A 97,741-nucleotide genomic window follows, 5' to 3' on the forward strand; every position below is an offset into this window, starting at 1 on the left:
TAAACTCCTGCCGTACTGCTACTTGGTGTGATTTGACCTGTTGAACTATTGATAGTCAAACCTGATGGCGCAGAGGTAAATGCTCCTCCTGTCGAACCCGTTAGGCTTACATTGGCTGCACTAGCTGTTTTGCAATAAGGTGTACCTGCATAAGAAATAGTAGCACTTGGACTATCTGTAATCGTTACACTTGTCGTGGCTGTGGCTGAGGCACAACCGCCGCTGGCTGCGATTGTGTAAGTAACTGTATAAACTCCTGCCGTACTGCTACTTGGTGTGATTTGACCTGTTGAACTATTGATAGTCAAACCTGATGGCGCAGAGGTAAATGCTCCTCCTGTCGAACCCGTTAGGCTTACATTGGCTGGACTAGCTGTTTTGCAATAAGGTGTGCCTGCATAAGAAATAGTGGCACTTATGTTACAGCGTACATAAGTAAAAGGTACAATATACTCACAGGCTCCACCATTTGGTGTTATTTTTACATAAAGCGTTTGCGAGCCTTCTACTACATTTCCGTTGGGTACAAAATTATTTGGTGCGGTAAATGTACCTGCTGAGATTGTGGCACTGGCATCGGTAAAAATGCCATTAATAGTCCCATTATAAGTACCTCCATAAGTAAAAATAGGTACACTACTATTATTAACAATTATTGAAGCATTCGTATTATTGGTTATGGGTGTAGTTCCGGTCAATGAATTGTAATTCAATACTCCATTGTTTGTAGTACTACTAAACAACGCCAGCTCTGCACCAACTTTTACATATCCTAAGTTATTAAAAACGGAACCTCCGGAGACACTAAAACTTCCAACAGTTGAAATAACACCACAGCTTTGATTAGGAAATATTGTACTAGAAATAACTTCAATTTTATTGGCATTGATTATTCCACTATTTGAGCTGCTTGTATTGCCCCCTCCAACTACCAGACCAATTTGAGTACCAGTTGTATTGATAGTTGCTCCGGCTTCATTAGTGATTGAGCCTTTGGTAAAGACTTTAATAGCCTCCGTGCCATTACAGGTTAGAACAGCACCTGCTTTATTATTAAATATTCCGGTAAAATAAAGACCCAGATTAGCATTGCCGTTTACCGTCATCGAACCATAATTATTAATTATACCATTTATATCTATCGCAGTTGCAACAGCACCAGGAACATAAGGACCGTTGATAGTAGTTACAGTTGTTCCATAATTATTGAATATCCCGCGCCTTACATCCAAAGCGTCTTCGTTACTAACTATCGTAAGTGTTGAACCAACATTTGTTGTCAAGACTGCATTATTTTCTAGTACTACAAGCTTTGCAAGGGCATTTGTACCCGATTTAATAACAGGGTCGTTTGTTACATTGGGTATCGTAACCGGATTCGTAGCCGTTGGCACTCCATTAGGCGACCAGTTACAGGCATTTGACCAATCATTATCAAATGTGCCAGTCCAGGTCATGAGTTCAGTAGCAGTAGATACCGAACTACAAATATTAGTTCCGGTACCCTGTATAGCAAATGTGTAAGGATTTTCGTCAGTATCATTGTTAGCAATGCTTACCGTTGCACTTCTCAGACCACTTGCTGATGGGTTAAACGTAATAGTAAAAGTTGTACTGCCATTAATAGATGCTATTGGTGAAGTGGGTTGTGTTGTAACTGTAAAGTCTGCCGCATGTGTACCGCCAATTACTACTTTAGGGGTTCCGCTAAGCTCCAGGGCTAAACTACCTGTATTCTGAATCGTGAAGGTTCTCTGCATAGTACCCGATGCAACATTCTGTGTTCCAAAATCGGTATGGTCGGTAATTGAAGGAGTGGTATCTCCATTTACAATATCGGTGCTATTACCCTGCAAATTAATTTCAGGAGGAGACATGAAGTACTTAAACGGTACTATATATGTACAAGCTCCACCACTTGGCGTTATTTTGGCATATAAAGTCTGCTCACCAGCAGGTAAACTACCAGAAGGAATAAATGTATTAGGGGCGGTAAATGTACCTGCCGAAGTAGTTGCTCCGCTGTTAGTATAAATGCCATTGATTGTGCCATTAAAGCTACCTGTATAAGTGAAGATACTAGAATTGGTAGGGTTATCATTTACCCTTATAGAGCCATTATTATAAGTAATAGAACCTGTTAACACACCATAATGTATCACACTACCTGCATTATTGGTAAAACTTCCGCTAGTAGTATTAATATAATCACTTGTTGAAATTAATCCGGAGTTGTTTGTTATGCTTCCTGATGAAGTATTATTATAGCTTGCCCCCGTCATTAAAATTTTCCCACATGATTGATTGGTAAGTGTTCCACCACCAACAGCAATACCATGACCTCCATTTATATTTACAGTACCAGAATTTGTAAAACTTGTATTTGGAATTAATGCAATAAAAGAATCTCTTGCATTATAATTAATGGTTCCTTCATTAATAAAATAGCTCCCGGCAGATGCAAGTATAAACCATATACCTCGCATCCCCTGCACGGCACTCTCATTGAAATTTAAAACTCCTGTACTTGTGTTTCTTACTGTCCCATCAGTATTATAAATAATAAAGCCATTAATAACATCAAATGAAATAGTGCCTGAGTTTATTACAGCAGCTCCAGTACCATACAAATCTATTCCATTTCCATTTGGCGAAGTTATACTCACAGTGCCGTTATTAATAAAAATAGCATTATTCTGTAGCGTAATTGCACCCGAAGTACTAGTACTTAATACATTTAAAATACCACCACTTTGTATCGTAAGGCTACCATCTATATTTAATCTATCAAAAGTAGCGGTAGTTCCGCTCACAATAACAGGGTTGTGTGTAGGATTTCCTTGTATAAAAACTATATCACTACTCGTAGGAACTCTGTTCAAATCCCAGTTAGATGCTGTAGCCCAGTTATCGCTTGTTGTTCCAAGCCAAATAATATCATCAGCAAAAGCCGCTTGGTTTAATAATAAGAGAGAAAAAAGGTAAAATATTTTTTTCATTGGTAGAAATGTTTTTCAATAGCTATTAAAGCGTGGTGATGATTATAAAAAGTGCTTCAAAAGTAGATAGAATGGCTCGGCAGGTGTTAGCTTAAAAACGACATTCTTTAGCTCATTTTGTACTTTTTCACTTTTTTGGCTTTTTTTTAATAAAAATGGAGCCGATTATACTTTGACTTTAGCTATGCAAAGCAATTAGTTCAGGCAATAATATTATAGGAGTAGTCTTTAAGTAAAAGCTTATTTCAGGCAATTTTATGAGTGAGATACGCCTGATTCATGATGAATTAGTATCCTATCTTTTCTTTTATATTACTACTACTTTTAGTTCCTTGCTTCAACAAGATTTATGCAGGAGAATTACAACTGTCGCCGGACTTTTACAAGGCATTGTGTATAGCACAACGCAAGAACAACAAAATCTTATGTAGATAGTTGAGGTGATATAGCCTCTATAGGTTTTGAATAAATAGCTTATTGTGCTGAAACAATGTTGAAACACAAACAAAATGATAAAACATTCATTATCAGATTTTATATTTTATCAAGGGGAATTTTGGGGCTTCACCAAGGCACAGACCTTCCGTATTTTTACTTAATAATACCGACTATCAACTAATTATACTTTCTTGACAAAAGAATAAAGAAATTAAATAAGTAAAACAAAATAGTCTACAATTTCGCCTACATTATTTAGTTGCTTTTACGGGACATAGGAAGATAAAGCTTAGCCACTTTTACATTACTAAGCTTTATCTTTCAATGTGCTGCAAGATAGTTCTTATCACTTATTATTATCAATTACTACACCCTTGAATCTGGGCTTTAAAGACACTTCCCTGTCCTGCTTCAAATCCTGGATTCAGTACGATTGATTTCCCCGCATTGTAAGTAACATTGGCAGGAGATGTAATCTTATTAGCTGCATTAATTTGTAAAGATGCCTGTTCGATAGCTGTACCTATATTCATACTTGCTGTCAGGCTCCTGACAGCAGGAGTAACTGGTAAGTATTGCATGGTAGGATTACTGGCAACCACCTGATTGGATGATGCCACCCGTATTAAATATTTTCCGGTGGCTATTAAATCCTGTGGTAGCTGGCAAGTAGTTGTTCCTGCTGTTGTACTTGTTCCTATCAACACCGGGTTTGTAAATCCTCCTGTTGAATCTGATAGCTGGATATTAAATATATTATTCTGGCTGAACAATCCTGTAGTAGCAAAGGTAACATCAACAGTGCTACCTGCACATAGACGATTGTTTGGTATAGTTGGGGCATTAATCACTGCCATTGTACCTACTACTGTAAAGGTGGTTACAACAGGTCCATAGACTGTTCCGCCTACCCTGTTATCTTCTGAATATCCCCTTACAGTTATGGTGTAGGTTCCCGGTATGAAGTTTCGACCATATACATTCAAAGCCAGGTTATCAAAAACCGCATAAGGCTCTACATTTTGTAAGATAGTCCAGTTTATTTCAGGACCTGTAATGGTTAAATCAACACTTCCAATAGGCAAAGTCGAACAAATAGGCTTGGCGATTATTGACACCTGTTCAGGAATTTGTTGAATGACCATACCATCTTTTAGAGAAAACATAGGCTCATAAGGGTTACCTGCTTTTACATATTGTAAATCCAGTACTTGCACACAAGGGTCTACTCCGCTAACAACAACGTTGGTGGTAGCAGTAGCCGAACAAGCACCACTAATTACTGTAACGGTATAAACCCCTCCGTTACTTGGCAGAGCATTCGGAATGGTAGGATTCCTGCTTGAACTACTGAAGCCTGCAGGACCTGACCAAGCATAAGAACTACCCTCAGAAGCATTTAACTGAATAGTTTGGCCTATGGCATAAGGACCAGTATTATTTGCTACAGCTATAAGTGGAGCTGTTATTTGCAAACCTGTTACCGCACTACTTACCACACTCGTACAACTGCCAACCGTACAAGTAGCTGAGATTGAATATGTTCCAACGCTCGAAAGTGTAATACTTGTACCACTTCCACCATTCGACCAGTTTACTGTACCACTGCAACCACTGGCTGTTAAGGTAAGGGTGCTTGGTGAACACACCACTTTTGAACTTGGTGCTGTGATTGTTGGTGCTGCTGGTTGAGTTACTATCTCCAAACCTGTTACTACTGAACTTGCCACACTTGTACAGCTACCAACCGTACAAGTAGCTGAGATTGAATAAGTCCCTACACTTGAAAGTGTAATACTTGTACCACTTCCACCATTCGACCAGTTTACTATACCACCGCAACCACTCGCTGTTAAAGTTAGAGTGCTTGGTGAACAGACTACCTTCTGACTTGGTGCTGTGATAGTAAGAGCTGCTGGTTGAGTTACTATCTGTAAACCTGTTACTGCTGCGCTGGCAGGAGATGTACAACTGCCAACCGTACAGGTAGCTGATATGGAATATGTTCCAACGCTCGAAAGTGTAATACTTGTACCACTTGAACCATTAGACCAAGCAATAGTTCCTGCACAACCACTAGCTGTTAAGGTAAGGGTGCTTGGTGAACACACCACTTTTGAACTTGGTGCTGTGATTGTTGGTGCTACTGGTTGAGTTACTATCTCCAAACCTGTTACTGCTGTACTTGCAGGAGAAGTACAACTGCCAACTGTACAGGTAGCTGAGATGGAATATGTTCCCACACTTGAAAGTGTTAAACTCGTACCACTTGAGCCATTCGACCAGTTTACTATACCACCGCAACCACTGGCTGTTAAGGTTAAAGTGCTTGGTGAACAGACTACCTTCTGAATGGGTGCTGTGATTGTTGGTGCTGAGGGCTGACTTAAAATCTGCAAACCTGTTACCGCACTACTTACCACACTCGTACAACTGCCAACCGTACAAGTAGCTGAGATTGAATATGTCCCTACACTCGAAAGTGTTAAACTTGTACCACTTGAACCATTAGACCAAGCAGTAGTTCCTGCACAACCACTGGCTGTTAAGGTTAAAGTGCTTGGTGAACATACTACTAAAGAACCAGGAGGTGTAATTGTTGGGGCTGCTGGTTGAGTTACAATTTGCAAATCTGTTACTGCTGCGCTTGCAGGGGATGTACAACTGCCAACCGTACAAGTAGCTGAGATTGAATATGTTCCTACACTTGAAAGTGTTAAGCTTGTCCCGGTTGAGCTATTCGACCAATTAATCGTTCCTGCACAACCACTGGCTGTTAAGGTTAAAGTACTTGGTGAACACACCACTTTTGAACTTGGTGCAGTGATAGTAGGAGCTGCTGGTTGAGTTACTATCTCCAAACCTGTTACTGCTGTACTTGCAGGAGAAGTACAACTACTCACCGTACAGGTAGCTGAGATTGAATATGTTCCCACACTTGAAAGTGTCAAACTTGTTCCACTTGAGCCATTCGACCAATTAATAGTTCCTGCACAGCCACTGGCTGTTAAGGTAAGTGTGCTTGGTGAACACACTACTTTTGAACTTGGTGCTGTAATAGTAGGAGCTGCTGGTTGAGTTACTATCTGCAAACCTGTTACTGCTGAACTGGCTGGACTAGTACAACTACCCACCGTACAGGTAGCTGATATGGAATATGTTCCTACACTCGAAAGTGTAATACTTGTACCACTTCCACCATTCGACCAGTTTACTGTGCCACCGCAACCACTGGCTGTTAAAGTTAAAGTGCTTGGTGAACATACTACTAAAGAACCAGGAGGTGTAATTGTTGGGGCTGAGGGTTGAGTTAAAATCTGTAATCCCGTTACCGCTGAACTGGCTGGGCTAGTACAACTACCCACCGTACAGGTAGCTGATATGGAATATGTTCCTACACTTGAAAGTGTAATACTTGTACCACTTCCACCATTCGACCAGTTTACTGTGCCACCGCAACCACTGGCTGTTAAAGTTAAAGTACTTGGTGAACACACCACTTTTGAACTTGGTGCTGTGATTATTGGTGCTGCTGGTTGAGTTACAATTTGCAAATCTGTTACTGCTGCGCTGGCATTGGAAACACAATTATTGAGTGTGCAGGTTGCTGATATGGCATAAGTACCTACAGATGAAAGCGTCAGACTTGTACCACTGCTACCATTCGACCACCTGATGGTTCCGGCGCAACCACTCGCTGTTAAGGTCAGTGTATTAGGCGAGCAAACAAGCTTTTGTACAGGCGCATTAATTACTGGCGCAGATGGTGCGCTTGGGTCTGCAATTGATTTACTGGTCGCATCCATACTAGTACAACCAGCAGTCGTGACTACAAAATTACTGTAAGTACCTGCTGATAAGCCGGTTAACTCAAATACACCATTCTGCACATTAATTGTTTTCGGACTTCCTGAACCTGTAAAAGTAATCGAATATGAACCATTAGCCAAAGTTGTTGTAAAAGCTATTTTTCCATTGGTTCCTCCACAGACTGTTGGAGAAGTTACCGCCCCGGCAGCTAGTGAAGGGGCAGGTGTTACACTCACTAAAGAAGTTGGTAATCTACATCCCTCTAATACTCCTGCTTTACAAGAAGCATAATAAGTTGTATTACTGTTTACAATTACTGAAAGACCTGTACCTGTTCCTAAGGTGGTATTTCCGGTTTGGCTATTATACCACTGTACAACTCCAGAACCACAAGAAGCAGATAAAGTTATACTTGCACCAGAACACACTGACGTAGAAGAAACCGAAATATTAGTTGCTGCCTCTGGTCCGCAATCCGGAACACCTGAAACATAGACATTATGAATATTATTACCGTTGCTACCAACATCCTGTGAATTGATAGTAGAAGGAAAAGCATTGGCAAAATTTAATGGAATGTAAAAAGTAGGATTTGGCAATTGTGTATTTTGTAAAAAGAACTCACTATTATTAACACTTGTAGTAATTACATAAGCAATCCAGTAATCACCACAATTTAGTGTAACAGGGTTATCGAGTGCAAAACTATTCAAGCCAGCAGCCAACGTTGGCGTATTGGTTGAAGCATTGCCCGAAGAACTAGCCAATAAGTTTGTCGGCACATTGTTTACATCAGAATAAATAGCAAAACGGATTCTGGCGCCGCCGTTGAGATTCTGCGATAATATCGCTGAAACAGAATCTACTCTTACTGGTTTTGCAATTCGTACTTTATATCCGAATAAGTTGTTTTTTACCAGACTTCCCGGAAAATTTCCTCCCGTCTCACTGAATGGTTCGTCATATCCTATGTTTGACCTCTGAACTACTACCTGATTTGTAGCTACCCTGCTGCTTTCACAAATACCACTTTTACACGTGGCATAATATATACTTGTGGCGGTTGGTGTCTGGCTAAAAGGTGAGCCTGTTCCTAAAGCTGTGCCACCAGTTGCCTGCTTGTACCAAGTAACTGTTCCTGAACTGCAGATAGCCGTCAATGATACACTTTCATTGCCACAAATTAAATTGGTACTTGTAGCAACATTAGTCGGTACACTTGGCAATGTATTCAGGCTTACACTGGTAGTAGCAGTATATAATGGACAGGCACTGGTAACTGTATAAGTAACCGTATAAGTACCTATGGTACTGGTGCCTGGTGTAATTTGCCCTGTACTTGCATTAATGGTTAAGCCGGCTGGGCTTGACGTGAAAGTTCCGCCCGTTGTACCGGTTCGACTCACCTCAATTGAGCTGGTTGCACCGCAGTATGGTGAGCCGGTATAAGCAATTGTTGCATTAGGTACAGCAGAGATGGCCACATTTGCCGTGCTGGTAAAGGCTGCACATCCACCATTGGCTGCTATAGTATAAGTAACCGTGTAGCTACCCGCTGAACTACTACCGGGTGTAATCTGTCCTGTGCCTGAATTAATACTCAGTCCTGTCGGACTTGAAGTAAATGTACCTCCTAGTGTACCTGTCCGGTTTACATTCACTGGTACTGAATTAGTGCAGAAAGGCGAGCCGGTATAAGTAATAGTAGCATTAGGGGCTTGTCTGATAGATACATTGTAAGAGGTTTCAAATGCGGCGCACCCATTAGCAGCCGGAATTGTATAATAAACGGTATAATCATTAGGGGTACTGGTTGCTGGTGTGATCTGGCCTGTACTGGCACTAATTGTCAAGCCTGCCGGAGAAGCAGAATAAGTCCCACCAGTTGTGCCGGTTCTTGAAACATTTTTTGCTCCTTCGCTGGTACAAAAACTGCTAGCTGAATAGCTGATGGCAGCACTTGGTGCTCCTGAAACTGTTATACTTGTGGTAGCTGTGAAAGCCGGACACCCACTATTGGCTGAAACAGTATAGCTTATTGTATAAGTACCTGCAGAACTAGTACTTGGTGTAATCTGGCCATTACTTGAATTAATACTTAAACCTGCAGGACTTGAACTAAATGTCCCTCCGGCTGTACCTGTGCGACTAACGGTTTTGACTGAAGAAGTAGTACAGAAGGGTGAACCTGTATAAGCGATTGTGGCATTAGCAGGTGTCCCGATTGAAATATTAGTACTTGTCTGATATGCTGCACAACCGCCTGTTGCAGGGATGCTATAATACACTACATAATTGCCAGCTGAGCTTGTACCCGGAGTAATCTGGCCTGTGTTGGTATCAATACTTAAACCTGTTGGTGTAGCAGAATAAGTGCCTCCTGATGTGCCTGTTTTGGTTACATTCTGCCCCCCCTGAGTAGTACAGAAAGCATTATTACTGTATCCGATTGTGGCACTTGGCACGGCCGTGATGGTTATAGCAGTTGTTGCAGTATATACAGGGCAACTACCTGATGCGGCTATAGTGAGCATAACAGTATAAGTGCCTGCCGTACTTGTACCCGGTGTAATGCGGCCTGTACTAGAATTGAGTGATAAACCACTAGGGCTCGAGCTGAATGTACCTCCTGTTGTACCCGAGCGCACGATGTCGGTAGTACTTCCATTTTTACAAATAGACGGGGCCGGGTAAGCAATAGTGGTATTTGGGGCAGCGTTTACGGTTACACTCACGCCAATAAAGGCGCTATTGCATCCGGTATCTTCGCAACGAACATTATAGACAGTATTCTCACTTAACGTTGGTGTAACAAATGGGCTAACAGTAGAAAGCCTGGTACTGCTGCTTGAATTATACCACGCCACAGTTCCGCTTGCACACGAAGCACTTAGCGATGCCGTTGTGCCGCTACAAATAGTAGCATTGGCAGTACCTGTTGGGGCAGTACAATTTACTACCTGCGAAAGTATAGCTGATACACTGCTTTCATACACACCATCACCACTATATTCGGCAGTGATAGCATGGGTTCCTGCTGTCAGCGTATTTATAGTTAAAGTAGCTGTTCCGCCGCTTATAGTGGCAGTACCTAAAACAGTGGCACCTTCTTTAAATGTTACTGTACCAGTGGCAGCCGATGGGCTTAGTGTAGCCGTAAATTGTACATTAACACCTGCACCCGCAGGATTAATATTAGAAGTAAGTGTAACAGTAGATGGTGCAAAGGCGTATTTAGCCAGAAAAAACTCGGCATCCCCTACGGGTATCAGTTCATTACTACCGCTGGCAGAAGGTGTATTAAAATCAAAAGGATGGCTAAAAAAACCTGTTACATACGCACTATTATCAGATACTGCTACAGAGATACCCAAATCCTGCTCTGTTGAGCCGGCTCCTCTGGCCACAATAAAAGCACCGTCAGTAGTGTATTTGGCCAGAAAAGTACTATTCCCTGTAATCGTATTACTTGCAGTTGAAGAAGGAGTATTAAAGTTACCCGAAGCCAGTAGAAGGCCTGTTACGTATACATTCAAGCCTGAAACAGCTATACCGGTACCAATATCATTATATTGCCCTCCTGCTCTTCTTGTCCATTGTACAACACCTGCCGAGTTATATTTTGCTATAAATATATCACGCAGATTATCACTTACAAGGTCATTGGCTCCTGATGAGGATGGCGTATTGAAATTAGCTGTGCTATTGAATGCACCTGTCAGATACACATCTGTACCAGCTAATGTAATACCAACACCAAGGTCTTCACCACTTCCTCCTGCTCTTTTAACCCATTGCAGCACTCCTGCGCTAGTATACTTAGCTATAAACACATCATTATCTCCGGCACTTACAATCTCATTACTGCCTGCGGCAGATGGGGAATTAAAATTGGCTGTCCCCCCAAACTGACCTGTCAGATACACATCAGTATTTGAAGCAACTATGCCCAGTCCTTTTTCTACTCCTGTTCCACCTGCCCTTTTTACCCATTGCAGAATTCCTGAACTATTGTACTTTGCTACAAAAATATCCTGAATGCCATCACTTACGAGTTGATTAGTTCCTGCGGCAGAAGGTGTGTTAAAATTGCTGGTCTCGATAAATGAGCCGGTGATGTAAACATCTGTTCCTGATACTGTTATTGCATTTGCTTCATCCCAACCACTTCCGCCCCCTCTTCTGGCCCATTCAAAATCCCCTGAAGTATTATATTTAGCTACAAATGCATCTCTATTCCCTGCACTTGTCAATTCATTAGTTCCTGAAGCAGAAGGCGTATTAAAGTTGATAGTCTCGCTGAATGAACCCGAAATATAGAGCGCTGTTCCTGATACAGCTATTTTAAAGCCCATATCGGTTCCAGGGCCACCTGCTCTTCTTACCCATTGTATTTCGCCGGAGGCGTTATATTTGGCAATAAATATATCTGAGGTATTGCCATCGGCTGTCAGAATAGTATTACCCAGTTTGATACTTCTGTTAAAATAGCCTACTACATATATATTACCATTGCTATCTGTGGTACTCCCGTATCCTGATGCTGCTGCAAGACTTGCATTAATCCCATTGCCTGCCGACTGCCTGATAAAGCTCAGATTAGGGGCAGTAAGCGCATTAACCACCTGTGAAATCCCCCCGGAACTCGAAAAATATGTGGCATCGCCTCCATATTCGGCAGTTATGGTATGTGTACCAACCGTCAGTAAATCTGTATTGAGTGTAGCTACTCCGTTGTTCAGGGTTGCTGTGCCTATTGTAGTAGAGCCATCTTTAAATGTAACAGTACCTGTGGCAGTATTTGGCGTTATTGTTGCCGTAAACTGTACATTGGCACCTACACTGGCGGGGGTATTATTTGATGTGAGGGTGTTAGTGGTGGCTACTTGAATCTCTGCATTGTATTTTGCTAAAAAGATATTTGCATTTGTTATTGATACCAGTTGATTTGTACCCGGGCTATTAGGGTTGTTGAAGTTGATAGTATTACCAAAAGTGCCAACTACATATATGTTATCATTTGTTGCAGCAATACCTCCGCTATAGTCATGGCTTGTTCCTCCGATTCTCTTTACCCCCCTGATGTTTCCTGATGAACTATAGTTAGCAATAAATATATCTAAACTATTATCTGCAGATACAACTTCATTACTACCTGTAGCTGAGGGAGTATTAAAATTACTAGTACCATTGAAGTATCCAACAACATATATATTATCATCTGCAATTGCAATAACATTACCATTAGTATTATTGTTATTGTTAATAAGATGTCCACCTCCTCTTTTTATCCATTGTAATATACCTGTTGAGTTATATTTAGCTATAAAGGCACTTTCAGGAACATTACTAGTGAGCTCATTACTACCGGTAGCGGCGGGAGTATTGAAATTAATTGTAGAAGAGAACTTTCCGGTAATATAAATATCAGAGCCTGAAACACCTATGCCGAGACCAGCCGCAATTGCACCAATGCCTCCGGCTCTTTTTGCCCATTGGAACACTCCCGATGAATCATATTTGGCTGTATAAGCCTCCTGTGACCCTGGTCCGGCTAAGACATTGATATTGCCAGCAGATGGATTATTAAAATTAATAGAAGAACTAAAAGTCCCTATAATGTATATTTCAGTGCCTGAAACAGCTATTCCTCCTACAAGGTCATAATTTGCACCTCCCGCTCTTTTTGCCCATTTAAATTGTCCGAGAGAATTATATTTTGCTATAAAAACATCCCTTTCACCAGCACTTGTAATCTCATTGCTTCCGCTGGCATTCGGATTGTTAAAATTAGCTGTTCCATTAAATGTTCCGGTTAAATAAACATCATTTCCGAAAACAGCTACGCCAAATCCCGTATCATTATTTGGTCCTCCGGCCCTGCGTGCCCAGTTAAAATTACCATTGGTATCATATTTAGCAAGAAAAGCTTCCTCAAAGTCTCCGGTTATTTCATTACTGCCTGTGGATGATGGGGTATTAAAATTAGCCGTGCCAGCAAAATAGCCTGTAATATATATGTCATTGCCTGATATCGCAATACCATTGCCCCCATCGCTAGTTGGACCACCAGCTCTTTTTGCCCATTGAATAACTCCCTGGGCATTGTATTTGGCGAGAAAGATATCCGAATGTCCGTAAGAAGTTAAGGTTATGTTGCTGAATGTGATATTACTTTGAAAAGTACCCACCACATATATATTTCCAGATGCGTCTGTAACAGTGCCGTTAACTTTTGTAACAATGCCTGATTGAGTAGAATAGGCTTGCCTGATAAATGCAAGATTAGGCTCAGTAAGTGCATTAACCACCTGAGAGACGGCACTTGAAGTGCTGGCAGCGTTTGAACCATCGCCTCCGAATTCTGCCGTGATGCTGTGTGAACCTGCTGTAAGTAAATCTGTTCTGAATGTAGCTACCCCACTAATCAGAGTTGCTGTACCTAAAGTAGTAGAGCCATCTTTAAATGTAACGGTACCTGTGGCTGTATTTGGTGCTACCGTTGCTGTAAACTGTACAAAACCTCCTACGCTAGCCGGATTGTTATTGGAAGTGAGGGTGGTTGTGGTACTGGCTGTTGCACTACCAGTCCCCTGAATGGCAAAAGTATAAGGATTTTCATCTGCATCATCGTTAGCAATGCTTATAGTGGCTGTTCTTAAGCTTTGTGCTGAAGGGTCGAATCTTACCTGAAAAGTAGTAGTACCATTACTGGCAGCAACAGGCGAAGCAGGCAAACTTACAACCGTAAAATCACTGGCATTTGCGCCACCAATGCTTACTTTGGGTGTTCCGGTCAGATTTAGAGCTGCTGAACCTGTATTATAGATCGTAAAAGTTTTGTCGATAGTGCCTGAGGTTACGGCCTGAGAGCCAAAATCTGTATCATCGCTGGTACTTGGCGTAGTGTCTCCGCTGGTGATAGATGTGTTATTTCCTTTTACATCCATTTCACTGGCAGTGGCAGTATTATCTGTATATAAGTTCACGAACCCGTCTTGTCCGGTAGCCCATCCTTTTGTGGCATTTCTAAAAAAAATGTTAGTTGAACTAAAAATATTAAGGTAGGTACTATTCCATGATGAGCCTCCATCAGTGGTGTTAAGCAATAGAGATTGACCACACAAAGCCCAACCAACATTATTATTAACAAAATGGATTTCAGAAACTCCCTGCGTATAACCCGTGTATCCACTACTCCAGGTAACTCCACCATCTGTAGTTTTGAACACAACCCCATTGCTAAAATAATCACCTCCGGCCCAACCGTGGGTAGCACTAACAAAATGACTTCCACTTAAATGCACGTTTAGTCCTACATTACGTGTTATCCATGTATTACCACCATCACTAGTGATAAGCATATTACCAGAATTAGCTGATATCCAACCGTTTAGTGCATCAGCAAAGCCAATCTTATAAATTGAACTAACGTTTCCACCAGCACTCTGGCTTGTCCAGGTATTGCCTCCATCAGTGGTTCTGAAAATATTACCTGAGTATCCGCCAGCCCAGCCTTTGAGGGCATCTGTAAAATATACACTCTGAAACCTGTTAGTTGTTCCTGAGGTCTGAGCAGTCCAGGTATCGCCTCCATCATTGGTAGTAATAATTATTCCATCATCGCCAACGGCCCAACCGCGCGTTTCATTCACAAAATGCAAAGAATAGAGTGATTTTGTAATGCCTGAATTTTTTTCGGTCCAATTAATACCGCCATCTGTACTTTTATAAATTACTCCTCCTGAGCCCACTGCCCAACCAATTGAATCGTTAATAAAGAAAATTCCCCAAAAGTAAGAGGTAGACCCACTGGCCAGCTGAGTCCAGGAACTTCCGTTATTAGTTGTTAACACTCTGCCATTAGAAGAGAAAGCCCAACCTTTGGTAGGGCTAATAAAAAAGGTTTTTACAAATTGATGAAAATTGTATTCAGTCAGTTGTTCGGTCCATGATGCGCCGCCATCGGTAGTTTTAAGTATCGTATTATAATCTCCGGTTGCCCAACCATCAGTACCTGAGCTTAGGTGAACCCCATATAAGTTAACAGCAGAACCAGAAGTTCTACTCGTCCAGGTTGATCCCCCATTAGTAGTTGTAAGTATCTTACCCTCATTACCAACCACACAACCATTGGTAGCCGAGGTAAATGAAACGCCATTTAATTGCTGGGTAACACCTGAGGTCTGCTCTGTCCAGGTGCTTCCACCATCGTTAGTAGTAAGAATTTTACCATTATTGCCTACCACCCAACCTTTTGTGCCTGAAACGAATACTACTTTACGCAAGCCATTTAAGATGCCTGACGTCTGAGTAGTCCAGGTAGAGCCGCCATTTGATGTAGTTAGTATAGTTCCATAACCACCCACTGCCCAGCCTTGTGTACTTGAAGTAAAGTAAACGCCATAAAGATCGCGTGTTGAACCAGAGGTTTGAGGTGTCCAGGTAGTGCCTCCATCGTTCGTTGTAATAATAGTACCTGACGGCCCCACTGCCCAGCCTTGTGTATTGTTTATAAAGTATATTCCAAATAAATCTCTGGTAATACCTGTAGTTTGATTTCTCCAGGTGGCACCTCCGTCAGTAGTGTGCAGTATATTTCCACGATTAGCGGCCATCCATCCTTCGTTAGTACTCGTGAAATACCCATCATTTATATATGGTACAATATAGTTAGAATTGGCAATTTCTGTGGGAGCTTTCCAACTCTGCGCATGGGTATAAATGCTACCCATGAGTACGAGAGACGTAACAATAAAGAGCTGGATAAAATGGTAAAAGTTTTTTTTCATAATGGCAGAAAGTTTTGGGTTTAATTTATGGTAGAAGACTTTCAAAAAACCGGAGAGAAATTCCTCGACAGAAACTCCCCCCGAATTCACTCTTTCTACCACGAAAGGTCTTTCTAGTTTTCAGTATTAATTATTATGTTTAATAAGTATTGATGCTTCTGGTTACTTGCTTGGTTCGTCGTCTTGATACTTTTATCACTTCGTTATTATTCATCCTGATAGATTTTCCTATTTTCTGATACTCGGTCATAAAGTCAAGGTTTACCAATACCGACCGATTAGGTCTTATAAACTGGCAGGAAGGTAAGCGCTTGGCCAACCTCCCTAATGATGTTGCCGAGAGAATTATATTTCCGTTGTTAAGGTGTACTTCTGTGTAGTTACTATCGGCTTTCATAAACAATATAGTACCAGGGTCTATTTTGGTATGCCAACCAAGGCGTATAAGAGGCTCCTGAGTCATCATTTTTTTAGGGGTATTAAGGGTTACTTTACGACTTCAAAGCTACGCTAAAGCGTGTTGGAGGAACTAACGCAAAATTTTCATTCTTTAACACTTTTTTTACACCCTTACTTTTTAGGGTAGTTTTTTTAGTTTTTCTAACTGTTTTTACCACTCAATAACTCACCCTTGTTTTATTTTCAATTCATTTTTTCTCGTTTTATCTTTGACTATTGAAGTGTCAAACTCTATGGTGAGCAAGTTTTTTTTTGCATAGAGTATTTGCTATATGGAGAAACGTAGCAATCGGTTATTATGAAGTTTTACTATCAAAGGAAATTAATTCAGTTACGTATAAGCACAGACACTTTGTATTCTAAATTATATTTGCAGGAAAACTACCAGACCTGAATTTTACCAGAAAGTAATTTTTTAAACTCATGCGTCTTGCTATTAATTTACCCAATCTGCTTCTTGCCGGCGTTCTAATAGTGCTGTTTCCGATGTTCACATCCGGACAAAAAAGTGTCGACAATTATCTTGGTTTACAAGGGCAAGCCCGTTTCGATAGCTTAGAGGTAAGGCAAGCACTGATTCGTGACACGGCTGATAGTGTTACAGTATTTGCTGATATAAAACAGATAAAGGATTACGCACTTAAAACTAAAGACCCGCTCTTCGCCATTTTTGCTGATTATTTAAAAGGGGCTTACTACCTGAATGGCAAGCAGAAGAAAAGAAAAAACCTCTATGAGTACTTTCTGAATGTTCAGTCAGACTTTAAAAAACTCCCTGTTGGCCCGCTTACTGAGATGTTTCGTGCCAATCTTGAAAACCTCTTGGGTATCACTGCTTACTACGAAAGAGATAACACAGGCAGAATCATTAATCATTTTCTGTCTGCCGATTTAATCTATCGAAAAATAGGATATGAGCATGTGTTGTTCGCCGGCAATAAATTATCAAATCTTGGACAATACTATTATGATAGAGCAAACGACTACGATATATCACTCCGGTATCTGAGAGAGGCTGAGAAATACATAGACAAAGATCCGATAGATGTTCAGCGAGTACTTTTTTACAGGACGCTTGCAAAATGCCTCGTAGAAAAAAAACAATATGCCGAGGCCATCAGATATAATAAACTTGGAATAGCGCAGGTACGTCTGAAAAAAGATAGTGTCAGAATAGGTGCACTCAGTGGCAATATTGGTGAAATATTTCTGAATCATCTGCCAAACCCGCAGCAAGCAGAACCGTATTTTCTGAAAGAACTACAAATAAGGTCTCAGTATTCACCTGATGGTGCCGACGATATTGCCAAAGTATACGGCAATCTGTGCCTGATTGAAGGGCTGAAAAATAATCGTGAAAAAGTACATTTATACTATACCAAAGCTTTAAATGAACTGAAAGTATATGAAAATAGTAAAACGCCTTATGTGGTTAATCATGCACTAAAGGTAATTTATAAAAACCGAATGGTTGCTGATACACTTCTGGGCGATTATAAAAGTGCATTTCATCATGTCAGATTATACAACCAGGTGATAGCAGAGCTGAATAAACAAGAATTAAAGTTGGTAACCAATGAGGCTTCTGCCAGATATGAGGCAGAAAACTTTAAACTTCAGGCCGAACTGGCCAATACTCAAGCACGAAATTCCCGTTTCTGGATATTATTTATTTCTCTCATACTGCTAGTGGTAGTAGTAGGAGCTTACTTTGCTTATAACTATCAGCGTCTGAAAAGAAACAAGCTGGCGCAACAACTCTCTTTTGAAATGAAAGAGGCCGAGAGATTAAGCGAACTAGATACATTAAAAACCCGATTCTTTGCCAATATCTCGCATGAGTTCCGTACGCCTCTCACACTTCTGTCAGGGCCGCTATCTGACTTCAGTAAAAAATATCCACACGAACAAATGTTTGGTGTGATGCAGCGTAATCTCTCAAGGCTACAGAATCTCATCAATCAGATGCTTGATTTGTCGAAGCTCGAAGCCGGAAAAATGAAACCCCAATTACAACAGGGAGATTTAGCCGCTTTTATCAAGCACTTACAGGCTTCGTTCGAATCTCTGGCTCAGAGTAAACATATAGGCTTAATCTATGATAAAAAACACTACCTACATATAGCTTATTTTGATGCCGATAAACTAGAAAAAATTGTTACCAATTTATTGTCTAATGCTTTCAAGTTTACACCAGAGGGGGGGATAATTCAGGTAAAAGTCAGATATACCGATACTGATTTTACCATCACTGTACAAGATTCCGGCATTGGTATTGAGCAAGAGCGCCTACCATTTATATTCGATCGTTTCTATCAGGTAGAAGACAGAACCGCCCTTAAAAGTTATACCCGAAATTATGAGGGTACGGGTATTGGATTGGCATTAGTAAAAGAATTAGTAGAAGTATTAAAAGGCAAAATACAGGTTGAAAGCCAAGTGGCTATTGGTACTACTTTTACAGTTACTATACCAACCGATAAAACTACGTGGGAAGAGTTTATCACTGAAGACCCACTGGTGATGAGCAGCCATGAGACTGAAAAAGTAAAGCATGAACCTCTTACTGTAATTAGTGAGAATACCCCCATCAATGCTATTGAAAATCCAACGGATAAAGAGCAACCGATTTTATTGATTATTGAAGACAACGACGATTTAAGAGCCTATATCAGAAGTCATTTTGAACTTACTTACCAGATTATTGAAGCCATTGACGGGCAGGATGGCTATGAAAAAGCATTGGCTTCTATACCCGATTTAGTGATTTGCGACCTGATGATGCCCCGATTAGATGGGTTTAGTTTTTGTAAACTTATTAAATCTGATATTCGCACCAATCATATTCCGGTAATTATGCTTACTGCCCGCGCTGCTATGGAAGACCGACTGGAGGGGCTAGAACTGGGTGCAGATGATTATCTGGCAAAGCCGTTTAATACGGAAGAATTACAAATCAGGGTTCGTAATCTGATTGGCATCAGGCAGTCACTTCAACAAAAGTATAGCCAAACTATTATTCAACCATCGGCACCGGCAGAAGACACTGCCCTTAGTATAGACGAGCAGTTTCTACAGAAACTCTATGTCATTATTGACAGAAATCTGCAAAATCCTGATTTTAATACTAATCAGTTTGCAGATGAAGTAAACATGACAGCTGGACAGTTGCGCCGAAAGCTAAAAGCCATTACTAACCAGAATATCATTGAATTTATACGCCACTACCGATTACAGAAGGCCGCCAATCTCTTACAGAACAAATCTTTGAATGTATCAGATGTGGCCTATGAAGTGGGTTTTGAGAATCTGTCTTACTTCTCAAAAATATTCTTTGAAGAATTTGGGAAATATCCTTCAGAGTGGAATGATTAATTATTTGAACTAGAATACGCTTCCAAGCCGGTAATCGAAGACTGCGCGTCCCGAACTGCGCGTTTCGCCCGCATCTAAAGTTTAGAAAACTTCTATATAATTTTAAAGTGTGACCTCAACTACGCGTCCCGGCCGGGAATCGAAGACTACGCGTCCCGAACTGCGCGTTTCGCCCACATCTAAAGTTCAGGAAACTTCTATCTGATTTTTGAAAAGTGACCTCGCCGGGAATCGAACCCGGATCTAAAGTTTAGGAAACTTCTATTCTATCCGTTGAACTACGCGGTCATATATTATTTTAATCTACAAATCTAAAGTTTAGGAAACTTCTATCGCGCGACGTTCGCTCTATCCGTTGAACTACGCGGTCATGTTTATAGTTGAGTCAGATTGCTCTAACTCAACTACAAATTTCATCATTTTTTTGTTTCAATTAATACAAAATCTTTAAAAAATCCTCTATTCTACCGAAATTTCATCAACAAATAGCCATGCAGGGTTGCCACTTCCTTGGTGATGGGCTGGTAGCTTGCCATAGTTTTTAGCAAACACCCTTACATAACGGGCTTTTTTAGCATCAACTGCTACACCTAATTGTTGCACCGACCTGCTTTGCTCTGCTGTTGCAGCCATCTGGATTTTCTTTACACTCTTAAAGTTTTTACCATCTTCCGACACAAAAACTTCTACTTCGGTTGGTAGCATAATCCACGAAGCACTTGCACCCATAAAGGCAAAAGATACTTTACCTACTTCCATTGCTTGTCCTAAATCTATGGTAATATCCAGGTCTTTGCCTTCAAAACCAACCCATGTAGCGCTGTTGGCTTCTTCGCCTTTTACACCATTGGTTAGGCCATAAGTTTCGCCTCCTGTATAGTTTTTAGGTTGGTTTACCAATGTATACTTGCGTCCGGTAGCTTTGTTGATGTAAAAATATTTGGTTAAAACCTTACCTAATTGCTCGCCTTTACTCGAGAAAGCTGCCGCTCTTACGCTACCATCTTTGGTAATTACTACACCTGTTGGCTTATAAACGGCTGATGAAACAGTAGGCTCCGAGCCATCGACCGTATATCTGATAACAGCATCTTTATCGGCCGATTGCAATTTTACAATTACCTGACTTCTTTCATTCATTGACGACGAAGCCGTAATATCATAATAACTCTTGGCGTAATTAACAGCCAGATATTTCAAACGCTCAAAATGTGTTTTTAAACGACCCGTGAAATCTTCATAGTTTTTGTGTTTCGCCGGCGACCAGCCTATCTCTGCAATAGCGCATATACGTGGGTAAAGCATGTATTCCACATGGCTTGTGGTTGCAATGTATTCTGTCCAGAGATTGGCCTGTAAGCCTAATATATGTTTGGCTTGCTCAGGCGTAAGTTCTTTAGGCGTTGGCTCATACGAATACACTTTTTCTAAAGGCAGGTAGCCACCAATAGCTAAAGGCTCTGTTGTAGGGTCTGACTGATAATAATCTAAATAACAAAAACCTGTTGGGGTCATAATGGCATCATGGTTTTGTTTCGCAGCTGCAATGCCACCCTCAACACCACGCCACGACATAATAGTGGCATTAGGCGAAATTCCGCCTTCTAGTATTTCGTCCCAGCCGATGATTTTCTTTCCTTTCGAGGTCAGGAATTTATCAAAATGCTTGATGAAATAACTTTGTAATTCATGCTCATCTTTCAGGCCTTCTTTCTTCATCAAATCCTGACAGAATTTGCTTTTTTGCCAGGAAATCTTAGGGCATTCGTCGCCACCGATATGCACATATTGGCTCGGGAATAGCTCAATAACTTCAGTCAATACATCTTCCAGAAACTTAAATGTTGTTTCAGTTGGACAAAATACATCATCATGTACACCCCAGATTCCGGTAACTTCATAAGGCCCTCCTTTCAACGATGTTGGCGTACAACCTAGCTCCGGGTACGAAGCCAGCGCAGCCAAAGCATGGCCCGGCATTTCTATTTCAGGGATAACCGTAATAAATTTCTTTTGTGCATAGGCAACTACCTCTTTTATCTCTTCCTGCGTATAAAATCCTTCATGTGGTGTGCCGTCAAACTTCCAGTCGTTGTAGTGACCTTTCATACTTTCTTTGCGTTTCGAGCCTACTTCTGTTAGTTTAGGATACTTTTTAATCTCAATTCTCCAGCCTTGGTCATCGGTTAAATGCCAGTGGAAACGGTTCATTTTGTGTAGTGCCAGTAAATCGATGTGTCTTTTTATGAAAGAAACCGGAAAGAAATGGCGGCTTACATCAAGCATACTACCACGGTGCCCATAACGTGGCTGGTCGAAAATAGTACAAGCCGGAACAGACCATTTTACACTTTTCTCAAGCGAGCTGCTGAATATCTGCGGAGGCAATAATTGTAATAAACTTTGCAAAGCATAAAACTCTCCTTTGCCCGTAGCGGCTGCTATCACAATACCCTTTGCATCGGCTTTTAGTATATAATCTTCTTCGCCCAGAGTTTTGTTCATTGCTTTTGCTTTCAGGGGAGCAAACACAATGGCTTTATTGGCAGGCACCAGATTACTAGGCGCATCTGACTCTTCAATGCTAAGCGTTACACCAGAAGTTACAGCCACACGCTCGGCTAGCATCTCGGCCAGAGGTCTGATTTCAGCAGAGCCTTTCGGAATCACGATTTTGGTTTTTGCATCAATTACAAACTCACCAGCTAGAGGCGTAAGCTCTAATGGCTTCGGGATAATGGTATATTTTTTTTGAGCAATAGTAGAAAACGAAAGAATGAGTAGGCTCAGAAAGCCAAGTATTTTTTTCATGTGTAACGAGTAGTTTTATTGATTACCGGGCAAAATTAGTTTATATCTCTTAAAAAACTTGGGAATAATGGTGTTTTTTGAGAATACGACGAGAAGATATATTTTATTATATACGATGCTCAAATACAACGAAATTGTGGAATTAATGAATACGGCAGCCTTACTAGCTAGTAACTATTTGGCATAAACCCACGCAGAATAACCCAATAAGCCACTATTCAGATTGATAAGGCTCATAATGTGGGTGACAAAAGAAATTCCTTTTCCGTTGACAACGGCACCTAAAAAGCTAAAGGATTTTTAAGCTTACTTAAATCGCACACTTCGCAGAAATTGTGTGCGATTTAGTGCGACATGTGCGATTATGTTATTCGTAAAATGCATTTACAGAACACCGCCCTCTTGAATCTCAATAATTACTAACATATCCATAATATTCTTCTTACCTTTGTATTCTTCCCCTCAAAACTATCGTTAGAAAAAAACTTGATAAAGATATATCGCTGTGATATATTTATATTTGCATTACATTTAAAGATTGTGATTCCGTGCAGAACCAGAATAATTACTTAGACAAACTTAACCCACCCCAACGTGAAGCCGTAACTCATCCGGCAGGACCTTTAATGATTATTGCAGGCGCTGGTTCGGGAAAAACTCGTGTACTTACTTACCGTATCGCCTGGCTTATTGAGCAAGGTGTCGACCCATTTAATATTCTGTCGCTTACCTTTACCAACAAAGCAGCAGGCGAGATGCGCCATCGGATTGAACAGGTGATAGGCAGCGATGCCAAAAACCTGTGGATGGGCACATTCCACTCTATTTTTGCTAAAATATTACGTTTTGAAGGCAAAAGACTTGGTTATACCTCTGACTTTACGATTTATGATACCGACGATTCAAAGTCTTTGATAAGAACAATTATTAAAGAACTAGGGCTCGACGATAAAACTTATCGACCAAACTATGTATTGAATCGTATATCAAATGCCAAAAATGCCTTGGTATCATGGGAATCGTATGCCAATAATCCGATTTATATGGAAGACGATAAAGCGGCTAAAATGCCGGAAATAGGACGTCTTTATAAAACTTACCAGATGCGTTGTTTTCAGGCAAATGCTATGGATTTCGACGATTTATTGTTTAACACAAACGTACTTTTCCGTGACCATCTGGACATATTGAATAAATACCAACACAAATTTAAGCACGTGCTGGTAGATGAGTTTCAGGATACCAACGTATCGCAATATCTGATTACCAAAAAGCTATCGTCGGTGCACCAGAATATCTGTGTGGTGGGCGACGATGCCCAAAGTATCTATGCTTTTCGTGGTGCAAATATTCAGAATATCCTGAACTTCAAAAACGATTATCCTGAGCTACACGTGGTTAAGCTAGAGCAAAACTATCGCTCTACCAAAACCATTGTAAATGCAGCTAACTCAGTAATTGCCCGTAACAAAGAGCAGCTAGAGAAAAACGTTTTTACAGATAATGACGAAGGACAAAAGATTGAGGTAATCAAAGCAGCATCTGACAACGAAGAGGCACGCCTGATAGCTACCAGTATTTTTGAAGCTAAGAATAACGAAGGGCTTAAAAATAGCGAGTTTTCTATCTTATACCGCACCAATGCGCAGTCGAGGGCATTTGAGGAGGCTTTAAGAAAAATCAATATCAAATACCGCATCGTAGGTGGTTTGTCTTTCTATCAACGGAAAGAGATTAAAGACCTGTTGGCCTATCTGCGTTTTACGATAAATCAGAACGACGAAGAGGCTTTTAAACGCATCATCAACCTACCCAAAAGAGGTATTGGCGATACAACTGTAGCCAAAATAGTGGTAACAGCCGTTGAACATAGCCGCTCGGTGTGGGAAATAGTAAGCAACATAACACAATATGTAGCCGGGCGTGCCGGCCAGGCAATTGATGATTTTGCGACACTTATCAAGAGTTTCAAGATAATGATTGAAGAGGGCAAAGATGCCCATACAGTGGCGGCATATATTGCCAAAACTTCGGGTATCTTGCGTGAATTGTATGAAGATAAAACAGTAGAGGGGCTCTCTCGTTACGAAAACGTGCAAGAGTTGCTCAACTCTATTAAACAATATGTTGATAATCCTGAAAACGACGATAAGAGTCTGAGTGCTTTCTTACAGGGAGTTACGCTTATGACCTCGGCCGACCAGGAAGATGAAGACGGCGACAGCGACCGTGTAACATTGATGACGATTCACGGAGCGAAAGGGCTGGAGTTTAAATATGTGTACATTGTAGGGCTTGAAGAAAACCTCTTCCCGTCGCAGATGATGCTGCAAAGTCGTACTGATTTAGAAGAAGAACGCAGGCTTTTCTATGTAGCCATTACCCGTGCAGAGAAAAAACTGACACTCAGCTACGCCGAAACCCGCTACAACTACGGCCGACTGAACTATTGTGAGCCAAGCCGTTTTCTGGAAGAAATAGACAAGAGTTTCTTGCAGATGTCGAAGAGTCGTACGGTTTCTTATGAAGATAAACCTGTAAGACCTGATAGACCGACTTCTACCCTATCGTTCGCCAAGAAAGAGAGTATTATCTCAAATCTGAAACCTGTGCAAAAGGCTGTTCCTAACACGCAGCACACGCCATCGACAAATTTTGTGGCAAGCGATACCAGCCAACTAAAAGAAGGCGATAAAGTAGAACACCCGAAATTTGGTTTTGGAACTGTAAAAAGAATGGACGTTAACGGCACAGACAGAAAAGCAACAATACAATTTGATGGTCAAGGTGAAAAAACCTTATTATTGAGCTTTGCTAAATTGCGGATATTGTAGGCTATTATACAGACCGCTTCGTAGAGACGACATGCTGGCGTCTCCATTGGCCTGTAAAAATTAGAGATTTATCTATTAGATTGGTCTCTCAAATATCATTTTTTGAGGTTTATAGACCCTTGGAGACGCCAGCATGTCGTCTCTACGAAGCGGTTGTTTTTTAAGAATATTGATTTTGTTTTTTAAGAGCTAATAAATAACCCCATCTCTAAAAGATTAAACTCTTCAAAGATGGGGTTTTATATTTCAATAGACTTCAAAAATCCTATGTATGAATTGGTCTGTTATCTGTTGCGGCTAAAGCGGCTTCTTTTACGGCCTCCATATAGGTTGGATGCGCATGAGAAGTACGTGCAATATCTTCGGCACTTGCTCTGAACTCCATCGCCATTACAGCCTCAGCAATCATATCGGCAGCTCTTGCACCAATAATGTGTACGCCTAATACTTCATCAGTTTCTTTATTAGCAAGAATCTTCACCAAGCCATCGGTATCACCACTAGCCGTAGCACGACCTAAGGCTTTGAAAGGGAATTGCCCTGTTTTATAGCTAACACCTTTTGCTTTCAGTTCTTCTTCTGTCTGCCCTACCGATGCAACCTCCGGCCATGTGTACACTACTCCCGGAATCAGGTTATAGTTGATATGTGGTTTTTGTCCGTTCATTATTTCGGCAACCAATACACCCTCTTCTTCGGCTTTATGAGCAAGCATAGCACCACGTATTACATCGCCAATGGCATAAATACCTTTTACGTTGGTTTCTAGTGTGTGCTCGTCTACAACTACTTTGCCTCTATCGGTTGTTACGCCTACTGCTTCAAGGTTTAAGCCATCAATGTAGGCTCTTCTACCGATACATACTAAGCAGTAATCGCCTTTAATCTCAACGGGTTTTCCGTCTGCACCATCGGCCGATACCACTACTTCTTCGCCTAGATTTTCTATTTTGGTAACTTTGGTATTGAAATAAAAATCAGTACCTAGTTTCTTCACTGATTTTTGTAATTCTTTACCCATTGTTTTATCCATCGTCGGAATCATCGAATCGGCAAACTCTACAAATGTTACTTTAGCACCTAAGCGTGCATAAACCGAACCAAGCTCAGCACCGATTACCCCTGCACCAATCACTATCAGGTGTTTTGGAATTTCGGTCAGGTTTAAGGCTTCCGTGCTGGTAATGATTCTTTTCTTATCATAATTCATGAAAGGCAGAATGGTTGGTTTAGACCCTGTAGCGATAATCACTTTCTCTGATGTTATCTGCTCTTCTGACTCATCAGCCTTTTTTATTTTGATAGTATTTTTATCAACAAACGACCCAAAACCATTATAAACCGTGATTTTGTTTTTCTTCATCAAGAAGTTGATACCGTTGTTCATCTTCTCAACTACACCTTTTTTACGGGCTATCATTTGTCCTAAATTTACTTTAGGTGCTTCTATTTCTATACCGTGCTCGGCAAAATGGTGAGCGGCATTATAGTAATGCTCCGACGAGTCAAGCAATGCTTTTGATGGAATACAGCCCACATTCAAGCAGGTACCACCAAGTACATCGTATTTTTCAATAATAGCGGTTTTCATACCCAATTGCGCAGCTCTGATGGCTGCCACGTATCCTCCGGGGCCTGAGCCTATCACCGTAACATCGTATTGCATTCTTTTGTATAGTTTATTCGTTTGTGAAATTTTTGCTTAGTAATTATCTATTCTGATTGTCTGGTCTGATACCTTCCATTCTTGTTTTTTATCGGCATCAATAAACACTATTCCAACCCGATACTCTCCGGCAGGAATCGCATTTTTGAAATATTCATACTTTACACCAAACCCGCCTTTGTCGTAGAACAAACTTTTGTGTTGAATTATTCCCCTGATACCGTTAAATGTTGGTGTAAATCCGAAAAAATACAGCCTTTTGGTTGAATCATTCACAATAAAGCCATAGCGTTCTTTATAGATACGGTCAGTGGCTTTAAGGCTTGCCGGGTCATAATCAACCAAATGCGCATAATGCTCTGCCGATTTCCTTATCAGAAAAGTAGTTTTCTCACTCTTGGTTTCATCAAAAGAGAGTTGCTTTAATGGCGTATCAGGCAAACGATACCAGCCCTTTTCGATAAACTGATTGGTTTGCTTGTTGTGCCTTTCATAAAAATCAATCCCCTCTTGTGCAGTCAGAAAAGGCCAGTATTTGTATCTATCAAAATTAGCAACATCGGCATCAAATGTGGCCTTCAATAACTGAAAACTTATCAGATTTTTCTCTGCCGACTTATACCATATACCCACCGCATATAAAAAGAAAACACCCAATACGCTTAATCGGGCATATTGCTGCCACTTGAAATGTATCAGGAACAAATATATAGTAATGATAAATAATATCGAATAGTTTTTATACCAATCGGGTATTTCAACTTTATGAATGGCACGCACAATGGCGGTCATCATGGCAGTACAAGCCAGAAATAAAAACACACCAAAGCAAAACAAAAGTACTTTGTTATCGACAGGCTTAAACTTGCTTTGTATGAGTTTTAAGAAGAAATACACAAAATAAATGACGATTCCAGCCACGGCCACAATACCAAATGCAACCGAAATCATATTGATATTAGTAAGAAATGCCGCACCCAAAAACCTGAATGCATACATAAAAGTATTGCCATTGAGCGTAGCCTCACCAGAGTTCATCTGAAAACCACTGAAATAAATAGCCAGACTTAAAGCGTAAGCAATACCCGTATAAATAGCCTGACGAAACCTTTGTTGCAGCAACAGTAAAATAATAGCCACAAAAAACACCACAATGCCGTTGCCATTGGAGAAAGTGGCGAAGAATCCGGCAATCCAGATTAGGTAGCTATGCTTGGGGCTGGCAAAACAGGCAAAATAGAACGTAAGTATAGCCAGCACTATGATACTCATATTTGGCACGCCATAGCTCACTATGCTATTGAACATAAACTGGTATTGAAACAACAAAAACGGAATGGGCAGGAAATATGCCCAGCTTATCTTTAAGCGTTTAAAAACCAAGCCATAAATCACAAAAATACCCAGTAGGCTCAGATTACCTAATAATATGAGGTGTTTGAAATTAAGGTTATTTTCTAAATTAAACAAGCCTAACAACACGGCTCTGAAATAGATAAAGCGATGCTGGTTGTGCTGCATGAGCAGCATTTTTATTTTCTCTAGTGCAGTGTTTTTCTGAACGAAAGTTTCGAGGTAATCGAATCCCCAGAAAAAATCATCATAGAAAGGCACATTAGAAGAAAAATGAAAGATAACGTAGCAATAAAACAAAACAGGAATAATACCGAGCAGTATAGCAAATTTTTGAAGTCGGGAGAGAGTAATAAAAAATCGGGTCATACAAATCTTCAATATGAATAAAGCAAGGCTTATCAATCATGCACTGCAAAGCTACATCAAAAAATTTAACTTAGAGCCCATCAAAACAGATAAAATCCAGTAGATAAAAATCATTATCGACTTTCATCTGCCGGATTTCATGTTATTCAATCATCTAATCAGAAGCCTATGCCTGCGTATAGTTTCACATCGTCGAGCGTAATTGTCGGGCCACACATAATCACCAGACGCTCAACTACGTTGCGCAACTCACGCACGTTACCTGTCCAAGGCAGGCTTTTCATGTATTCCATTGCTTCAGGCTCAAAGTCTTTCACCGCATCGCCGTATTCGTCGGCAACATCATGTAAAAATTTCTCTGCCAGGAGCCCAATATCTCCTTTGCGGTCAACCAGCGCAGGAACATGAATCGGAATAACGTTCAGACGGTGGTATAAGTCTTCACGGAAATTGCCTTCTGCTATTTCTTTTTTCAGGTCTTTGTTGGTAGCGGCAATCACACGCACATTTACTTTTATCTCTTTATCACCACCTACACGTGTAATTTTACTTTCTTGTAGTGCTCTCAGTACTTTGGCTTGCGCCGAGAGGCTCATGTCGCCAATTTCATCAAGAAATAAAGTACCGTTATCTGCCTGTTCAAATTTACCGATTCTTTGTTTGATTGCCGAAGTAAAGGCTCCTTTCTCGTGCCCGAAAAGCTCACTTTCAATCAATTCTGACGGAATAGCGGCGCAGTTTACCTCTACCAGAGGTTGGTTGCAGCGGTTACTTTTCTCATGAATCTGCTTGGCTACCATTTCTTTTCCTGAGCCATTAGGCCCTGTGATCAGAACACGGGCTTCGGTAGGAGCAACACGATCAATAGTGTCTTTTACTTTCTTGATAAGGTCTGACTCCCCGACAATCTCATTAATTTTATAGATTCTCCGCTTTAGCGTTTTAATCACCTCTACATCCTTGCTCTTCTCGATGGCATTGCGTACTGTTACAAGTAAGCGGTTCAAATCAGGTGGTTTAGTAATAAAGTCAAAGGCACCACGCTTAGTTGCTTCCACGGCGTTTTCTACATTTCCGAATGCAGAAATCATTACAAATTGTGTTAAAACGCCTTCTTCTTTTGCTTTCAGTAACATTTCAAGGCCATCTAATTTGGGCATTTTTATGTCACACAAAGCTACGTCATAAGGAGTTTTAAGAACCATTTCTAATCCTTCTTCGCCGTCTTTCGCTTCATCTACTTCATATTCTTCATATTCTAAGATGTCTCGCAAAGCATCTCGAATACTTTTTTCATCATCAACTATTAGTAATTTAGCCATCTGGGTTTATTAAGGAGAGTGTGTACAATAAGCAAATAAGGTTTGTCTTAGATTTGTTCAGGGTTTAATCTAAGTTAAAAAAAGTGGAATTTTGAGCAAGACAAATCAAATGATAAGGGCATAGCAAGCTATGGTCGAAATTACTTGATGAAGGCGTGATCAAAATAACGCATTTTTAAGCGAAGGGAATAATCCTGAACAACTTCTCTATTAAGACGCAAAATAATGAAAAAAATCACAAAAACATTTACAAAAATCTTTTAATCTAGTTTTTCACTTATATTACTACCACTTAATCAGTTATTGCATTAGTAACAAATAAGCACTTGTAATTGTTACTAATTTGCAGACATTTTTGAACACAAACAACCCTATGAGAGCAGGAATTATTGGCGCAGGTATTGGAGGCATAGCTACGGCTATTCGTTTACGTAACAAAGGTTATGAGGTAGAAGTATTTGAAGCCAATAATTATGCAGGCGGAAAACTGAGTAGTTTTGAGCAAGGTGCTTATCGTTTTGATGCTGGCCCATCATTATTTACAATGCCCCAGTTTGTAGAAGAACTTTTTGAACTTTCAGGGAAACCTATCAGCCAATATTTTGAATATATCAGATTACCCGAAGTATGTCGTTATTTCTGGGAAGATGGTACTCGTCTGAACGTATCAGCAGATACGAAAGAATTTGCACAAGAAGCCGAAAAGCAATTGGGTGAACCTGCCGGGAAAATCGCCAAAGTACTGAAAGACAGTGCTTTTAAATATGAAATCCTAAGTGGGCTTTTTTTAGAAGATTCGCTCCATAAACTCTCAACCTGGACATCGGCGAAGGCTTTAAGAGGTTACTTAAATTTGCATAAACTAGGCATTTTCAATACCATGAATGCCGCTAATGAGCAGTTTTTTTCTACGCCAAAGGCTGTACAAATGTTCAATCGTTATGCAACCTACAATGGCTCTGACCCTTATCAGACACCTGCTACGCTGAACATCATCCCGCATCTGGAATATAACATAGGAGCATTTTTTCCTAAGAATGGTATGTATGGAATCACCGGAAGTTTGGTGGCTTTGGCTCAGGATTTAGGCGTAAAATTCCACTTTAATAGTCGGGTAAAAGAAATAGTAGCTGATACAAAAGTAAAAGGCTTGAAGATTGAAAAGGCCGATGATAAGCAAAGCGAAGATTTTCGGGTATTTGATATAGTAGTAAGTAATATGGATATTACACCTACTTACCGAAAACTATTACCGAACGCCAAACACCCCGAAAAACTACTTAGTCAGCCAAAAAGTGGCTCAGGATTGATTTTTTATTGGGGTATCAAAAAGGAATTTTCAGAGTTAGGCTTACATAATATTTTCTTTTCTGATAATTACAAGGCAGAGTTTGAGCATCAGTTTCAGAAGAAAACCATTTACCACGACCCAACGATTTACCTCAATATTACCTCGAAATACAAAAAAGACGATGCTCCGGCAGGCTCCGAAAACTGGTTTATCTTACTAAATGCCCCAGCCAACGACGGGCAAGACTGGGATAAAATTATTGCAGAAGCCCGACAAAACGTAATTGCCAAACTAAGCCGAAACCTAAAAACCGACATTGCGCCACTAATTGAATCAGAAAGCATTCTTGACCCTCGGAGCATTGAGTTAAGAACTTCTTCGGTACAGGGGGCTTTGTATGGGAACAGCTCAAATAACAAGTTTGCAGCATTTCTCCGTCATGCTAATTTCTCCTCTCGTATTAAGAACTTGTACTTTGTGGGTGGCAGCGTTCACCCGGGTGGAGGAATACCTTTAGCACTTTCTTCGGCTAAGATTGTGGGTGGGATGGTGGAGGAGGTTTAGGGTTTATTGGGTTTGTAAAAGATTGTTTTAAGCTTATCCTTCCCAATTTAACCTGATTTCTTCTTCCCATTTCTGAAGTTCTTCTTCTTTTAATACATACACGCTAATAGGAAGAGACACATCAAAATTTGCAAGTTTTTTTAGTAATACGTTATCAAAAATTTCAAAATTACACTGACCGCCGTCGAAATATATTTCAATAAAAATCTGTAAATCAGTTACATCATTTGCGATAAATAAAGAATAATTTTTTTCTATAAATTCGATAAAAGATTCATCATATTCGATGATACTATCTTTTGTTGAAAACTTCTTAGGATGCCAAAAAGACATTCCTCCATAATCATACTCATCAGACTTATCAGCAAATTTTTTATCGCTTGGTTTAAAATAAGAAGCTACTAAAAAACTGCCTTCGATATTGTCAATAATTCTATCAGGATAGAAATTATCTCCTATTATTGAGAATATATATTTAAAAATCATATCTAATAGCGTTTTTATTTATGCTCAATTTTAAGCCAAAGTGCATTACTTAATTGAGATTATGAGGACTTAAAGCCTAGCAGGATCATACCTTTCATTACAAAAATCAATAAAATCAATAGAATTCCATGGAGGAGGTTCTTCACCTGTGATACAAGCAATTGGGGAATTTAGATAATTTCTTACCTCATTAAAGACTTCAATACTTTTTTCTGACTCAAGCTCATTTCCATAAATTGAGACTCCAAAAATCATTTTCCCATCATCCGTATATTGTAATGTAAATTGTTTAATATCATTATCGTCATCAAGATTTTGCCAATACAATAGATAATCACAGTCAGGATTTTGATCTAGGTATAAAAGTAAATCTACAGCTGAATAAAATATTTTTTCTGGATTATCTGAATATTGACGAATAACATAATCTTCGGCTAGCTCCCTTCTTAAAGGGAAATACTTATCAAGAAAATCATAAACAAGTTTTGAACTTCTATTATCAACAAAATAGTATGAATCTATGTATTCTTTAAGGTATTTAATCCAGTCACAACTGCACCTATTTTTAAATAGGCATTTAATTAAAATACCGCTCAAAGAACGGTATAATACTTGGCTCAATATAGTTACAAACCCTTACCCAATAAACCCAATAACCGCCTCAACAAACTCATTCGGTTTTTCGGCTTGAATCCAGTGGCCTGCGCCTTCGATGGTTTCTACTGTAGCATTTGGGAATATCTTTTTTATCGCTGTTATGTCTTCATCATAAATATAGCCCGATTCGCTTCCTCTCATAAACAACACAGGTTCTGTAATTTCGCGGGTATCAGTAAAATCACCACCAATCTGGTAAATTTCACGGCTCAACACTGGTAGATTAATACGCCAGTCGAATTTACCCATATCGTTTCTATATAGATTCTTTAACAAAAACTGACGTTCGCCTACACTTGTTACGTAGCGGTCAAGTTGTAGTTCAGCCTCTTTTCTGTTGGTAAGCTTATCTAAATCAATAGAATTAAGCCCTTGAATGATATGTCCGTGGTGAGATGGGTAATACTTAGGAGCAATGTCAACGATTATCAACTTACTGAACTTGCCTTCGTGCTTCATCGCAAATTGCATAACAGTCTTCCCTCCCATCGAATGCCCAATAATAATTGGTTTATCTAATTGGTGTTCGTCAATAAACTCGTTCAGGTCTTCAGCCATTAATTCATAACTGAATTCTTCGCTTCGTGGCGACTGCCCATGATTACGGGCATCGAGCGTGTATACAGCAAAGCCTTTATCGGCTATCATTTTACTAATCGTAAACCAGTTATCTGACGAGCCAAAAACGCCGTGTAGAATCAATATAGGCTGTCCTTCGCCTGTTTTTCTAAAGAAAAGTTTCATCTGTTGGTAATATTATTTCGTAGCAAAGATAGAGATTTTAATTTTAGTGATTTCATCTTGAACTTTGATTTACCTGATTAACCTGATTTCACTGAAATCTTTTCAAATAAATCAACTCGGTTTTTACCAGTGTTGCAAATATAAAATCAGTTAAATCACAGTTCAAGACTAGACCTCCACCGCCCAAGTCCTATCAAAGCTTTGGTTTGCTTCTAATTTATTTATGCCTTCTTTGTTGCTTAGTTGTAGGTTATGATTTACGCTGTCTGCAATGCCACACCAAGGCTCAATACACACAAAATCGGCATCTTTTGCTGCCCAGATACCTAAGAATGGAAAATCCTTGAAATGAAACTGCAATTGGTAAGGTGTTTTGTCTGATTTCAGTGTTACACTATCTGCTTGCAGGTGCTTAAACACAAGCGCATCTTGGTAAAACAACTCTTTTGTGAGTGGCAGACGATTATTACTTATTGCCATTTTTTCGGGCGTGGTTTCTACTAAGCCACCGTCAGACAAAGGCCAGCGCATTAAATCCTCTGTGCTGTTAAATTCCAGGTAATAATCTTCATAGCTTTTACCTGCTGCAAATGGTACGGCAAAAGCCGGATGCCCACCTACCGAAAAGTACATAGTTTCTTCGCCTACATTCCTTACATCATATTTTACATTCAGTTTATTTTCGGCTAATGTATAATGTAGACGAAACTCAAATGCAAAAGGGAATAGCGCCAAAGAGGCTTCATCAGACTTTAAAAGCAGTGTTACGCTGTCGGCTGTCTGGTTTTCTATGGCAAACACACGGTCACGGGCAAAGCCGTGGCGAGGTAAGGTGTACGATTTCTTTTTATATATAAAGGTATTGTCTTTCAGTGCTCCAACAATCGGGAACAACACAGGCGAAGTTTTGCCCCAAAAGGCAGGGTCGGCCGACCACATATATTCTATTTGTGTAGGCAGGTGCACAAGGCTCGTTAGCTCTGCCCCCTTCGGATTTATAGTAGCGCTAATAACAGCGTTTGTTAATTTTATCATACAATTGAATCAATAATAATCGACTTGCAAGATACATATCTCTGCCGATTGACAACAAAAGAATCTGATTATTTATGATTCAACAAGTATCAGGTCTGAATGTTTAAAAACCAGCTCCCTATAAAAAGACAAAGGGTAAGGTTAGTACCTTACCCTGTTCTTTACGAAAAAGCATTATTAATAAAACTCATTTATTAATTCCATCTAACATTTATTAGTATCCTCTACCATAGCGGTCGTTATAACGGCCGTTGGCATATCCTCTGCTAAAATCATCGTATGTAATACGGTCTCTGTCACGTTTTTCACGGGCAATCCAGTTATTCAATATGGCTAAGTCTTGTGCCAACTCACGGCGTTCGCCTGCATCTAGTCGTCCATCACGTCTGAAACGGTTTTCTTTTGCCTCAATTCTTTCTGCTTCACGTAACAAAGGTTTCGCTTCTCTTGAAGTAATCTTGCCACTTTCTATACCAAAAGAAATCTGGCGGCGTGCTTCACGTTGGTAGCTATCTATTCTGTCGTAGTTAGTTTCGTATCTTCCACGTTTATCGTATCCTCTTTGCGCATTAGCACCGATGGCTCCTGCCACCAACATTGCTATCATGATTAACTTTCTCATAGTGAATTTCTGGTTATGTTAAATTGTTCTTTTTAAACTTATTTGATTCTTAGATGTAAAAGAATGCCCCGAGGTTTACTGCCAATTTGTTAACGATTAGTTAAGGGATGTTAACAGCCTAAAAATGAACCTATTAAGAAGATGTAAGCAGCATAAAATCGATAAAAAGAGTGTTTTCTAGCCATTTGGTTTAATAATAAGTCTAATTATTTTTATTGATAGATTAAACTCAATATTGAATCATGTGATTTTGTAGGGCTTTTTTTCCGCCTTATCAAAATAAATACGCCTACGTTTCGGCAAGTTTCTATTTTTGAAAAAAAATTAATTGTATGACAAGAGTTATTATAGCTGCCATATTTTGTTTTCAGTTATCAACAGTTTTTTCGCAGAGCCTTAGTCTGGAGCAAGCCGTTCAGCAAGGTATGGAGAATCGTATCGAATTAAAATCACAGAACCTGAACCTTCAGATTGCTTCTGCCGAAAACGATAAGCTAAAAGCTCGTTGGTTACCACAGGTAAATGGTAACGCCGACTTACGCTGGAATACCCAGTTGCCTACCACTGTACTCCCTTTTGCCCTACCCGGCACAGGCGAATCTCAGACAGAAATAAAGCTGGGAAGACCTTTTAACAATACATTTGCTGTGCAAGCCGACCAGAAAATATATGATGCCAACCGAAAGATTGACCGCCAGTTGAACAACACACAGGTAGAAGCACAAAAAAATACACTAGAGCAAATACGTATCAATATAAAGCAAGCCATTACTGAGGCTTATTATAATTGTGTATTTGCCAAAGAAAAACTCAATCTATCGGCATTGGCTTTGCAAAGAGCCAGCAGCTATCAGGAAGTTGGGCAAGCCCGATTTGAGCAAGGGGCTATTCTGAAAAATGACCTGGATAAACTCGAACTTGATGTTAGTAATGCCAAACTAGCCCAAACCAAAAACCAACAGGATTATGAGCTAGCACTGATTGCACTACAATACCAGATGAACACCACTAGTAAAGTTGAACCGGCAGAAGACCTGCAGAACATTTTCAATTACTCGCAGATTATTGAAAGTGCATCGAATATCGACAAGCGGACAGAAATAAAAGCTGAGGAATTGAATTTGAGGCTAAACGAAATTAATGTACAGAAACAATTGGCGAGAAATAAGCCTAGTGTATCTGCCTATGGTAATTATTCATATTTTCAGTTGGCCGAAAGTTTTAATCCGTTTATAAAAAACACCTGGTTTCCGTCTAACTATATAGGGCTTAGGGCCAATGTACCTATTTTTGATGGCAGACAAGCCCGCCTTACCGCAAACGATTTTAAAATACGCCAGCAGATAAACACATTGAACACCGAAAGGCTGCGAAACGATTTTACTTATGAATCGAAAAGTACATGGAATACCCTGCAACAATCGAAGTTGAATTTAGATGAAGCCCGAAAAAACATTGCACTTGCTCAAAGAATATTAGAGACAGATAAGTTTCGTTTCGAAAAGGGCGTGATTCTGCTAACAGACTTAAAAAATACCGAGTATTCACTACAAAGTGCCGAGAATCAATATCTAGCAAGCATTTACAATTTTCTGATAGCCAGTGTAAGATACAAAAAGGCGAGCGGAAATTTATAATTTAGCATTACCAAAAAAGGGTGGAACGCAATAAGCTATTCCACCCTTTTGGTTTTATATTTAAACAAGGCTTCAAGATACAATTCTTGCCTTTTTTAATAAATAGGTTCGTAAATGATTAATGCTTTTGATAGCAGCCTTTTTGTTATCTTTCAACAATAGGTCGTATATTCCCTTTATCTGGCTTTTGGCTTCTTCTTCTGAGCTTAGGTTGGCCACAGATACTTCTAGCTGATAAAGAAGACCGTTTATTTGAACCATATCGGTATCCATTAAAATAGCGGCTCTTAGTTGGCTGGCGTTTTTCTCAAACTCTACACTGTTTTCGTATTCATTAGCCTTTTCTGCCGAGTAGCTCTGGCGCTCAAAACCCTCTTCGGGCACACCATTAAAGGCATAGTAACATATAATAAGCATAAAAAGTAGAACAGATAAAAAGTTCTGAAAGTATGTCTGACGCAGAATAAGCATTGGATGTTAAATTTTTATAACAAAATACTCACTTCGAGATTAATTAGAGTTTATCTGAATATTAAGAAAAAATAAACTTTACTAATTCCAAAGTACCCTAAGACTGGCATAAACAGTAACAAAGCGCATTGTTTTAGCAGTTTCTTAATATTACGGCAATATTGAGTTTAAATCTTAGTGCGACCTTTGTGGCTGTAAAATGAAAGGAAAAATGAAAAAAATACCTTACCAGTTAAATCAATTTCAATGGAAAGTTAGCATCAATGTGATTGATGGCTTTAGTGAAGAGCGTATCTACGAGGATTCGGACGATGAATTTTATGAAGAAGCATACGATGGAGATGATTTTGATGAAGATTACGAGGACGAACGCTCTATTAAAGAGATGAAACTCGCCGCTTGATGAAGTTTAATACATACGTTATTATAGTTTGTTTAGGTTAATTGATTGAAGATTAGCAGAGGAATTTTTCTTCTGCTTTATTTTTTTCTTTACATTTTGGTAATCTGTTCTTAATCAATACTTTATAAACATTGCGGATATTTGTTAACATGAACAAGGGAAAACATTTTCGTACAATCGTGCTTTCAGACCTCCACTTAGGAACAAGTGGCTGCAAAGCCAAAGAGGTAACCGAGTTTCTTAAACAATACCGCTGTGAACGCCTCATTCTTAATGGCGATATTATTGATGGCTGGCAACTAAAGAAATACGGTAACTGGAAGAAAAAACATACTGCATTTTTTAGAGTTGTGCTAAAAAAGATGGACAAGCATGATACCAAAGTGATTTATCTGCGTGGTAATCATGACGATTTTCTTGACCAGATTCTTCCGCTGGTTGTTGGACGCCAATTCCAGATACGCCGTGATTACATTCTAAAATCAGGCGATAAGCGATTCTATGTTACACATGGCGATGTTTTCGATAGCATCACCACAAACATGAAATGGCTTGCTCACCTAGGCGATTTGGGCTATACTTTCTTACTATGGCTTAATAAAAACTACAACAAATATCGTGAGTGGAGAGGTTTACCTTATTTCTCTCTATCGCAACAGGTAAAACAGGCGGTTAAACTCGCTGTTAATTATGTAACCGATTTTGAAGAAAAACTTGCCGAATTAGCCAAAGCCAAAAACTGCGATGGTATCATCTGCGGGCATATTCACCAACCTGCTATCCGTGAGATAGATGGCGTATTATACCTTAACTCCGGCGACTGGGTAGAGACGATGTCGGCACTGGTAGAAGATTTTGATGGCAATTGGAGCTTGGTTTATTACTCAGTAAGTGACTGCCAGACTGAAGAAGAACCAGAAGAAGAGACCGAAGAAACCAAAGAAGAACGTTTTGTTTTACCAAGAATAGCAGCAACTCTATGAGGTTTTTGTTAATTGTACAGGGAGAAGGCCGTGGACACCTGACCCAAGCCATTGCTCTGACCGACATATTAGAGAAAAACGGGCACACAGTAGCCGGTGCCCTGATAGGTACTGCTACGGGCAGAGAAATACCCGCTTTCTTTACCGAAAATTTTAATAAGACAATTATTTCGTTTTCTAGTCCTTATCTGGCTTATTGCCAGAAAACAAAGGCGCTTGATATACCCAAAACCATAAGCAATACACTTCTGAACCTGCGTGCTTATTTACGTAGTCTAAAAAAAATTCAACAGCATATTGAAGAACTGAACCCTGACGTTATCATTAATTTTTATGATGTTCTAGGCGGAATGCACCATTTCTTGTTCAGGCCTAAAGTACCAATGATATGTATTGCGCACCAATATTTATTGCTTCATCCCAATTTTCACCACCCTAAAAACCACTGGTTAGACAAACTATTGGTAAACACCAATACCCGTATTACCGCCTTAGGTGCCTCTAAAAAACTGGCTTTATCGTTTACTCCTTTTGAAGACGATAAAGCCCAGAAAATTTTCACGATCCCCCCGCTACTACGTTCTGAGCTTTCAAAGCTTAAAACCGAAACACACAATTACTTACTGGCCTATGTAACGCAATATTCGTTGGCCGAACAATTAATGGCTTGGCATGATAAAAACCCAACGGTTGAACTGCACTGTTTTTGGGATAACCCCAATTACAGCGACACTTATCAGTATTCGCCTAAGTTGCACTTTCACAAAATCAATGGCAGAAAGTTTCTTGAAATGATGCAAAACTGCCAGGGATTAGTTACCACCGCAGGTTTTGAGTCGGTTTGCGAAGCCATGTATTTAGGCAAACCTACATTGATGATTCCTGTACCTAAACACTACGAACAAGCCTGCAATGCCATAGATGCCAAAAGAGCAGGAGCAGGCATTGCTGCAAAAAGCTTTGATTTAACATCGTTCATTAATTATTTACCCACACACACCGACATAAGCCCCGAATTTAAGGCTTGGCATAGCCGCAGTGCTTTTATCTTTTTAAGAGAGATAGAAAGCCTTTTCGATACCCACAGCGCAGTGCGTATGCGTCGTCGTGAGTTAGTGCCACAATTTGTTAAACGTTTTGCTCTGGCCCTAGTATCGCCTTTATCTAGGCATTAAAAATATTGACTCATGCAGTGTCACCAATAGAAAATCTGCTGTTCAAACCAATAGTCATGAAAACAGTATATTAAAAAAGACGGGAGTTTTTCCCGTCTTTTAGTTTATAGCCTATCTATAAAGCAACTCTACTATTTCATCACGCTTTTTACTTCTTTACCAATCTCTTTTCCGTTCTGAAAATCATACCCTAAAAACTTAGCGGCCGTTTTGGCTAGCTGATTCTGAAACAACTGGCCTTCCGTTTTGATTTCTCCTAGCGCCGGAGTATCCGGCCCTATTACGGCAAACCAAATCTGGTAGCAATCAGACACTCTTTGCCCGTGGCTTGTCCATTGTGCTTTGTTTTTATCGCCTCTGCCGTGGTCTGTTGTGATAATAAAAGTAGTTTTATCTTTATATTGAGGTGTGCTTTGGCAGTATTTCCACAAATCGCCAATGAATTTATCTACTGTATTGGCAGCATAAAGATACTCGTCGTATTTAGCCTCATGCGCAAACTCATCGGTTTCATCAAACGACAAAAAGAAAACCTTTGGATTGTTTTTCTTGATGTATTCTTTAGCCAGATAATAAGTAATAAAATCATGACGGTCACTGGCTTGGCTAGGGTAAGTAGATTGAATTTCGTTAAGCAAGGCTTCTTTATCTGTAAGTTTGCCTTCTACTAATTCTCTGCCTGCATTTACCGGAATACCGCTACGTGGTTCGTTAATGATATAAGGAAACACATCCCAAGTACCATAAGCGGCTACTTTGCCTTTCAGGTTTTTCTGCTGATTCAAAAACTCTAATACCGTAACGTTTTCGTTGAGTTTCTTATCATTAGAGTTTACTTTATCATCCGGATAACCCGTCAGAATCTCGTTATAGCCCGGATACGAAAACCAGTAAGGATTCAAAACATTTACTTTATTGTTGTGCCAACGGTTCCCATATATCTGGCCTTCTTTGGCAATTGTATTCCAGAAGAAAGGCAATAGTTTTTTTCTTCTTTCTTCAAGCGTATCAGAACCGAAAGTCTTCTTTAAATTGTCGTGGTTTCTTACAAATTCTTTTTTGTTCAACAGAGCCGAATCAATCCCGCCGAACATTTCCTGCCAACGAAAACCGTCAGTTGTGATAATAAATACATTCTCGGTTTTGTTCTGAGCAAATACCTCAACCGTTAAAAAAAGCAACAAGAGTAATTTCTTCATAGTAAATAGATGTTTTAGGTGATATTTTGTGAGGAGTCAACAAAGTACTAAATTTATATACTAAGCCCGAAATCAAAAGGCTTAATTCTTACTTAAATAATTCTGAATTAATGAAAGGAAATGTGCCAGCTCTGGCAATTGCTGATGCTCTACCTTTGCAGCTTCGTCCCATCGGCGCATCCGAATGATGACATCAAAATAAGGGTTCTTTTCAAACGCTTCGGCTTCTTGCTGCTCCATTTTTCCGCCCTGAAACTCTAATGTGTGTTTACTGGCATCAGAAAGGTTGTTATAATAGGCAGGATTGGCATAACACAGATAACGCTTTGCATTTACATGGTTCTCGACCAACACAGCTATTTTATCAGAGAATCCTCTTTCCCTTAGCCAATCGGCAGCTACACCTTCGTGGTCTTTACGGCCGTAGGCTTCCATTAGTTCGGTTTCTGAGCTGGCAGGCAACAAGTGGCCTATGTCGTGCAGAAAAGCAGCTATCTGCACCTCATCATCAAAACCCGATTTCTGAGCCAGAATGGCCGACTGCGCAGCGTGTTCAAACTGGCTTATGGGTTCGCCGTAATATTGTTCATCGCCCTGCGACAAGAATATTTCACGAATCTCATTAATAACTTTGCTAATGTCTGTCATCTTGATTTATGAGTATCAGGTTCAATTAAAAAGTAGCGGAACAACGCTCCGCTACTTTAGTCTCTTACCTATGATGTACAAAAAACTATTTCATTATCCAAACAGCATCATTGATATCGTCTTTACCACCATATTGGCTCTGAATAGCAGCATTGTAGTTTGTGGTATTTGTAGTACGCTCTGAAAGCGGATACTGCCAACGAATAGCAATACGGTTTGAGTTACCATTACCTACACCCGTTTCAAATTTAGGGAAACCAGTACGTCTCCAGTTAAAATAAGCTTCCATTCCTGAGTTCATAAAGAATGCTGCATATTTCTGGCTAACAATCTGCTGTAAACCTTTAGTGGTTTTACCTGCATATTTTACCATATCCTGGTTGTAATATGTATCAAAACTAAAGTTAATCGTGTAGTTGGCCAAATCACTAGCAGCTCTACCACCTGTTTTTGAGTAGGTCATGGTGTTTACTCCTTCTTTTACTCCGTAGAAACTCATTGAAGCCTGAATACCTTTTTTGTACCATGCTTCTGCATCGCCTGTTCCCCAGCTATGGTGATAAGCCTCTGCAATGTTGAAACACATTTCAGGGTAACCAACAATAAAAGTATTTTCACCAGTATAATTGCTGTAATAACGTGAGCGATTCTGGAACGAGTAAAGACCAGGAGCAAAACCAGCCCCATTGTCTCTTCCGGCTTTGTCTGACATATCAGCTAAGTCTTCTGCTGAGCTTGCACCTACAAACGCAGTATAGTCTGATGGCAATTTACCGGCTTTTAGTTGGCCACCTGCAGGCTCACATGTAATCATTACACGTGGGTCGTTCATTGTTGACAATAACTCAACATAGGTTTTTGCCATGTTTTGGCGGGTAGCATCAAAACCGAAGTTATCAGGGTTTGACGGATACTTGTTGAATTGGTTGTATCTGAACTCAAGGTTGTCTTCTAAACCAGCCAATAAAGGGTATTTAGTAGGGTTACCCAACATTTCGGCAAAGCGTGCTTTTATGTTCAATTCGGTATCAGCTTCTTTTTTACTAAGCAAAACCAATATTCTTAGTTTGTAAGCATTTACTACTTTCTGCCATTTACGAAGGTCTCCACCGAAGTAGAAATCACCAGCTACAGTTGCTTGTCCTTGTGTAATCAAAGAAGCCATATTATCATTGGCTTCGTCTAACCATTTCAGAATCTGTACGTACACAGCCTTCTGCGTATCATATTTAGGTGTAGTATTTTCGATACCTTTCAATGCTTCTGCTAAAGGTAAATCACCTACACGTTTTGCCATTTCATCAAAGAAAAACGCACGGAAAAACTTACCAAGTGCTGTATAACCGTTTACATCGGCCAAACCTGCACGTTTAGCTTCCTCTTCCATTTTAATAACGTTTTTAAGCGTATTGTAATGGTTAGGTGAGGCTGTCCAGGTATATTCGTTGGTAGCGTAGTAGTTATAGTTCGAGCAGTAGTACTGGTTCCAACGCATTTCGGCACTAAATGGGCGGCCAATGTTATTTGCCATGTCAGACTCAACACCCTGCAACACCAGCGATGCAGGAACGTTTACCGGGCGGTTAGGGTCCTTTTCAAGGTCTTCAAACGATTTTTCGCAACTGCTAAGGCTTACAGCCAGTACTGCGAAAGCTCCTGCGAATAATTTATGTATCTTCATTTTTAAATATTTTTATCTTAATGATGTTGAAATAAGGCTCAGAGTTTACTGAGCAATAAATTGTATCTACTGATTAGAAAGTGAAATTAAGGTTAACACCGAATCTTCTTGTAGATGGTGTTTGCAGACCCGAACCACCATCGTTGATGTACTGATTCAAGTCAATATCTTTCTTCTCAGCAAAATACAATAGGTTTCTACCTACTACCGATACCGAAGCGTTTCTGATAGCTTTACCAAACCATTTTTCTGGTAATGTGTAGCCAATTACAACCTCACGTAGCATAGCAAACGAGCGGCTCATTAAGTTACCTTCGTCTGTATTGTAATAACGGCTTACATAGTCTTGTACAAATTGTTTTGTATCGTTGGTTTTGTATTGCAATTCGCCGTAGTTAGTAACCAAACCGTTAGCATCAAACTGAATAGGCACACCATTTGAAACCTGAACTCCTTGGCCAACATAAGCTCTTATACCTTTGTAATCTTGCTCACGTGCAATACCCATTTCGCCTTGTGTAGTACCAATGTGGCGACCACCACGGTATGTTTGGCGTTGGATATAGTTAGAGATTACCCCACCAATACGGCCATCGAACTGGAAGCTAAAGTTGATATTTTTATAGTTGAATTTGTTGTTGATACCAAACACAAATTTAGGATTAATATAACCTAAGAACTGTGCAACAGGCGTAGTAATAGGGCGGCCAGAAGCATCGTTAACGATTTCGCCTTGTGGAGTTTTTACAAATGCCGAACCGTAGAATTTATCAAGACGGTCACCAACTTTGAAAAATGTATTAAGGTTTTCAACACCCGGGTAAATTTCTGTTAATTTCTCCTGGAAAGTTGAGTAGTTTACAACTACATCCCAGTTCAAACCATCAGGATTTTTCAATGGAGAACCTGTCAGGGCAACTTCCCAACCTCTTTTCTGAGTTTTGATACCGTTTACTAAAGCGGCTGAATAACCTGTAGTTGTAGAGATTGGTAAAGAGAAGATTCTTGGCCCTTCGTTCGATACGAAGTAAGTTACATCAAGACCGATACGGTTTTGCAAAATTCTGAAATCAAGACCAAATTCTGATTGCGAAGTTGAGCTTGGGTTCAACAATGGGTTATTTAAAGTACCAGTAAAATATCCGGCTGGCTGGTTGTTATATGCAAATGGTGTAGAATAAACCGCAGCATTGCTATAAGCCGGACCATCGTACGGAGAATAATATTGGTCGCCGTATCCTAGTGGGTTACCATCGCCTAAGCTAGGTGTTGTACCAATAGTAGAGCGAGTTAAACCGTCTTTCACGTTAGCATACGAACCTCTCAATTTGAAGAACGAAATAACCGATGGTAGGCTTAGGTAGTCTGATAAAACTGTTGAAGCAGAAACCGACGGATAGAAGAATGTATTGTTACCTGATGGCAACGTTGAAAGTTTATCAACACGACCCGTTGTACCGATAGTAATAAAATTTTTGATGGTAAAGTCAGCAGAGTAGTAAGCTGAATTTACACGCATTGCTGAGTTGAAATTAGCAGTACGAACTGGATTAGCCGAGTTGTTGAAGTTATACAAACCCGGTACGTTCAAATAATCGGTAGAACCAAATTGTGAGCTATACTCAAAAGTACGAATATTACCACCAGCCCAGATTTTAGCGTTTAAACCACTTACTAAATCTTTATCAAATTTCAATAATACGTCGGTATTGTTTTCAAATAAGTTACGACGGTCTTCACGGTAATCACCACGACGCTCGTCACGGCCATAAGAACCAGCAGAATAAGGCATTTTTTCGTTACGGAACAAGTTCCATGTCGTAATTTGTGAACGAAGCGAGGCCTCAAGGTAGTCGGTAAATTTATAAGTTAAAGCAGCTTGACCGATGATGTCAGTTTTTTGGTGACCTCTCAACCACTCGTAGCTCATGAAATACGGGTTGTTATAACGTTGGTACTCTGCATATATTTGTTGGATACCTTCTTTACCCGGTTGCCAGTAGTTACGCATATCGTCAACATCCCAGTCAGCTCCTGCCCACAAAGTCATGTTGTAGATAATTGAGTTAGGGCCGTAGTTAATATCAGGGATATTTGGCGTGTATTGTCTGTTATACTGTAAGTTCGATTGGAACGAAAGTCTGTCAGAGAATTTGTAATCTGCACTTACGTTGAAGTTAGAGATATTCAACTTTGTATTTGGAACAATACCACGTTGTGAGATTTGCGAAGTTGAGAAACGCAAGTTATATTTTTCGCCAGAAGCAGAAACCGATACGTTATTAGTTGATAAAATACCCGTTTGTAAGAAACGTTTCAAGTTGTCTTTACCACGGGCAATCCAAGGTGTTCCTTGTCTTACGCCAGTTACAGGGTCAACAGGGCTATCGTATTGTGGAATCAACTGACCCTCAAATTTAGGGCCCCAACCACCATCGTAGTCACCGTCGTTCAAACCACCACCTTTACCATCACCAAAAGCATAACGACCGTGGTCACCCGGGCCATACAAATCTTGCGTTTGTGGTATTGCATAAAAGCCTTTATCAAACATAGTTGAAGAGTTTACTTCAACCGAGAAACCACGTTTGTCTTTCGAGCCACGTTTGGTTGTAATCAAGATAGCACCGTTTTTACCACGGAAACCATAAAGTGCCGATGCAGAAGCACCTTTCAATACCGAATAAGTTTCGATGTCGTCAGGGCTGATGTTCCATGTATCAGAGTTGATAGGTACACCATCAACTACGTATAAAATCTCTGTATTTCCACGTAACGAAATGTTTGGCTTACGTAATAATTCAGGTTGTGCACCAATGGTTAAACCTGCAACTTTACCTGCCAAAGCATTGATGGCGTTTGGTTCACGTGCCTTAACGGTAGATGCTCCATCAATTGACTGGATAGCTACCCCAATACGACGAATATCTTTTTTGATACCCAAGGCTGTTACTACTACTTCGTTCAGCGTTTTGTTGTCTTCTTGCAAAGTAATGTTTAGTGTAGTCTGGTTTCCTACTGTGCGTTCTTCTGTTACGAAGCCGATAGCAGAAAATACCAATACAGCGTTTGAACTAACATTGCTTAATCTGAAATTTCCGCTGGCATCAGAGTTTGTGCCTTGGTTACTGCCTTTTACTAATACGCTTACACCGGGAATCCCATCGCCATTAGCCGAAGATACCTTCCCGCTTACTGAAGTCTGTGCATAGGTTGCTTCACTGAAGAACAGACTGATCAGGAAAACTACCATGCATAATAGGAGTTGTTTTTTCATTGAATTTTGTTTGATTTAAAGAGAGTTATTTGTTATAAAGCTTCTAAAGGGTTAGCATGTTTTTCAGGTTGCAAAAGTACAATTCTTAAATTCATCGAATATTAAGCAACAATTAAGCTATTGTTAAGTAAATGAGCGATTTACTACACTTTTCGGTACTTTTTGTGCAAAAACATGAAAAAACAGACATTTTTTAAGAATATGAGTATTTCTACTTATACTATATTTAGTACAATTAAAATCTACTAGCAGACACGCCAAAACAGCCTATACTGCTCATGCAAACGGAGAGGTCAGATAGTTGTTTTCTGAGTTTGAAGAATGGTTTAAATGGTGGTTGTAAAACTCTTTTTAATAATACGTTTATGTTAGCTTAAAAGCCGGTAAATCAGCAAGCGAGTAGTATCTCGGAATACGTTATTAGCAATAGGTACACTAAAAGTCTCCGATAATTATCAAATAAAAGATACGTGTTTGGGTACTAGCGAGTGGTTTCTTTTCATAATAGGCATTTTAGTTTTTAAAATTGGTGTTAAGCTCTACTTGGCTGTAGGGTTCAGCACTCGAATTTATTACCTTTTTTTACTAAAAAAAATGTCCTTCTTAATTTTTTTTAATATTTTTTTAATATTAACTCAGGCTTCATAAAGCACTTATTAAAAGGTAATTCTTGTTAACTTGTGCATCACAATTAGTTTACTAAAACATAACATAGCAATCTGATTTTATTCTTGGCATACTTGTAGTTTTGAAGTCTAATCAACTCACAAAAATGCTGAATGTATTTGAATCAAAAACTTTTATACAGCCCTCAGTTCTTAGCGTATTTAATGAAATAAAACATTATCTGTATCCGTCATACCGCTATCTCCAGGGCAATTGTCATTGTAATGCTCACTTAGGTTCGCTGCTATTGAAAAAATACGATATTCCGCACAAAAAAATATGGGTATTTGCGCCTTGCCGCTATTCTGAAACCTCGACTGAGGTTTTCAAGATTCATGACCATAATCACATTGCTCCGCGTGGCTACATCCGTTGGGGTTATCATGTAGCTCCTATTGTTGAAGTCGGTAATCAGGAATTGATTTTTGATTTTAATTTTTCAGAATCTGCTCCGCTCAGCCGTGAAGAATGGTTGTCACATATGCCAGCCAGCACTTATAAATGTGTAATTGAAGAACCCGACAATTTTCTATTTTACTCTTCACCGTCAATCAAAAAACCAAACAAGAGTCTTTTCAATGGCAACTTTTATCCGATTGAAGGCGATTGCCTCGAAAACAAGTGGTTTGAAAAAGGACTAGCAGCCAACGAAACAGCCTTACTCATGCACGAAGAAGTAATAAAAACAGCTATCAGAAACAAGGCAAATGCTACGCTTATTAATGACTATAAATACCTGATTGGTAGCATCAATAACTTTGAGTGTGTGTTTAGAGACAAAGGCTTTAACAAAAGAATGACGCCAGAGTTTCAGGAAAAACACCACGACTTAATTAATTATTATAGAGGTGTTTTTGATGATAACGTTGATAGGTGGTCGTTACTGATAAAACAACTTTCAGAGTAACAATAAAAAACATGGCATGAATTGCTTCATGCCATGCTAATTAATCATCTATATATATACTATATATACTGTGGTTGTGCTAATTAATAATAGATTCGGGGTTGAGCTTGCGCCTGTTTTTTCTGCTTTTGTTTATCAACAATAACCCCTGTTAAGGCTCCGGCACCAGCACCTACACCAGCACCAATCAAGGCACCTTTACCTTTTTTATCTTTAGCAATTGCTACCCCCGTAAGAGCACCTACACCAGCACCAATCAAAGCACCTTTTAGTGGCGTACTCATTTTTTTCTTAGCTGGGGCTGTTGATCCATAAGAAACCGGCGTATAAGTACCACCATTACCAGCACTGGCATAACCGCCATCTCGGTAAACTACAGTTTCTTTGGTTCTGGTAGTTGCTTTTTCAGCCTCTGCTATTTTAGCTTCTTCTCTTGCCAGATTCATTGAGTCAATAGTTGCTTGTTTTACACGCTCAATCTCTACTACTCTATTTACTGAGTCAATGGCAGCCTGGCGTGCTGCTTGTATTTCTTGCTTTGTGTTTTCTTTATTGTTACAGCCCATCGTAGCTGCTACGACCGAGGCTATTATTATTACATTTTTCATAATAGTATTCATGTTTTAATTGTGGTCTTTGACAGTAGCCCTTTCTAAAAGTTTAAAATTTGTACTATCGACTGAAATCAATCAGCTACTATTTATGTAAAAAATTTCAAGCCCAGATTTACAACAAGAGCACCAACCCAACATAAATCACTCAAAATCAATGCGTTAAAAAACTTCACAAAGGAAATTTCAGCTTAGAGCATTTTGGCCAAAATGAGCATTTCAATATATTTTCGGGAAAAATTTTCCCCAAAAATGTTAAAATTTAGACATTCACGAAAAAAAGTGAGTCTATAAAAAAGCAGATTAGGAAGACGAATTTCTTAAGAATGTAGATGTAAAATAGGTGTAATAAAATAAATTTTTCGTGCATTTCCCAAACTGGCTTAACAAAAACATAATATGTTTTATCGAAACAAGTCTTTTATTTTTGTCAAAAACAATACTTCGCATGTATCCAATCAAATTAGTCGTTTTCGATATGGCCGGAACTACGGTTCAGGATAAAAAAGAAGTTGAAACCTGTTTTGCACAAGCTTGTGAATATGTAGGTTTAAAAGTATCGGCCGAACGGATTCTAGCCTTACAGGGCTATTCTAAAATAGAGGTTTTCAGAATGCTTTGGGAAGAAAAATCAGGCAAAGACCACCCCGAATATGAAGAAAACGTAATCTATTCGTACGACTATTTTCGATTAATACTAGAAGACCACTACCGCAAAAGTGAAATTCTACCTACTGAAGGTTGTTTAGAAGCTTTTGAGTTTCTGCGTAAACACCATATAAAAATTGCACTTACCACAGGTTTTTATAGAACTGTAACTAATATTATACTAGATAAACTAGGTTGGCTCGATGGCCTGGAGTACAATTATGTAAACACGTCGGGTCGCTCAGTTATTGATGTTTCTATTGCCAGCGACGAAGTACCTAAAGGCCGACCAGAACCTTATATGATTCAGAAAGCCATGAAATTTATGGGAATTTCAGACCCTTTTGAGGTTATCAACATCGGCGATACGCCTTCTGATTTGAAATCTGGCGTAAGAGCCGGCTGTCGTTTATCGTTAGGCGTTGTGAATGGCACACATACCAGCGAACAATTAACTGTTATCCGTAATGATGGCTTGTTAAATTCATTGAAAGATTTAAAAGACATTATTATTAATTTAAGTGTTCTTAGTGAAGCATAAATGAAAAATTTCGACTTAATAATTGTAGGCAGCGGTATTATGGGGGCTTTCCATGCCTTTCATGCTGCAAAAAAAGGCAAAAAAGTATTAATCATAGAGAAAGACAATTTCCCTGTGAGTTCTACTGTCCGTAATTTCGGGCAGGCTGTACCTTCAGGCTCAGCCGGAAAATGGTTTGATTTTGGCAGAAGAAGCCTTGAGATATATAAAGATATTCAACAACAGTTCGATATATCGGTCAGAAGAAATGGCACTATCTATTTTGCCTCTGACGATACCGAATGGCAACTAGCCAACGAATTGTATGAAATACACCAAAGCCAACGCTACGAGTGTATTCTGCTTTCGAAACGCCAATGCCTTGACCTATACCCTGAGCTAAAGCAAGACTATGTGCGTGGTGGTATTTATTACCCTAACGAAGTAAGCGTTGAGCCAAACCTGCTTATTTACCGAATTCTGCAATACCTGCAAGAGCAACTAGGTGTTACATATCTTACCAATACAAGTGTTATTGATTGCGTAGAGGAATCAGGCAAAGTAACTGTAACTACCGCCGACAAAACACAATACACTGCCGACAAGGCTATTATTTGTAGCGGTTATGTATTCAATCTGTTGTTTCCTGAGGTTTATGCACAAAGCGGCATGATAGTAAGCAAATTACAGATGTTACAGACCGTGCCATTGACCAATGTTTCTATTAAAGGTAATATCCTTACAGGTCTTTCTATCCGCCGTTATGAGTCGTTTGAGCAATGCCCATCGTTTAAGAACATTACTACACCTGAGCATTATTCAGAATTAAAGAAATGGGGTATTCATATCTTGTTTAAACAAGCCATTGACGGCTCTATTATTATTGGCGACTCGCACGAATACGCGCCCGTTGGCAAGACCGACGAATTGGGTTTTGATACTAAAACGTATATCAACGAGCTTATGCTGAAAGAAGCCGAGAGAATCATGAGTTTTCCGGTTCGTAAAATTGCTCGCTCGTGGGCAGGTTTCTATGCCCAGCATCCTGACGAGATTTATGAGCATGATATTAGCCCAAATATTCATATCCGCACAGGTATTGGCGGCAAAGGTATGACAACCAGCGCAGGCTACGCCGAAAGCACCATTAATGCACTATTCTAATATACAAAGGCACGATTGAGGTTATCTTAACCGTGCCTTAGATTTAAACCTTTCTTAGGTAGTAATTTTACACACTTCTACCCTGCCTAAAATATTTTCTTCTTTTAATTGAAGTATAAAGCCTCTCAAAACGTTAATTACACATACCAGTAAAACTGCGAATGAGTAAGACAGACGAAAAAGCTTTTTTTAGATTATTTCTTGAAGCCTACGAAAAATGCTTCTGGAAGAGCATGGACACGCCTATTTCTGAAACAGAAAGCAAGTATTTCTCAAATGATATTCAGGAACGTACAGGGCTGGTAATAAGCAAAAAAAGCATAAAAGATTATTCGTTTTATATTCTCAATTCTAATACAGTTCAACAAGACCTCCCTAGTCCTGCAATTCTGGATACACTGGCCCGTTATATAACTAATGCCAGTAAAACAGATGAAGTTACTCGTAAGAAAAAAGAAGCACAGTTTAAGTATTGGCAAAACTATAGAGATACTTTTGCTAAGGCAATCAGCCTTAAACGCAGGCGTCGTAAACCCATATTTTTTTTCAACTTCAAAATCTGGGATTTAATTGCTATTCTATTTTTGCTCACAACCACAGCTATCTATTTGTACCGAAACTACAATATATCTCTTGATTTTTTTGATATTTTCACACCATTCAGCAACACTCGTTAAGGTTTAAAGGTGGGATATGGCTGCTCATAAAGTAGCTTTTAGTCTTAAATCAGAAGACTATGTAGATTAGACCGACTTATAATTTATTGATGCGTATATAGGTTCCATTTAAAAACCCTCTGTATTTTTGCAGCATAATTGTTTTCCATTCATAAATAATCCGTTTACACTATGTCAGCTTGGTATCAAGGAAAAATTCGTTATCAGAAAATAGACGAAAAAGACAAAACCATTAAAATTACAGAAGTATATCTGGTAGACGCCGTGTCTTATACCGATGCCGAAGCAAGAATCTACTCAACTGTGGCTTCAAACACGCCAGATTTTCATTTATTCGGGCTTTCACGCATGAAGTTGCAAGAAGTATTTTTTGTTGAAGATGGTGCCGAAACCTGGTTTAAGGTAAAAGTAAACTTCATGAGTTTCGACGAAAAAACGCAGAAAGAAAAACGCACGCCTTTCAATATGCTTATCAATGCCGAAAACCCTCTAGAAGCGTATCAGCTAATCAGCGAGAGACTAGGCACTGTAGAAGATTACCAAATTACCGATATTAACATCACCAATATTCTGGAAGTAATTCCTTACGATGAGGTTGACGAGAAACTAAAAAATGGCAATTTCAAGCCATTGGCTGAGGTTTCGGTTGATTGATTACATTTAATCCCTATTCAAAAGAGTCAATTTTCGTTGGCTCTTTTTTTTATTTATCATACCGAAAAACATATATTTGTAGAACAAACCATTGTGACTACAACTATATGAAAAAACTTTTCACACTCCTTCTGGGTTTCCTATTTAATTTTTCGTCGGCTCAAATCACCTTTTTTAAAGAGCTTAATACTACTGAAGAAGGCTCATATCCTGCCAATTTCACCGAAATAAACGGCACTACTTTTTTCACGGTTAAAGATGTTGAAACTTACAAACTATGGAAAACAGATGGTACCGAAAACGGGACCGTTCAGGTATCAGACCAAGCTGTTTTTGCTAGTTCATCATATGAGAATACGATAAATTTATATGCATTCAATAACGAACTGTATTATTTTGTTCAAGATATAGGCTTTAACTCTCCTATAAGCCTTTGGAAAACCGATGGTAGTGTTAAAAATAGTCTAGGCGATGCTGTTAAACTTTATTTCTTTAATAATAAGGTATATTATTTTGGAGATAATAAATTATATGAAGTCGAAAATGGTTTAAAAACTCCAATTAAAGAATTCATTAGTTATAACGGCCTAAATATGTATTATAGGCCTACTATCATCAATAATCATTTGTTTTTTTTCACTTTACAACACCATTCTAATTCATTATTCCCTAGGTTAAGTGTATGGAAAAGTGATGGAACTGAAGCAGGTACAAGTATTATTAAAGATATAGATAGTTTAACTCATAATATATCTTTTAGCTACAAAGAATCGTTAAATCAAGTTTTAGCGGTTAACAACGATGTTTTTTTTACAGTCAAGAGATATACTTTTAGACAAAATGGAACAGGGGTTGATAAAGCGATTATAGAACTTTGGAAAACAAATGGAGTAGAAACTGAAATCGTAAAAACTTTTGACGATACAGATTACTCTTATCAAACAGACGAAACTTCTAGTTTAGTAAATTTTAATCAGAAACTTGTTTTCATCTTAAAACACTCTCAATTGTGGATAAGCGACGGGACTGCTGATGGAACCAAACGCCTAAAAACTTTTGGACATATTCATGATGACATCTATAATAAAAAATGGGCTTTTTTGAATAACAAGTTTTACTTTTCAGCATATAATAACCAACAAGCCGAACTATGGGAGTCTGATGGAACAGATACCGGAACTGTTTTAGTGAAGGCTCTAGGTCCAACTACCAGTTTTGTACCCAGTTTCTTTGCTACAATCAATAATAGAATAGTTTTCAGAACTAATACCAATGAATTATGGCAGTCAGATGGTACTAGTGCAGGTACAAATTTTGTTCAGACGATTCCCACACTAGCACAAGACTTTGGTATAAAACCAGAATTTATATACACTTCAAATAATACGCTCCTATTTGCAAATTATGATACTCAGCACGATTATGAATTATGGAAAAGCGATGGGAGTATTCAAAACACAGGATTATTAAAAAACATAAATACTAGTAGTAAAAGCTCACTGATATCGAATAAAAAAGTAAAAGTAGGCAAAATATGGTTTTTTAATGGCAGCGACCACCGTGGTGGCGAACTATGGAAGACAGATGGAACACCCGAGGGCACAGTTATAGTAAAAGACCTGAATCCCGGTACTGCCGGTCTCACCATTGCAGAAATTGTTGCTTTAGGTAACACTGTCTATTTCACAGCCCGATTTTACAACCAAAATAGCCTCCGCCTATTCAAGTCTGACGGTACTGAAAACGGAACAGTAGAAATTCCACTTTCCAATGGTACTCAGTATCCCGTAAGTCCTTACAAATTAGTTGTAAGCACCGAAAAACTATTTTTCATAGGCTCGGGTAAACTGTGGGCTTCTGATGGAACCGAAAATGGCACTTATCCTCTTCAAGCTACTTCAAATTATAGCGATTTGCCGAGTACTTTAACGGCTGTTGGTAATAAGGTCTTTTTTAGCTTGGGTAGTTTATGGGTGAGCGACGGCACACAAGCTAATACGCATCAGGTTTTCCCTTCTAATGTAGATTCGCCTCTTGCACCTATATGTTTTATAGAATTTAAAAACAAACTTTATTTCTTTGCTGGCGTTCAAGGGCAATTCGGAAAACAAGCACTCTATGAATCTGATGGTACAATAGTCGGCACTAAAATTATTAAGGAGTTTGATGAAAGTATACAGCTTACCAACAGTATATATTTATTCTTACAAAAAACTCCAGACCGATTGTATTTCCGTGCAGGTCATGGTATTGGCACAAACCTAGGAGATTACTATTTCAATTTATGGACAACTGACGGAACGACTCAAGGTACTTATCAATTAAAAACAATCAACTTTAAAGGTTTTCCCGATATTAGCTTTACCAATATTAACAGCCAGTTTTATATATTTTTGGAACCCAAGTCTGTGCAAAGTAAGTTAGATGTTTGGACAAGTGACGGGACAACACAAGGCACATATAAAGTATCAGAAAAAACTGCTTATTCAAATGTTGTTTCAAGCGCTCCGCTTTATAATAGGCTATTCTTAAGCTATTATGACCCACAAAATGGCATGGAGCTTTTTTCAGTAAATAAAACAAATACCGACATTAGCTTAATTAGTGAAATAAGGGTTGGAGTTAAAACTTCTTATGTACAAAACCTGATGGATTTTGATGATAAAATACTATTTTGGGCGAATGATGGCGTTCGTGGGACTGAACTATGGCAATATTTGCCATTAGATTGTAATGGAAACTGGAATATCTCAAAAAAATCAGGTAGTTGGGCTTCGCCTGATACCTGGACTTGTGGTAGGATTCCCACTGCTGATGATGTGGTAATCATTAAAAGCGAACACACTGTTGCCCTACCACCAAATTATAATGCTTTTGCAAAGTTCCTGACAACGCAAACAGGGGCTACTTTAGACATTCCCAATAGTTCAACACTCTTGGTGAAACCATAATAAGCTTCATGAATGAGGCATTTATAAACTAATGCCTCATTCATCTCACGCCACCTCCGACTTTGGCGATAGCTTCCACCAGACACGGCCGTTTAAATGCTTGTTTGTAAAGTAAATCAGTTGTACAACCAATAGAATAAGACAAACGCCTGATATAATATAGCCAAATGTAATAACTACATTTACAAAAGAAATCTGTTTCAGGAAAAACTCACGGTATAATAGTAGCAATACACTACCTAAGTATCCGATTGAATCGCAGATATATACCAGAAATCCCACATTACCTTTTGCTTTAAATAAAGCTATTAGCCGCTCAAATACTACAGTTTGTATTAATAAATAAGGTAAAAACAAACCAATACCTAAGCTCAACATCCATAATTGGCCGAAATAATTTGCTGCTGAAAAGCCCAGGTACTCACGCCACAAGCCGCTACGGCTATAATCATCATTCCTGAAAAAGTGAGGTATGAGTAGAAATTATTACGGATAAAGGCTATTAGTGCTATGAGGCTCACTACCACTAGCCCGATTGTTGTTTCTATTTCTGAGAAAATGATTTTACTAAATTTCGGGTCAATTTCCCGCCAAACTTCTACTGCAAAATTATCCCGAAAATCACGCATGGTAGCCATTAGCAGATACATACCTACAAAGCAAAACATACCTATGCCAAATTCTTTTATTATTTTCTGCTTATCAGTCTTTGTCATGGCCACACGTCTGTTTCTGAGCTTTAAATCTTCTTCATTAGGCGGTGGTATCTGTGCCAGCATCCAGACAAAGAGCAAGAAAAAAGGCAGAAAGATAAGCCCGATTACGTAAGGTAAATGAAACTCGCTAATTTGGTAGGTTTCTTGCAGATATAGGTAGATGGTCTTTAATACGCCCGAAGTCATAACAAGATTTAGGCTCAGGCCAAGCGATAGAAATTCAGTGAGTTTGCGACCTTCCAGAAAACTAAAAATAACTCCCCAAACCATACCTAAAGGCAGACCATTGAGAAACAAAAAAGCAAAATTGTAAGGAAAAGGCACATAGCCAAAAGCAAGAAGAGATATTTCGGCAAAGGCTATTAAACCAATAATCAACACAACACGACTTTTGGCTTTTAGCTCGGCTATTACTTTTATGCCTATTATTTTTGATAACATATAACCGAATACCTGCGATATAATCAAGATACTCTTATAGCCCATACCCCATAACTCATAGTTTTCGTATAAGCCTGTTGTAAAGGGCTTACGAAAAGCATACATACAAAAATAAGTACCAAAGGCAGCTATAATGCACCAGACTATCAACAATACTTCAGATTTCTCGAGGAGCTTCTTCACAGGTTGTCATTATTAAATGAACCTGTAAGTTCGGCAAGCAATATAAACTCAGCGTTAAGCCAATATTAAATATATTTCCTGATGTAGCTAGGTGAGATAAAGTGCCGATTATATATTTCAATAATATATTTCTGATGTAGAACTAATTCCACAATCCATATACGTAGCATTCCACATTAACACATAATAATAACCTTGTTACTACGTATAAGCACCTATGTTGCTTATAAAATACATATAAAACCAACTGGACTAAGGTTTTTAGATAATATTCTATACGCCATATTACTAAAAGTCTTATTAATCCATAAACTTATGAACTCGTCATCTTTAAAATCACCTCTTTATCTGAAACTGGCACAAATCATTATGGGTTTACTAGCCTTTTTCTACATTCTTTACATAGGGCAAAGCATCATTATTCCTTTTCTGCTGGCAACTATAGTAGGCATCTTGCTTAATCCGATGGTTAATTTTTTATCAGCAAGAGGTCTCAACCGGATTATTGCAATTCTTCTGAGTATTCTGGCAGGTACTATAGTAATTGGTGGTGTTTTATTTTTTATAGGTTCTCAACTAGTAATGTTCAGTGATTCGTTTCCGCAGTTTAAAGAGAAGTTTGATGGTTTTGCACAAGACGCTATAAATTGGATTTCACAGACATTTAATCTTAGTAAGCCAAAGATTCAGGAACTCATCGAAAACGCCAAAAACGAAGGCTTTAAAAACGGAGCTATGGTAGTTACCAAAACCTTAGGCGCTATGGGTAGTGTATTTACATTGGCTGTGCTATTGCCGGTATATATCTTCTTGATTCTTTTCTACAAACCGCTCTTACTTGAGTTTATTGCCATGCTGTTTCAGGATGTAAAAAAGAATCTGGTAGAAGAGGTACTTTATGAAACCAAGACCTTAATTCAAAGCTATCTGATTGGTCTATTGATTGAGACTGTTATTGTAGCAGCACTAATTTCAGTAGGTCTGCTGGTTCTGGGTATTGAATATGCTATTCTGATGGGTATCATTGCGGCTATTATGAATCTGATTCCATATATAGGTAACCTGATAGCAATGGTTTTTCCGATTACAATGGCACTTACTACCAAAGAGCCAAGCTATGCTATATGGGTTATCGTGCTTTTCTCGGTTGTGCAGTTTGTAGACAATAACCTTATTGTACCTAAAATTGTAGCGAGCAAAGTAAAAGTAAACGCCCTTATTTCTATTATAGTAGTACTTATCGGTGGTGCTTTATGGGGCGTTGCAGGTATGTTCTTATCGATTCCATTGGTTGCTATTTTAAAAGTTATTTTTGATAGGATTGAAGAGCTGAAACCATTTGGTTTTCTGATAGGCGACAACCAACCCCGGGTCGGTAAGGTTATATTTAGTTTTAAGGGTATGAATAAGAAAAATAAAGAGAAGTGAGATTGATAAAAAAGAAAAAGCCAGAAGCAAGGCCTCTGGCTTTTCTGATTTAACACCAATATGAATCTGCTGATTCAATTCTCAACCAAAGGGCTGATAGTCTTTTAGTGGTTAAACTAATATCTTTTATTGTATAGATTTAGGTGTGGGTGCTACCCACTCATTGAGTTGTTTACTGTAAACCAGGTTGGCATCAGGCCATTCAACATAGTGTTTCATTGGCAGATATTTATCTAGGTTACCATTTTTTATGAGTTCTGTAAATAAAAACTTCCCTCTTTCTTTTACCAGTTTTTCTTCTAAATGTGGTGTATTTACTACTTCTTCAAAATCGGTTGGCATCAGGTTCTTGCCCATTTTGTAGCGACCAATCACCCCTCTTTTATAAGGCAGATTACCTACCGGACGAACCACAAAAAAATAATGCGTACTATCTGGGGCAACGTAATAATTTTCGATACTGAATTTTGGTAGAGCAGCCACATAAAACTTCCGGTATTGCGGAAGAAATCTTGTTTGATTGCTTGACTGAGGAGCTTTTACATATACATAGGTAATGATATTTGTCAGTAAAGAATCTTGTTGTGCTTTATCAAAATAGGTATTCACATTGTATTTGTCTTTTTCGCAGGCTAAAGCTATCAGACAAATACTCATCAAAAAAAACTTTCTCATATTGGTGTTATTGTAATCAGAAAAATAAGAAAAGAACAAGGAGGCTTGAGGCCATCCTTGTTCTTAACCAGAAATATTACTTGATATATACTACTGAGCTTGGGTTAAACTCTGCCCAAGTCGCAGTCCAGTCTGTAGTGTTAAATGCACCTACATAGTTAGTTGCAGTAAAGAACGATGGCAACGTAACCGCAGTAGTACCTGCTGATAAAGCATCGGCAGCACCAGTAGTTAATGTAAACGTTGGGCGGCCAGTACCAAATACTGTACTGCTGATACCAGTGGTTGTCCAAGAAGCTACGGCTTTGTTACCAGGTTGCGCAGCAAACCAAGCTGAAGGTTTTGCAGTGCCAATCATTAAGTCGGCGGCAGGGGTTGCAGTGTTGATGTCACGTACCGAGAAACCTTGTGGCAAAGTAGATGCACCTTGACCAAAGCCATTTGAACCCCAGCCTGTTACACCCGCTAATACTACGTTGTTTAATACTAATTGACCTGAATTCGCATTAGCAGCAGTAGTAGAACCATCGATATAAACACCGTTAGGGAAACCTGTTACGAATGTGTTATAAACTTTGATTTTGTTATTACGGCGTAAGTGCATACCGTTTTGAAACAATGTGCTGATAAATGTTTCTTGGCTTTGTTTTGCACCAATCAACGAAACGTTAGCAAGTGTTGGAGATGTAAAAGGTTCAGCAGGTGTTCCCTGACCATCGTTATCAACTTCAAAACCATTAGAACCTGACTGGTCAGCAGCCGTAGCACCACGAAGACCAACCGCAAACTGGATGAAACCTCTGAAACCGTTATCCATATCAAAATCATCATCAAGTGTTCTGTAAGACACTAAGTATTTAGCATTTACAACACCACCAAACCATTCGAAGGCATCGTCACCACCGTAAGAAGCCTGTAGGTATTCAAGTGAAGTGCCACTTCCTACTGAACCAAAAGTGAAAGAGTTGATTTCTTGGTTAGGGTTGATCGGTACACCAGCGTACTCAACACGTACGTATTTCAAACTTCCTGAGTTGTCAGCGTCATCACTGCCACCATGCCAGCCTTTGTAGCTACCCTCTAATTGAGCACTACCACCAGGCAAGTTGTTTTGTGCTTTACCACAAATTACTAAACCACCCCAGTCGCCAGCTTCACGCTCACCTACTGCACGCTCTGATGTAAATACGATTGGCTCGGTAGCTGTACCGTTTGCGATAATTTTGCTACCACGTTGGATAATCAAAGTACCTTTACTAGAACGCTCGCCAATAATAACTGTACCTGCTTCAATTGTTAAGGTACCAGTAGCAACACCAGCAGCAGTAGCCGAGGTAGTATCACCACCTACACGCACAAAACCTGAAAGTTTATAGATTTTATCTTTTGTCCAGGTAATATTACCTTGTAGCATACCTTTTACTGTTACAACTTCTTTAGGCGGAACAGCCGTTACTTTTACTGTAAATGTAGCTGCAGTAGAAGCTTGGTTTTTAGTATCGGTAGCAATCACAGTAAAGTTTACTGATGTTCCTGCCGCAAGGTTTTCAATTGTATATTCTTTTGAATAGCTATCAGAAGTTTCGCTAGCTGTATAGTTTTTTGTGTCAAATGGTGCTCCGTTTTTCAATACTGTCAAGGTTTTCAAGCCCGCTGGCGCACTGATAGAAGCCGTAACATTTACTTTAGCTCCTGGTACACCTGATGCTTCTGCACCTGCCGATACACTTGGTGCCGGAAAAACTTCTTCATCTTCTTTACATGCATTCAGTACAAACGCAGCCGAAACTGCCATCGTACATACTGCAAACATTCGAGAGAATTTAGAAAATTGCATAATTTTTGGGGTTTATAATGTAAACTCTTAAAAATGTTTGATAATAACTATATATAACCGATTGATACGATTCGCTTTTTATTTGCCACTTAAAGTGTAACTCACACCTATTGAGAATAATCTACCTGGTTTGTAGTGTTGCATGATTTCATCATTCTTACGGTCGAATTTCCCGTCCTGATTACCATCTTGCAGAATCAAAGCTGCCTGATTGAAGATATCGTTGATACCTCCTTTTACTACGAATCTGCTACCGATACCTTTTGAGAATGTAAGGTCAAGCACATTTCTTGGCATTTCATAAAGGTCAGGGTATCCTTGGAAACCTACTGCAAAGATTCTTTTGCCAATTACGTTATAAAGTACGTTTACCTGGAAGTCTCTTTCTTGGTCGTTGTAGTTGATACCAGTGTTTACGATATATGGCGACTGGCCTTGTAGCGGACGGTTATCTGACTGCCCTACCGAACCCTCTCTTAATTTTACTCTACTCACCAACAAAGTAGTGTTAAATAATACACTTACTCTTTCAAGGAATTTAGAAGAAGTGATGCTTGCTAAACCTTTTTTGATTTCTAGCTCAATACCGGTGCTTCTTGCGCTCTTAGCATTGTTGTAGATAAATGTTTTTGCACCCAACGAACCACTACCTGCTTCAACTTCAATCTCGATCGGATTTCTGAAATCTTTGTGGAAAGCCGCTATACTGATAATCTCAGATGGTGTCGGATAAAACTCCCAACGAGCATCGAAGTTATTTACTGTTGAAATTTTAAGCCCCGTATAGCCTTCATATACTACGTTGAAATCAAAATCATAGAAAGAGAATGGCGCAAGCTCTCTAAATTCCGGACGGTTGATTGTTTGTCCGTAAGCTGCTCTAACCAACATTTTTTCAGAGAAGTTGTAAGAAAGGTTTGCTGATGGAAGCACACTTAGTACCGGATTTCTTACTGCAACTTTTGCCCCTCCAATAAAGGCACTTTCAAGGCTTTGTGTATTGTCTTCTACACGCACACCACCAATAATATTCAGCTTTTTAGTAAGCGGAATATTTGCATTTACATAGTATGCTGTAAGTCTATTACCTGCGGTATATGAGTCGTTAGGGTTAGTTTGCTCATCAAGACGAATACCGTTGGTATTATTGATATTCTGGAAAATAACATTTATCGGAGCAGTGAAAAGTTCGCCATTAAAGTTTGAACCACGCACATAGCCAATGTTTCTACCATCAAACGTACGGTCTTTTCTTTCATAGAATAAGCCCGCTTTCAATTCCATTTCGGTTTCTTTTTCTTTCGAAAGTGTTATTTTCTGGCTAATGTTAACTGCACCTGTATAACCATCTTCTTTCATTTTAGAATACCATCTTCCTAAGAAGAAAGCCTGTGCTGTACCGATAGGAATATACACTGATTTTGTGCCGCTGGCTTCGTCAACATCCGAACGGTAACGACGGTAGTCTGGTTGATCTCTATACGAATTGTTGTAACCAATTACCCAGTCAACTGAGGTTTTACCTTTTGCAAATGTGTGTTTCCCTGTAAGCTGCCCTGTATAAATACCACGATATACCTGATTAAACGAGTGGTTGTCTGGGTTATAGTTAGCTTCAATTGCACGCCCTGTACGTAGTGTATAATTTGAATTGCTTAACTGGTTAAATAAGTTCTTAAACTCAATTGAGTTGTTATCGTTCAAACGGAACGCCCAGTTGTGCATAACACCTACACGAATATTACGGCTGTATTGTTGGTCGTTGAAATTATATATCGGCGATTGCGTGTTGTTAATGTTGGCGTTGAAATCGTTACGGTCAATTACAAAATTGGTACGGGTGTCTGAGTAGTTCAAGGCTGTTACATTACCTACTTTTACCGAGCCAATCGAAAACTTGTAATTGCCTGTAATACCAATTCTTTGGTCTGGCGTAGCGTTTCCTCTATTTGCTATCCATTCGTTTTTTAAAGATTTACCTGCTGACTCTAAAGCCGCCGGATTATTTGCAATCTGGCTTACATTAGCCGGAAAATATTTAGGCAAATCATAATAACCGTTATTGAAACCTGTCCAGTAGTTTTTACCTTGATTTGCCTGATAGAAATCTCCGAAAGTAGTATTACTACGATAAGAAGTGCTATAATCAATTACTAATGAGTTTTTGTCAGGGATATTTTTAGTGAAGATTTTTACCAATCCACCAGCAAATTCGCCAGGTAATTCAGCCGAAGGGCTTTTAAAAATCAACATTCTGTCGATTTGAGAACTAGGGATAATATCAAACGAAAACGATTTTACGTCTGTTTCCATACTTGGCGTAAAAGCGTTATGAAGCATCACGTTATTATATCTTTGGTTCAAACCTCTGATATTGATAAATCTATCGCCTACAATAGTGATACCCGGTACACGCTTTACTACCTGTGCCGCATCACGGTCAAGGCTTTTAGCAATTTGTTGAGCCGATATACCATTTACTACCATTTGAGCCGCTTTAATTTCCGAAATCACCGATACCTCAGTGTTTGTCAATCGGCTGGCTGTTACTTTAACTTCTTGCAAAATTGTTTTCTCCTCTTCTAAGCTAGTATTGATTTCGGTTACGCTACCCGAAACCACTGCTACATCAGAAATGATTTTTTCCTGATACGATACATACGTAATTACAACTTTAACTTTACCTGCCGGAACTTTAGCAATAGAGAAGAAACCATTGATATCGGTAGCAGTACCTAAAGTAGTACCATCAATTTTAATAGTAGCTCCAATTAAATCTTCGTTTGTTTTGGCATCTTTGATTGTTCCACGAATTGTACCCGTCTGGGCAAAAGTGATGACAGTAGCAAATAGCAATAAAAAGAGAGTAGTAGAAATTTTTTGCGTGTTCATATTGGTTTTTTGTGTCTTATTTTCACGCTGCAAAACTACTTCACCAATATTAAGCCAATGTTAAGTCAATATTATGTGTTAATTATGTTTGAATAAACCTAAAAATGAGCTTTTTAAAGCTTATTACACATATTATTGCCTCCGAACTCAATTTTCTGAAAATGTATGTAACATTAATCACCCATGAAAACCAATACATATCTTATATTTGTTGTTGAATAAATAAATACACAATGAGAAACTACATTTTTAGCTGGCTTATAACGCTTACTTTATTGGGTTCGGCCTGTAGCGAAAGCCAAAGTCAATCGACCAGTTTAAAAGCCGATGATTTTTCTGAAAAGATAAAACAAAGCCCGGAAGCCATTGTTCTTGATGTAAGAACTCCCGAAGAATTTGCCAAAGGGCATCTGGAAGTAGCAAAGAATATCGACTGGAAAAATAACAGCTTTATTAATAAGGTTGAACAGATTGATAAATCGAAACCTGTTTTTGTTTACTGCCTGAGTGGCGTAAGAAGTGCTGCCGCTGCTAAAAAAATGCGTGAGGCCGGTTTTACACAAGTTTATGAATTAGATGGCGGTATTGTTAAATGGCGTGCAGCCAATTTACCCGAAACAACCGATGTTTCAAACCCGGGTATGAGTACTCAACAATTTGAGGCATTACTTGACTCTGACAAATTGGTATTAGTTAACTTTTATGCCGAATGGTGCGAACCTTGCAAAAGAATGGCACCTTATATGAAAGAGCTTACCAACGATATGAAAGATAAAGTAAAGGTGGTGCGTATCAATGCCGACGACAATAAAGAGCTTTGCAAAGCACTGAAAGTAGATGCCTTGCCTGTTTTGCAAGTTTATAAAAATAAAACCATGAGTTGGTCGCACGAAGGCTTTATTGAAAAAGCCGATTTAGTGAAGCACTTGAATTGATAAATGATTTTAAACACGAGGCTTAAACCTCGTGTTTAAAATCGTTTAAGAAATTGTTACGCAGCGTTTTAGCTGTAAAATCTTCTCCTGCGGGGCTCCAGCCCGGTGGCATAAAAACATACTTAAGTTTGTTTTTCAGGCCTGATGTATTTTTTATATCCTGCCAGAGTTCTCCAAACTCACCAAAATAGACATCTATTATCTTACCTGAGTCTACTTCTCTTGTAATACCATATTCAACAGGCACGCTTTCTTCTTCTTCCTGATAAGTTTTAAAGAGTCTGTCCCATATATTCAGAATTGAGCAAAAATTAGTATCCATGTATAAAAAATTTCGCCCATGATGCACTCTGTGGTGCGATGGTGTAAGAATAATTTTCTCTAAAAACCCTAATCTGGCATTTTTAAGTGAACTTTCGCTGATATGTGCAAATGCACCCCATATACTATCGATAATCATGATAGTAAAAAGCATAATAGGGTTTACACCTAATATCGTACAGAAAGTAGCCGTGAAAATCTCGGTGTAGATATTCTCTATATAAGAGGTATTAAGGGTGATAGATGCGTTGAGGCTTTCGGGTGCGTGGTGTACTGAATGAAAGCACCACAGTAACCTTACTTTATGCGAAAGATAATGCCTGATAAAGGTATTGAGTTCATACACAAGATAACCATAAACAAACCAGTACCATTTAAGCGGCACATGAAACAGGGCATATTTGCTAAAAACTTTAATACATAACAGAATCACCGAAACGCCTATTAAACGTGTTAATACACGGTTAATAACTATAATGAGAAAAGGTACACGATAGGTTTCTTTATTAAAACGGTGAGAAACAAGCAGCCAGAATATTTCCAGAATTATTAATATCGGAGCAATAGGCGAAAGAAAACTCAGAAAGCCTTCAAGAGTGAGCAAAATTTCATAATGCCCTGAGTGAATGATACTCAGAAGCCCGCCAATTCTAAAGAAATCAATAATTTCGTTTAGAATCTTACTTAAAAATTCCATAAAAATAATTTATAACCTTGGTAGTGATAGTCTGATGAGAACCTCACTAAATAAGCGCTATAAAAAGAATACGACTTTTTATAGAACAGATAATTAATGAGATTCAACAAAACAGGGCACTAAGGTATAGTTATTTCAAGGCTTGGAGGTACCCCATATAATTAAAATGTGATTAAAGTTACCCTTAATCACATTTTAACGACCGTGTATTATTTCAAAGCTACTTAGTGAGGTCAAGTTGTTCTTTCAATATTTTTCCGGCATACTCTAGTTCAACCCAATAAAGACCTTTCGGCAATTTATTAGTTGGTAATAGTTTGGTTTGTGTGCCTAGATTTTCAAAATACTGGTCAATAAGTGTAACCACTACATTCTCGCTCTTATCTTTCAGTTTCAGTTTTACATGGCCGGGCTTATTAATCCTGAATACAATCTTTTTCAATTTTTCAGCTTCTGTGCTATCTGTCGAAAACTCCGTTACCGATTTATCTTCGGTTGCGTTTCTTTGCTTCTGGTTGTTGCTAAAAGCCTGTTGCACACAATCGGCGATGTTTGCAGTAAATACTGCACTGGCATTTACTTCAAAACCAGGCAGCAACACAATACTATTACCTGCGGTAAACGTAATATCTTTGGTTGTGGGCACCAAACTTTGAGCCGCAATACCCTTAATAGCTTTAAAGTCTCCATCAGTAAGGGGCGAGCGGTCTAGTTTTAATGAATCTGTTGCACAATTGATGTTTACCCCCCTGCAATTACAGTTATTGTCAAACTTATCATATTGTGTAAGCGGGTCGCCATCGTCACATGGGGTACCCTGAATATCACACAGTGAGCCGTTAAAGGTTATCTTACTAAAGCCTGAGCAGGTAGCATCGCCCCAGTTATTGGCAGCCGAAATAAGTACATACCGTGCTTTGACATCATTAAAGTTTGGCCCTAAAAAGCCCGAATAATCGGCACTGCCAGGGGCTTGTGGCCACGTATAAACACCGCCTAAAGCTTGCCAGGTTGTACCGTCTAGCGAGTAATCAACATATACATTTTTAAATCCTTTGTTGGTTTCGCCTGTTACGTTATAGTTCCATACCCTGGTATCCTGAAACTTATAAGGGCTCGAGAAATCATACATAATCCAGTTTTTATTGGCAGTTCGAGCCGGATTCGGGTTTGGCTTAAGTGTGCCGCACGATACCCATGCAGCTTCTGCCAAAGTTGTGAGGTTATCGGTTGGGCTACACGAATCATACACCTTGTACCGAGCCGAAGCATCGTTGCAATCAGGACCCGAACATGGTGTACCCACACACTCACAGTTTGCATTTACCTTGTCGTCGTTAGTAAAAGGATTATCATCATTGCATGGAGTTCCCTGTGCTATGCAAGACACCTCACATTTATAATCAAACAAATAAAACGCCGGCACTCTTTTCCATACCCTATTTTCATGAAACGGGGTTTTCCAATATAGATTGAAATGGTCTCGCCAGGTGTTTTCTTTATGCCTGAATTCAAAATAATAGTATTTACCTTTTTCAAGGTAGGTAGCAGCAATATTCTGCAAAGACGAGTTACTATGTTCGGTTTCGTCAACTCCAAACCACACCGCCGCCTGATGGTATTGTTTATACTCAATAGAGTCATTTTTGCTCAGAAAAAAGAAAGTTTGTCCATCACCTGTAATATTAAACTCATAATTACCCGATACAGGTACCGTCAGGAAACCTTGCACAAGTGTACCATAATTATCGTTAATATACATAGGCGATGTAGGCAAAGGGCCATAAGCACCTTTCAGTTTCTCTTTTCTATCAGGCAATAATGGAAATTTCGGAGAGTTAGTCAAGTCGTTTTCAACGTAAGTACCAACAATATCATCATAATAATAAGCTTCTACAAGCCCTTTTTCACCTACACAGGCGTTAGCGGTAGGGTATGTGCCTACACAGTTACAAAAACCATCTTGCTGGTCGTTGGTTGTAGCAGCGTTACCATCGTTACATGGCGTACCACGCTCGGGGCATACTTGCCCACAGGTGTACTCATAAATATAATTGAAATCGACAATCGCCCAGGGCGCATCAGGTGTTGAGGCTTTTTTCCATGACAAAGTCATGTGGTCGCCGCCGCTTCCTTCAAAGTTGTACATTTCAAAATAATAGTATTGGCCACCTACCAGTTGGATAGATGCCGAGGTTTGGCCTGGTTCTTTATTGTACTCATCAACTCCTGTATAAACAGTTACCTCTGCACGTTTTACTTTATTAGCCGGCGATTGATTGGTACTTAAATAGAAAAAGCCTTTATCGTCGCTGGTCAGGTTAAAGATATAATTGGCTGTTTGTGGTACTTTAATGAATCCCCTAATCATACCTACATAAAAATCGGTATAATTAATCGGCGACCTCAGCGAACCTAATATTTGCGAACCCGTTGGTCGGGTCGGGAAATCCTCCAGAGCTGATAAGTCGGTCATGTCGGGTGTATTAGAGAAACCACTCCAGTAAGCCCACTTAACTTGCCCGGCTGGCCCAATACAACTTTGCGCCTTTACAGCTCCAGTTGAGGCAAGCAAAATAAACAACAATATATGATAGAATCTTTTCATTTGGTGTAATCGGCTCAGTATGTTAAGCATGACTGGGGTTTATCGTCAGTCGATATATTAGTACCTGCAAAATTCATAAATCCGATAGGATAATTATTTGCACTATAACTATAAAAGTTGCCTATGTTAGGTAAAACATAGCATAAATCGGCAGGGCTCACCCCATACCACAGCGCCATTTCGGCATACATTTCGTCGGTAGAAACAGCCGGAATGAAGTTTCCTCTGAACGAGATATTCTGGGCATTATTAGTCAGATTCATACTCGGGAAAGCGCCATAAATTTTACCGCCTTTTACGCTTCCACCCATTATCATTGAGTTTCCGCCCCATGCGTGGTCTGAGCCCAAGCCATTTGAGGTAATAGTACGGGCAAAATCAGAGATTGTAAAGGTGGTTACTTTATCGGCAATGCCAAGCTCTTCGGTTGCATCATAAAACGCCTTAAGCGCATTGCTTACCACAGGCAAGCGTTGGTTCATACCTCCGGCAAGGTTATCGTGCATGTCCCAACCACCGTAGGTTACAAAGAAAATCTGTCTTTTTACACCAAGATTGTTTCTTACGCTCATAACTTTAGCTATTGCCGCCATATCGTTCCCCAATGATGTTGTCGGAAACTGCGTAGCCATACTTGGTACTCTTTTAAGAGCTTCTCTGAAAGTAGCGTAAGAGGCAACTGCTGATTTAGTAGTGCCCGAATAGGTTTGTTGCAACAAATTGGCATAAGTTTGCCCAACCAGGCTATCGATTCCGTTATTACGAAGGTCGGTTAATAAACCTGAATTATTCCACCACGAAGGAATGATATCAATGCCAACAGCGTTTGGCGCCACATTGTTACTAATAGAGTACTCTCCTATGTTTTCTCCGGTCTGAAAGGTATTTTTACCACTCAGCGAAATATTCATCGAAATCTGGCTATTAGCATTGCCCGCATTCAGAAGGTCGGCTATTCGGCCTCCTACCCCAAGTGCATTACGGCTCTGTGGTACTGAAGTTTGCCATTGCATAATCTGGTCAGAGTGTGAATAAATTCCTTCCGGAATCCTTTTCAAACCACTCTTAAAATCTGTTTCATTCATGATAGGCTCAACCAAAGTGCCAACATTGGCCATAAATGCCAGTTTGCCACTATTGAACAAATCACGCATACCTGTCATGGTTGGATGCAAGGCAAAAGCGCCGTAATTACAAGAGAAGTCTCTGAAACTTGTACATTGCGGGTTATTAAGTTCAAGAAGCGATGCCTGTGCAATGGCGAGGTCCGACCTTGTAGCGGCATACTCTGCATAACCATTATCACCACCTTCTGATGTTGATACCCCTCTAGGAATCAATACATTATATGAATCAATCCCGCCTGCCAATAGTACACATACAAGTGCTTTGTAATCGTCGGCTACAGGGGCATCTTTTGATGCGAATTTTTTATGCCCGATTGCTCCATTTACCGCACCCAGACTCGTCAGTGTACTAAGCAAGGTAGTTGCTCCCATAGCAGCACAACCTGACTGTTTTAAGAAATTTCTTCTATTCATTTCTTTTCGTTACTTATTAATTATATAATCTGGGGATGCCATTATTAAATAGATAGCAATACGAGTCCTTCTAAAGGCGTCGTCAGTGTTCATTACACCGTTGGTAATAGTAAGTGGCATCTTTTGTAATGCCTCCTTAATAATGTTAAGGCTTTTTTCAGACAAGCGGCCGTGCGCCAGAATAAGATTGTATTTATCTAACAACTGTGTTAGTCTATCATTTCTTGTAAGTGGGTAATCGGCTGTTAAATCAAATTTGGGTGCTTGTTCTGGTTTATAAGTTTCGTTGCCAAAAAAACCATTGTAATCTACAGGAGTATCGCTAATAAGCCAGGTGTTCAGGGCATTAAAGTAACCTGTCAGCGACTGAGCATTGAGTGTCTGAAACTCTGGCCCAAACTTACCTGTGCCTTTTAGTGGCCCATCAGGCATATAATCTGGCGAGAAGAAGTTAAATACACTTGGTGAGAACAAAGGCAATTGTCCCATTCTGTCGTAGGCCCTCCGCATACTATTGCGGTATATACCCGTTGAGGAAGTCAGGTTAAGTCCCTTTACCAGGTTTGTATATCTGATAAACGGCTCTTTGAGCGCTCCGGCAAACTCGGTATTGCCATTGTTACAACAGTCTCGGGCTTCGGCATCGAGCAAAATTGCCCTGATAACCGCCTTGAGGTCTCCTCTTACACCGCTCCCATTATTATTGAATACGGTTGCTACTCTTTGAATATAAGCCGGGCTCGGATTTGAAGTAACCAATCGTTGAATGAGGCGTCTTGATATAAAAGGTGCTACATTAGGGTGATTGAATATAATATCTAAACCATCTTTTATATCTAACTCACCTTGCTCAACAGAGCGTGCCGGAATAGTTTTACCAAGAAAAGTCTTAACTCCTGCTTCGTGCCCATTTATAATTCTGTGTCTGGTTGTCCAGGTTCTTATGTAAGCATCGCTTGAATCGATTGGATAGAATTTAAGTCTTTTTGTATAGCTCCAATAATCTTTGCTTCTTTCGCCCAGATATTTGCTATCACCCCAACCTAAACCTGTAAAAACCTTTGCCAGATTGGCAATATCTTCATTATCATAAGTCGGAATCGACTTTCCGTTAGCATCTTTCTTTTCAGACCCATCTAAATTCAGTTGGAACAAACCTATCGAAAACAACTGCATCAGCTCGCGCGCATAGTTTTCGTCAGGATAAGTTTGTTTATTGTTGTTAAAATCGGCAGGTTTATTGTTAACATAAGTAAGGTAAACCGCCATTGATGGGTGATACGTGATTTTATCAATCAATGTTCTGTAATTGGCAAATGAGTTTTCTAACAAAACATCATAATAACTTGCAGTTGCATAAGGGTTATTCTCGAAAGCAGACACACGAGAAACCACAAAAATCTCGCTCAAGGCCAATGCTACTCTCCAACGCAACACATCTGGCGCTGTCATATTGCCCTGAAACCATGAAATATCAAAGTGCCAATCGCTCAGAAAAGTATTTGCCAGAGTCCTATCTGGGTCAACACGCCTTATAGAGTCTAAAATAGACTGATGTAAGTTTTGCAGATAGGGGGTTATCTTGAAGGAGTTGGGCATGGCCAGCTGTTGATCAACCCATTTTTCGATACCCTGTGTTGCAACATTCTCAATATCGCTGTAAGTAGTGCCTAAAGTGGCCTGAGAAAGCAACCGAGCCGCAGCATTTTTGTTGGGTAGATACCCACCACTCGTGAGGGTCTTAACACCTGTCTGACTACTTGCATTAGACGAAGACGTAACCGTAACATTGGTAGTGTTACCTTTACCAAATGTTACTTTCTGCTGGGCATTAGCAGTTAGTGTTAAACCTAAAAAACCAATCAATAAAACAAAAATTATTCCCTGACAGATTCTAAAAAGCCCTTGATTTACATACAAAGGAAAACTCATTTCAATCGAATAGAAATTAATAAAATAATAAAACCAATAAAAATAGTGTTTATATTATGTAGCAGCAATACCTACAAAATTAATTGTTATAACATACAAAAAGGATATACTAATCCTTAGCGTATTATTTTTATACTTTTGGTTATTATTATAATAGAGGTTGTATTTTTATAGTAAATTAGTAGTTCAATCCACTTTTAAAAACTTAAAAGTAATTTGCTCCGAAACCATGCAAATTTAAGATGAATTATATGAGGGACTAGGTAGTTTTTAATTTCTTCTTATAAACACAAATATATATAAAATATTGTGAACCTGAGATTAAAATTTCATAAATATTTAACCAACGGAGACACCGCTTTTACGGCACATCACTGAACTCGAAAAATATAACTATTCTAATAATCTTTTATAGAAGTTTCTTTCAATTCTTTCCAGATATTATCCAAGTTATCATTACTTATTCCGCTGCGTTTCCGGCTGTGTTCTTTAATATAAGCAAGACGCTCGTCGGTCATAGGGTGTGAGTTCAAATATGAGAGCATTTTAGTACTGCCCTGCTTTTTTTCTTCTTCGTTCAGCCGCTCCATTAAATATACCATACCTTGGGGGTCAAGCCTGTTATGATACATTAATTGTAAGCCTTTCAAATCAGCCTCTTTTTCCATACTTCTCGAAAAGCCCAGTTGATACAGGTCTTCGGCTTTACTAGCCAATACACTACTTATAGAACCGGTATCGCCAAAGACCAAAGAAATCAAAACCGAGCCGGCCAGATTTCGGCTTAAGCCTTGCAGCGAATGCCTTTCTTTCACGTGGGTTGCTTCATGCGATAATAAAGCGGCAAGTTCTTCTGCTGATTTCATTTTATCCAGGATACCACTATAAACCACTATATTACCCCCAGGCAAAGCAAAGGCATTTACCTGTTTATCTTTTACTACTGTAAATTTTAAAGGGTACTCGGTTTGAAAATCTATTTTGCTGGCAAAATCATTAAGCACTTTACTTTTTTCTTTATCAACTTCGGCATTGCGTATAAAACTCTCGAAAAATTTATCTCCAATTGCGATTTCTGTTGAGACAGGAATCTTGCTTAGCATATATGATGCAAGTGATGGTAATAATACAAAGTAAACAATAGATGCGATAACCGAAAAAATAGCGACACCTATTAATGCACCTCTGATGATGGCATTATACTCGCGGGCCATAGTTTCAACTTTGCTATGTGCTTTGGGTAGATACCCTTGCAGTACCTGAGCCAGCGGGCTATCGTGCTGATACTCTAAATACTGATGTGGAAAAGTACCATACTGCAGCATAACTTTGCCTTTACCTTTAAAAGGGCTATAATCAATTTCAGAAATTGCCCATACTACTTTTTGCCCCTCGTGATAAATACTTAACGAATTGCCAAAAACTTCAACCTGAGCCTTGCGGGGCTGGCTGGTTTGTCCATCATAATAGGTTGCCTCATGTTGCATAAAAGCGGAGGGTTATGAATAATGTATTACAGGCAAGCAATCTACAAAAAACTTTGTTAGAGCAAGCCCTCTTTCAGTAAATCGTGCAGATGAATAAAACCTAAAAGTTGCCCTGCTTCTACCACTACTAATTGCGTAATGTTTTTTTCTTGCATTAAAGATAGTGCCTCAACAGCATAATCGTCTGGTGCAATGGTTTTAGGTTTAGTAGTCATAATATCTCTGGCTTTTAAACCTGAGAAATCATGCTGTTTGTTGAGCATTCTGCGCAAGTCTCCATCAGTAATGATTCCCAAAAGCTCGTTCTGCTCGTTGGTTACAGCAGTAGCCCCAAGCAGTTTAGAAGTCATTTCAAGAATAACCACATGAATATCGGCATCAGGCGCAACTTTCGGTAAAGCATTGTTTGGATAAACATCGCTCACTTTCAGATACATTTTTTTACCTAAACTGCCACCCGGATGATACTTTGCAAAATCTTTACTGGTAAAGCCTCGCATTTCTAGCAAACAAATAGCTAGTGCATCGCCAAGTGCCAGCGCAGCGGTAGTAGAAGTAGTTGGCGCCAGATTAAGTGGGCAGGCTTCTCGTTCCACATGTGCATTGAGCACAAAATTGGCATGAGTAGCCAGATAAGACTGTGCGTTACTCACCATCGCAATCATCTGGTTGCCACGCATCTTAAGCAAAGGTACAAGTACTTTTATCTCGGGCGTATCTCCACTTTTTGAGATACACATTACTATATCATCTTTCTGTATCATGCCTAGGTCGCCGTGTATAGCATCTGCTGCGTGCATAAACAAGGCCGGGGTACCAGTAGAGTTCATTGTGGCCACAATTTTCTGACCTATAATTGCACTTTTGCCGATGCCCGTTATCACAAGGCGGCCCTCAGAAGCCAAAAGAGCCTCTACGCATAATTCAAATTGTTCATTAATATAACTTTTCAAAGAAAGAATTGCTTCCGCTTCATCTTGCAAAACTTTTTTCGCTACGCTTTGTATTTTTTTTTCTAACTTCGTCTTCACTTTTCTTAACATGATATTTTACCAACAAAAGTAATGTATGTTAGGCTATCATCAAAAGATTAGTATGCCAAGGAGTAAAAACCATTGCAGCAATAAAAGCAATCGACAACAAAACAATTTATAAACACCGAATGTGCCTATTTAAAAAAAAACCGCAATAAAAATTTGTAAAACTCAAGCAAAAAAATAGTATCTTAGCAAAGGCTTAAGTAATTACCTTAAATTAATTCAAACTTTTATAGTATCTATATAGTCAGGCAAAACAAGGTTCTGGCAAACTGTTTTTAAGTATCCTTATTATCCGGCTGTTGTTTATACGATTAACTCAAATAACCATTTTAATCTATAAACACAGTAAACATTACTACAGCAAAATACTATTAAAAATACTATTATAGGTTAATTTGATGAAGCATTCATCAAATGAATTCAACATGAAATTGCTCAGATACTGACCTATTTTTAAAAATATTGTAAATTTTCCGTACAGCAATTTTGCGTTTATGGTAGAACCAATAATTAAACAATCATTAAAAGAAAAACTCAAAGAAATTTTTGGTTTTGATGCTTTTCGTGGCGAGCAGGAAGTTATTATTCATAACATTGTGTCAGGGAAAAACACTTTCGTTATCATGCCCACAGGAGCCGGGAAGTCTCTTTGTTATCAATTACCAGCTATGGTTCTTGATGGCACTGCTATAGTTATTTCTCCGCTCATTGCCCTGATGAAAAATCAGGTTGACCAGATGACAGCCTTTGGTATTAACGCCCAATTTCTGAATTCGACGTTGAATAAGGCCGAAATAACCAAAGTAAAGAACGATGTATTGAGCGGAGAGTGTCGCCTGCTTTATATTGCGCCTGAGTCTCTTACAAAAGAAGACAATCTATCTTTTTTACAAAAAGCCAAGCTCTCTTTTGTAGCGGTAGACGAAGCTCACTGTATTTCAGAATGGGGCCATGATTTCAGACCAGAATACCGCCGTATCAGAGGTATCATTGATGATATTAACCCTAATTTACCCGTAATTGCCCTTACAGCTACTGCTACACCTAAAGTACAGCAGGATATAAAGAAGAATCTGAACATGGATGAGGCGATGATTTTCAAATCATCATTCAACCGTAAGAATCTTTATTATGAGATTAGGCCGAAAGTAGATTCTAAAAAACAATTGATTCGTTATATCCTTAATAATAAGGGAAAATCGGGTATTGTTTATTGTTTAAGCCGTAAAAAAGTTGAAGAAATAGCCAATTTACTAAGCGTAAATGGTATTAAGGCACTACACTACCATGCAGGTCTGGATGCAGACACCCGCATGAAAAACCAAGATGCGTTTCTGAACGAAGAGGCTGATGTAATTGTAGCAACCATTGCTTTTGGAATGGGGATTGATAAACCTGATGTCAGGTTTGTGATTCACTACGATGCACCTAAATCTCTTGAGGGGTATTATCAGGAAACCGGAAGAGCCGGCCGTGATGGCTTGGAAGGTAACTGCTTGATGTTCTACAGCTTTGATGATATTCTGAAACTAGAGAAGTTTAACAAAGACAAAACCGTTACCGAACGAGACAACGCCAAAGCTTTGTTGATGGAGATGGTAGCTTACTCAAATCTGGGTATATGCCGTCGTCGTCAGTTATTGAGCTACTTTGGTGAATACGCCGAAAAAGATTGTGGTTTTTGTGATAACTGCCTGAAACCTACCAAGAAATTTAAAATAGAAGACGAAGCCGTATTAGCTTTAAAGGCTATTCAGCAAGTAGGCGAAAGATTCGATATTCAGCATATAGCCGATGTGCTTACTGCCAATACAGCCAACCCGTATATTCGTAGCTACGAGCACGATAAACTAGAAGTGTACGGAAAAGGCAAAGGTATGTTTACACAAGACGACGAAGAAGAGGAAGAAGAAGATGATGATGATGAATTAGACTTAGTAAGCGACGAAGAAACTGACGACGAAGATGATGCAGCAGCTACGGTTGCAACAAAGAGCCCGTCGCAAACTCCGAAGAAAGCTGAAAAACCTAAAAAAGCTGATAACAAAAGAACAGCAAACGATTATTGGGTTTCTATTCTTCGCCAGATGATGGCATTTGGCTATATCGAAAAAGATATTGAGAATGCTTATGGTGTAGTGAAACTATCGGAGAAAGGTAAAAGCTTTATTGCTGACTCTTACCCGATTACGATTTCGGAAGACCATAACTATGAAAATACAGAAAGTAGCGATGACGACGACGTACCAATGAACGGTGGGCCGTCAGGTGGTGGTGGCGCTTTCGACTCTGCATTGTTTGAGTTACTGAAAGCACTTCGTAAGAAAATTGCGAAAGACAAAAATGTGCCGCCTTACGTGGTTTTCCAGGACCCATCTCTTGAAGAAATGGCAACCACCTACCCTACTACCTCGCAAGATTTGGCTCAGATAAATGGTGTAGGTTTAGGAAAGGTACAAAAATTCGGAAAACCATTCCTGGAATTGATTTCGAAGTATGTAGAAGAAAACGAAATCGAAACAACACAGGATTTAGTTGTAAAATCGGCTGTTAATAAATCTAAAATAAAGATTTATATCATTCAGCAGATTGACCGTAAGATTGATTTGGACGAAATTGCAGAATCGAAAGATTTAACAATGACCGAATTGATTGAAGAGATTGAGCACATCTGTTACTCAGGTACTCGTTTGAATCTTGACTACTACATTAATCAGGTGATTGATGAAGACCATCAGGATGAAATTTATGAGTATTTTATGGCTGCCGAAACTGATAATATCCGTGCCGCACAAAAAACTTTTGATGGCGATGATATTACAGAAGAAGAGCTAAGATTGATGAGAATAAAATTCTTGTCGGAAATGGCAAATTAATTTATTACATTTGGTGTAAAGAAGTAAAACACCCGCAAGGGTAATAGATATACAACAAAATCATAAAAAGTGTGAACAGCGCATTTCTGTGCTTCACACTTTTTTTTTAGACTATTTGAAGTCGAAAAATGGCAAAAAAACGGTTTCCGAACTCATAAATTATTGGTCTGTACAATATTTTTCATTATTTAACATCAAAAAATTTAGAATTAATAGTTATTCAATAAAATAAATATACTTTTGTATAAATTTATCAATTAAATCATTCAAGTTATCATGAACATTTTTGTTGGAAGTCTCCCTTTTAGAATCGAAGAAAGTGAATTAAAGCAATATTTTGAAGAATATGGTGAAGTAAGTTCTGTTAAGATTATTATTGACAAAGTTACTGGAAGAAGCAAAGGTTTTGCATTTGTAGAAATGCCAGACGATGCAGCTGCATTGAAAGCTATCAGCCAATTGAATGGTGCTGACATCGGTGGCCGTACAGCGGTAGTTAACCAAGCTGAAGAAAGAAGAGAAAGACCAGCTGGTGGCGGCGGTGGTTTCAACCGTGGTGGTGGCGACTATAACCGCGGTGGCGGTGGTGGCGGCTACAACCGTGGTGGTGACCGTGGCGGTAACGGCGGCGGACGTAGGTATTAATATTCTTCAAAGTATATATATATATAGAAGAAAACTAAGCTTCCATTTCATGGTAGCTTGGTTTTCTTTTTTTATATATCATCTATGGGTTAAAAATATAAAAGCCCCTTACTGAAATCAGCAAGAGGCTCGTAACTATTCTATTTGCATATCAAGGCAAAGGCTTAACCATTATGTCTTTAAAGTAAACTTTGCTTTTAGGATCATGCCCTTGTAGAGCAAATGTACCACTGCTTATTCTGCGTCCTTCTCTACCTTTTGGCAACTCAGCAGGCTCATCATACTCAACTACTGTTTTATCATTGATTTTAATGGTTACGTGTTTATCTTTTACAATAATGTGCTCGGTGTACCATACATTGTCTTTTACTAAAGTATCTTTTACATCCTGAATACCATATAGGCTTCCTGTGCGTCTCCAGTCGGTATGTGAATTGTTTACTTGCACTTCGTATCCTTTATTAGGCCAGCTTCCTTGCTGAAATTCGGTATGAAAATAAATACCTGAGTTTGAGCCAGGTGTAGTCATAACCTGTGTTTTAAATTCAAAATTCTTGAAATCGTGGTTATTTACCGGCCCTACATAAAACAAATGCGCTACAGGGCCATTGACAGCAATTGTACCGTTTTCGATACTGAAAGTGCTGGCATTATCGCCTACTTTCCAGCCGTCGAACGATTTGCCATCAAAAAGCGAATACCAGCCTTTTTTTGCTTTTTGTGCATAGCCTACGTTAGCCAGCATGAGTAACATACATGCGAAATAAAAGATTTTTTTCATATGAGTATTTAATAATTAATTATAGTGACATGGAGGTATCACATGGTTGAATATGGCTAACAAGGTACGAATTAATTTTAATTTCTAATTCATCGGTTTGTGATAAATGACTCTTTGCGATATACATTTAAATACTTATTATTGCACACTTATTTATTTAATGACTATTAAAGTACCTTATGCTTCTTAAATTAAAGAACTACTACCTACTACTCATACTTGTTAGCGGGCTTGTTCAGTCTTGTGTTAAACAAAAAGAACCTGAGATTCCTCTGGTTCCAACCTCGAATTTTGCTTTTAGCTTCGGAAAAAACGGAGAGGTAAAGTTTACAGATAAGTCAGAGAATGCTATCAGTTATCAATGGGAATTTGGCGATGGCAGCACCTCGACTGAGCAAAACCCAACGCATACCTATGCCGATGAGAAAGCTTATAGTGTTATGCTTACTGTAGAGTCGAAAGACAAACAGAAAAAGGCTGTTCAACAGACGATTACTATTGAAAACTATGAGCCAATTGCCGATTTTAAATACGATATGCTAGAAGGCGGAAAGGTTAAGTTTACTAATCTATCAAAATATGCCTCTACTTATATATGGGATATTGAAGGAAGAAAAGAGCAAATAGATAAGCCGGACTTTGACTATCAGTTTAAGAAAAACGGCAATCATACTATAACGCTCAATGTTGAGAAGAAGAACGGGTTAAAAGCTAGTGTCTCGAAAGAATTAGCTATTAAAAATTTGCTGACAAGTGCAGATAGCACAGCAGGCATGTACATTGGCGATTTTATGGTATAAGTAGATAAGGATACAAAAACTTATAAGAATTTTGAAATCAACTTTGAGAAACTGTCTGATTCTACTATTGTTATCAAGAAAATAACTACTCCTGAGTTCTCTGCAGAAAATATTGTTTATTGGGTGCGAGACTCCAAATTAACACGTTTAGGACCAGACTTCTGCGAAGGCTATATCAGAAAAGAAGACGGCCTTATTAGCTTTTGTGTAATATATTATCCGATATGGGTTGGTTTTAGTGGTTATAAAGTCAAATAAGGCTTTATAACCTAATCAGTTTCTTCTCAAGTACAGGTACTTGCAGCACAATTTCAGAACCTTTTCCAATCGCTGATTTTATTTCGAAGCTCCCTCCTACTTCGGCGGCACGGCTAGTCATGTTTTTAAGCCCATTACGAGAAGATGGTTTCTGAGGGTCAAAACCCTTGCCATCGTCTTTTATGTCAATTCTAAGCATATTTTTCTGCAAACTTAGCCTCATGTCTACTTTTGTACATTTGGCGTGCTTGGTGATATTATGCAGGGCTTCTTTTACAATCAGAAAGATATTTCTCCGAACCTCCATCGATAAAGCTCCTATTTCATTATTAATAGAAGAATCGATGTCAATATTAATCTCAATATCCTGGGCTTGGAGTGTTTGCACGGTGTGGTCACGCAGCCTTACAAAGAAGTTTTCAAAACCATCGTTTTCAGGGCGGATATTCCATATCATATCATCGATAGCACTACTTAAACGGCTTACCTCTTCCGGTATCTGTTTCAGTAACTGATTAGAAGAACTTTCAGGGTCGAGTTTTTTACTTGCCATTACACTTAATAAACTAATGCTACTGAGCGAAGAGCCAATATCATCGTGCAAATCTCGTGAGATACGGTTTCTTACTTCCTGCAATTGCAAAAGCTGATTGATACGGAAACGATAAAAAAGGTACGCCAAAACGAGAACCAATGCAATAATCAGGGTTTTAAACCACCATGTTTCGTAATAATATGGTACTATCGAAAAACTGACGGCAACTTCTTTTAAATGTCTATTGCTTGTCTCATCAAACATTCTGACATGAAAAGTATAATCGCCGGGCGATAGGTTATTGTATGTAAAAGTAGCATCTTCTTTTGCGTCAATCCAGCCATTTTCCAGCCCTTCGAGGTAGTAACTGTAATGATTCTGATTTGCTTTCATAAAATTCAAAGCTGAAACATGAAAAGTAATGGCGTTTTCGGTACGTTTTAGCTCAAATGGCTGGCTCCAGTCATAAAATCGCTGTTCGTTATTGACAATTACCGAACTTACCGCAAGATTACTTATGGCCTTGTTTTGCAGCAAATCCTGGGTATTAACAATATTCAAACTGCCTTTTTGCCCTATTAATAATTCTTTACCCTCGTTCATATAGAAACTATAGGTAGTGTTATCGCTAATGAGCCCATCGTTTTGGGTAAATCTCAGAAAACGTTGCTGCTTAGGGCTATACACTTGCAAACCACCTAGGTTACCTATCCAGATATTACGGTGAATGTCTTCGGCTATCTGCCTGCATTCAATGTCATAAATACCATCTTTTGAGCCTAAATCGAGCAGAGCAACTCCCTGCTGATTAATCTTGGCGAGTAGTTCCCAACCTGTAGCCCAAACATTACCTTCAGTGTCTAGCAATAATTTAATGATAGAAATTTCCCGCTTGTCGTCAGGAAATTTTACTTCCGAAAATCTCTTTGTTCGTTCATCAAAATAAAAAAGGCCCGAGGTTGTGCCTATCCAGAATCGGCCTTGTTTATCTTCCAGCACATCCATTATCCATCGGTTTTTCATCAATGTGTCATGGTCTTTTTTATCCCATAGCACAATTTCTTTTCCCGTAGCTTTATCTACTACGTGCATACTTAGGTAGTGATTAATAATCCACATCCGATTTTTAGAATCCTGCATGCCTATTGAGTAAAACGGCACAGTAAAAAAGCCATGATGGGTAGTAAAGGGCGTAGGTAAAAAACGTTGCTGTTGAGGGTCAAACACAAAAATCCCTTCAAAATTATTATCTTCCGGATTCTCTTTTCCATCAGCCCAGGTTTGCCACTGGTTAGTAAAAATCCAGATTTTACCTGTTTCATCCTGAATTATCTGCCTTGTTTCAGCTTCGCTGGGGTAATGCGGATACCGAAAAAACTGTCGGGAATTATTGGCTTTGTTCCACTTTACCATTCCCCACCTCGAAAACCCCAGATAAAAAGTCTGGCCTGTTGCATCGGTTTTGTCTTTCAGAATTGCATTAATTGCAAGATTGTTTTCTGGAAGAAAATTAGCAAAACTAACCGCCTTAATTAACTGACTATGAGGATTATACAAAAAAACACCTTGCTGTAAAGTACAAAACCATACGATGCCTGTACGAGGGCTTTTGCAGATATTAAAAGCCTGAAAATCATCGCTATATACACCTTCGTAGAAATAAAACTTTTCTTCGTCGGGTCTGAAAATCCCTATGGTTTTGGCATTGCTCACCCAAAGAATATCTCTGCCTTGCTCATCGGTATCGGCACATACAGCCAATGTATAATCCTTATAAAATTTCAGGTCTTCAGTAACTGGGTCGAACCGGATTAGGCCCTGCTGAAAGGCAGAAATCCAGATAATGCCGTGTCGGTCTATTGTAGCCCTGCTTACTTCAAAAAACAAGCGTTTATCGGGTTTATCGCTTTCTTTGCCTACTACACAACGTAATTTCTGCTTAAGGGGCTCGTACTTATAAATGCCTACATCTAAGCCTATTACCCATATATTTTTCTGCTTATCTTCTATAAAATCGGCTTTTATGTCTTTGTAAGTAGTATTTGGCAAGGGGAAGTATTGATGTGCAAAGGTTTTAGGGTCAAACCTGAACACCCCGTGAAAATCGGACATCCAACCATTTTTTTGCGAATCGAAGACGATATTGCCAAAATTACCATCTGGCAAAGGCGGGAGTTTATTGCTTAAATCGTTAACTTTCAAGGTTTTGGCATCAATTCGCCCGAATGGAATAGTTCTTGAAGCAAACCAAATGTTGTTTTGCTCGTCAGAAGTAATGCCATGATTATAGGCACCCTCTATCTGTGTAAAATTCTGAAACTGGTAGCCATCGTAGCGTGTCAGATATTTACGTGTACCCATCCACACAAAGCCCTCTTTGTCTTCAACCACACTTAGTACATCGTTGCTTGAAAGCCCATCTTTTGAAGTAAGATGCTCAAATCTTACCTGTGGTAGCTGTGCATAGGTACATAAGGAGATAAATAATAGGGTAACGAGATACTTCATAAAAATAAAAGGGTACTCGCAGGTTTGGTTTTTCTGACCGAAACTATACAAATTCTTTTGTAAATCAAAGGGAGAACCGTGTGACTCTCCCTCATAAAAACATATATTTCAGTTTCTTAACACTCGGTTGCACTTAAGGCCAACCCTGCCTGTGATGTTTCTTTGTATTTTTTCGACATATCTTTTCCTGTGGCTCGCATTACCTTTATTACACTATCTAAGGTGATTTTCTGATAGCCTGTGTTGCCTGACGAAGCCAGTAAATAGGCATTATATGCCTTGATAGCCCCCATAGCATTGCGCTCAATGCAGGGAATTTGCACATATCCCCCGATAGGGTCGCAGGTCATGCCCAGGTGGTGTTCAATCGCTATTTCAGCGGCTGATTCTACTGTTTCTATGGGCCTGCCGGCACAGTATGATAACATAGCCGCAGCCATAGCCGAGGCCGAGCCTATTTCGCCCATGCAGCCCATTTCAGCACCTGAGATACTAGCATTATGCTTTATCAGAAAACCAACTGCGGCAGCAGCCATCATTCCTTCCCGTAGTTTTTGCTTATCGTAATGATAATGGTTACGCAGTAGATATGTAATACCCGGAATAACGCCTGATGCACCAGAGGTTGGCGCCGTTACAACAATATTTCCGGCAGCGTTTTCTTCTGATGCCGCCATACAATAGGCATTCAGAAAAACCATAAAACTATCGGTTGTAGAAGCATGACTCTTGGCTTGTTCGAACAAAACGGGCGCTTTCCTTCTTAGTTTAATAGTGCCCGGCAAAACGCCTTTGTGCCTTAAACCTCGTTTGACGGCCTTATGCATGGTTTCAAGAATATCATCTATTTTCTGGTAGATTTCTTTCTTTGCCAAGCCCGTAAGTGCCATTTCGTTGGCAATCATGAGGTCGGTAAGAGAAATTTTATTTTTCGACAGATGCTCTTTTAGCTCTTTCATTGTCGAGAAAGGGAAAGCAGGTATTTTTGTAGAAGCTGCTTGCGGGTCTTCGCCTTTGCGCTGAATAAAGCCCCCTCCTACTGAATAGTATTCTTCCTCTAAAATAACTTTCCCGTTGCTCATTAAGCGAAAAACGAGTGTATTAGGATGCGGAGAATCATAACGCCCCCGTTCAAAAACAATACTTTTAGCTGTGAGCGTAAGTGCCTCATTCTGAATACTTATAGGATAAGCATCATCGGGATTCTTCAATAATACCGTAAAAGCATTGGGTTCGCAAGTATCAGGCAACCAGCCTAAAAGCCCGGCAATTACGGCTCTGTCGGTACCGTGGCCTTTTCCGGTGGCACTTAGTGATCCGTACAAATGAATTTTTATCTGAAGTGGCTCAAGCAGTAAATCATGGGGTAAAGTATAGGTACGCTGCAGAAAATCGTAAGCAGCTTTCATAGGCCCGATTGTATGAGAACTCGAAGGGCCTGGACCAATTTTGAATAAATCAAAAATGGAAGTCGTAATTGCTTCTTTAAGCATGTCGTCAATGATGAAGGTAATTCAATCACGAATTAATACCATTTCAGACAAATCACCAAAATTTTATTTTCCAACCATCGCAGGTGGTCGTCCACGCAAGGCACTCCAGGTATCGTCGATAGCAATCTGGGTAACAGCTTGTAAGCCTGCCAAGTCTAGTGCCGACCAGACCGTTTCCCTCTTAATATCACTCTTTATTTTACCTGTTCCTTTCGGGTAACAAGCCCAGAACAGACAATCATATTTACCGGCATCTCGTACCTCGGCACAAAGCCTCTCGAGTTCTTCTTGTTTTGTGGCAAATACCTGCACAAAATCATATTTTTTACCCGATTCAGGTTGAGTATCATGTGTAATATCTCCTAAAATAGCAGTATATGTTTCAGGTGCATTTACTATTAGTAAAGCCCCCGTAGCATTTAATCTTAATTTTTTAAAGATGCTATTTGCGTGCATTGTATTATTGTTTTGCGGAACAAGTCAAAATATAGACGACCAATTAAACAAATTCATACTAATGCCCAGCCTTTTGATAACTCCAGCCTTCTTCTTGTTTTAACACAGTTTCTGCAATGGCTGATGGTACAAACGAGGCCGTAGGTAACATATCAGCTTCGGTGAGCTTATAGCGCTTCATGGTATTGCGACAAACAGCAAATACCACCCCGTCTTTTTGTAGCTTTTCTATTTGCGCAGCAAATGGCGAAGAATCTTTTTTAATCGCCGAAATCGCCTTGCCATGAATCAACACTTCTACTTTGGTATCTGGCAACTCTTTCCATAAGTTTCTTATCTGGCGCATTACTGTTGCCTGGTCGGTGGTATCGGCACTATTGAGGTCTATCAATAATCTGTGAGGTTTTGTTTGGGCATAGCTGCAAGTAACATTAAATAGTATTACGCCAAATACTACAAAAAGGGCTGGTAAGCTTTTTTTCATAAAAATAAAGGTTTTGGTTTGTCTGATGTTTTAATTTATTAACGCTTTCACTCATCCGTTCGATAAAATGTGTATCAATTTTAGCATTTTTTCTTCAATTGAACATACATTTGGCTTAGAGTATGTTTAAAAATTATAATTCGACCTCCAAAGTCATCTTTTTAAGCCATACTGCGTTGCATTTTTTCGATGTAGCTGCCGGCTACATCTGCAAAATGACGTCTTGTCTGACTTAAAAATATGTCCTTTTCGGTCAGAATAATAAAATTTAAACACACTCTTAGATTTTTGAAGATAATGCTACAAGTATGTACTTAATACAAAAGCTTTGCATTTTTGTGCAAAGTACATTTTTTCTGTTATTGCTAAAACGAAAAACCTATATATTTGAAGGTCTTTAGATGGTTAAAAACGCCTTTGCTAAAGCTATTTATCCTGAAATTAAATTATTAATCTTAAACCTATATGAGTATGTCTTTAAAAGTCGGAGACCAAGCCCCTGATTTCAAATTATACAACAGCGAAAAACAAGAAGTAAATCTTGCTGATTATCGTGGCAAAAATGTTGTAGTGTTGTTTTTCCCACTGGCTTTCACAAGTGTTTGTACAGCAGAACTTTGCCAAATGAGAGACGATATAAACACCTATAAAAACCTGAATTCTGATGTAGTGGCAATCTCTGTTGATTCACTTTTTACACTTGGAAAGTTTAAAGAAGAACAGCAATTACCTTTTCCGCTCCTATCAGACTTCAATAAAGAAACCTCTCAAGCCTTTGGCTCTTATTACGAAGATTTTGCTTTTGGTATGCATGGGGTATCTAAACGCTCGGCATTTGTAGTAGATAAAGATGGCATTATACGCTATGCAGAAGTATTAGAGAAAGCAAGCGATGTACCTGATTTTGTAGCTATTAAAAGCACATTGGAGAGTTTGTAAGAATATAGTTTCCCCCTTTTGGTAATGAAAAGGGGGATTTTATTTTAATCCTGAAGACCGGCAACAATACTATTTACTATTGAGAGAATAAATCCGAAAATCAATGGCTGTAAGAAACCATCGACACTAAAACCCGGTACAAGATAGCTACAGAAGTACACAACTGCAACGTTGACCACCAAATAGAAAAAGCCTAGAGTGATAATAGTAATAGGCAAAGATAGAATCTGAAGAATTGGCTTAACGAAAGTGTTAAGAATACTCATTACAAAAGCCACAATGATAGCTGTTGTAAAATCAGTGACATAAATTTTACTTAAAATGGCAGGCATAAAATATACTGCAGCGCCGCAGCATATTAATCGAACAATATAACTGAGCATAATTTAAGAATCCTCCTGCCCCACAGGAGATAGGTTTTAGTTAGCACTACATTCCCCGCTCGGGGTGCCCGTTATGGGCGAGGGGTATGTCTTTTTATCAAAACATCGAGTACTTCATCAAACTCGTAGTTTTTCTGTTCTAAAAGTACTAAATAATGATAGAATAAATCGGCGGCCTCACCCAAAAATAATTCTTTATTATCATCTTTAGCTTCAATTACTAGCTCTACGGCTTCTTCGCCAACTTTTTGCGCAACTTTATTGATACCTTTCCTGAACAAGTGGCTTGTATAAGACTCGTCGGTAGGGTTTTCTTTTCTGCCTTTAATTACACTACGTAAATGGTTTATAAACAAAACTTTTTTGTCTGACATACTATTTACCTCATTGAAGCAAGTATCGGCTCCTGTGTGGCACGTAGGGCCATCAGGCGAGGCGTGAATCAGAATAGTGTCGCCGTCACAATCAACCAGTATTTGTTTTACGTGCAAAAAATTATTAGAGGTTTCGCCTTTTGTCCAGAGTCTTTGTTTACTGCGGCTAAAAAAAGTTACGATGTTTTCCTGTTGGGTTTTCTGGTAAGCCTCGGCATTCATATAGCCAAGCATTAATACTTTGCCCGTCTGATAATCTTGTATAATAGCCGGTACGAGCCCATCGGGTGATTTTTCAAAATCAATTTTGTTGTCCATTCCTTCAATAATTTTCCACAAAAGTACAGATGTTCAAAAACTATTACCTATAAAAGTCTGAAAATTTATGATTAGCCTTCATGTATATATGAGTTTGATTTTATCCTTAAAAAAAGTTTGAAAAATTTTTCAGCGGCAAAATTCTAATAATCAGACACTTACAAATAATCAGAAAAAAAAATATTGTTTTTTTTTCGTCAGGGTATTGACAAGTGTTAAAATTTACTCTACCTTTGCAGTCCAATCAGTTACCAAATAACTGAAACGCGGAAGTAGCTCAGTTGGTAGAGCGTAACCTTGCCAAGGTTAAGGTCGCGAGTTCGAGACTCGTCTTCCGCTCGAAAAGTTAAGCACCCTTTAAAAGGTGCTTTTTTTTTCAGAGTGCACACCATCCGCCGGGGTGGTGGAACTGGTAGACACGCAGGACTTAAAATCCTGTGAGCCGAAACGCTCGTACGGGTTCGATTCCCGTCCCCGGTACCAATTGTACAAAAAAGTACAAAACAAGAAGTAAACAAAAAGAGTGTAAATAGCTACTAATAAGCCGTTTACACTCTTTTTTATTTCTTTTGATTATCTCTTTATCTGATGTTTTTTTCAAAGAAATTGTAGAAAAAATGTAGAAAATTATTTTTTCTCAATAAGTAGATTCATAGTAGAAATCCATTTTTCTCCTTCAATCAAATCATATATTCCAAACTGATATCTAAGTATAGGCTTATCTAAATCTTTAGTAATTATAGTTATCGTACTATTTGAGTATTTGCTTTCTGTTTGACTGTTAGTAATTTCTTTAGCTGTTAATGCTCCCACTACCGCTCCAGTACCACCGGCAATAGCCCCTCCTACTACTGCTCTACCTAATGAATTCTGTTTTGAAGTTTCACTTTTAGTTATATCAATCATATTGTTTTTAATATCAACTGATTTGATTTCGCTAAAATTAAGAATACTATAATTATGACTCTCATCCACAAAAGCAAACTTCTTATTGGTTTCATCGGCTAATATAGCAAAAGGCTTATAAAAGTAGCCTTTCATAGCTTTTATGTGTTCTGGTAAAGGATAAAGAATAAATTGTCGGGTACTTACAAAATTCTGTGAAGATAAATACTCCTTAATCTTATTTTCAAAATTACTTCTCATTTGTTCAACTAAGAGGGTATCTTTTTCTGTTGATTTATTTCCTAAATAAACAATGAGAAAATAAAGGCCAACTAATAAAATTGCGCCCCAGAAGATAAATCCGGTAGTAGTCATAATAGATATGTTTAAAATGAATAAATACGACATTAAAAAAGCGTGTCGCTACTCGCTTCGTTAGTCAAGGCTCTACCAAAGCCCACCAAACAAAAGCAAAGTAACGCCCACGCATGTCGCAGGCGTTTTGGCTTCGCTCCCTGTTTGGTTGTTATTTGGTAGATTTTGACTAACAGGATTTCCGCTAAACGCTAAAAAAATATTTAACTTTTAATATTTATGAAATATTACTCATATATCTTGGTTTTTGTAGAAATATTAAACTCTAAATTATCTATATTAATATACTATAAATTACTTTTAAAAGTATGAGTGTATTGCATATAAAAAAACCTTATACTAAGCTTTCTTTATATGCAATACACTCATTGATAATTTTATAAGAATTCATAGCACTAAAATTACTAAAGCCATATAATTCAATTATTCTTTTTCTCTCAAAGATTAAATAATCTTTTTCCACTAAATCTGAATGATAAAACTTTTTATCTCTTAAACTAATTAATGAATAAGAGATAAACATAATAAGTATAGGTTCTAACTTGTAAAAATTTAAATAGTTTCTAAATCTTCTTGCATCATGCTGCTTAACTTCATAATTTTTACCACAGGCACATTGAGCAAGGAAAACTAAAATATTCATACAGTTGTCCTCAAATGGTATCCAACCAACAATATCTAGGCCCCTTTCTTGATTATTTCTTTCTGCTATTTGTTGAATTTCATAATCATCCACAGTTAAATTTAAATCTGCTGCTAATTGCTTAATTTTATTCCTTGCATTTCCAGTATAAGCAGTATTTCTACCAAAATTCTTTACAATCGCATTATTAGGTAAAAATTTTTCTAAAACCTCCTTAGATATATATTCAAATTCTGTTGTCAGTTCTTTAGTGAAATCGTTAAATATATTTAGTTTTGATGATATTAAAAGATAAATATATAATTTATTATGCTCTGATATATTAGGCTTAGTGCTTAATAAAACCTCATTATCGTCAAATAAATATGGATAATAAGTATTATATAACTCACTTCTTTCCTTCAACAACTCAAATATTTTTTTTATAAAAATTTCATCTTCGTCTTTGGCTTCAGGACTACTATACTCAATCGTACCGTAAAATCTATCTAGAATATCTCCAACAGATACGACTCCATCCTTAGAAAATAGAGCTATTAATTCTATAAAGTCTGCATATAAATATAAATCATTTCTTGTATAACCTGGGGATGACTGATTTTGAAAATTCTTCATACACCCTTCAAATTTCTCTTCAAAAGTCATCTCCTTGTTGAATAATTTTATCTTTAAAATCATTAATTTTAAGAGCAATTTTTCTTATAGATTTTAAATCCTCGTAGAGCTCTATATAAAAAGTTTTAACTTTATTAGAAATTTTATCTGCCTGCTCTATTGCTTTAAGCGAGTCCCTAATTTTATTCTCAAATTGGATATCCATGTCATCAGTCATTTCATAAGCTTCGTAGATAGTAGTACCATTCTTTTCAAATGAATTTAGCGCATCAGAGTTGCCTATTACAGCATCAAGTAGTTTTAGTCCCTCACTATCTCCTAATACTCTAGATTGCCCTTGATTTTTTTCAAACCACCAATATATAATCTTTTTTAGATTTACTTTATTAATTCCTTCCAGCGGGTTATCAGAATCTATATTTACACCTAAGAATTTTCTTATGTTCTCTTTATTCAAGCTATCAGTAAAATAATTCAAATAAAATCTTGTATCGTTTAAACCATCTATTTGATAAAATTTTTCATCTTCTACCAGTTTATATAGCTCATACCCTATAAGTAACCTTTTTACATAATCGCTTCTACTACCAATAATTTTAGCTATTTCTACACATGACTGTTGAAAAGAAATAATCGAATAGTCTCTGGCTTTCATTTCAGATAGATATCTTGCTTTCTCTAAAAGTCGCCAAGATTTAATTCCAGTAATGTGCCTAAAACCTAGATATTTTAATATTTCTTCTTTCTCTTTAAATATTAAACAAGGAACTTCTTTAGGGTGAAAATGTGCATTTGTAGAAATTTCCTGTACACTCACTTTTTTTACAGTTGCTAAAGATGGATGTAATAACAATTTTACAGCAGTAAGTCTTCTATTACCCTCAATAACAATATATTTGTTTTCTTCAGTTAAATCTTCTGTCACTAATAATAGCTCTCCAGCAAAAAAACCATTTTTACCAATAGCAATCATTAACTCTTCAGTTGCAGCCTCTAATAATAGATATTCAATGACCGTTTTCTCATCCTTTCCTTGCTTCGACTTAGGGAGACGTGGATTTAATAAGTCCAATTTTAAATTTTCAATCGGAATATTTTCAATAAAAGGGAATTTTCTTTCCATGAATAGTTAGATATACATTTAACGCATTAATCTACTAAAAATCTTAAAATTATTAAAGCAAAAGCTTTAGAACTATAAAATCCTAAGCTATTCTCTTAGCTAAGATAAAATGCAAATATTGTGATAAAAGTTATAGTAAATTAATGCAATACTGTCCACAATACTTTCATTAATTATAAAATTAAGTTCTACTTTAAAATATCCTAAGTTTGATAGCAAAATTTCTACTTCTCTTTAATACGTTTTTATTAATATAGAAAATGATAGCAAAATTTCCTCTAAGCTATTACATTTGTTACTATGATAATATTTAAAATACAATTTGCTAAGCTTTCATACTACTAATATTCTTACAAATTAGAGCTCCAAAAAGTACTTCAAACCTAAAGAAAATCTTTGCGAAATGCAATTAGCTTAAAGAGTTATAAAACTTTGTTCTGATTAAAATAAAAGATAAATCTATGGCACTAGATACAAAAGAAATTGAAAAAGAAATTCAAGAACAATACATGGAAGATGATAACTATCGTCCTTGGATTGTTGGATTTAGCGGAGGAAAAGATTCAACAATGTTACTACAGTTAGTTTGGACTGCTATTGCTAGCCTACCTGAAATATACTATAAAAGACATATTTATGTAGTTTGTAATAACACTCTAGTCGAAAATCCTAAAATTGTCGAATACACAGATAAAATATTACTCAAAATTGAGAAAGCTGCATTAGTTCAAAATATTCCGTTAACAATACATAAAACAATTCCACGGCTAGAAGATACATTTTGGGTAAATTTACTTGGAAAAGGTTATCCGGCTCCTAACAATCTTTTTCGCTGGTGTACTGAAAGACTAAAGATAAGCCCTACTACAAAATTTATAGTTAATAAAATTAACGAAGAAGGAGAAGCTATTATCCTTTTAGGAACTCGTAGTGATGAGAGCTCTACTAGAGCTAAAAGCATTAAAAAACATGAAGTTAAAGGGAGACGGCTAAGTAAACATATGACCCTTCCGAATGCCCACGTATATTCACCTATAAAAAATGTACTAATAAAGGATTTATGGACTTATTTACAACAAGTTCCATCTCCTTGGGGAGCAAATAATAAGGAGTTAGTAACTCTTTACCAAAATGCTAATAGTGGTGATTGTCCACTAGTAATTGATACTAGTACTTCATCTTGTGGAAATAGTCGTTTTGGGTGTTGGGTTTGTACAGTGGTTAATAGGGATAAATCTCTTGAAGCTCTAGTTGCGAATGGAGAGGAGTGGATGATACCCTTGATGGAACTTAGAGATTATCTGGTAAATACTCGTGACTTAGAAAGCGTTAGAGAAGTTAGAAGAAGGAATGGGCAACAAATAGAAGGCGTTTTAGGGCCGTATAAACCTCACTTTAGAGCAGAATTTTTAGAAAAGTTATTAGTCGCTCAACGTGAAATTCAAGCCGAACAGTCTGATATTTCTTTAATTAATTATCAAGAACTTGTAGCTATCCAAGTAACTTGGTATCGAGACAATATTTTTAGTTTTAACGTTGCAGATATTTATAATAGAGTAAATGGGACTAATATAGAAATTGAAACTAATGATAAAGTTTTAGAAGAAAAGACTCTTTTAAAGGAAATATGTAAAGAGAACCCAAAAGATTTCGAGTTATTAAATGATTTATTAGCATTGCAAAAAACTCGTACTATTCTAATGAATAATAGGGGTTTACAAACTGACCTGGAAAATAAATTAGAAAATCATATTCAAAATCACTTATAGGGCCAATTATATAAAAATATGTTTATTAGTAAAGTTTATCTCAATAATTTTAGAGTTTATAAAGGTGAGAATCAAATTGCCTTTAAACGTGAAGATAATAAAAATGTAACTATAATTGCCGGTAATAATGGATTTGGTAAAACATCTTTCCTTACTTCATTAGTATGGTGCTTTTATGGTAAGTTCATGCAAGATGTGGAGAAAAAATATAAGGAGGAAATCTACGATTCTGGTGGCTATAAGAAATATGCGTCTTCTAATTTAAATAATCTTGCCCATTCCGAAGGCGATACTCAATATAGTGTATCTATAACAATTACCGATATTTTCATTCCTGCAATTCCTTGTAAGGTTATTACTATAGTCCGTAGTTTTAATGTAACAACGGAGGAAGATTCCATAAGAATTCTAATTGACGGAAACGAAAATGAATTAACTAAAGAAGTAGGAAACGATATTTTCATCAATGATTTTATTTTGCCTAAAGAGATAGCAAAATTTTTCTTTTTCGATGCCGAAAAAATTGTTTCCCTAGCAGAGATGAAGTCTTTACAGGATAAAAAAAATCTAAGTAAAGCCTACTCTGAGGTATTGGGTATTAAAAAATATGAAGATTTAAAAGAAAATCTCGAAAATCTAAGAATTCGATTTAGAAGAAATTCAGCTACAGTAAATGACCGTAAAAAACTGGAAACCTTAAATAAAGAGATTCACACAGGTAAAGAATTTATTAATTTATATGAAATAAATATTAAAAACTTACAAGAAGAAAAACTTTATAAAAAAGGATTTTCTGAACAATTGCAAGAAAAACTAATCCGTGAAGGTAACTCTATGAGTGATACGGAGCTAGCAGAGCTAAAGAAATTAAAACAAAATCTAATTGATGAACATGAGGGCTTAAAAAGCAAATTAAAAGATTTATTAGAGCTTGCACCTTTTGCTATAGCTTCTAAGACAATTATATCTTTAGAGAAACAGTTAGAATATGAATTACAAGTTACCAAACTTCAACTTAATCCAGAAACCGCAACATCGCTTTCTAAAAAGATTAATTCAGATTTAAAGAAATTAAATTTATCTAAAGAATTAATAGTAAATATTAACGATATTATTAGTAAACACTTGATTAAAGGAGATGTTCAACCTTCTCAAGAAGAGAAAATATTACACTCTTTTCAAGATGTAGAAATAAATGAATTCAACGCCATTCTTAATAATATTAAATATGCTTTTTCTTACACGTTTAAGCAAGTAACAAAGGAGATACGGAACAATCGAATTTTGTTTAATAAAGTTGTGAGACAAATAACAGATGCAGAATCTAAGGAAAATGACTTATTAATTAAAGAGATTCGTAAAGAGAAAAATGTAATCGATAAAAGAATTGATGAAATTGATAGCGAAATAATAAAACTAAGTATAGAAATTGAAAATCATCGTAGAGAGCTCATTATAAAAGCAAAACAAGAAGCGGAACTGTCTAAAATTGTAAGATTAGAGGAATCGGATAAACTAAAAGACGAGACAGCACAAAGGCTAATAACTGAATTGGATTCCTTTATTTATAAACTCAAAAACAATAAAAAGCAATCCTTAGAAAGTAAGATAAAAGCTGAATTAAATAAATTGATGCATAAATCAAATTTTGTTGATAAAGTAAAAGTAACTATAGAACATGATTTAATCGATATTTTTTTATTTAATAAACGTGGAGAAATCATTCCTAAAGAAAGCTTATCTAAAGGAGAGCAACAATTATATGCGACGTCTTTACTAAAGGCTTTAGTAGATGAATCCAATATAAAGTTCCCGATTTTTATTGATAGCCCTTTACAAAAATTTGACCCATATCATACAAAAAATATCATTTCAGAGTTTTATCCTTTTATCTCTGAACAAGTAGTTCTTTTGCCTTTATTGAAAAAAGAGCTTACTGAAAGTGAATATTATCTTTTATTACCTAGGATTAACGATGCCTATTTTATAACAAGTATAGACCAAGGTTATTCAAGTTTTGCAGAAATAGAGCCAGAGAAAATTTTTAAACACTATGATAGTATTTATGAGCCTAACTCTCAATTAAATATTAACTTTTAAAAAATTAACTCATGTTTAATAATATAAAAACCTCTTTAGAAAATAAATTAATAGTATCTGAATTATCTCGAAAGCTAAGTTTAGGCTCCGAAAATATAATTGCTAGACTGGCCTTTGCCATTTCTCTATCTAAAGGAGAAAAATTAAACTTAACAACAATTAAAGATTCAAAAGGAAAAGAATATAGTAAAAATGTATTATTTGGAGCAAATGCTTATATTTATGTTGCATTAATTTGCCAACATTATAATTTATATAAAACTGATAAAGATATTCCTAAATACATAAAAATGCATATTGATGAAGGATTAACTGCCATCAATAGTGAATTTAAAGATAATCCGAATCTAACGGGCCCCGATTTCCTCATTCAAAAAATTGAAGAAGGATTAAGTTTTATTTTCTAATAAATATTATCTTGCTACCATAAAATAAAAATATATCATATATTTATTTTTATTATTTGCTGTTACTTATCTTCCGACTTTTTATTTTAATATCATTTCTAAATTTATATTTTTCAAAGTAGTTTCATAAGATAAGAAATTTTATGAAACTACCGCTTATATTATTCGCAATTATTAAATTTTTTATTCTATGAGTGAAACAATTACAAAAAAGAGAATAGTAGTTAATTGGTTTTCTGGAAAAATTAATACTTTAAGAAATACAACTTTTATAGGTATAATTTGCACCATGCTTATATTCTCAAAAAATGAAATATCTACTTTAAAACTTGCTTTAAATTCAAAGAAGAGAAAAAGGCTTTTATGGTTCGCAAATAATCTTATATTCCCTTTATTTATTATTTATATACCTATTCTTCTTACATTAATTAGTCATGATTTTGGTAAAATACAATTCGATAAGGGCTTATTAGAGTTAACAATCACTGGCTCTTTTACTTTATTAGGAATTAATGTAATGAGAACTGGTCTAGTTTTAGCAAATGAAAAAATTAGTGAGCAACATATTCCTAAAGAAATTGCCGGAAGTATATTAGAAGATATTGAGTCAATTAAAGCAAAATTAAGGCTGACAATAAACTTATTTACTTTTATTGGAGCTTTTCTATACCTTATCCAAGTTGGTTCGCTGCTAAATCCCAAAATTAAACCTCAAGTATACTATTATGTTTCAGCAATAATTATCTTAAGTCTATTTTCTGTAATAATAGGCAGATTTATTACCGTAATTCAAACAAATTTTTTTGATAATGAAAATTTAATTGCTGAATATCTAAAATCTCTAGGATATAATAATAATAAAGATTTTGTTGATATGGAACAACAAATAAAAACTCAAGGAGGACTATTATAATGAATACTCAAAAGATTGTATCAGGGCAAAATACCTATCTTAGCATAGACCTTGTTCAAATTAATCAAAAAGAAAAGAGTTTTTATATTGGTAAAATAAAAGCGTCTGATTTTTTAGAAATATTTACTGTTCGGCCTGCTCAATATGATTTAGAAAAGCATACTGCTTTACTTAATTCTTTTCCAGAAGAATCTGATTATTATGAACACTTAATAACAGAGGATAAAACAAAAATTAAAGAAAAAGATTTTCAGCGAGAGGCTAATACCGAACGTATATCCAGCATTTCAAAGTTTCTAAATGAAGAAGAATATGCTTTCTTTCCAAATACAATTATTGCAAATTGTGAACTAATAAATAATTGGGAAGATTATAATCTAAACGAGAATAGCTCTTCAGAAGACTATTTCTCAATAACTGATAAACCTAACTACTTAAGCTTCTTAAAAAAGAATACTGATAATGATATGTATTCTTTATATATACCATTTATTAAAAATTCTGTACTAATTATTGATGGTCAACATAGACTTGAAGGACTAAAGAAAACCGTTGATAGTATTCAAAATAATTATGACTTAATAATTTCATTTTTAATTGGATTTGATAGGTCAATTATTGCTAAGCAGTTTTACACTATAAATTATGAACAAAAGCCCGTAAATAAATCCCTATTATATCAACTTACTGGAGAATTTGCTAGGGATATGAATGAACTCTCATTCATGCATAATGTTGCAAAGCTTTTGAATGAAATACCAGAAAGTCCTTTTCATGGAAGAATAAAAATGTTAGGTGTAACACCTAGAAATTATCCTGAAGATAAGAAAAGACTGCTATCAATATCTCAAGCATTTTTTATTGACTCCACAATAAGATTTATATCTTCAAAAGCTAAAAATACTTTATATCCTCCTATTTTTTTAAAATTCTACAAAGATGTAAATGAACATATTATAATAGTTAGGACTCTAGCAAGATTTTTTAATGCTGTACAAACAATTAAAACTGACTGGGCTCAACCTGAAAGTAGTGTAATATCAAAAGGTTTGGGTGTTACTGCACTTTTAAAAGTATTTAGTTTTTTATTTCAAATTATTTTAAAAGACAAACTAGAAGGTGATTGGAATAGAGTAAAAGATTTAAAGACAGATACATTTATAGAAGTTTTAAGAGGTTTAGAAAATGTAGATTTTAGTAGTGATGGTCCCTATGGAAAGACAGGTGGAGAGGCTAGTATTACAAAAATTAAAAATGGTATAATTAGCAATCTATCTTTTTTAGGGTCTCCTAGCAATGTACAGAATTTTGAAAATGATTTTCGTGAGAATTACTTGCTATGGTTTAATGAAAAAATACAGAATGTGGGAGTGTAAACTGAACTGTGTCAAGTATTTTTACTACTCACTTGGAGTTGTCTTCAAGTGAG

Annotated in this window: 61 protein-coding genes, 3 tRNA genes and 1 pseudogene; 26 read left to right on the plus strand and 39 right to left on the minus strand. The window is 38.0% G+C overall.

The window, feature by feature from the left end:
- The 3 genes from WAE64_RS22060 to WAE64_RS22070 all read right to left on the minus strand — a co-directional run.
- Window positions 1-2,999, minus strand: a 2,999-nt coding sequence (locus tag WAE64_RS22060; protein ID WP_340239952.1) for a beta strand repeat-containing protein, incomplete at its 3' end; no start/stop codon positions are given.
- Window positions 3,000-3,796: 797 nt separating this feature from the next.
- Window positions 3,797-16,039, minus strand: coding sequence for an Ig-like domain repeat protein (locus WAE64_RS22065; protein WP_340239953.1), 12,243 nt, complete (start codon window positions 16,037-16,039; stop codon window positions 3,797-3,799).
- 139 nt (window positions 16,040-16,178) lie between these two features.
- A complete protein-coding gene (locus tag WAE64_RS22070; protein WP_340239954.1) occupies window positions 16,179-16,505 on the minus strand; it encodes a LytR/AlgR family response regulator transcription factor in 327 nt (108 codons plus the stop codon).
- A gap of 416 nt (window positions 16,506-16,921) precedes the next feature.
- Between WAE64_RS22070 and WAE64_RS22075 the strand changes: the two genes are divergently transcribed.
- Window positions 16,922-19,873, plus strand: a complete 2,952-nt coding sequence (locus tag WAE64_RS22075) for a hybrid sensor histidine kinase/response regulator transcription factor (protein ID WP_340239955.1) — start codon at window positions 16,922-16,924, stop codon at window positions 19,871-19,873.
- A 216-nt stretch (window positions 19,874-20,089) separates the two neighbouring features.
- On the opposite strand, the gene WAE64_RS22080 is transcribed toward WAE64_RS22075, so the two are convergent.
- Both WAE64_RS22080 and WAE64_RS22085 read right to left on the minus strand, forming a co-directional pair.
- A tRNA-Arg gene (locus tag WAE64_RS22080) sits at window positions 20,090-20,161 on the minus strand.
- Window positions 20,162-20,332: 171 nt separating this feature from the next.
- Complete coding sequence (locus tag WAE64_RS22085; RefSeq protein WP_340239956.1) at window positions 20,333-22,684, minus strand: glycoside hydrolase family 20 protein; 2,352 nt, start codon at window positions 22,682-22,684, stop codon at window positions 20,333-20,335.
- Window positions 22,685-23,232: 548 nt separating this feature from the next.
- Between WAE64_RS22085 and WAE64_RS22090 the strand changes: the two genes are divergently transcribed.
- Window positions 23,233-25,518 carry an ATP-dependent helicase gene (locus WAE64_RS22090; protein WP_340239957.1) on the plus strand — a complete coding sequence of 762 codons (2,286 nt, stop codon included), beginning with the start codon at window positions 23,233-23,235 and terminating at the stop codon, window positions 25,516-25,518.
- A gap of 265 nt (window positions 25,519-25,783) precedes the next feature.
- Here the strand turns inward: WAE64_RS22090 and lpdA are convergent, their stop codons facing one another.
- From lpdA to WAE64_RS22105, 3 genes are all read right to left on the minus strand, one after another.
- Window positions 25,784-27,184 (minus strand): dihydrolipoyl dehydrogenase, encoded by a 1,401-nt coding sequence (gene lpdA / locus WAE64_RS22095; RefSeq protein WP_340239958.1) that lies wholly within the window; start codon window positions 27,182-27,184, stop codon window positions 25,784-25,786.
- A gap of 36 nt (window positions 27,185-27,220) precedes the next feature.
- Window positions 27,221-28,906 carry a hypothetical protein gene (locus WAE64_RS22100; RefSeq protein WP_340239959.1) on the minus strand — a complete coding sequence of 562 codons (1,686 nt, stop codon included), beginning with the start codon at window positions 28,904-28,906 and terminating at the stop codon, window positions 27,221-27,223.
- A 158-nt stretch (window positions 28,907-29,064) separates the two neighbouring features.
- Entirely contained in the window at window positions 29,065-30,228 is a 1,164-nt protein-coding gene (locus tag WAE64_RS22105; RefSeq protein WP_340239960.1) for a sigma-54-dependent transcriptional regulator, read from the minus strand.
- Between the two features lie 373 nt (window positions 30,229-30,601).
- Between WAE64_RS22105 and crtD the strand changes: the two genes are divergently transcribed.
- Window positions 30,602-32,083: a 1-hydroxycarotenoid 3,4-desaturase CrtD gene (crtD, locus tag WAE64_RS22110; protein ID WP_340239961.1), complete on the plus strand. Its 1,482-nt coding sequence runs from the start codon at window positions 30,602-30,604 to the stop codon at window positions 32,081-32,083.
- A 33-nt stretch (window positions 32,084-32,116) separates the two neighbouring features.
- Here the strand turns inward: crtD and WAE64_RS22115 are convergent, their stop codons facing one another.
- From WAE64_RS22115 to WAE64_RS22135, 5 genes are all read right to left on the minus strand, one after another.
- Window positions 32,117-32,569 (minus strand): hypothetical protein, encoded by a 453-nt coding sequence (locus WAE64_RS22115; protein WP_340239962.1) that lies wholly within the window; start codon window positions 32,567-32,569, stop codon window positions 32,117-32,119.
- A 69-nt stretch (window positions 32,570-32,638) separates the two neighbouring features.
- A complete protein-coding gene (locus WAE64_RS22120) occupies window positions 32,639-33,190 on the minus strand; it encodes a hypothetical protein (protein ID WP_340239963.1) in 552 nt (183 codons plus the stop codon).
- A gap of 15 nt (window positions 33,191-33,205) precedes the next feature.
- Window positions 33,206-33,970 (minus strand): alpha/beta fold hydrolase, encoded by a 765-nt coding sequence (locus WAE64_RS22125; protein ID WP_340239964.1) that lies wholly within the window; start codon window positions 33,968-33,970, stop codon window positions 33,206-33,208.
- A gap of 168 nt (window positions 33,971-34,138) precedes the next feature.
- On the minus strand, window positions 34,139-35,005 hold the full coding sequence (locus tag WAE64_RS22130; RefSeq protein ID WP_340239965.1) for an aldose 1-epimerase family protein: 867 nt from the start codon (window positions 35,003-35,005) through the stop codon (window positions 34,139-34,141).
- Between the two features lie 214 nt (window positions 35,006-35,219).
- The gene (locus WAE64_RS22135; protein ID WP_340239966.1) at window positions 35,220-35,627 is read right to left on the minus strand and encodes a hypothetical protein; all 408 of its coding nucleotides are present in this window, start codon (window positions 35,625-35,627) and stop codon (window positions 35,220-35,222) included.
- 332 nt (window positions 35,628-35,959) lie between these two features.
- Here WAE64_RS22135 and WAE64_RS22140 point away from each other — a divergent pair, with 332 nt between their 5' ends.
- On the plus strand, window positions 35,960-37,264 hold the full coding sequence (locus WAE64_RS22140) for a TolC family protein (RefSeq protein WP_340239967.1): 1,305 nt from the start codon (window positions 35,960-35,962) through the stop codon (window positions 37,262-37,264).
- Between the two features lie 72 nt (window positions 37,265-37,336).
- Here the strand turns inward: WAE64_RS22140 and WAE64_RS22145 are convergent, their stop codons facing one another.
- Window positions 37,337-37,735 (minus strand): hypothetical protein, encoded by a 399-nt coding sequence (locus WAE64_RS22145; RefSeq protein WP_340239968.1) that lies wholly within the window; start codon window positions 37,733-37,735, stop codon window positions 37,337-37,339.
- A gap of 211 nt (window positions 37,736-37,946) precedes the next feature.
- Between WAE64_RS22145 and WAE64_RS22150 the strand changes: the two genes are divergently transcribed.
- From WAE64_RS22150 to WAE64_RS22160, 3 genes are all read left to right on the plus strand, one after another.
- Window positions 37,947-38,138: a hypothetical protein gene (locus tag WAE64_RS22150; RefSeq protein WP_340239969.1), complete on the plus strand. Its 192-nt coding sequence runs from the start codon at window positions 37,947-37,949 to the stop codon at window positions 38,136-38,138.
- Between the two features lie 149 nt (window positions 38,139-38,287).
- The gene (locus WAE64_RS22155) at window positions 38,288-39,121 is read left to right on the plus strand and encodes a UDP-2,3-diacylglucosamine diphosphatase (RefSeq protein ID WP_340239970.1); all 834 of its coding nucleotides are present in this window, start codon (window positions 38,288-38,290) and stop codon (window positions 39,119-39,121) included.
- Window positions 39,118-40,296 carry a glycosyltransferase family protein gene (locus WAE64_RS22160; RefSeq protein WP_340239971.1) on the plus strand — a complete coding sequence of 393 codons (1,179 nt, stop codon included), beginning with the start codon at window positions 39,118-39,120 and terminating at the stop codon, window positions 40,294-40,296. The genes WAE64_RS22155 and WAE64_RS22160 overlap by 4 nt, the downstream gene beginning before the upstream one ends.
- A gap of 131 nt (window positions 40,297-40,427) precedes the next feature.
- Here WAE64_RS22160 and WAE64_RS22165 read toward each other — a convergent pair whose 3' ends face one another.
- The 4 genes from WAE64_RS22165 to WAE64_RS22180 form a co-directional block, all read right to left on the minus strand.
- A complete protein-coding gene (locus tag WAE64_RS22165) occupies window positions 40,428-41,495 on the minus strand; it encodes an alkaline phosphatase family protein (protein ID WP_340239972.1) in 1,068 nt (355 codons plus the stop codon).
- 81 nt (window positions 41,496-41,576) lie between these two features.
- Complete coding sequence (locus WAE64_RS22170) at window positions 41,577-42,143, minus strand: phosphonate degradation HD-domain oxygenase (protein ID WP_340239973.1); 567 nt, start codon at window positions 42,141-42,143, stop codon at window positions 41,577-41,579.
- A gap of 85 nt (window positions 42,144-42,228) precedes the next feature.
- Window positions 42,229-43,824 carry a SusD/RagB family nutrient-binding outer membrane lipoprotein gene (locus WAE64_RS22175; RefSeq protein WP_340239974.1) on the minus strand — a complete coding sequence of 532 codons (1,596 nt, stop codon included), beginning with the start codon at window positions 43,822-43,824 and terminating at the stop codon, window positions 42,229-42,231.
- 73 nt (window positions 43,825-43,897) lie between these two features.
- Window positions 43,898-47,101, minus strand: coding sequence for a SusC/RagA family TonB-linked outer membrane protein (locus tag WAE64_RS22180; RefSeq protein ID WP_340239975.1), 3,204 nt, complete (start codon window positions 47,099-47,101; stop codon window positions 43,898-43,900).
- Window positions 47,102-47,873: 772 nt separating this feature from the next.
- On the opposite strand from WAE64_RS22180, the gene WAE64_RS22185 reads away from it, so the two are divergent.
- On the plus strand, window positions 47,874-48,674 hold the full coding sequence (locus tag WAE64_RS22185) for a protein-glutamine glutaminase family protein (RefSeq protein ID WP_340239976.1): 801 nt from the start codon (window positions 47,874-47,876) through the stop codon (window positions 48,672-48,674).
- A gap of 83 nt (window positions 48,675-48,757) precedes the next feature.
- Here the strand turns inward: WAE64_RS22185 and WAE64_RS22190 are convergent, their stop codons facing one another.
- Window positions 48,758-49,282 (minus strand): YMGG-like glycine zipper-containing protein, encoded by a 525-nt coding sequence (locus WAE64_RS22190; protein ID WP_340239977.1) that lies wholly within the window; start codon window positions 49,280-49,282, stop codon window positions 48,758-48,760.
- Between the two features lie 451 nt (window positions 49,283-49,733).
- On the opposite strand from WAE64_RS22190, the gene WAE64_RS22195 reads away from it, so the two are divergent.
- The 5 genes from WAE64_RS22195 to WAE64_RS22215 all read left to right on the plus strand — a co-directional run bounded on the left by WAE64_RS22195 (window position 49,734) and on the right by WAE64_RS22215 (window position 55,899).
- On the plus strand, window positions 49,734-50,474 hold the full coding sequence (locus WAE64_RS22195) for an HAD family hydrolase (protein ID WP_340239978.1): 741 nt from the start codon (window positions 49,734-49,736) through the stop codon (window positions 50,472-50,474).
- Window positions 50,475-51,617 (plus strand): TIGR03364 family FAD-dependent oxidoreductase, encoded by a 1,143-nt coding sequence (locus tag WAE64_RS22200; RefSeq protein ID WP_340239979.1) that lies wholly within the window; start codon window positions 50,475-50,477, stop codon window positions 51,615-51,617.
- Between the two features lie 161 nt (window positions 51,618-51,778).
- Entirely contained in the window at window positions 51,779-52,294 is a 516-nt protein-coding gene (locus WAE64_RS22205; protein ID WP_340239980.1) for a hypothetical protein, read from the plus strand.
- A gap of 171 nt (window positions 52,295-52,465) precedes the next feature.
- Window positions 52,466-52,948 (plus strand): DUF4494 domain-containing protein, encoded by a 483-nt coding sequence (locus tag WAE64_RS22210; protein WP_340239981.1) that lies wholly within the window; start codon window positions 52,466-52,468, stop codon window positions 52,946-52,948.
- 107 nt (window positions 52,949-53,055) lie between these two features.
- Window positions 53,056-55,899, plus strand: coding sequence for a hypothetical protein (locus WAE64_RS22215; protein WP_340239982.1), 2,844 nt, complete (start codon window positions 53,056-53,058; stop codon window positions 55,897-55,899).
- 45 nt (window positions 55,900-55,944) lie between these two features.
- Here WAE64_RS22215 and WAE64_RS22225 read toward each other — a convergent pair.
- Window positions 55,945-57,161, minus strand: a pseudogene (locus tag WAE64_RS22225) (DUF5690 family protein).
- Window positions 57,162-57,554: 393 nt separating this feature from the next.
- Here WAE64_RS22225 and WAE64_RS22230 point away from each other — a divergent pair.
- On the plus strand, window positions 57,555-58,667 hold the full coding sequence (locus tag WAE64_RS22230) for an AI-2E family transporter (RefSeq protein ID WP_340239985.1): 1,113 nt from the start codon (window positions 57,555-57,557) through the stop codon (window positions 58,665-58,667).
- A gap of 126 nt (window positions 58,668-58,793) precedes the next feature.
- Here WAE64_RS22230 and WAE64_RS22235 read toward each other — a convergent pair whose 3' ends face one another.
- From WAE64_RS22235 to WAE64_RS22245, 3 genes are all read right to left on the minus strand, one after another.
- A complete protein-coding gene (locus tag WAE64_RS22235; RefSeq protein ID WP_340239986.1) occupies window positions 58,794-59,342 on the minus strand; it encodes a hypothetical protein in 549 nt (182 codons plus the stop codon).
- 76 nt (window positions 59,343-59,418) lie between these two features.
- Entirely contained in the window at window positions 59,419-61,179 is a 1,761-nt protein-coding gene (locus WAE64_RS22240; protein WP_340239987.1) for an Ig-like domain repeat protein, read from the minus strand.
- A 78-nt stretch (window positions 61,180-61,257) separates the two neighbouring features.
- On the minus strand, window positions 61,258-64,071 hold the full coding sequence (locus WAE64_RS22245) for a TonB-dependent receptor (RefSeq protein WP_340239988.1): 2,814 nt from the start codon (window positions 64,069-64,071) through the stop codon (window positions 61,258-61,260).
- A gap of 233 nt (window positions 64,072-64,304) precedes the next feature.
- Between WAE64_RS22245 and WAE64_RS22250 the strand changes: the two genes are divergently transcribed.
- Window positions 64,305-65,006, plus strand: coding sequence for a thioredoxin domain-containing protein (locus WAE64_RS22250; RefSeq protein WP_340239989.1), 702 nt, complete (start codon window positions 64,305-64,307; stop codon window positions 65,004-65,006).
- Between the two features lie 22 nt (window positions 65,007-65,028).
- Here WAE64_RS22250 and WAE64_RS22255 read toward each other — a convergent pair whose 3' ends face one another.
- From WAE64_RS22255 to WAE64_RS22280, 6 genes are all read right to left on the minus strand, one after another.
- Window positions 65,029-66,024 carry a sterol desaturase family protein gene (locus WAE64_RS22255; RefSeq protein WP_340239990.1) on the minus strand — a complete coding sequence of 332 codons (996 nt, stop codon included), beginning with the start codon at window positions 66,022-66,024 and terminating at the stop codon, window positions 65,029-65,031.
- Between the two features lie 220 nt (window positions 66,025-66,244).
- Complete coding sequence (locus WAE64_RS22260) at window positions 66,245-68,662, minus strand: PA14 domain-containing protein (protein WP_340239991.1); 2,418 nt, start codon at window positions 68,660-68,662, stop codon at window positions 66,245-66,247.
- Window positions 68,647-70,173 (minus strand): DUF1501 domain-containing protein, encoded by a 1,527-nt coding sequence (locus WAE64_RS22265; protein ID WP_340239992.1) that lies wholly within the window; start codon window positions 70,171-70,173, stop codon window positions 68,647-68,649. Before WAE64_RS22265 ends, WAE64_RS22260 begins: the two co-directional genes overlap by 16 nt.
- 9 nt (window positions 70,174-70,182) lie before the next feature.
- Window positions 70,183-72,105: a DUF1800 domain-containing protein gene (locus WAE64_RS22270; RefSeq protein ID WP_340239993.1), complete on the minus strand. Its 1,923-nt coding sequence runs from the start codon at window positions 72,103-72,105 to the stop codon at window positions 70,183-70,185.
- Between the two features lie 398 nt (window positions 72,106-72,503).
- A complete protein-coding gene (locus tag WAE64_RS22275) occupies window positions 72,504-73,592 on the minus strand; it encodes a M48 family metallopeptidase (protein ID WP_340239994.1) in 1,089 nt (362 codons plus the stop codon).
- A 56-nt stretch (window positions 73,593-73,648) separates the two neighbouring features.
- Window positions 73,649-74,623: a KpsF/GutQ family sugar-phosphate isomerase gene (locus WAE64_RS22280; RefSeq protein ID WP_340239995.1), complete on the minus strand. Its 975-nt coding sequence runs from the start codon at window positions 74,621-74,623 to the stop codon at window positions 73,649-73,651.
- A 503-nt stretch (window positions 74,624-75,126) separates the two neighbouring features.
- Between WAE64_RS22280 and WAE64_RS22285 the strand changes: the two genes are divergently transcribed.
- A complete protein-coding gene (locus tag WAE64_RS22285; RefSeq protein ID WP_340239996.1) occupies window positions 75,127-77,508 on the plus strand; it encodes a RecQ family ATP-dependent DNA helicase in 2,382 nt (793 codons plus the stop codon).
- A 276-nt stretch (window positions 77,509-77,784) separates the two neighbouring features.
- The gene (locus WAE64_RS22290) at window positions 77,785-78,153 is read left to right on the plus strand and encodes an RNA recognition motif domain-containing protein (protein WP_340239997.1); all 369 of its coding nucleotides are present in this window, start codon (window positions 77,785-77,787) and stop codon (window positions 78,151-78,153) included.
- Between the two features lie 151 nt (window positions 78,154-78,304).
- Here WAE64_RS22290 and WAE64_RS22295 read toward each other — a convergent pair whose 3' ends face one another.
- On the minus strand, window positions 78,305-78,934 hold the full coding sequence (locus WAE64_RS22295; protein WP_340239998.1) for a 3-keto-disaccharide hydrolase: 630 nt from the start codon (window positions 78,932-78,934) through the stop codon (window positions 78,305-78,307).
- 179 nt (window positions 78,935-79,113) lie between these two features.
- On the opposite strand from WAE64_RS22295, the gene WAE64_RS22300 reads away from it, so the two are divergent.
- Window positions 79,114-79,734, plus strand: a complete 621-nt coding sequence (locus WAE64_RS22300) for a PKD domain-containing protein (RefSeq protein WP_340239999.1) — start codon at window positions 79,114-79,116, stop codon at window positions 79,732-79,734.
- A gap of 262 nt (window positions 79,735-79,996) precedes the next feature.
- Here WAE64_RS22300 and WAE64_RS22305 read toward each other — a convergent pair whose 3' ends face one another.
- The 4 genes from WAE64_RS22305 to WAE64_RS22320 form a co-directional block, all read right to left on the minus strand.
- Window positions 79,997-83,035 carry a sensor histidine kinase gene (locus WAE64_RS22305; RefSeq protein ID WP_340240000.1) on the minus strand — a complete coding sequence of 1,013 codons (3,039 nt, stop codon included), beginning with the start codon at window positions 83,033-83,035 and terminating at the stop codon, window positions 79,997-79,999.
- Window positions 83,036-83,151: 116 nt separating this feature from the next.
- Window positions 83,152-84,528 (minus strand): L-serine ammonia-lyase, encoded by a 1,377-nt coding sequence (locus WAE64_RS22310; protein ID WP_340240002.1) that lies wholly within the window; start codon window positions 84,526-84,528, stop codon window positions 83,152-83,154.
- A 63-nt stretch (window positions 84,529-84,591) separates the two neighbouring features.
- Window positions 84,592-84,984, minus strand: coding sequence for a hypothetical protein (locus tag WAE64_RS22315; protein ID WP_340240004.1), 393 nt, complete (start codon window positions 84,982-84,984; stop codon window positions 84,592-84,594).
- 58 nt (window positions 84,985-85,042) lie between these two features.
- The gene (locus WAE64_RS22320) at window positions 85,043-85,468 is read right to left on the minus strand and encodes a DsrE family protein (RefSeq protein WP_340240006.1); all 426 of its coding nucleotides are present in this window, start codon (window positions 85,466-85,468) and stop codon (window positions 85,043-85,045) included.
- 471 nt (window positions 85,469-85,939) lie between these two features.
- On the opposite strand from WAE64_RS22320, the gene WAE64_RS22325 reads away from it, so the two are divergent.
- Window positions 85,940-86,407 carry a redoxin domain-containing protein gene (locus tag WAE64_RS22325; RefSeq protein WP_340240008.1) on the plus strand — a complete coding sequence of 156 codons (468 nt, stop codon included), beginning with the start codon at window positions 85,940-85,942 and terminating at the stop codon, window positions 86,405-86,407.
- 44 nt (window positions 86,408-86,451) lie between these two features.
- Here WAE64_RS22325 and WAE64_RS22330 read toward each other — a convergent pair whose 3' ends face one another.
- Both WAE64_RS22330 and hisIE read right to left on the minus strand, forming a co-directional pair.
- Entirely contained in the window at window positions 86,452-86,790 is a 339-nt protein-coding gene (locus WAE64_RS22330; protein WP_340240010.1) for a phage holin family protein, read from the minus strand.
- 71 nt (window positions 86,791-86,861) lie between these two features.
- Window positions 86,862-87,482, minus strand: a complete 621-nt coding sequence (hisIE, locus tag WAE64_RS22335) for a bifunctional phosphoribosyl-AMP cyclohydrolase/phosphoribosyl-ATP diphosphatase HisIE (protein ID WP_340240011.1) — start codon at window positions 87,480-87,482, stop codon at window positions 86,862-86,864.
- A 266-nt stretch (window positions 87,483-87,748) separates the two neighbouring features.
- Here hisIE and WAE64_RS22340 point away from each other — a divergent pair.
- Both WAE64_RS22340 and WAE64_RS22345 read left to right on the plus strand, forming a co-directional pair.
- Window positions 87,749-87,821: transfer RNA gene (locus WAE64_RS22340), tRNA-Gly, on the plus strand.
- A 55-nt stretch (window positions 87,822-87,876) separates the two neighbouring features.
- Window positions 87,877-87,965, plus strand: a tRNA-Leu gene (locus tag WAE64_RS22345).
- A gap of 144 nt (window positions 87,966-88,109) precedes the next feature.
- On the opposite strand, the gene WAE64_RS22350 is transcribed toward WAE64_RS22345, so the two are convergent.
- The 3 genes from WAE64_RS22350 to WAE64_RS22360 all read right to left on the minus strand — a co-directional run bounded on the left by WAE64_RS22350 (window position 88,110) and on the right by WAE64_RS22360 (window position 91,123).
- Window positions 88,110-88,742, minus strand: coding sequence for a hypothetical protein (locus WAE64_RS22350; RefSeq protein ID WP_340240012.1), 633 nt, complete (start codon window positions 88,740-88,742; stop codon window positions 88,110-88,112).
- 334 nt (window positions 88,743-89,076) lie between these two features.
- Window positions 89,077-90,030, minus strand: a complete 954-nt coding sequence (locus WAE64_RS22355) for a hypothetical protein (protein ID WP_340240014.1) — start codon at window positions 90,028-90,030, stop codon at window positions 89,077-89,079.
- The gene (locus WAE64_RS22360; RefSeq protein WP_340240016.1) at window positions 90,020-91,123 is read right to left on the minus strand and encodes a hypothetical protein; all 1,104 of its coding nucleotides are present in this window, start codon (window positions 91,121-91,123) and stop codon (window positions 90,020-90,022) included. Before WAE64_RS22360 ends, WAE64_RS22355 begins: the two co-directional genes overlap by 11 nt.
- A 461-nt stretch (window positions 91,124-91,584) precedes the next feature.
- On the opposite strand from WAE64_RS22360, the gene dndC reads away from it, so the two are divergent.
- From dndC to WAE64_RS22385, 5 genes are all read left to right on the plus strand, one after another.
- Window positions 91,585-92,892 carry a DNA phosphorothioation system sulfurtransferase DndC gene (gene dndC / locus WAE64_RS22365; RefSeq protein ID WP_340240017.1) on the plus strand — a complete coding sequence of 436 codons (1,308 nt, stop codon included), beginning with the start codon at window positions 91,585-91,587 and terminating at the stop codon, window positions 92,890-92,892.
- 18 nt (window positions 92,893-92,910) lie between these two features.
- On the plus strand, window positions 92,911-94,992 hold the full coding sequence (locus WAE64_RS22370; protein ID WP_340240019.1) for an AAA family ATPase: 2,082 nt from the start codon (window positions 92,911-92,913) through the stop codon (window positions 94,990-94,992).
- An 11-nt stretch (window positions 94,993-95,003) separates the two neighbouring features.
- Window positions 95,004-95,399, plus strand: a complete 396-nt coding sequence (locus WAE64_RS22375; RefSeq protein WP_340240021.1) for a DndE family protein — start codon at window positions 95,004-95,006, stop codon at window positions 95,397-95,399.
- A gap of 190 nt (window positions 95,400-95,589) precedes the next feature.
- Window positions 95,590-96,312, plus strand: coding sequence for a hypothetical protein (locus tag WAE64_RS22380; protein ID WP_340240022.1), 723 nt, complete (start codon window positions 95,590-95,592; stop codon window positions 96,310-96,312).
- Window positions 96,312-97,688: a DGQHR domain-containing protein gene (locus tag WAE64_RS22385; RefSeq protein WP_340240023.1), complete on the plus strand. Its 1,377-nt coding sequence runs from the start codon at window positions 96,312-96,314 to the stop codon at window positions 97,686-97,688. The genes WAE64_RS22380 and WAE64_RS22385 overlap by 1 nt, the downstream gene beginning before the upstream one ends.
- Window positions 97,689-97,741 lie beyond the last annotated feature (53 nt).

Origin of the sequence: Emticicia soli, assembly GCF_037860775.1 — a bacterium.
GTDB classification, from domain to species: domain Bacteria; phylum Bacteroidota; class Bacteroidia; order Cytophagales; family Spirosomataceae; genus Emticicia; species Emticicia soli.

Bases quoted from the DNA above. Each gene is read 5' to 3' on its own strand.
- WAE64_RS22065 (WP_340239953.1), bottom strand. From the start codon at position 16,039: ATGAAAAAAAACTTTTACCATTTTATCCAGCTCTTTATTGTTACGTCT.
- WAE64_RS22070 (WP_340239954.1), bottom strand. From the start codon at position 16,505: ATGATGACTCAGGAGCCTCTTATACGCCTTGGTTGGCATACCAAAATA.
- WAE64_RS22075 (WP_340239955.1), top strand. From the start codon at position 16,922: ATGCGTCTTGCTATTAATTTACCCAATCTGCTTCTTGCCGGCGTTCTA.
- WAE64_RS22085 (WP_340239956.1), bottom strand. From the start codon at position 22,684: ATGAAAAAAATACTTGGCTTTCTGAGCCTACTCATTCTTTCGTTTTCT.
- lpdA (WP_340239958.1), bottom strand. From the start codon at position 27,184: ATGCAATACGATGTTACGGTGATAGGCTCAGGCCCCGGAGGATACGTG.
- WAE64_RS22100 (WP_340239959.1), bottom strand. From the start codon at position 28,906: ATGACCCGATTTTTTATTACTCTCTCCCGACTTCAAAAATTTGCTATA.
- WAE64_RS22105 (WP_340239960.1), bottom strand. From the start codon at position 30,228: ATGGCTAAATTACTAATAGTTGATGATGAAAAAAGTATTCGAGATGCT.
- crtD (WP_340239961.1), top strand. From the start codon at position 30,602: ATGAGAGCAGGAATTATTGGCGCAGGTATTGGAGGCATAGCTACGGCT.
- WAE64_RS22115 (WP_340239962.1), bottom strand. From the start codon at position 32,569: ATGATTTTTAAATATATATTCTCAATAATAGGAGATAATTTCTATCCT.
- WAE64_RS22125 (WP_340239964.1), bottom strand. From the start codon at position 33,970: ATGAAACTTTTCTTTAGAAAAACAGGCGAAGGACAGCCTATATTGATT.
- WAE64_RS22130 (WP_340239965.1), bottom strand. From the start codon at position 35,005: ATGATAAAATTAACAAACGCTGTTATTAGCGCTACTATAAATCCGAAG.
- WAE64_RS22135 (WP_340239966.1), bottom strand. From the start codon at position 35,627: ATGAGAAAGTTAATCATGATAGCAATGTTGGTGGCAGGAGCCATCGGT.
- WAE64_RS22140 (WP_340239967.1), top strand. From the start codon at position 35,960: ATGACAAGAGTTATTATAGCTGCCATATTTTGTTTTCAGTTATCAACA.
- WAE64_RS22145 (WP_340239968.1), bottom strand. From the start codon at position 37,735: ATGCTTATTCTGCGTCAGACATACTTTCAGAACTTTTTATCTGTTCTA.
- WAE64_RS22150 (WP_340239969.1), top strand. From the start codon at position 37,947: ATGAAAAAAATACCTTACCAGTTAAATCAATTTCAATGGAAAGTTAGC.
- WAE64_RS22155 (WP_340239970.1), top strand. From the start codon at position 38,288: ATGAACAAGGGAAAACATTTTCGTACAATCGTGCTTTCAGACCTCCAC.
- WAE64_RS22160 (WP_340239971.1), top strand. From the start codon at position 39,118: ATGAGGTTTTTGTTAATTGTACAGGGAGAAGGCCGTGGACACCTGACC.
- WAE64_RS22165 (WP_340239972.1), bottom strand. From the start codon at position 41,495: ATGAAGAAATTACTCTTGTTGCTTTTTTTAACGGTTGAGGTATTTGCT.
- WAE64_RS22170 (WP_340239973.1), bottom strand. From the start codon at position 42,143: ATGACAGACATTAGCAAAGTTATTAATGAGATTCGTGAAATATTCTTG.
- WAE64_RS22175 (WP_340239974.1), bottom strand. From the start codon at position 43,824: ATGAAGATACATAAATTATTCGCAGGAGCTTTCGCAGTACTGGCTGTA.
- WAE64_RS22180 (WP_340239975.1), bottom strand. From the start codon at position 47,101: ATGAAAAAACAACTCCTATTATGCATGGTAGTTTTCCTGATCAGTCTG.
- WAE64_RS22185 (WP_340239976.1), top strand. From the start codon at position 47,874: ATGCTGAATGTATTTGAATCAAAAACTTTTATACAGCCCTCAGTTCTT.
- WAE64_RS22190 (WP_340239977.1), bottom strand. From the start codon at position 49,282: ATGAAAAATGTAATAATAATAGCCTCGGTCGTAGCAGCTACGATGGGC.
- WAE64_RS22195 (WP_340239978.1), top strand. From the start codon at position 49,734: ATGTATCCAATCAAATTAGTCGTTTTCGATATGGCCGGAACTACGGTT.
- WAE64_RS22200 (WP_340239979.1), top strand. From the start codon at position 50,475: ATGAAAAATTTCGACTTAATAATTGTAGGCAGCGGTATTATGGGGGCT.
- WAE64_RS22205 (WP_340239980.1), top strand. From the start codon at position 51,779: ATGAGTAAGACAGACGAAAAAGCTTTTTTTAGATTATTTCTTGAAGCC.
- WAE64_RS22210 (WP_340239981.1), top strand. From the start codon at position 52,466: ATGTCAGCTTGGTATCAAGGAAAAATTCGTTATCAGAAAATAGACGAA.
- WAE64_RS22215 (WP_340239982.1), top strand. From the start codon at position 53,056: ATGAAAAAACTTTTCACACTCCTTCTGGGTTTCCTATTTAATTTTTCG.
- WAE64_RS22230 (WP_340239985.1), top strand. From the start codon at position 57,555: ATGAACTCGTCATCTTTAAAATCACCTCTTTATCTGAAACTGGCACAA.
- WAE64_RS22235 (WP_340239986.1), bottom strand. From the start codon at position 59,342: ATGAGAAAGTTTTTTTTGATGAGTATTTGTCTGATAGCTTTAGCCTGC.
- WAE64_RS22240 (WP_340239987.1), bottom strand. From the start codon at position 61,179: ATGCAATTTTCTAAATTCTCTCGAATGTTTGCAGTATGTACGATGGCA.
- WAE64_RS22245 (WP_340239988.1), bottom strand. From the start codon at position 64,071: ATGAACACGCAAAAAATTTCTACTACTCTCTTTTTATTGCTATTTGCT.
- WAE64_RS22250 (WP_340239989.1), top strand. From the start codon at position 64,305: ATGAGAAACTACATTTTTAGCTGGCTTATAACGCTTACTTTATTGGGT.
- WAE64_RS22255 (WP_340239990.1), bottom strand. From the start codon at position 66,024: ATGGAATTTTTAAGTAAGATTCTAAACGAAATTATTGATTTCTTTAGA.
- WAE64_RS22260 (WP_340239991.1), bottom strand. From the start codon at position 68,662: ATGCTTAACATACTGAGCCGATTACACCAAATGAAAAGATTCTATCAT.
- WAE64_RS22265 (WP_340239992.1), bottom strand. From the start codon at position 70,173: ATGAATAGAAGAAATTTCTTAAAACAGTCAGGTTGTGCTGCTATGGGA.
- WAE64_RS22270 (WP_340239993.1), bottom strand. From the start codon at position 72,105: ATGAGTTTTCCTTTGTATGTAAATCAAGGGCTTTTTAGAATCTGTCAG.
- WAE64_RS22275 (WP_340239994.1), bottom strand. From the start codon at position 73,592: ATGCAACATGAGGCAACCTATTATGATGGACAAACCAGCCAGCCCCGC.
- WAE64_RS22285 (WP_340239996.1), top strand. From the start codon at position 75,127: ATGGTAGAACCAATAATTAAACAATCATTAAAAGAAAAACTCAAAGAA.
- WAE64_RS22290 (WP_340239997.1), top strand. From the start codon at position 77,785: ATGAACATTTTTGTTGGAAGTCTCCCTTTTAGAATCGAAGAAAGTGAA.
- WAE64_RS22295 (WP_340239998.1), bottom strand. From the start codon at position 78,934: ATGAAAAAAATCTTTTATTTCGCATGTATGTTACTCATGCTGGCTAAC.
- WAE64_RS22300 (WP_340239999.1), top strand. From the start codon at position 79,114: ATGCTTCTTAAATTAAAGAACTACTACCTACTACTCATACTTGTTAGC.
- WAE64_RS22305 (WP_340240000.1), bottom strand. From the start codon at position 83,035: ATGAAGTATCTCGTTACCCTATTATTTATCTCCTTATGTACCTATGCA.
- WAE64_RS22310 (WP_340240002.1), bottom strand. From the start codon at position 84,528: ATGCTTAAAGAAGCAATTACGACTTCCATTTTTGATTTATTCAAAATT.
- WAE64_RS22315 (WP_340240004.1), bottom strand. From the start codon at position 84,984: ATGCACGCAAATAGCATCTTTAAAAAATTAAGATTAAATGCTACGGGG.
- WAE64_RS22320 (WP_340240006.1), bottom strand. From the start codon at position 85,468: ATGAAAAAAAGCTTACCAGCCCTTTTTGTAGTATTTGGCGTAATACTA.
- WAE64_RS22325 (WP_340240008.1), top strand. From the start codon at position 85,940: ATGTCTTTAAAAGTCGGAGACCAAGCCCCTGATTTCAAATTATACAAC.
- WAE64_RS22330 (WP_340240010.1), bottom strand. From the start codon at position 86,790: ATGCTCAGTTATATTGTTCGATTAATATGCTGCGGCGCTGCAGTATAT.
- hisIE (WP_340240011.1), bottom strand. From the start codon at position 87,482: ATGGACAACAAAATTGATTTTGAAAAATCACCCGATGGGCTCGTACCG.
- WAE64_RS22350 (WP_340240012.1), bottom strand. From the start codon at position 88,742: ATGACTACTACCGGATTTATCTTCTGGGGCGCAATTTTATTAGTTGGC.
- WAE64_RS22355 (WP_340240014.1), bottom strand. From the start codon at position 90,030: ATGACTTTTGAAGAGAAATTTGAAGGGTGTATGAAGAATTTTCAAAAT.
- WAE64_RS22360 (WP_340240016.1), bottom strand. From the start codon at position 91,123: ATGGAAAGAAAATTCCCTTTTATTGAAAATATTCCGATTGAAAATTTA.
- dndC (WP_340240017.1), top strand. From the start codon at position 91,585: ATGGCACTAGATACAAAAGAAATTGAAAAAGAAATTCAAGAACAATAC.
- WAE64_RS22370 (WP_340240019.1), top strand. From the start codon at position 92,911: ATGTTTATTAGTAAAGTTTATCTCAATAATTTTAGAGTTTATAAAGGT.
- WAE64_RS22375 (WP_340240021.1), top strand. From the start codon at position 95,004: ATGTTTAATAATATAAAAACCTCTTTAGAAAATAAATTAATAGTATCT.
- WAE64_RS22380 (WP_340240022.1), top strand. From the start codon at position 95,590: ATGAGTGAAACAATTACAAAAAAGAGAATAGTAGTTAATTGGTTTTCT.
- WAE64_RS22385 (WP_340240023.1), top strand. From the start codon at position 96,312: ATGAATACTCAAAAGATTGTATCAGGGCAAAATACCTATCTTAGCATA.